The following is a 102,256-nucleotide window of genomic DNA, read 5'->3' on the forward strand; positions in this document are numbered from 1 at the left end:
ACCGGCCGGTGCTCCTGGATCGAGTCCGCGAGCTGGTCGGCCAGCTCCGCGACGTCGAGCCGCTTCTCGATCTGCTTCAGGTCGTCGATCTTGGCCCGCGTCTCGGCCCGCCGCGGCGCCAGCAACGTGCAGCAGTCCTCGTCGGGCAGCTCGGAGATCGTCAGCGTCTTGATCTTCCGCGCCTGGTCCATGATCTCGGTCTTGTCCATGCCGACCAGCGGCCGCAGGATCGGCAGCTCCACCGCGTCGTCAAGGGCGGTGATGTTGGTGAGCGTCTGGCTGCTGACCTGCCCCAGGGCGTCCCCGGTGATCAGCGCCGCGCCCTTCATCCGCCGCGCGAGCACCTCGCCGACCTTGAGCATCAGCCGCCGCTGGGCGATCACCGCGAGCCTGTCCGCGCCCGACGACTTGATCTGCTGCTGGGCCTTGCCGAACGGCACCACGAACAGCCGCGACCCGCCCTGGAACTTGTCCAGCTCCCGGACCAGCGCATAAGCCTTGTAGATCGACTCAGGCCCGGTGAAGGGCATCCCCGAGAAGTGCAGGTAGTCGACCCGCAGCCCCCGCCGCATCATCCGGTAGGCGGCCACCGGCGAGTCGATCCCGCCCGACATCAGCACCAGCGCCCGGCCGCTCATCCCGACCGGCAGCCCGCCCTGCCCGGGCAGCCCGCCCGAGAAGACGAACGCCTCGTCCCGGTCGATCTCGATCGAGACCGTGATGTCGGGCCCCTTCAGCTTGACAGGCAGCCCGTACACGTCGTTGATCTTGCCCCCGACGAGCCGGTCCAGCTCCGTCGAGGTCAGCGGGAACCGCTTGTCCCGCCGCTTGGTCCGTACGGCGAACGACCCCTGCCGCCCGGCCATCAGCTCCAGCGCGGCCCGCTCGACGCTCGCCACGTCCTTGCCGACCCGCCAGGCCCGGTGCGCCCACACGATGCCCATGACATCGGTGATCCGCTCCGCCAGCCGGTCGACGACCTCCACCGTGGCGTCCTTGGTCCGCACGATGAACACCCCGTGCCGCCGGATCACGTCCACCCGGGCGATCGGCCGCACCGCCGTCCGCACGTTGTCGGCCAGCCGCCGTTCGAACAGCTCCCGGTTCTTCCCCTTGAGCACGACCTCGCCGAGCTTGATCAGCACGCAGGGCTCCCCGTCCACCGCCGTGGGCTCCGCGACCACCTGAGGCGCGGCGTCGAGCGTGGTCATGCGTACTCCTCCTGGCAAACCGAAAGGGGATGAACCATCTAGTGTGGCCCAGGAACGGCAACGCCGCGACTCACAAACCTGTTCCCCTTGTGACCCCCACCACATCCACCCGCGCGTACGCCTGAACGGCCTCCGCGAACCGCGCCGGATCCACCTTCACAGACCTCCGCACCGCCTTCTCCGCCGACCTCACCCGCACCTCGGCCCGTTCCGGGGTCACGGTCACGGCCTCGACGTCGTCCCAGGGCAGGTACTCGGTCCCGAACCACAGCCCGTCCCGTTCCACCGCGGCCACCACGGGCGGCCGTCCGTACTCCACGAGCGCCAGCAGGAACACCGCCGCGTACGCGAGGGCGAGCACCCACGCGCTGGACTCCCACGCGATCAGCACGCGCATCAAGAAAAACCCGATCCCTCCCACCCACACGACCACGAACGCCACCGACAGCGCCACCGACCCGAACCCGGCCCGAACCCGGCCCGAACCCTCAGCCGACCATGGTCCTCCGCGACCACCAGCCGCACCGGAATCCGGGCGACCCCTTCCAACCGTTCAGCCAGCCGCCGAGGCTCCACCCGGTCCCCGTCGAGCGTCGCCCACCGGCCAAGATCAAGCCGCAGCACGCTCACCTTCCCACCGGCCTGCCTGAATCGCGGCGGCGCAGGGAGCTCACTCAGCCGCTCCTTCACATCCGCGACCTTCGAACCGGTCTTCTTCTGTGGCCTCCGCAACCCGGCCCACGAGCGCCCGCCACCCAGATCAACGACGAGCACCCCTGAAATCGAGCTCCAACCAAGCCTCTCGGCAGCCCGTCCCACCAGCACGCCCGCCGCGTCCATCTCGAAGCCTCTGCGCGGGATGGACGCATGGACAGCGAACGCCACCACCGGCCAGGCCATGATGAACCCCATCGGCCCATCATTGGTCGCCGGCCAACCGGCGAGCACCACCATCCAGATCCCGGCCCCGGCCAACATCGGCGCCGACCAAGGGAACACCCTCATCAGCGCCCACCGCTGCCGGACAACGACCGTCTTGGCCATCGGTTCGTCCTCCGCATTCACCCGTGATCAAGACGCGTCTCAACCCGCGCAGGAGCACCGCCGATGCCTAGACTGAGCCAATGTCAGGGAACGTCGCCGTCCGGCCCGCGACCCTCGCCGACTCCGAGGCCGTAGCGAGCATCTGGCTGCACGGCTGGCGCGACGGCCACGTCGGTCACGTGCCCGACGAGCTCGTCGCCGTCCGCGGCCCCGAATCCTTCGCGACCCGCGCGCCCCAGCGCGTGGACGACACCGTGGTCGCGACCGTCGACGACCAGGTCGCCGGCTTCATCATGGTCGTGGGCGACGAGGTGGAACAGGTCTACGTCTCCTCGGATCACCGAGGCTCAGGCGTAGCCTCAACACTCCTCACCGAGGCCGAACGCCTGGTCCGCGCGAACGGCCACGCCCAGGCCTGGCTGGCGGTCGTGGCCGGCAACGCCCGCGCCCGCCGCTTCTACGAACGCCAAGGCTGGACCGACGAGGGCCCGTTCCACTACCCGGCCGTGGGCCCGAACGGCCCCATCGACGTCCCCGTTCACCGCTACGTCAAGCAGGTCTGACGGCCAGCAGGAACGCCTGCGGCGAGTCCTCGGGATAGTCCCCCGCATCCGCCTCCCGCACGAGCCGAGCCCGCACCTCGAACCCGGCCCGCTCAAGCAGCCCAGCGACATCCTCAGGCTGCCGATGGTGAAACTCAAGATCCACCGCATGGCTCCCCGCCCGAGTCCTGTGTTCCACCGAGTCCCCCACCTGGAACGCAACCAGCAGATAACCACCAACACCCAACGCCTCAAAGAACCCGCCGAACACCCCGGCCAACCGTTCCTGAGGCACATGAATAATCGAATACCAGGCCACAATCCCGCCCAGAGCCCCCGGCTCGAGCCCCAAATCCAACATCGACCCAACCTCGAACCGCAACCCCGGATAGCTCTCCCGACAGAGCCTCACCAGCTCCGGCGACAGGTCGATCCCAAAGGCATCAACCCCCAGCTCCACCAGGAACCCCGTAATCCGCCCGGACCCGCACCCCACATCCGCGACCGGCCCCCGCACAAGCTCGGCGAACCCCCGAAGCATCGCCCGGTCCAGCGGCTTAACCGCCAGCTCCCCCTCAATCCACTCCGCGAACTCCCCCGCCATCAAGTCATAAGAAGCCCGAGTAGCCCGCAAGAACTCCTCCTCCATAACCCCACCCTCCACCACTTGACTGAGCATCGGAGCCTTCTCGCTCGTCGTAGGCCTGCTCACCCCGGCCCACGTCGATCCCCACACCAACTACCGCCGCTACTCCCCCGCCCAGATCCCCGAAGCTCGTCTCTACGCCACACTGCGCCGCCTCCAAGTCCCCATCGCGACCATGCGAGCCGTTCACGAGCGCGGCGTCGAAGCCGTCCTCACGGAGCATCGCCAACGCCTGCAGAACGTTGCCGACTCGCTCTCCCCGCTCATCGAGACCGTCGACCGCTACATAGTGAAGGGGATTCCCGTGAAGGCCAGCCGCATTACCCAGGTCACGATCGTGGCCGACGGCCTACAGGCCTCCATCGCCTTCTACCGTGACGCCTTCGACGCCGCCTACAACGAGGACATCGGCTCGTGCCAGCTCGGCACCTATCCGGACGACGACTTCTTCCTCCTGACGGTGGCCAACCCCGCTCGACGCCCCTGGCCAGGCGGCCCCGCCAAGTTCGGCCTCCTCGTAGAGGACGTCGACGCGGCAGACCCCGGCGGTAACCACGTCGACCTCTACCAGGGCTGAGTGAGGCGCCGTGCTCAGCGAGGTCGGCGTCATCGTCTTGGCCGGGTCGAGCGGACGGGTGGACACGCCTCGTGCCCTCATCTTGGCGGCCTCCGGGGTGACCGCCCTCGCTCTGCGTTGGTGGGGTGGCCCCGGCCGGCAGCCCAGCATCTCCGAAGTCCCCATCGAGACGATCACCAGTGCCGTCGATGACCTCCTGGACATGGGAGTAGGCCGCGTCAGCCTGCTGGGAACGTCCAAGGGAGCCGAGGCCGCGCTGCTGGCGGCCTGCTTCGACCCCAGAATCCACAGCGTCATCGCCGTCTCGCCGTCCTCTGTGGTCTGGGAGGGGCTGGGCGGTCGGCCGCCGCGGTCCTCGTGGACGTGGCGGGGACGCCCGCTGCCTTTCGTTCCGTACGACGAGACGTGGCAGCCGGGGCCCGAGCCGGTCTCGTACGCGTCGTTGTATCTGCGAAGCCTGGAGTCGGCGGCCCCTGAGGCCGCGATCCCGGTTGAACGCGCGGCCGCCGACCTGCTCCTCATCGGCGGGGGCGCCGACGCCCTCTGGCCGTCGTGCCGCTTCATCGATGACCTGAGTCGTCGGCGCCGTGAGGCCGGGCGCCCGGTCTCGGTCATGACGCATCCGTCGGCCGGACACCGGGTCCTGTTTCCGGGTGAAGATCCGCCTCCGCCGAGCCGCCTCTTGCACGGGGGGACGCCAGAAGCCGATCGCGCCCTCGGGGCGATGGCCTGGCCCCACGTTCTCCAAGCCCTCGCCTGGTGAGGCCTCCGGGCGCGCAGGCTTGGGCCCCGGCACGAGACTGGAAGCGCGCACGCCCGGAGGGGCGGACCTCCACGGAGCGGATCAAGGCTGCCGAGCCGGACCGCTAGTCGCCGGACCGGGCGGCCTTCCGGGCTATGGCCTCGAGCTCGCCCAGCGCGGCCGGATCGGTCTTGGTCAGGTCCAGGCGTTCGGCCCGCTCGATGATCTTGATGATCGAGATGATGTTCTGCCTGGTCCAGTTGAGCCGTTCCGCCAGTTCCTCGATGTCGACGAGCGCCTGTTCGCGGTCGTCTTCCGCCGCCTCCCGGTCGACGCGTGCGGCCGTACGGTCCCGGCGTGCGGCGAACCGGTTCTGCGCGTCGGCGTGCCGGGCTCGTCCCTCGGCCTCCCGGTCCACCCGCAAGGTCAGCAGGAAGGCCCGCAGGGCCGCGCGATCGACGCGGTTGGAGGCGCGGTCCTCCTCGTCGGAGCGTTGCTGCTCCGGCGTTCGCCGGTCGATCGGCTGGCCGGCGGCGCGGTCGTCACGCAGCTCGGCGAGGCGCAACAGCTCCAACATCCGCTCGGCGGAGGCCTCGGCCACCTGCGCGGACTCGACGGCTTGCGCGGCCCGCACCGCGGCCCGTTCGTCACGGCCCTCGGCCGCGTCGTCCCGGGCCTCGGCGGCCATGTCACGGGATCGGCCGACCTTCCGGCGCCGCCCGGCCTCGGCGACCGCGTCGGAATCACGGCGCGGGCCTTGGTCGTGTTCTGGATCGAGACCGGTGTCGGCTTCGTCCTCCACTCGCCCATGGAGGGCCTCCGCGACCCGCACCGCCACAGCACTCAGCGGATCGTCTGGGTGCTGCGCGGCCAGCCCCTCCAGCAACACCACCACAGCGCCGACTTCGTCCCGGCTCAACATCGTCCACATCTCCTCAGCCAGAGAAGACCTCTTCCCCACAAGGCTAGACGGCGCTGTCGCCTGACGAAGCCCGCCTTCACCGAACCTCAACCCTAGAGCGTCAGGCGCCCAGAGCCTGGTGCGCGTCAGTCGTGATCGTAGACGGTGACGGGCAGGCCGCGGGTTGTGAGCTCGTCGGTGATGAAGGGTTCTATGCGGCGCCATTGGCCGCCGGCCAGGCCCGTGCCTATGCGGGGCATGTGGACACCGGCCTTGAGGTTTCTCGCTTGAACGGCCAGGCTGCGGAGGCACTCGTGAAGGGCTTCGTAGCGGATGGGCGGGCCTGAGCTGCGGCCGGTCTTGGTGCCGTGCTGGCCGATCATGTTGGCGACCCAGGTGTCGGGGGTCACCTGAACGAGCTGGATCGCGCCCAGCTCGAAGTCGTTGCGGGCGCGCTCGCGGTGCCAGGCGCGGTAGGCCGCCTCGGGCTCGGGCCAGCGCTTGGAGATCGCCAGCACGAAGCCCTTGCCCCAGCCGCCGCGGTCGTTGCACACGTGCGCGATCACCTTGGGGCCCTTGGCCTGGGGGCTCGTCGCGTCGCCCCTGATGTAGTCGATCTGCCCCATGGGGTGGACGGTAGCGGGGTGTACCGACAGAAACGCCCCGCGGCCGGAGCTGCGGGGCGTTCGGGAGTGCCGGTCAGCCGAAGAAGACCTCGGCTTCTGCGTAGCGCTCCATGGGGACGGTCTTGAGCTCGGCGGTGGCGGCTTCCAGGTCGACGCGGACGATGTCGGTGCCCTGGAGGGAGACCATCTTGCCGAAGTCGCCGTCGCGGACCGCGTCGATCGCCTGGAGGCCGAAGCGGGTGGCGAGGACGCGGTCGAAGGCGCTCGGGGTGCCGCCGCGCTGGATGTGGCCGAGAACGGTGGCGCGCGCCTCCTTGCCGGTGCGCTTCTCGATCTCGTCGGCGAGGCGCTGGCCGATGCCGCCGAGGCGGACGTGGCCGAACGCGTCGAGCTCGCCGGTCCGGACGTCCATCTGGCCCTCGCGCGGGTGAGCGCCCTCGGCGACCACGATGATCGGCGCGTAGCGGGTCTTGAAACGGCTCTCGACGTACTCGACGACCTTGTCGATGTCGAAGGGGCGCTCGGGGATCAGGATCACGTTGGCGCCCGCGGCCATGCCGGCGTGCAGGGCGATCCAGCCCGCGTGGCGGCCCATGACCTCGCAGATCAGCGCGCGGTGGTGGCTCTCGGCAGTGGTGTGGAGGCGGTCGATGGCCTCCATCGCGATGTTGACCGCGGTGTCGAAGCCGAAGGTGTAGTCGGTGGCGTTCAAGTCGTTGTCGATGGTCTTCGGAACACCGACGACGTTGACGCCGTTCTCGTACAGCTGCCGCGCGACGCCCAGGGTGTCCTCGCCGCCGATGGCGATCAGGGCGTCGACGCCGAGGCCGGCGAGGTTGTCCTTGATGCGCTCGATGCCGCCCTCGACCTTGATCGGGTTGGTGCGGGACGAGCCGAGGATCGTGCCGCCGCGCGGCAGGATCCCCCGGACGGCCTGAACGTCGAGCGCGATGGTGTCGCCCTCGAGCGGACCGCGCCAGCCGGCCCGGAAGCCGACGAACTCATAGCCGAAGACCTGGACGCCCTTGCGCACGACGGCGCGGATGACGGCGTTCAGGCCGGGACAGTCACCTCCGCCGGTCAGCACTCCGACGCGCATGCCCTCTTGCTCGGTCAACAGGCCCTCCTTAGTGGTTGCGGCCAAGCGTAGTGATGCGGGCAGAGGTCCACACGGCAATCGCCGAGCCGTGTCGGGCACGCCCACATTGGTCTAGACCATAGCGGAGGGTGGAGGATGGCGAGCATGACCTCACCGGTGCTTGTGTACGACGGGGACTGCGGTTTCTGTACGCGTTCCGTGCAGTTCATCGAGCGTCACGTTCCGAGCACGGCCGAGATCGTCGCGTATCAGTTCGCGGACCTGCCGGCGCTGGGCGTGAGCGAGGAGCAGGCGGCGCACGAGGTCGTGTGGATCGCCGCCGACGAGCGGACCTACGGCGGGGCTCAGGCCGTCGCGATGCTGCTGATCGACGCTGGTGGGGCGTGGCGGGTGCTGGGGGCGATCGGGCGGCTGCCACCGTTCCGGTGGGTCGCGCACGGGCTGTATCGCTTGATCGCCAACAACCGGTATCGGCTGCCGGGCGGAACGCCCGCCTGCGCGCTTCCGGCCGATCAGCGGCCGACGAACCGCACGCGGCCTCGCAGCTGAACGGCCAGGCCCGTACCGAGAAAGCGCACGGCGAAGCGGCGGGGCCGGGGCTCGCTCTCGCCGTCGTAGTGCCAGCGCATCTCGGTGAACGCGAGCTCGCGGGCCGCGGCGGGCTTGAGCTCTGAACGATGGGCCCTGGCAAAGTCCCAGGCGTCGCGGATCGAGCCCTTGGTGGGGCGGTCGGCGGCCCAGGCGACGAAGGTCTCCTGCCAGTCCGTTCCGTACGACTCGGCGAGGACCGGCCACGCGCGGCCGACCTCCCCGGCGCGCTTGAGCAGGATGCTGCGCGCGGCGGCGCGCACGCCGCCCTCGTCGAAGCCGGGCGGCAGCGGCCCGCCCGCGGTGATCGCCTGAACGAGCGCCTCCTGCGCCGCCAGCAGTTGCGGGTCGGTGACGAGCGCCTCCTGCACCTCCTGCACCTCCTGCGGCTGCGGGTCGGTCATGTGACCGGCTCCAGGCTCGCGGCGCCGGAGATCGCGTCCAGCTCGGCCCGCAGCTCGTCGGCGGGCGGGTAGTGGCCGTCGCGTTCCAGCAGGAAGCCGGGCGGGGTGTGCCGCGCGCACAGCTCCTTGATCAGGTCGAGTACCTCGCCGGGCACGGCGGCGGTGTGCGTGTCGTGGTAGCGGCCGCCGTGCTCCTGACCGCCCGCGACGTGGCAGTACGCGATGCGCTCCAGCGGCAGGCGGTCCAGCAGCGCGGCCGGGTCCTCGCCCCGGTTGCGCGCGTTGGCGTACACGTTGGCGACGTCGAGCAGGAGGTACGCGCCGGTCCGTTCGACCAGCTCGGTGAGGAAGTCGCCCTCCTCGTACTCGGCGTCCGGCCAGTCGAAGAGCGCGGCGATCGGCTCGACGGCCAGCGGGACCGGCAGCTCGGCCTGCGTGCGCCGGATGTTGCCGGTGAGCGCGTCCAGCGAGGCGCGGGTGCGGGGCACGGGCAGCAGGTGCCCGGCCTCGATCCCGCCCGCGCGCACGAACGCGATGTGCTCGCTGACCAGCGGCGCCCGCAGGAACTCGGCGGCCCAGGCCAGGTGCCGCACCCGGTCGGGCGAGACCGGCTCGGCGCCGCCCAGCGACAGCTTCACCCCGTGCGGCACGACCCGCACGCCGCGATCGCGCAGTTCGAGCAGGCCCGCAGGAGGGTGTCCCTCGTGCACGGACTCGGCGACCACCTCGGTGAAGCGGAGGGCGGGCAGGTCCTTGACGAACCCGGCGATCTCCGGCCGCCAGCCGATCCCGACACCCAGCTCTGGCACGTCGTTCATCCGCCTCCACCTCCGCAACCCGATCCGCCACCGCAGCTCGATCCGCACCCGGACCCGCCGCCACAACTCGACCCGCCACCGCCACAGCTGGACCCTCCGCCGCAGCCGCTCGACGAGCAGACCGAGGCGGTCGAGGAGCACACCACGCCCGACGACGAGGAACTCGACGAGCCCGACCAGCCCGAGGACGCCGAGCTCCCGGCCAGCTGCAGGTAGCGCCCGAGGCCCATCGTCTGGCTGAACGCGGGGTCGATGCTCATCAGCGCGGCCGTGCCGAACAGCGCGACCCCGAGCGCGGCGCCGCCGATGCCGTACGTGGCCCAGGCGGGCGACATCTTCGGGTCCAGGTGCGCGTTCCGCTCGGCCAGCTCGCGCAGCGCCGCCCTGCCCGCGCGGGTCGTCTCCCGGTCCTTGCCGCCGACGAGGTTGAACGCGGCCACCAGCACGAAGATCACCGGGAACACCAGGAAGGCCCTGGCCGACATGTGGTGATCGAAGATCATCCAGACCCAGCGGACGAGGCCGAGGAGGATCACCGCCTTGAGCGGCAACGACGCCAGGTAGACGGTGCGGCGCCCACTCTTGCTCAGCGCCAGCCCCTGCACGGCCAGCCCGTCGCGCAGGTCCTCGATCGCCTGCCGTACTCCGTCGTCAACGGTCAGCCTGGCCGTCGTGCCGCCCTCACCCCGCTGGACGGCGGCGTGAATCGCCTGGTCGAGCGGCGTGGTCGCCGTACGGAGCGGACCCGCGGCCCACACCTGCCCGTCCGGGGTCACGTCGACCGCCCCGTCCAGGCGCAGTGCCATCAGCGACGTCGCGATCGCGTGCCGGCCGCCCCCGGTGAGGTAGGACGCCTCGTACGGATGGATCTCACGGGTGGCGGGATGCCCGCCGCGCACGGCGATCCGTACCGCCAGAGCGAGGACCAGGCAGACGACGCCCGCGGAGGCGTAGGCGATGAGGAACGTCTGGTCGGAGATCCCCCAAAGGTCGCCCTTGGACGGCCCCATGCGCCCTCCTCGTCACCACGAGCACCGGCTCCGTTGTTGCGATGCGCCTAACCCCATAGATGCGCCGCGAGCGAATCCGGTTTCCCCCGACTACGTCACTCCTGGTCGAGGCCCTTCTCTATGGCGTAGCGGACCAGCTCGACCCTGTTGTGCAACTGAAGCTTGTTGAGGGTGTTCTGGACGTGGTTCTGCACGGTGCGGTGGGAGAGCACCAGGCGCTGGGCGATCTGCTTGTACGTGAGACCCTTGGCCACCAGCCGCAGCACTTCGGTCTCGCGGTCGGTGAGCCGCGGGGCGTCGTCGTCCTCCCGCTTGGGCGCGGAAGCGAGTCGCCGGTACTCCCCCAGGACGAGCCCTGCCAGCCCGGGGGTGAAGACCGCCTCGCCCTCGCCCGTGCGCTGGACGGCCTCCAGGAACTCCTCCCGGGCGGCCGACTTCAGCAGATAGCCCGTGGCGCCCGCCTTCACGGCCTCCAGCACGTCCTGCTGCTCACCGCTCGCCGACAGCACCAGCACCCGTACGGGCGGGTCGGCGGCGGCCAGATGCCGGGTGACCTCGACCCCGCTGATGTCGGGCAACTGCAGGTCGACCACGGCCACCTGCGGCCGCGCGGCGGCGGCGATGCGCACGGCGGTACGGCCCTCACCCGCGGTGGCCACCACCTCGTGCCCCGCCTCGGCCAGGTCACGGGCCACCGACTCACGCCACATCGGGTGGTCGTCGACCACCATCACCCTGAGGGGAACCTCGCTCACGTGGCACACCCTAGGCCAGCCCTGGCCACCGAAATAACCGCGTGATCTAACCGCGATCAGGGTGTAATACGCAATTGAGGGCATAAACAGGTCAAGAGTCACCCTCTGATATCCCCTCGGAGGCCTCATGGCGCGAGGCGCGGCGCGCGCGGTCCCGCCCGGCCCACCGGTCATGGCATCGCTCGTCGCGCTGGTCATGGCCCTGTCGGCGTGTGGATCCCCCGGCTACCACTATGTGAAGAACTCGGCCGAGAAGACCTACTTCAAGGTCCCGGCCGAATGGCAGAAGATCGACCAGAAGACGCTCGACGCCAGCCTCGCCAACGAGGACCCCGACTCGGCCTCGGCCCGGCTCCGTCCGAAGCTCACCTGGTCCATCGATAGCGGGCCCACCGTTCGCTGAGGAAGAAGTGCACCTGCCGGAGCAGTTCCAGGCCCATCAGCACGAACACCCACGAGGCCGACTTCGCCTGGATCCGCATCGCGTCGCCGAACGGCAGCAGCGGGTTGTCGGCCATCGAAGCCCACACGAGCACGAACCACAGAACGGTCAGTAGGTGTCCACGCCGCCGCGCGACAGGAACCAGAACATCCCTACGAACTGGATGATGATGATGAAGAACAGGAACACGATCTGGAGAGGAGAACATCGTCTTCCTGGAGCGGCCCAGCGAGATCGAGGACAAGGGCGGTTATGTGCCCGGGGGCATCCTGCTGTGGGGCCCGCCCGGCACCGGAAAGACCCTGATGGCCGAGGCGGTCGCCGGCGAGACAGGGCATCCGTACGTCTTCGTGGACCCGGGCGCGTTCATCCAGATGTTCATGGGCATCGGCGTACTGAAGGTGAAGTCGCTGTTCCGCAAGCTGCGCAAGCTGGCCCTGCGGTACGGCGGCGTCATCGTCTTCTTCGACGAGGCCGACTCCCTTGGCCGACGAGGCTCTCTCGCGCAGGTGGGGCCGGGAGGGCGCCCGGTCGGCGCCGCCCCTGCCGCGTTCCGCGCCGGAGGCTGCCACGGCATGTCCTACCTTTCTGCGGACACCCGCTGGCAGCTGGCCCGGGACGCGCTCGTTCCAGAGGAACCACCTGGGCGTGACCGCTTCTTCATGGGCGGCGGGATGAACGGCTCCAGTGGCGACCCCGGAACGCTCCAGGCCCTGCTGACCGAGCTGTCGGGGCTGAAGAAGCCGCGCGGCATGCTCAACCGCTACGGCCGCAGGCTCCTCGGCATGAAGCCCAAGCCTCCGCCCAAGTACCGGATCCTGGTCATGATGGCCACCAACATGCCGGAGGCGCTGGACGAGGCGCTGCTGCGGCCGGGCCGCATCGACCGCATCTACAAGGTCGGCTACCCGTCCAAGGCGGGCCGGGTCCGCACGTACGAGGGCTACTTCTCCAAGGTGCGCCACGACCTGTCCCGCGAGGAGATCGACAAGCTCGCCACCATCACCCCGTACGCGACCGGCGCGACGATCAAGGACCTGGTGAACGAGGCGCTCATCACCGCGATCCGTTCCGGCCGCGAGGTGATCACCTGGGCGGACGTGATGAAGGCCAAGCAGCTGAAGAGCCTCGGGCCGCCCGAGGGCGTGGAGTACCACGACCGCGAGCGGCACGCCACGGCCGTCCACGAGGCCTGCCACGCGGTCGTCGCCATCCGGGCCCGCCGCCACCTGGAGATCGACATCGCGACGATCGAGAAGGGCGCGGAGTACCTGGGGATGGTCGCCAGCATCCCGGTCGAGGACCAGTTCACCCAGTGGCGCAGCGAGTACCAGTCCGACATCCTCGTGTCGCTCGCCTCGCTGGCCGGGGAACGGATGTTCTTCGGCGGCGACAGCTCGTCGGGCGTCTCGGGAGACCTGGAGTCGGCGACGCGGGTGGCCTCCCTGATGGAGGGCTACTGGGGCATGGGCTCCACGATCTCCTCCCACGCCGTGTCCAACCAGCTCGGCGTCGGCACGCCGGGCGGCGGCGGCAAGGGCGCCAAGGAGGCCGAGAAGGAGATGCGCAAGCAGCTCGCCGACCGCATCGAGGACCAGCTCGGCGCGCTGCTGAAGCGGGTCGAACGGATGCTGGAGGAGGAATGGGCCGCCGTGCTGGCCGTCGCGCACGCGCTGGAGACCCACAAGACGCTGCAGGGCGAGGACGTGCTGGCGGTCATCGACGGCCGCGAGGGCCCGCTGGTGGACGGCCGGATCTACGCCGACCCCGAGTTCCGGCGGGAGCTGGAGTCCTACCACCAGGCGGCGCTGGCCGCGCACAGCGGCCGCTCGTCGATCCAGCTCAGCCTGCCCGCGATCCCCGAACCGCCGGAGATCCCCGAGCCGCCGGAACGGGAGAGCGCCCGCACCTCATCCTGAGACCCGCACCCCGTCCTGAGACCGGGTCTCAGCCCCCCTGAAACAGAGCCTCAGGCGGGCGGATCACCCGGCGGGGACGGTGAACTCGATCTCGGTGCCCTCGCCGGGCGCCGAGACGATCGAGACGGTGCCGCCAAGGTCGCGGATGCGGCCCTGGATCGACTGCGCGACGCCGAGGCGGCCGTCGGAGGCGGCCTCGGCGAGGCGGCCGGGCTCCATGCCTGGCCCGTCGTCGCGGACGCTGACCGTCACCTCGTCGGGGCCCGGTCCGTCCTCCAGCAGGACCCACGCCTTGGCGCCGGGTCCGCAGTGCCGCCGGACGTTGTCGAGCGCCGCCCCGACCACCGCGTCGATCTCGTGCGCGGTGTGCTCGGGCAGCAGCACGGGCGTGGCGGGCGTCGACACGGTCACGGCCGCCGCCGAACGGGCCGTGAGCAGCGGGACCAGGTCCGTTCCTGCCCGCTGCCCGGCGGCGGAACGGGCGCCCGGCGTGGCGAGCGCCGGCCGGGCCGTACGGCTCCCAGAGCTGATCAACGACCGCAGGGCCGCCTCCTGCTCTCCCGCCAGCCTGCCGAGCTCGGCCGCCTCGCCGCCCATCTCGTTCCCGCGCCGCTGCACCATCGCCAGGACCTGGAGCACCGAGTCGTGGATGCCGCGGGCCAGCCGGTCGCGTTCGCGCGTGGAGGCCTCGATCTCGACCGCACGCGCCAGCCGAGCCTCGGAATCCAGGGCGAGCTTGACGACGTGCCCGACGACCAGCCCGGTCATGAACAGCAGCACGATCCCGTTGAGCGTGCTGGGCGTCAGGTGGTCGGCCGTCCCGGCGACCACATGGACCATGATCCCCACGACGCCGAGGATCAGCGCGGCGGTCACGCCGAGACGCTTGGCGCCGACCACCGCCCAGGCCAGCACGGCCGCCGCCACCCAGGAGACCGGGATCGTCGGCCTGCCGTTGATCAGGTTCCGCTCGGTCTCGACGTAGGAGGTGGACAGCAGGCAGGCCGCCGCGACCGCGAGGTCGGCGGTCAGCAGTGGCCACTTCCGGCGCTGCGGCGCGCGGTAGGCGAACGTCGCGTACAGCGTCCAGGCCGTCATGACGCCGAGCACGGCCCAGCCGGCCCACGGGTGGGCGTAGCCGCGGAAGTTCTTGATGATCATGACCGCGGCGTAGAGCAGCGCGATCGCGCGATAGACCGAGACCGCCCGCCAGAGCGCGACCTCCAACCCCATCGGCGGTGTCAGTCCTCGTCGTCGTCGGACGGCGGGCGCGGCTCCTTGCCGGCGAGCTCGGCCTTGACGTCGGCGGCGTACCGGTCGACGTACTCCTGGCCGGACAGCTCGCGGATCGCCTGCATGATCTCGTCGGTGATCTTGCGGAGCACCTCGCGGTCGTCCTCGGAGCCGTAGTAGCGCGAGAAGTCCAGCGGCTCACCGAACCGCACGCCCGGGCGGATCCCCAGCTTGGGGAGCGGCTTGCCGGGCGGCATCAGCTCGAACGTGTTGATCATCGCCATCGGGATGACCGGGACCCGGGACTTCAGCGCCAGCCGCGCCACGCCGGTCTTGCCCCGGTAGAGGCGGTTGTCGGGGGCGCGGGTGCCCTCGGGGTAGATGCCGAGCAGCTTGCCCTCGTTCAGGATCCGCAGGCCCGTCTGCAGCGCGGCCTCGGCGGCGCTGCCGCCGGTGCGGTCGACCGGGACCACGCCCACGCCGGTGAAGAAGCCCTTGCTGATCAAGCCCTTGATGCCCTTGCCGGTGAAGTACTCGCCCTTGCCGATGAAGAAGATCGGCCGCATCAGCGGGAGCGGCCCGAAGAAGTGGTCGGCGAACGACAGGTGATTGCTCACCAGGAGCGCCGGCCCCCGCTTCGGGACGTTCTTCATGCCCCGGTTCTGCGGCCGCCACCCGAGATACATGATGGGCGAGAGAGTGATCCTGAGAAGGATCCAGAACCAGAGCATGCCGACACCTTTCTCCGACCGCGTGTGCATGCGGCGCGCAAGTCTTCTTCCCCGGAAACCGGGGATGATGGCACATCTTCCCATCTCGGACGCCCGCTGCCCACACCGCGCGGCCCCTGCTCCGTCACAGCTCCGCCGCGGTGCCCGGCGCCCCCGGCGCGCTCATCGGTGCCGTACACCCCGAGATGACCGTAGGCTCTCCGGAGAGAATCGCAATCGAGTGCGCTCGAGGGGCTTGTCCCCGCCGTCGCAGCGAATACCGTGGGACACACGTTTCGGGGTGTCCCGGGGTCGTCGCCGCGTACCGTGGGAGACGCCAGCCCGGGCACAAGTCACAGGGGGGAGCGGAGGCCGCCATGCGGGTGCAGCCGGTCACGCTGGAGTCGCCGAAGGAGCCGGCCCCGTGAATCGCCGTGGCAACGGACTGTCAGCGGACACCTACGCACCGCTGGTCGACCTGGCCCCGCATCTGGCGGACGCCATGCTGACGGCGCTGCGCGAGGCGGGGGTGGCGGCCTATGCCGCGCCGCCGGTCGACCCTGCCGACCTGGCCGGGCTCGCGGGTCTCGCCGACCTGGCGGGCGAGGCCGAACGGGCCGCCGACGACGCCCTCGACCGCCTGTACGTCGACGTCGACATGAAGCCGACCGCCGAGACCATCCTGCAGGTCCAGCTGACCCGCCTGCGCGACCCCGAGGGCGCCGCCGACGGCGGCCTGGAGGGGCTCGAAGGCCTGGAGGGGCTGGAGGGCCTGGCCGACCTGGAGCGCCTCGACGGCCTGGACGCCCTCGACTCGGCGCCCGCCGACCGCCCGGCCGACGACTCGCGCGGCGACGACCTGCGCAAGGACGACCCGCTCGGCGACGAGGACACCCTGGACCCCGCCAAGGACGAGCCGTCGGCGACCGGCAAGGGCGGCGCGCCCGCCGGCACCGCCGAACGCGACGAGGACGCCATCTGGGCCGAGATCGTCGCCGGCTTCGACGCCAGCCCCGAGGAGGGCGAGCGCGTCCCCTGGCCCGACCAGGAGAACATCCGGGAAGAAGAGGAAGAGGAGCCGGACGAGGGCGACGACCGCACCGGCCGCCTCCCCCGCGCCCGCGTGATCAAGCCGGTCGACGAGGAAGAGGAGTCCGACTTCCCCGAGACCGACGACGACGGCCACTACGTACCGCCGCATCCCCCGCCGCTGCCCGCCGCCGACCCGCTCACCAAGGGCGCCTGGATCGCCCTCGTCGGCGGCCCGGTCTATCTGCTCGCCACGGTGGTCCTCGGCTGGGACGTGCCCGGCTGGGCCGCCTTCCTGGCGGTCGCCGCCTTCATCGGCGGCTTCGTCACCCTCGTCCTCCGCATGGGCGACGACCCCCGCGACGGCGACGACGGAGCGGTCGTCTGAACACGCCGATCTTGCTCTGAGCGCCCTCCCAGGCACCGAAGAGGGGCGCTGAGAGCAAGATCGGCGTTTTTGGTGGGGCTAGGGCAGGCGGATCTCGGCCAGGACGGGGCGGTGGTCGGTCGCCAGGGGGTAGTCGGCGACCTCTACGCCCTCGACCGGGACGCCGCAGCCGATGATCTCGATCTCACGGTCGGCGAACACGCCGTCGATGCGGCGCTGCGGGTCGGCCGCCGAGAAGGTCAGCGGCTCCCCCGCCGGCGCGACGGCGTGCGCGTCCTGGAATCCGGTCTGGAGCATCTCCCAGCAGTCGCCGCCCGGCTCCTCGTTGATGTCCCCGGTCAGCACGACCGGCGCCTCGAAGCGGTGCCGGGCCCGGTTGAGGCGGGCGATCAGCTCGGCGGTGTGCGCGCGGCGCGGCTCGTCCTTCAGGTCCAGGTGGGTGCTGGCCGCGATCATCCGGGCCGTACGGCCTGACTCGGTGACCTCCAGCGCCGCGATGGCCAGGGCCCGGCGGTGCAGCTCCGGGACCCTGGTCAGCAGGTGGAACTCCCTGCCGACGCGGCGCATGCGCGGGCCGGTCATGACGGCCAGCCCGCAGGCACGCCTCCCCGCCGCGACCTTCAGGCCGCAGGCGCGGGCCAGTTGCCACCGCTGCCAGCGCCACCACATGAAGCGGGGCACTTCCTGGAAGCAGACCACATCCGGCTTCAGGGCCCGTACGACCCGCGCCACGGCCACCGGGTCGTCCCGCAACGACCGGATGTTGTAGCTGAGCACCCGCACCGTCGGCATGCCGTCCACCCCCTTGCCCCTACTCTCCCCGGCCTGAGCCAATCAGGCGCCGGGATAGGGCAAAGGCTCAGATACGGGCCAGGTCCGCCGCGCCGACGACGCCGGCGTTCGAGCCCAGCTCGGCGATCCTGATGTCGGCCTGCGGACGGTGACCGCGACCGGTCAGGGCCTCGGCGAACGCGGTGCGGACCGGGTCGAGCAGCAGGTCGCCCGCGTCCGACAGGCCGCCGCCGATAATGAACGCGCCGGGGTCCAGGATCGCGGCCATGTCGGCCAGGCCCTGGCCGGTCCACTGGGCGATCGTGCGGAAGCACTCCAGCGCCGCGGAGTCGCCCTCGCGGGCGGCCTGGGTGACCTCGGGGCCGCTGATGCCCTCCGGCGAGCCGTCGCCGAGCTCCAGCAGCCGTCCCGCCAGCGCCGGGGACACCCGGGCCAGGTCGCGGGCCTCGTGCACCAGGGCGTTCCCGCTGGCGTACTGCTCCCAGCAGCCGCGGTTGCCGCAGCCGCAGCGGCGGCCGTCGGGGACCACGCGGTAGTGGCCCGCCTCGGCGCCGATGCCGAACCGGCCCCGGTAGAGCTCGCCGTTGATGATGATCCCGCAGCCGATGCCGGTGCCGAGCGCGATGAGCACGATGAAGTCCTCGCCGCGGCCCGCGCCGAACCGCGCCTCGCCCCAGGCCGTGGCGTTGGCGTCGTTCTCCACCACCACGGGCAGGCCGACCTGCTCCTCGACCTTCTGCTTGATCGGCTCGTCCCGCCAGGCCAGGTTGGGCGCGAACAGCACGGTCGAACGGGTCTCGTCGACGAACCCGGCGCTGCCGAGCCCGACCGCCTTCACGTCCTCGAACTTGCCCTTCAGCAGGTTGACGACCTCCGCGATGACCTCGGCGGTCTCCTTGGGGTTGGTGGAGGGCGTCGGCCGCCGCACCTGCTCCAGGATCTCGCCCCGGTCGTCGACGACCCCCGCTGCGACCTTCGTACCGCCCACATCAACGCCGATGGTCAGGGCCATGTACGCTTCCTCCTCCTCGCGCGCCCCTGCGGAGCCCGTCGTGCAACTACCCGATGTCGATGGGATCGTCCCCGACGGCGTCCGCCCAGACCGACGATCCGGACCGCCGGGCCCCGGGAGACCCTACGGCCTCTTCGGACCGTTCCGAATCGCGCGCCGCGGCCTCTTCGGAGCCCGCGGTTCGCGACCTGGGCCGCTCGGGTTCCGGCCGGGGACCGCGGGTGCGGGTGCGATCGTAGGCCGAGACCACGTCCAGCGCAGCCGCGAAGAGCGACTGGCCGGCCTGCGTGACGTGCGTCCTGACGTCCGGTCCCGACTCGCGCGCGAGCGCGATGGCCCGGCAGATCGGGCAGTTGCGGCACTCGGGTGCGCCGGTCGCGATGTGCGGGTCCTCGGCCGTGGCCCGGCTCCACACGTCGTCGTCCCTGCCGCCCGAGCCCCGCTCACCGCCGCGTTCGCCGCCGCTGCCGCCGCGTTCGCCGCCGCCACCGGATTCACCGCCGGTGCCGCCGAACGCGCCGAGAGCGCCTTCACCGACCTCGCCGATCTTGCGCCGGAGCGCGTCGAACAGCTTGACCGCCTCGTCGAGGACGTCGCCTGGTTGCTCGTTCATGAGAACACTTTTCCATCTGTCGTCGGCGAGAAACCGTACCGTCCCTGCCCTGGTACCGAACGTATTGATCAGCTCTCGACGTGTCGCTTCAGGCCCTTCAGGGCCGAGTCGATGATGCGCTTCTCCGCCTTGCGCTTCACCATGCCGATCATGGGGACGCGGACGTCCACCGCCAGCTCGTAGGTGACCTCGGTGCCGCCGCCGGCCTCGGCCAGGGTGTAGGAGCCGTGCAGCCCGGTCACCACGTTGCCCTTGTCCACGAGCGTCCAGGTGACCGACTCGTCGCCCTGCCACTCGTAGGCGAGCCCGACCGTGTCGCTGAACGGCCCGCCGTCGAACGTCAGCCGGGCGCGCAGCGGCCGGCCGTCCTCGCCGGTCTCCTCCACGGTGAACTCGCGGATCCCGCTCGCCCAGCTCGGATACGCCTCGAGATCGGCGATCACCGCCATGATCTCGGGCCGCTCGGCCTTGATCGAGGTGGAAGAGCTCGTACGGTCCGCCATCGCTTTGGCTTCCTTCCCTGGTGCGCGTGCGCCCGCGACCGGGCCCGGATTGTGTCCCTGGAAGTATCTTTCACACCGAGAGCGCGAAGGGCACCCCGCTGGCACGGAAATGCCCCACGTTCACGCATTCGGTGCGGCCGATCCTGATGCGGCGCGCGAGTGGCTGGTGCACGTGGCCGAAGAGCGCGTACTTCGGCTGTGTGTCCCTGATGGCCTGCAGGATCGCCTCGCTCCCCCGCTCGAACCGGCGCGCCACGGTGTCGTACAGCAGTTCGGGGACCGCCGGCGGGATGTGCGTGCACAGCACGTCGACCTCCCCCACCGCGGCCACCTTCGCGGCGTAGGTCTCGTCGTCCAGCTCGTACGGGGTGCGGTACTCGGTGCGCAGGCCGCCACCGACGAAGCCGAACCGCAGCCCGCCCAGCTCCACGACCTCGCCGTCCAGGACGTGGTGCCCCTCCCGCAGGTGCTCCGACCACATCCGGGGAATGTCCACGTTGCCGTACGTCAGGTAGGCGGGCGTGGGCATCGCCGCGAACAGCTCCTCGTACTGGCGCTGAACGGCCCGCTCGATGTGCGGCCAGGCGTCGCCGTCCAGGGACTCCCACATCGTCCTGGAGAAGTCCCGCGCCTCGTCGAAGCGCTTCTGCGTCCGCAGGGCGATGAAGCGGTCGGCGTTCTCCTGGCCGAACAGGTCGGCGAAGATGCCCTGACCGTGGTCGGAGTAGTCGATGAACAGGATGAGGTCGCCCAGGCAGATGAGCGCGTCCGCCCCGTCTGACGCCGCCTTGAGCGCCTCGGCGCGGCCGTGGACGTCGCTCACCACATGGATCCGCATGATCTGACTCTAATGCGACATCCGGCGTAAGACGCTGGGGCCGTCCTGGGAAGCGGGTCGGGTCAGCGGTCGTCGGCGGCGGCGGAGACCAGGGAGCGCCACTCGCGGACGAGGGCGGCGTCGACCGCGGCGTCCCAGGCGCCGTCCTGGCGTACGGCCGTGCCGACGTGGAAGGCGCCGACACCGGCCGCGGCGAGCAGGGCGACGTGCTTGCGCCGCAGGCCGCCGCCCGCCATGATCATCTTGGCCGAGGCCGGTCCCTCGGCGGCGCGGCGGACCAGGACGTCCACGCCCGCGTCCACCCCGCGGGCCGAGCCCGCCGTGAGGACGGTGTCGATGCCGCCGCCCAGGTCGCGTACGGCGGGCCACGCGGGAACGGCGTCCACGGCGTGGTCCAGGGCGCGGTGGAAGGTCCACGGCAGCGGGGCCACGACGGCGGCCAGCTTGCTGGTGGCGCCCACGTCGATGTGGCCGAACGAGTCCAGGAAGCCCAGCACGAAGCCGTCGGCCCCGGCCTGCTTGAGGTTCTCGGCGGCGACCCGGAGCCGGTCCAGCTCCGGCGCGGTCGTGCGGAAACCGGCGTTGGCCCGCAGCATCACCCGCATCGGCAGGGAAGTGACCTCCCTCAGGCGGGCGACCACGTCGGGGTCGGGCGTGAGCCCGTCGGCCGCCATGTCCGCGACGACCTCGAGCCGGTCCGCGCCGCCCTCTTCCGCCGCGATGGCGTCCGCCGGGTCCAGTGCGATCACCTCGAGCAGCGACATGGCCGATCCCCCGAATCACATCAGTGGAACTCCGCGTTCCTCCTGGTCAAGGGTAGGCGACCCGCGCCACCCTGGCAGGAGGCGGCGAGAGGCTTTGCCCTGCCGTTAACCGGACCCTGTCTCAGGGCCCCTGTCAACCGGGAACATCGGACCACATCGGGCTGAACGTCCGCTTTCCTACCGGTGGGTATTCTTAGGTTTCGGGAAAGGATGTACCGTCTACCCCGCAGTTTTCCGTGCTCAACCAAGGAGTGGCCGTGCGCGAGCTCAGCGTCCCCGCCATGGTGGAGGTGCCCGACTCCACCAATCTGACCGACGCGCCATTCGACCGTGCTACCGACAAGCCCGGCCAGATCGTTCTCCGCCGCAAGATCGGAGACGCCTGGCGCGCCGTGACCGCGGGCGAGTTCGCCGCCGAGATCACCGAGGTGGCCAAGGGCCTGATCGCCTCCGGGATCGAGCCGGGCGACCGCGTCGCCCTGATGGCCAAGACCCGCTACGAATGGACCGTTCTCGACTACGCGATCTGGACCGCCGGCGCCGTGGCCGTCCCGATCTACGAGACCTCCTCGGCCGAGCAGGTCGAGTGGATCATCAGCGACTCGGGCACCAAGGCCGTGTTCGCAGAGACCGACAAGCACCACGCGGAGATCGCCGAGGTCCGGGACAGGCTCCCGGACCTTCTGCACGTCTGGGGCATCGAGGGCGATCTCGACGCCCTGATCGCCCAGGGCAAGGACGTCAGCGACGACCTCGTCCAGGAGCGCCGCCGCAGCGCGGGCTCGGCCGACCTGGCCACCCTCGTCTACACCTCGGGCACCACCGGGCGCCCGAAGGGCTGTGAGCTGACCCACGGCAACTTCGTGCTGACCGCGCGGAACGCCATCCAGGGCGCGATCGCCGAGGTCGCGGTGGACGGCAGCTCCACGCTGCTGTTCCTGCCGCTGGCGCACGTGTTCGCCCGGCTGATCGAGGTCGCCTGCATCGAGGGCGGCATCGTGCTCGGCCACAGCGACATCGCCAACCTGCTGCCCGACCTCGCCTCGTTCCAGCCGACGTTCCTGCTGGCCGTGCCGCGGGTCTTCGAGAAGGTCTACAACGGCGCCGAGCAGAAGGCGGCCGCCGACGGCAAGGGCAAGATCTTCGCCGCGGCCGCCGACACCGCCATCGCCTACAGCCGCGCGCTGCAGGACGGCGGCCCGGGGCTGGGCCTCAAGGTCAAGCACAAGGTCTTCGACGTGCTGGTGTACGGGAAGCTGCGCGCGGCGGTCGGCGGCAAGGTGCAGTACGCCGTGTCCGGCGGCGCCGCGCTCGGCGAACGGCTCGGGCACTTCTTCCGCGGCGTCGGCATCACGATCCTGGAGGGCTACGGCCTGACCGAGACGACCGCCCCGGCGACCGTCAACCGGCCCACCCAGATCAAGATCGGCACGGTCGGCCGCCCGATCCCGGGCGTCACCGTGAAGATCGCCGAGGACGGCGAGGTCCTGATCCAGGGCGTCAACATCCTCACCGGCTACTGGAACAACGAGACCGCCTCCAAGGAGGCCCTCGCCGACGGCTGGTTCCACACCGGCGACATCGGCGCGCTGGACGACGACGGCTACCTCAAGATCACCGGCCGCAAGAAGGAGATCCTGGTCACCGCGGCGGGCAAGAACGTGGCGCCCGCACCCCTGGAGGACCGGCTTCGCGCCAACCCGCTGATCAGCCAGTGCCTGGTGGTCGGCGACGGCCGCAAGTTCATCAGCGCGCTGATCACCCTGGACGAGGAGGCCCTCGGCCCCTGGAAGGCCCAGCACGGCAAGCCCGAGAGCATGACCGTGGAGGAACTCCGCGTCGACCCCGACGTCATCGCCGAGATCGACGGCGCGGTGGCCGAGGCCAACAAGTCGGTCTCGCACGCCGAGGCCATCAAGAAGTACGAGATCCTCGGCGTCGACTTCACCGAGGAGGCCGGCCACATGACCCCGAGCCTCAAGGTGAAGCGGAACGTCGTGATCAAGGACTTCGCCCGCGAGATCGAGGACCTCTACACGTCCTGACCGTCTCGTTCAGCCGCTGAGGGCGGCGATGGCGTCCTTGATGGGCGTCTCGCCGCCGATCAGTTCCAGGGTCCTGCGGTCGACGGCCGGCGTGTCCAGCAGCGCGAGGATCACGCTCGCCACGTCGTCACGGGTCACCGCGCCGCGGCCCACCGAGGGCTCGGCGAGCGTGACCAGGCCCGTGCCCGGGTCGTTGGTGAGCGCGCCGGGCCGCAGGACCAGCCAGTCCAGGTCGCGGGCGCGCAGGTCGTCCTCGGCCTCGGTCTTGGCCTTGATGTAGGCGGCCCAGACGTCGTCGGTGCCGGGCCTCGGCGGCTCGCCCGCGCCCATCGACGAGACCTGCACGAAACGCCGTACGCCCGCCTGCTCCGCCGCGTCCGCCAGCAGCACCGAGGCCGCACGGTCGACGGTGTCCTTGCGCGCCGCGCCGCTGCCCGGCCCCGCCCCGGCGGCGAACACCACGGCGTCCGCGCCGGTCAGCTGGTCGGCGAGCTCGTCCGGCTTGGCCGTCTCCAGGTCCAGGACCACCGGACCCGCGCCCGCCGCCCGCACGTCGTCCGCGTGGGCGGGGTTGCGGATCAGGCTGAGCGCCGTGTCCCCCCGCGCGGCCAGCAGCCGGGCCAGCCGCAGCGCGATCTGTCCGTGCCCTCCCGCGATCACTACGTTCATGGTCTCGATCCTACGGACCCGGTGACGCGGGATGCGGCGTGCCACCCGTTCCCGGGGGTGGCGGGACGGGCGACACGCCGCGAGTCCGGTCGAAGGGAGCCGTCAGCAGCGGCGGCCGGAGTTGATGCAGCCGGCGGCCTTCTGCATGAGCCGGTCCGGCATCACGTTCTCGAAGTCGGCGTGGTCGGTCACCGGTGCGTGCCCCTGCTCGGGGAAGGTGTCGACCGCGAACGCGAGCGCCCGGTTCGGCAGGTTGTAGGTCAGCGTCATCTGCAGCTTCGGCACGGCCTTCGTGCCCTGCGGGCAGTTGCCCGCCTGGTCGGGGAAGACCACGTGCGTGCGGTGGTTGGCGCTGTCGGTGTTCTGCCCGTCCCAGCAGCTCGGGAACTCAAGGACGCGGGTCACCTGGCTGCGGCCCGGGCAGAGCGGGTACTTGTCGGTCAGCACGCGGTTGGTGAACCCGGTGCACGTCCACTGGGCGTGCGCGTTGGCCGGACCGTTCGTGGCCGACTTGGCGTCGCCGGTGATGACCCGCATGAACTGCGGCATCGGCGTGACCTTGCTCCGCGCGTTGCCGAGGAAGGCCATGGTCGCGGACGTGGGCGTGGCCACCTGGCCGACGTTGCCGTCGGCGGTGCTCTGCTGCGCCTGGTCGGAGTCGTCCTGCTGCGCCCGGACGCGCATGACCGGCCAGAAGTAGGCCGACTTGTCGCCCTGCGCGCACGTGGTGCCCGCGGCGGCGAGGCTCTGGTCGGTCGAGAACCCGTCGGTGGTCAGGTTGCCGACGTAGTCGTGGATGTGGTGCGCGCCGTTGGAGACGCCGGGAGCCACGATGAAGTTGTCGGGGTTGTGGTGCCCGTTCTGGTTGCGGCCGCAGCGCGAGGTGAACGTGCCGCGCGAGCCGTTGCGGCTCTGCTGGGCGCGCTGCTTGGCCGGCGCCTGGCGGATGTCGACGAAGTCCTCGCGGTTCGGGCCCTGCTTCACCACGTTCTGGTTCTGCTGGTTGTTGTTCTGACCCTGGTTGTTGTTCTGGCCGTTGTTCTGCTGGTCGCCGCCGTTCTGCCCGTTCGGGTCGTTGGGGTCGGCGGTGGCCTGGTCGCCGCCGTTGTTCTGGTCCCCGCCGTTCTGGTTGCTGGGATCGTTCGGGTCGGCGGTCGCCTGGTCGCCGCCGCCGTTGTTCTGGCCGCCGGTGGCGTTCGGGTCGGGGGTGGCCGTGCCGTTGTCCCCGCCGTTCTGGCCGCCGTTGTTCTGGCCGCCGTTGGGGTCGTTCGGGTCGCCCATGCCGGGCATCCCGCCCATGTCCCCGCCGTTGCCTCCTGGGGGAGGATCGGTCGGTTCCGACGAGGCCGCTTGGCTGAAGCGATCGGCGGCCATGGCGCCGGCCGGCACCTCGGTCGCCGCGGCGACGAGCATCAGAGCCGGGATGAGGACTGCGTAGCCCTTCTTCTTCATTCTTGGTTCCTCCTCAGGAAAGGGCCGAGTCGGTGACGAGACCCGTGCTCTCCAGCAGAGTCATGTGAGTGTTGACGAATCTCAGCGCGCGTTCGGCGAACGCCCGGATCAGGGAGTTCTGGCTCGACGCCCGCACCTGCGCGATGACGCTGAAGACCTTTCCGTGCGCCGCCCGTAGCCGGAGCACGAACGTCTTGTCATAGTCCGCGCCGATCTTGTTCGACATCTCGGCCAGCCAGGTCTTCTGCTGAACGCTCGGCTGGTTCGGCAGGATCACGTTGAGCTTGGCCGCCGTCGCGCGGGTGTCCGCGTCCAGCTGCATGTGCTGCTCCATGATCGTGTCTCCGACCTCCTTGACCCTGGGGCTCGCCGCGCGCTGCTGGGCCTGCTGGCCCGCGGGCATCTCCCACAGACCTGCCTGCCTGACCTTCACCAGCAGGACGCGGTCGGTGTAGGAGAGCGGTCCCCAGCGGGTCTGCACCACGCCGCCCTGCGGGTCGCCGTCGGCGGGCGCGGCCGGACGGCCGAGCACGACGACGATCGCCGCGATGAGCGCGGCCGCCGCGGCGAGCAACAGGAGGACCCGCCCTCGCCCCATCCGGCGCACCATCGCGATGTTCGGCATGCCGTAGGAGTTCTTCACGATGTCATTCCTCCTTTCCGCGATCGACCTGACCCTGGTCTGTGGGAAATACGCACCTCATGCGCCACTGGTTCATCGTTGTTCACCTGATCGAGACATTTTCTTCGACCTTTTGGGAGCTGTTTTCAGGCATGCGAAAAAGGGCGAGGCGCTCACTTCACGGAAGGGATGAACCCGAATTCAGGAGCGTCTTGCCGGGGCCTCCGTCATGCCGTTGGTGACACGCAGGGCCAGTGCGGGGCACATCGCCACCGCGCGCTGGACGTCACGTTCCATCCAGGCGGGAATGTCGGTGCCGAGCACCACGGGAAAGCCGTAACGGTCGAGCTGGATCAGTTCCGGAACGAGATAGGCGCAGAGCCCGTGCCCGTCGCACCGGCTCCAGTCGATCGCGACCCGTCCCTCCGAACCGGTCGGCACGGGCAGCGGCAGCACCCCGAACACCGGCAGGCCGCACGAGCCGCCGTACCGGTGCATCTCGATGTCGGCCTCGAAGGCGTCCACGGCCGACAGCACGAACCTGGCGGTCCCGTCGGGATGCGAGCACGCGCCGCGTCCCCGCCCGATCCCGGCGGCGCGCCGCACGTCGTCGACGAAGCCCGAACCGTCGTTCAGCGCGTTCAGCGTGCGCACCACATCGGGCAGGCCGAGCCGGCACGGGCCGCACTGCCCCGACGACTGCGCGGCGAGGTAGGAGGCTATGCGGGTGACCTCGCCGAGCGGGCAGGTGCCCTGCGTCAGCGGCAGGATGATCCCCGCGCCGACCGTGCCGCCCACCTGCCGCATGCCCGAACGCGACAGTGTGGCCAGCGACGCCTTCTGGGGGTCCAGCCACATGCCGTGGTAGCCGCCGACGAGCACGCCCTGGCCGGGCGGCACGTCGCAGTGGTCGAGGACCTCCTGCAGCGGGGTGCCGTAGGGCGCCTCGACGACCTGCGTCCCGCCGATCGTCAGCAGCGTCGTGCCGGGCTCCTCCTCGGTGCCCGCCGACGCGTACAGGTCGGCGCCGAGCGAGGTCAGCACGGCCAGCTGGGCGAACGTCTCGGTGTTGGACAGCAGCGTCGGGAAGCCGTCGACGCCCGAGTCCGACGCCCGGACCTTCACGCCGGGCGGGATCGGGTTCTCGCCGTTGATCGCGCGGATCACCGCGCCGCTCTCGCCGGAGATGAAGCGCTCGGTGAGCCGGACGACCCGCGCGGGCATCCGCCGCTCGGAGATCGCCGCACGCACCGAACGCGCCGCCTCGTCGTCCTCGACCGCCACGATGATCCGCTGCGTGCCGAGCGCGGTGGCCGCGATCGCGGCGCCGTCCAGCACCAGGTGCGGGGCCCTGTTCAGCAGGACCTTGTCCTTGGCGCTGCCCGGTTCGCCCTCGGCGCCGTTCACGACCACCACGGCGTCCTCGGACGAGCGCCGCCGGCCCTCCTTCTCGCCCGGCAGCAGCACCGCCTCCTCGCTGGAGGGGTAATCGATCTGCGCGGCGACGGCCATGAGCTTGCGCGCGAAAGGGAAGCCGGCGCCGCCCCTGCCCCGCATGTCGACCTGCTCGGCCATCTTGACCAGGTCGTCCAGCACGGGCGTGAAGAGCTTGCCGTGCACCGCCAGGTGCCGCTCGAGGTCGAGCCGTTCGAACCGGTCGAAGCCCAGCGTGAGCCGCGGCCCGCCGATGTTGCTGACGGCGATCGGGGAGGTCATCGCATCACCTCGCTGTCGGCGGCGCGCTCCTCGGCCGCCCGGCGCGCGTCGCCGGCCTGGCGCCGCTCGCGCAGGGGCCGCGCGTTCCCGATCGCGTCGCCGGCCCGCCGCATGTCGCGCGGCTTGACCACGACGATCATCCGGGTCACCAGCGCGAGCGCGACGAATCCGCCGCACATCACGTAGCTGAGCGTCACCCAGGGCGCGGCCGGCCGCCCGGCGGTCAGCCCGTGCGCGATCGCGATCGGCCACGACAGGTAGGCCAGCGCGTGCATCGACCGCCACACCCAGGGCCGCCCGGCGAACGCGAACCGCGCCCGCATCAGCCCGGTGATCACGATCACGATCATGAGGTCCAGCGCCACCGCGCCGAGCCCGACCGGCGTGGTCGAGGGCACCACGATCTGCGCCGGGGCGGCCAGCCCGCCGAGCACCTTCACCAGGAAGTGCGCGATCAGGAAGGTCACCGACAGCAGCGACGCCGCGCGATGCACCCCCTGCGCGAACACCCGGTGCCGGATCCCCAGGATCAGCCGTTCGGTCGCCAGCAGCCCGCTGACGACGGCGGCGGTCATCGCGAGCAGCGTGAACACGCCCACGTAGAAGGACAGGAAGTACTGCACGCCGTCGGCGATCGCCGCGCCCTGCGGGGTCGCCGCCCCGACCAGGACCAGCAGCGCGCCGAGCAGCACGACGCGCAGCATCCACGTCTGCCGGGCGGAATCGTCAGTTTTCACCTGGCTTCTTCCCCTTCTGGTTCGGGTCGGCCGGCGCGCTCGGCTCGACCGGCGCCTCGGCCGACGGAACCGGCCCGAGGTTGGCGAGCACTCCCCCGGCGAGCACCTGCAGCGGTCCCCGCTCGGCGAATCCGAGCAGCGGGTTCGCCCGCTCACGGAACGTCCAGCCGCCGATCTCCACCCCGTCCAGCGGCATGTCCTCGGCTCCCCTCCGGAGCCCGAACTGCACCTCGGGACGCGGCGACGGCGCACCGCCGCACACCCGCGCGTCCCCGATGAGGCCCAGCTGATCTCCCCTCTGCACGACGCTCCCGTCACGGATCTGCGTCACCGCGCGCATCCGGTAGTAGGTGCTCGCGAGCCCGCTGGAGTGCACGACCATCACCACCCCGCCGTCCCCGCAGAAGTGGTAGAGCCGTCCGGCTCCGGCGGACAGGACCTTGCCGTCCCCGCCCCAGAACGTGAGCGTCCCGAGCGGCCTCCCGCCGCCCTGGGCGGTCCCCATCGACCACGTGCCCCCAACCTGCCAAGGCAGCATCAAGCCATCACCGACCCGACTCCCGTTCGTCACCGCGCTCGCCTGGTCGGCGGTCATCGCGCTGTGCCTGGTCAGCACGCGCGCCTCGTTCGCCGACATCAACGCCGCGGGCATCTGTGAAAGCAATCCCGTGTAAGAACCGGTCCCCGACAACGCCGGGGCCCACTTGCCCTGTGACCAGCGCGCCGCGAAGAACGACACGCGCGGCATGGCGTCCCCGACCGCGGGCAGGGCCGCCGTGCCGAACGCCCAGGTCTTGTCCTGGCTGAGCCGGTCGACGTTCACGACCGCCTGGCCCTGCGTCAGCTCCCGTACGTTCGCGGTGAGGGTCTGCACGTTCGGCGCCGCCACCGGAGGCTGAGGCTTGGACGGCGTGGCCGGGGAACGCTGCGGCTGCGTCTGGTCGGGCAGCTTGGTCTGCGTGCCCGACGGCTGGTCGAGCGGCCGCTCCGACCTGGCCGGTCCGGAGGCCCCGATCGGCCCGCCCTCGATCACCGTCCGTTCCACCACGGCCAGCAGCGCCAGCCCGGTGAGGATCGAGAACACCACGGCCCCGGCGCTCATGCGGTCGGCGCTCCCTGCCAACCGCCGCGTCCTCGGCACGCGCGCCCCGGCTCCGGGCCGCGCGGTCCGCCCGTTCCCCATCCGGCCCGGGCCACGCCGGGGCGCCGCCTTGGGAGGCAGCGCCTCCTCGCGCGACAGCACCGCGGTCCGGTCCCGGCGCGGCTCGTCGGCTCCGTTGCGCGCCCCGACCACTCCCGCCGAACGAGCCGCCCGCGGCTGCGCCTGCGGCTTTGGCTGCGCTTGCGGCTTTGGCTGCGCTTGCGGATGCGGTTGGGGCTGCGGTCGCGGGCGTGCCTGCGGCTGAGATTGCGCCTGCGGCCGTGTTTGCGGCTGCGGGCGTGCCTGCGGTTCCGGCCGCGGTTGCGGCTGCGGTCGTGGCGGCGCCTGCGGTTGTACGTTCTCGACCACCGGGTCGTCATAGACCAGGTCCGCGACGTCGTAGGACAGGCCTTCGGTGGCAGGGGACCTGCGAGGCTCGGCCGTCGTCTCGGTGGCCAGCCCCGCATCCGCGGCGACGTCGCCATAGGCGAGACGGGCCAGATCGCCCGCTTCACCAGGCACGTAACGCGGCTGCTCCGCCGTGTCCGCCTCGGCGTCATCGAACTTCAGGCCTGCGGCCTCGTACGCCTGCCGGGCCCGGTCGATCGCCACCTCGACGGGGTCGACCGGTGGGGTCGCGCTCAGCTCTTCAAGAGCCGCCGCCAATCCCGCCACGTCGACTCGTCCCGGCTGCTGCTCGACCCCGCCTGACTGGATCTCGGCCACACGCGCCAAGGCCTCGGTGCCGGAGGCCGGAGGCTGCGTAGCCGGGGCAGGGGCAGGGGCAGGGGTAGGGGCCGGAGCAGGGGGCTCAGGCACACGGGCCGGAGTCCCCTCGTCGATGTCCAGGGGCTTGGGCGCGTGGCCCGATGCCCCTCGTACGCGAGTGGGCATCCCGGCCACGTGCGCCGGGCGTTCAGGCGCGGTGGCCTGGCGTTCACTCGTATGTGCTGCCCCGGGCGCCTGAACGGGCGTCCTGGGGGCTGGGGCCTCGGGTATCGGTGCCGAGGGTCGGGGCACGGTGGCCTGTGGCCTGGTCGCGGTGAGCCTGATTTCAGGCTCGCCAGTGCCCGTGGGGGCGTTGCGCGCCGAGCCCGCGGCGGTGACACCGCGGCCCGGAGTGCGGCCGGCCGGCTTGCGCGGCTGGCTGGACCTGCGTGGCTCACGCTTGTGCTTGCGCGTGCTCCACTCCAGGTCGGACCGCTCCCAGGGCAGGGGACGGTCCCATGGGTCGGGCTGAGGCGCCCCGTTGGCCGGGGGCGTGGGCCCGCTGTCGCGTCGCGCCATTCCCTCTCCTGTGGAGGAGACGGAGAGCGCAGTGAACGCCGTGCTTCCTGTGCCGAACGCAGTGCTTCCTGTGCCGCATTAATGGGAACCCGCTCCGCTCCCTGCGGCTCATCGGGAGCATACGCCCCAGGAGCCACTCTGTTGCGAAATGGAGATGAAAATTCCATCCGCACATCAGGCCACCGGGGTGCTGCCCTCCAGAGCTGTACGTGCGAAAGCCATGATGTGTTCACGCATCGCGGCAATTGTTTCGGGGCTGTCGAGTTCGGCGCCGAGAAGCCCGGCCAGCTGGGGCATGACCATGGGCATCATGGCCAGGCCTTTCAGGGTCAGGAGCGTACGGCCGACCTCGGGTGAGGCGTCCTGGCCCAGGCGGTCGGCCAGGGACCCCAGGGAGGCTCCGCAGCGTTCGATGCGCCACTGCTGTTCGGGCAGGGCGCGGGAACGGTGGTTGAGCCCCTCCCAGGTGAGCAGGCGCAGCAGGTCGGGGTGCTCCTGGTAGTAGTCGAACAGGTGCCCGACGTACTCGACCGGGTCGTCGCCGGGGCTCGGGGTGAGCTCGGCGAACTCGTCCAGCGCCTGCTGGATGACCGCGTCGAAGAGCTTCTCCTTGTTGCCGAAGTAGCCGTAGATCCGTTCCTTGTTGACCCCGGCCAGCTGGGCGATGCGGTCCACGCGGGCCCCGGCGATGCCGTGCTCGGCGAACTCCTCGCGGGCGGCTGCGAGCAGGGCTTCCTTGGTGGACATGTCCTTCTTCGGCATGCCCGAAAGGGTAGCACCCAACTAGTTGGTTGACATCCAACTAGTTGGTTGGCTACGTTTCCCGGCATGACGACAGCCGTTATGTCCCCCCACGTCCAGCCCGGCCGGCAGGACACCACCACCCAGGGCACCACCGCCCAGGGCACCACCGCCTACGCACCGTTCGGGCGTACGGTCACCGCCCTCGCCGCGACCGCCCTCCTGGCCACCGCCCAGCTGTACGGGCTGATCCCGATGATGAGCGACATCGCGGCCGACTGGCATGCCAAGCCGGCGCAGCTGACCTGGCTCATCAGCGTCTTCGGGTTCGGGTACGCGGCGGGCTTCCTGCTGTTCGGCCCGCTGTCGGACCGCCTCGGACGCCGGCGCGTGATGGTCGCGGGGGTCGCCGCGACGGCGGTGACGACCGCGCTGGTCGCGGCGGCGCCGGGCACCGGGATCGGCCTGGTCCTGCGCGTGCTCCAGGGTTTGACGATCGGCGCGTTCCCGCCGGTGGCGATGGCGTACGTGGGTGAACGCATCGCGCCGCAGCGGCGGCTCGTGACGATGACCGCGATGACCACCGGTTTCCTGTCGGCGGCGGTCCTCGGCCAGCTGGCAGCGCAGGGACTGGCGGCGGCGTTCGGCTGGCGGTCGTTCTTCGTGGCGGGCGCGTTCGCCTTCGCGGGCGCCGCGGTGCTGCTGCGCTGGGCACTGCTGCCCGACGAGGCGCCCAAGGGCGGATCACCGCTGGACGCCTACCGCGCGATGCTGCCGCTGCTGCGCAGCCGTGAGCTCCGCCTGCTGTTCCTCGCGGTGCCGACCGTGCTGGGCTCGTTCGTCGCGATCTACACCGGGCTGCAGCTCACCGGCACGACCGGGCTGCTCGGCCTGCGGGCCAGCGCGCTGCCGGTGATCCTGGCGATCCCGTTCCTCACCCCGCACCTGTCGCGGGTGCCCGGACCCGTCCGGGTCGCGATCGCGCTCGGTGTCGCGGCGGCGGGCGTCGGTCTCACCGGCCTGCTGGCCCCGGGGACCTTCGTTCTCGCCCTGCTGCTCATGGCGGTCACCGCGGGCACGGCGATCGCCGCGCCCGGCCTGATCTCCACGATCGGATCCCGTGCGGGCGAGGCGCGGGGCCCGGCGGTCTCGCTGTTCTGCGCGCTGCTGTTCGCCGGGGCGAGCCTCGGCCCGCAGCTGGCCGGCGCCCTGACCGGCGGCGGGCTGGCCCCGCTCGCCTACGTCCTGTCCGCGCTCCTGGCGGTCGGCGCGCTCCTGGCCCTCGCCTCCCGCCGCTGACCTTGGGGTTTCTGTACGACCTGACCGGTGGCGGCGACCCGCCACCGGTCAGCGCATGTTCCGCAGGAACGCGGCGGCCAGCGGAGCGGCGACCTTCGGACCCGACTCACCGGCCTCGACGAACACCGAGAACGCCAGGTCGTCGCGGTAGCCGATGAACCACGCGTGCGCATGGCCGCCCGTTCCGAACTCGGCCGTCCCGGTCTTGCCCGCCGTGCCCGAGGGCAGGCCCGCCCTCGCAGCCGTGCCGCGCTCGACGACCGCCCGCATCATGGACCGCAGGCCGTCGGCGTTCGCGATGTCGTGCGGCGGCCGGATCGGATCGCCGGTCTCGCGGATCAGCTTGGCGTCCACCATCCGCGGCGAACGCCACGTGCCGTCCTCGACCGCCGCCGCGACGACGGCCATCATCAGCGGGCTCGCCTCGACCCGGCCCTGCCCGATCGCCGACTCGGCGAGCTCGGCGCCGCTGCCGGGCTCGGGGTAGCTCCCCCGTTCCGCCGACACCCCGGGCGTGATCGGCCGGCCGAACCCGAACTCCTCGGCGGCGGCCGACATCTTGCCCGCCTTCAGCCGTTCGACCGCCAGCCGCGCGAACGTGGTGTTGCAGGACTGGGCGAACGCGTCGCGCAGGCTGGCGTGGCCCACCGACTCACCGTCGTGGTTGTTGATCGTCCGCTGCGCGGTGACGACGGTCGCCGGGCACTCGGCGCCCGCGTTCACGCCCATGCCGTCGCCGAGGAGCGCGGCGGCGGTCACCACCTTGAAGGACGAGCCGGGCGGGTACGTGCCCAGGAACGCCCCCCGCCCGCCCAGCCGGTCGCCGATCCCGAGGATCTCTCCGGTGGACGGCCGCAGCGCCACGACCACCGCGTTCCGGGACGAGCCCGCGACCGCCTTCTCGGCGGCCGCCTGCACCTTGCGGTCCACGGTCGTACGGATCTTCTTGCTCTTGGCCGAGCTGAGCGTGGTCACCCGCTGCGCCGGACGGCCGCCGTCCGACACCTCGACGACCCAGGTCGTGGTCTCGGCGTCCTCGTCCTCGTCGTCCAGGCCGATCCGGGTGCTCAGCTCGCTCACGTACGGCTCCAGCGACCCGCCCGCTGGCAGGTCCTTGCCGTCGCGCGCCACGAACTTCACCGGCGGAACGTCGACCTGCCGGAGCTTCCACGCGGGCCGGGCCTTGAGCCCCGGATAGAAGACCGCGGGCGTCCACAGCACTCGCCAGTGGCCCTTCACCTTGCCGAGCCGCAACGTCGACCGCTGCTTCCACGACCCGTGCCCGGCCAGCTGCCTGTCCGCCGTGTAGTCGACGTGCGCCTGATCGGACCCCACCCGTACCAGCGGCCCCGGGCTCAGCTCCACCGAGCTGACCAGCAGGGAACGCGACAGCGCGCGGTGCTGGTCGGCGAAGTCGGCGGGCGGGTCGGAGACGAGCCGCTGCATCGTTCCGAACGAGCCGTTCTGCCAGGCCTTGAAATAGTCGGCTGACACCTTCTCGGGGCCAGGCTCGTTCTTACGAGTGAGAAGGAAACCGGCGACCAGCCCGCTGACGAGCACCACGGAAACCAGCCCGGCCAGGACAACGACACCACGCGCGCGCACATGCGCCTCCCCTGTCCCCCGAGCCCGACGACCGGGCCATGACCATGATCCTTGACCACTCGCAACAGGAGAGAGTCCAGTTAGTCACGTTTCTGTTGAGGTGTCGCCTGATGAGCCGTCAAGGCCTCCGAGTTAGGGGTTGCTCAGCCGCACCTTAAGTCCGCCCTAACGGCTATCTCATCCGCGCATTCGCGGCGTAACGTCATAGACATCCGGTCGAGAGCACGGAGGAGGTAGAGCCCCGATGGACATGGACACTCCTGGGGTGGCCCACCCGCCCTCCTCGCGGCCACGACCGGATGCCGGGGTCGTGCCCGGCGCTTCCGTCCACGCCTCAGCCGATCCGGCCACACTGGCTCCCTGCAAGGCGCACCTACCTCCAGGTTCTCCCCCACTAGGTCGCCGAGCCGGTCTCGCCCAGGATCGCCGCCCCACCTCGACAGGGGTAAGCGTGGAATTGGTCTCCGGAAGTCCCGGCACGACCCCACTCACGACGTGAGGTGAGCGCCCCCGCCATCGGCGCGGTGGCGGGGGCGCCACCTCCACCAAGGTCGTGAGGACGCGCGACGCGTGCCTGGTCCCGCAGGCCGCGCGTGTGCGTCGCCCGCGCGCCCGTCCCGGGGCGCGCCGCAAGCCGCGCGTGCGCCGTCCCCGCACGTCAGGCCGCACGCGCCGTTCAGCACGCCAGGCCGCACGGGCCCTTCAGCACGCCCGGCCGCACGCGCCGCCCCCCGCCCACGTCAGGCGCATTCGCCTAGGTGGCGTGCGGCTGTGGACGAGTGAAACTCCTAGGCCGGGTTGAGTAGGCGTACTCATGGCCGGGGCTCGCGGACGCGCGATGGTTGCTTCATGAGCACACCGCATCGTCGCGTGGCCGCTTCCGGCCACGTTCTGCGCCGCGCCGCCGGACTCGGGGCGCTGGTCGGTCTCGCCGCCGTCACGCCGGCGCTGATCCTCACGGTCGGACCCCAGGTACTGAACGCGTTGCGCCCCGGCGGCCTCATCGGACCGCAGTTGCTCACCGGGCTCCGGACCGGGACGTTCGCGGGCCTGCGCCCGGGCACGTTCACCGGGCTGCGGCTGCCGCCGATGCCCATGCCCCAGGTCGGCCCGGCGGACGCCGTACGGGTCTCGCTGATCAAGGCCAGGTGCCGCCGCGGAATCTCCGATTTCCGGGGAGATCGCCCGATATGATCACGGCGGCCCCGGGAGGCCGCATCCACGGGGGATCGCGAGAGCCGGCGCCTAGGGAGATCCAACGTGCGTCGCCTCGTCCGGTCCGCCGTGCCGGGAATCGCGTTCACCGTCGTGCTCGCGCAGACGGCCACCTCGTGCGGCGCCACCCACAGCACCTCCCGCAGCGCCGCCGACAGCACCTCCCGTAGCGCCGCCCTCGACGCCCCTCGCGGCGCCGCCCACAGCACCTCCCGCAGCGCCGGCCGCGGCGCCGCTCGCAGTGCCACTGACAGCGCCGCGGCGGTCAAGGATCCCGTGTACCTGATCCATGGCGTGCAGTGGGACGGCGGTACGGACTGCGAGACCGCGTGGAAGGACGGCAAGACCGCCCTGCGCCGCCAGGGCTTCAAGGGCCCGCTCATCACGTGGGGCTACTACCGCGGCGACCGGCACTGCACGACCGCGTACCAGGGCACGCTCAACACCTCGGTCACCGAACTGGGCCGCCGGCTCGCGTGGGAGATCTACAACCGCTACTCGCGGCACGGCAAGCCGGTCAGCGTCCTCGGACACTCCATGGGCGGCCTCATCACCGCCGCCGCGCTGGCGGGCGTTCAGAAGAGCGGCGGCAAGTCGCGGCGCTGGCCGCCCTACCTGCGGGTCCGCAACGCCGTCACGCTGAGCAGCCCGTTCAGGGGCGTGACCTGCGTGTACGCCCAGGCCCAGTGCAAGGATCTCAAGAGCGGCAGCTCGTTCCTGCGCTGGCTGGGCACCGCGCAGAATCCGCAGGGCCGCGGCGGCACGGACTGGACGCTCGTCGGGTCCTATGACGACAGCCGCGTGAGTGTGCGTTCGGGGCTCGGCACCAAGGCCAAGCACAAGGTCGCCTACCTGGCGGGCCAGCACATCACTCACACGAACATGCATCACCTCGCGGCGGGCGGGCATTGGCGTTTCCGCTACTCCAACAACTGGGGCGAGGTGTTCTACCAGACCGCCAAGGGCGGCGCCCCGCTCCGTGTGGCGGCCGCCGCCCTCTCCTCCGCCGCTCGCTGATCAGCGCCCGGTCGAGCCGTCGGCCAACTCTCGCAGGATGTCCGCGTGGCCCGCGTGCCGCGCGGTCTCCTCGATCATGTGGGTCAGCGTCCAGCGGCGGGACGGCCCTGACTTGCCTCGCTTGACCACCCGGGGGCCCGCTTCGGTGAGGTCGTCCCAGGAGGCGATCTCCTTGTTCGCGGCGGCGTTGGTCTCCTGGTAGGCGGCGAGGATGGATTCGGCCGTCTCCTCAGAGCTGAGGTGGAACGTTGCCTGCCAGTCCTTGACGTCCTCGCCCAGCAGCCAGCACCGCTCCACGTAGGTGAGGTGCTTGACCAGGCCGAGCAGGTTCGTCCCCGACGGCACGCCGGGGGCGCGGGCCTGGGCGTCGGGCACGCCCTCGGCCTTGGCCGCCACGGCGCCGCGCAGGTAGTCGAGAAAGCCTGCCAGTACGTCCTTCTCACCGGGCCCGGTCGACGGCGGCCCAGTGTCTCGCTTCCGCTTCGCGCTCATCACGCCCCTCCTCGCAGGTCGTCAGGGCGTCACCCTCGCTCAGGCCGCCACGGGACCGCACATAAAGTTGCCGATATGGCAAGCTCAGACGCGTCGGCGCGCTCAGAGGCGGGCTCGGCGGCAGGATCGGCGGCGGCAGGCTCAGTGGCGGACGAGACGGACCTGGTCCTGGACTCGGTCGGCCCCCGGTTGCGGGCCCTGCGCAACCATCGCGGGCTGACCCTGGCGGACCTGTCGGCCGCGACCGGGACCTCGGAGAGCACCCTGTCCAGGCTGGAGAGCGGCGGCCGCAAGCCGACCCTGGAACTGCTGCTGCCGCTGGCCCGCGTCTACGGCGTGCCGCTCGACGACCTCGTCGGCGCCCCTCGAACGGGTGACCCGCGCATCCACCTGAAGCCGATCAACCGGCACGGCATGACGTTCGTCCCGCTCACCCGGCGTGCGGGCGGGGTCCAGGCGTTCAAGATGCTGATCCCCGCCCGCCCGGAGCCGGCCGAGCCGACGCCGAAGACGCACGGCGGCTACGAGTGGGTGTACGTCCTCAACGGCAGGCTCCGGCTCCTGGTGGGCGACCGCGACCTGGTCCTGTCGGCCGGGGAGGCCGCCGAGTTCGACACCGCGCTGCCGCACTGGCTCGGATCGGCCGACGGTCACGCCGTCGAGACCCTCGTGCTGTTCGGCCCGCAGGGCGAGCGGGCGCACGTACGCGCCCGCCCCGCGCAGCAGCAGCCTTAGCCCACCTGCCCTAGCCGCGTTCCCACCACGCCAGGTTGGCGGCGACGTCGGCGAGCGGCTCGACGATCTCCCAGGCCTCGGCGATCAGCCCGTCCTCGAACCGCCAGATGTCGACGACCGCGATGGCCGCGTCGGTGCCGGGCAGCCGGCGCCGCGAGTACATGACGACGTGGTCGCCGCCCGCCAGCAGGTGCTGGACCTCGACCTCCATCCCGGCGATGTGCGGCAGCGCGGCGCGGACCTCGTCCAGCCACTCGGTCTTGCTCGAGGAGGTCGCGTCCGGCTTGTGGTGAACGAAGCCGTCGCTCAGCACCGGCGCGAGCGCCTCGACGTCACCGGTCGCGATCAGCCCTGCCATCGCCCGCTGAACGATGCTCGTGTTGTCAGTGATCATGTTGTCCGTGGTCATGGCGGCGAGTCTCACCTCGGCACGCGATGCTTGTCGATGAAGTCCCATTTCATGGCGTTCCGCACCACCATGAGTACGATCAACGATCGTGACGACGGTCGGGGAGCTCCTGCGGGAGTGGCGCCAGCTCAGGCGCGTCAGCCAGCTCGACCTCGCGATCGCCGCCGACGTCTCGGCCCGCCACGTCAGCCTCGTCGAGACCGGCAAGTCCAACCCGTCCGCCGCCATGGTCCTCCGGCTCGCCGACCAGCTCGACGTTCCGCTGCGCGACCGCAACCGTCTCCTGCTCGCCGCCGGTTTCGCGCCCCGCTACGCCGAACGCCCGCTCGGCGACGACGCCCTGTCGGCCGCCAAGCGGGCCCTCGAACGGGTCCTGCGCGCGCACGAGCCCTATCCGGCCCTGGTCTTCGACCGCCAGTGGAACATCGTGATGACCAACCGCGCCGTCGACCCGTTCCTGGAACGCGTCTCCCCCGAGCTGCTCAAGCCGCCGGTCAACCTCCTGCGGCTGGGCCTGGACCCGAGAGGGTTCGCTCCCCTGGTCGTCAACCTGGCCGACGTGCGCAAGGTCTTCGGGGCCCGCGTCAGGCGGCAGCTCGCCGCCTCCCCCGATCCGGAGCTGGCGGCCCTCTACGACGAGCTCCTGGCACCGGCCGAGGAGGGCGTCTCCATCGAGTCGGACGTGCTGATCCCGATGATCATCCGGCTGGACGGCCGGGAGCTGCGGCTGTTCTCGACCATCACCACGTTCGGCACTCCGCAGGACATCACGCTGGACGAGGTCGCGATCGAGTCCTACTACCCGGCGGACGCCGAGAGCGCCGCCCACTTCGAGAACCGGACGGTGGCCCAGTGAGGGTGCTCTGGCGAGGTCTGGCCGCGACGGGCCTGGCGATCGGCTTGATGCTGCTCGCCGCCTGGGCGTTCATCGCCGGCGGCGACGCCCTGGGCGCGATCCTGGCCGTCGTCGGCATCATCGCGACGGTGTTCGCGCTGTGCTGGCTCGCCGTCGCCGGAGACCGCTCGTTCCGTGGCACGGGCGCGGTGATCACGGTCGGGCTGCTCGCCACGATCTTCTACTACGGCGTCGGCGTGATCAGCGCCAGGGACGTCGCGGCCGTCGAGTGGGGCACCGACACCGACGCCGTCGTGGGCCACACCTGGACCGCGGGCACGGGCCGCAAGAAGGGCTACCACTGCTCCCTCGAGCACAGGGACGGCACCCCGTTCCCCCGCGACCTGGGCAGCAGTTGCAAGGGCTACGACACCGGCGACACGATCGGCATCGTCGCCGACGCCCACAACCGCTTCGCGCCCGTCCTGGGCCGGCGCAACGATCTGCCCGTCACGGCCGAGGCCATCGCCACCGGGATCGGCGGCGGCGTCCTGCTCCTGATGATCTGGCTGGCCGCCTACTTCGGCCGCCCGGGGCCCAGCTCCACCAAGCGCCCCGCAGGCCGTTCCGGCAACCCTGCAAAGCGCTGACCTGCGGCCTTAGCGCTTACTGTATGGGGCCTTAACAGAAACATAAGAACGATCACGGGCATGATCGCGGGCCCTAACGTGCCAAGTCCCCCCGCAACCAGGAGGACTTCTTGATGCAAGCACGACGTGCCGCGGCGGCCCTGACGATCGTCTCCGCGCCGATCGCCGTGATCGGCCTGGCCGCCACCCCCGCCATGTCCCACGGCACGATGCAGAACCCGCTCAGCCGCGCCCTCACCTGCTACCAGGAGGGGCCCGAGTCGCCGTCGTCGGCCGCCTGCAAGGCCGCGGTCGCCGCCGGCGGCACGCAGGCCTTCTACGACTGGAACGGGATCCGGATCGGCGACGTGGCCGGGCAGCACCGGCAGCGGATCCCCGACGGCAAGCTGTGCAGCGCGGGCAACGCCGAGTTCAAGGGCCTGGACCTGGCCCGCGCGGACTGGCCCGCCACCAGCCTGAAGCCGGGCGCGGACTACACGTTCCGGTTCAAGGCGACGGCCCAGCACAAGGGCGGCTTCCAGCTGTTCGTCACCAAGGACGGCTACGACCCGGCCAAGCCGCTGAAGTGGTCGGACCTGGAGAGCAAGCCGTTCCTCACCAAGGCCGACCCGCCCGTCCAGGACGGCGCCTACACGCTGTCCGGCAAGCTCCCGAGCAAATCCGGCCGCCACCTGATCTACGCCATCTGGCAGCGTTCCGACAGCCCCGAGGCGTTCTACTCCTGCTCGGACGTGGTGTTCGGCAAGACCGGAGGCACGAGCGGCGGCAGTGGCAGCGGCGGTGGATCGGCCACCAAACCGACCAGCCCCAAGCCCGGCCCGGCCAAGCCCGCCCACGACTGCCCGCCGACCGCGTCCACGGCCGCCCATGATCACGACCACGGCGCGGTCAACCTCAACAGCCGCCCCGCGGCCGGCAGCTCCCCCGACCAGACCGGGACCGCGACCGGCACCGCCCTGATCGCGGGAACGGTCGGGCTCACGCTCGGCGGCATCGGCGGCCTGCTCCTGACCGGCCGCCGCAGGCGCGCCGCCCAGGGCCGCCACGAGGCCTAGCCCCCAAGGACTGTGGGCCGCCCTCCGGCGCGCGGCGGGCGGCCCACATCAGGCGCGCCACACAACGGCACGTCAGGCGTTCAGAAGGGCGTCCAGGCGCGCGGACTGGATCTCCCAGCGCCACTCCCGCTCGATCCACGCGCGGCCCTGCTCGCCCATCGTGCGGGCCCGCTCGGGGTCGGTGAGCAGCGCGATGAGCTGGTCGGCGATCGCCTGGACGGAACGGCCCGGGACCACCACGCCCGTCTCGCCGTCCAGAACGGCGTCAGGCGCCCCGCCGGAGTCTCCGGCCACCACGGGCAGGCCGGTCGCCGACGCCTCCAGGTAGACGATCCCGAGGCCCTCCACGTCCAGCCCGCGCCGCCGCGTCCGGCACGGCATCGCGAACACGTCGCCCGCGTCGTAGTGCGCCGGGAGCTCCTCCCAGGGCACGCTCCCGGTGAAGACCGCCTCCACGCCCAGCGACGCCGCGGTCTTCTCCAGCTCCTCGCGGTACGGCCCGCCGCCGACCAGCAGCAGCGCCACGTCCGGGACGGCCTGCCGAACGCGCGGCCACGCGTGGATCAGCGCGTCCTGCCCCTTACGCGGAACGAGCCGCGACACGCACACCACCACGGGACGGCCGGTCAGCCCGTGCCGTTCCCGCACCTCGTCCCCGCCCGCGCCGCGGAAGTAGACCTTCTCGTCCACGCCCGGCGCCAGCCTGGCCATCCGGGCGGCCGCGGCGGGCGACAGGGCCCGCGCCATGCGGGAACGCGTGTACTCCCCCAGGTAGGTCAGGACGTCCACCCCGTCGCCGATGCGGCGCAGCAGGCTCCTGGCTCCCGGCAGGGAAGCCCAGCCCGCCTCGTGGCCGTGCGTGATGCCCACGAGCCGTTCGGCCCCCTGCCGCCGCAGCCCGCCCGCCAGTAGCCCCAACGGCGCCGAGGCCCCGAAGAGCACCGAGTCGCACCCCTCGGACCGCAGGATCTCCCCCGCCCGGCGCAGTACCGACGGCACCGGCAGCATGAGCGAGGTGGGATGCCGTACGACCGGATAGGGCTGCTGCGCGTCGAACTCCGCCGCGCCCTTCCACGCCGGGGCGTACACCACCACCGAGCCCGGCGGGCGCCGCTGCACCAGCCCCTGCACGAAGGTCTGGATGCCTCCCGGGCGCGGCGGGAAGTCATTGGTCACCACGAGCGTCTTGGTCATCAGTCCCTCAGCATACGAACGCCACAGCCGAGGCCCGCCGACCGGCTGTGCGGTCGGCGGGCCTCGGCTGTGGCGATGATCCGCGAAACGGGGCGGAACGGACCAGCCGCTGAACGGACTAGTGGCTGAGCTCCTTCGAGCTGGAGCTGGAGCCGTTGCCGGAACCCGCCTCCAGCTCGTGACCTTCGTGGCCGTTGCCGTGCCCGTGGCCGTCCTCGTGCTCCTCGACCGGGATGTCGTCGATGGTCCAGGCGCGGCCGAGGCGCGAGCGCAGGTGGCCGATCGGGCCCTTGGTGCCGGGCGCCGGGATGCCGTTGGCGTCGGTCTCGGGCGCCTCCGGACGGGCGTTCTCCTTGGAGAGGATCTTGATCTTCTCCTCTTCACGGGCGGGCTCGTGCCGCTCGTAGAACCTGCCGTCCGGGGTGGCGACGATGATGCCGCTCTCCACGCCGTGCCCCACGATGTCGGCGTCCTTGCGCTGGAGGCCCAGGCAGATCCGCTTGGTGATGATGTACGCCGCGATCGGCCCGATGAAGATGGCCGCCCGGAAGAACCAGGTCGTGGCGAACAGCGACACGTGGAACTTGTCGGCGAGGACGTCGTTCGCGCCGGCCAGCCACAGCAGCCCGTAGAACGTGACCGCCGCCATGCCGACGCCGGTGCGGACCGGGGCGTTGCGCGGCCGGTCGTTCACGTCGTGGCGGCGGTGGTCGCCGGTCACCCAGCGTTCCAGGAACGGCCAGACGCCCGCGCCGGTGAAGATGATGCCGAGCGGCACGGTCGCCGGGATCAGCACGTTCAGGCTGAGCGTGTGACCCCAGAAGTTGAACTCGGTGCCCTGCCCCGGCATCAGGCGCAGCGCGCCCTCCAGGACGCCCATGTACCAGTCGGGCTGCGAGCCCGACGAGATGGCGCCCGGGTCGTACGGGCCGAACTGCCAGATCGGGTTGATCTGGGCGAAGGTGCCGAGCAGCGCCACCGCGCCGAAGGTGAACAGGAAGTAGGCGCCCGTCTTGGCCATGAAGACCGGGTAGAACGGGTAGCCGTAGACCTGCTCGTTGGTCTGGTTCTTGACCGGCATCGCGGTGTGCTTCTGATGCCACATGATCATCATGTGCGCGGTGATCAGGCCCAGGAAGATGCCGGGGATCAGCAGGATGTGCAGCGTGAACAGGCGCGGGATCAGGTCCCCGTCCATGCCCTCGGGGAACTCGCCCCCGAACAGGAACATGTAGCCGTAGGTGCCGACCACCGGGATCGACTCCAGCACGCCCTGGGTGATGCGCAGGCCCGTACCCGACAGCAGGTCGTCCGGCAGCGAGTAGCCGAACAGGCCCTCGAGCATGCCCAGCGTGAACATCACGATGCCGATGATCCAGTTGATCTCACGCGGCTTGCGGTAGGCGCCGGTGAAGAACACCCGCAGCATGTGCGCCATGATCGAGCACATGAACAGGATCGCCGCCCAGTGGTGGATCTGCCGCATGAGCAGGCCACCGCGGACGTCGAAGCTGATGTGCAGCGCCGAGGCGTAGGCCTCGGACATCTTCACGCCGTTCAGCTGCCGGTACGAGCCGTCGTAGACGGTCTCCTGCATGCTCGGGTGGAACCAGAGCGTGAGGAACGTGCCGGTCAGCAGCAGGATGATGAACGAGTAGAGCGCGATCTCGCCCAGCATGAACGACCAGTGGTCCGGGAAGACCTTCTTGACGTTGCGCTGGAAGAAGCCGGTGGACCCGAGCCGCTCGTCCAGGAAGTTCAGCGGACCCTCGACGGCCTTGGGAGCCTCCGCCTTCGGAGCTGCAGCTTCGCTCATGACGTCTTACCTCGCTCCCAGAAGCTCGGGCCGATCGGCTCGTCGTAGTCGTCGGTCGCGATGATGTAGCCGTCCTCCACGCTCAGCGGCAGCTGGGGCAGCGGACGTGCCGCCGGGCCGAAGACCACCCTGGCCGCGTCGGTCGCGTCGAAGGTGGACTGGTGGCACGGGCACAGGATGTGGTGCGTGGTCTGCTCGTACAGGGCCGCCGGGCAGCCGACGTGCGTGCAGATCTTGGAGTACGCGACGACCCCGTTGATGTGCCAGTTCTCACGGCCCTTCTTGGGCTTGAACTCGTCGGCCGGGACGTTGATGAGGATGGTGACCGACTTGGCGATCTGGTTGAGCGCCTCCTCGGTCTCCTCGACGCCCTCCGGCAGCACCGTGATCATGCCGCCCGGGGTGGCGAAGTCGCTCACCCGCAGCGGCCTGTTGGTGCCGTCGACGACCAGCCGGACGCCCTTCTTGCCCTCGGCCTTGGCCTTCTTGACGGCCTCGCCCCAGTAGGTGTGGCGCAGCCGCTTCTTCGGCAGCGGGCCCAGGTCGCCGAGCAGGAAGATCGGCGCGAGCCCGAGCGGGGCGGCGGCCAGCAGCAGCGTCCGGCGCAGCAGCGGGCGCTTGGTGATCCCGCTGTCGGCGGCGCCCTCGAGGAAGTCCTGGTTGAAGGCCTCCCGGGTCGCCTCGTCGGTCTGCAGGTCGTGGCGCTCCTGGATGATCGGCTTGCTGGTCATCAGGCGCCGCACCCAGATGGTGACGCCGATGGCCATGGCCATGAAGGCCAGCGTCATCATGCCGCCGAACCAGAGGTTGGACTCCCTGGTCCTGCTGACGCCGTGCATGCCGCCGTCGCGGCCGCTCCAGCCGATGTAGTACGCGATGAACACCACGCTCGCGGCGAACGCGACCAGGAAGAGCGTGGCGACGATCCGCTCGGCCTTCTTGGCCGACTTCTCGTCGAGCTCGTCCGCGGTGTCCGCGGCGGGTGCGGGCGCCTCGTCGGCGCTCACCAGCGCCTTGCCCGTGGCCGGCGACGGGGTGCCGATCACGCGCTTCGGCGTTCCCTCGCCCTCGTGCGGCTGCTCTGCGCCGCTCGTGTCCTTGTTGTCGTCGCTCATGACTTCTTCAGCTTCTTCGGCTTCTTAGCGGTGATCCACATGGCCGCGAGGACCAGCAGGCCGATCCCGATCAGCCAGCCGGCCAGCCCCTCGGAGACCGGGCCGATCCGGCCCAGGCCGTTGCCGCCCGGGTTCGGCTGCTCGCGGGTCTGGACGAGGTAGGCGATGATCGCCTGCTTGTCCTGCGGGGTGAGCGTGGTGTCGTTGAACACCGGCATCGCCTGCGGGCCCGTGAGCATGGCCTCGTAGATCTGCGTCGGGGTGACGTCGCTGTGGCTGAGCGGCGGGGCGTACTTGCCACCGGTGAGCGCACCGCCCTGACCGGTGAAGTTGTGGCACTGCGCGCAGTTGGTGCGGAACAGCTTCCCGCCGAGCGCCGCGTCGCCCGTCTTGGGGTCGCCGATCTGCTCCTTGGTGGGGACGGCCGGGCCGCCACCGAGCGAGGCGATGTACTCGCGAAGGTCGGCCAGGTTCTTCTCGGCCTGGGCCTTCTGCTTCTCCGCCGCCTCCCGCTTCTCCGGCTCGGAGTAGTCGGTCTTGATCTCGGTGTTGAAGTCGGGGATCGGCTTCTTGCGCGGCATCTGCGCGCCGGGGTTCATCGCGGGCATGCGGCCCGTGCTGACCTGGAAGTCGACCGCCGCGGGGCCGACGCCGAGCAGGCTCGGCGCGATCGGGTTGCCCTTGGCGTCCTTGGAGCCCTCGGCGTTCAGGCCGTGGCAGCTCGCGCAGTTCTTGTTGAACAGCTGCTGGCCGTTCTTCAGGTCGGCGGCCGCCTGCGCGCCGTTCGCCGCCTCTGCGCGGTCAGTCTGCGGCGAGAAGCCGGCGTAGATGACGCCGATCGCCGCAAGGGCCGCCAGCACGACGGCGTAGCCCGCCCAGGGGCGCCGTCGCCATGCGGTGATCCTTTTCACGGATGTCCCCGTTCGGGTCTTGTCGTCGGTTGAGGTCGAGCTCGTCATGCGGTCACTTCAGGTCGAGCGGCGTTCATGCGGCTACTTCAGGTCGAGCAGGTAGATCGTCGCGAACAGGCCGATCCAGACCACGTCGACGAAGTGCCAGTAGTACGACACGACGATCGCGCTCGTCGCCTGCTCATGCGTCCAGCGCTTGGCGGCGTACGTTCGCCCGAGAACGAACAGGAACGCGATCAGGCCGCCCGTGACGTGGAGGCCGTGGAAGCCGGTGGTCAGGTAGAAGACCGAGCCGTACGCCGAGGAGGACAGCGTGAGGCCGTCGTCCTTGACCAGCGTGAAGTACTCGTAGCCCTGACCGGCGACGAAGTAGGCGCCCATGAGGAAGGACAGCACGTACCACTCGCGCAGGCCCCAGCGGCGGAAGTTGAGCAGCCCGCCGTCGCGCCCGACCTTGCCCGCCTCCGCCTTGAACACGCCCATCTGGCAGGTCACGGAAGAAAGGACCAGCACAGTGGTGTTGACGGCGGAGAGGGGGAGGTTCAGGTTGGCGCCCGGCCACGAGTCGTGACCCTGCTGGCCGATGGTGACCGAGCGGATCGTGAAGTACATCGCGAACAACGCCGCGAAGAACATGAGCTCAGACGACAACCAAACGATCGTCCCCACGCTGACCAGATTGGGACGGTTCGCCCTTGCGTGGGGTGTTGTCTCTATCGCGGATGCTGTTGCCACGGGCGCCATTATTACGTCACTCGGTCCAAGACCGACGCATGACCCCCCTTCTGGAGTTCCCGAGCGTGTTGCCCTCCCCCTCCGGCACCACCCCTCTCAGGCCCCCGAAAGCCCGTCCCACAAGGGGTTTCGACTCGTTCCGAACCCCCCGAAACTCGGCCCGACCGATCACCACCGACGTCCATCTCGTGCGCCGGGGACCGAACCGGTAGCCTTCTCCGCATGAGTTCCACCGCTTCCAGCGCGGAGAGCGCGATGAAGGTTCTCGTCTACAGCGACGACGCGAACACGCGTGAGCAGATCCGCCTCGCCATCGGCCGCCGGCCTGCCGCCGACCTGCCCAAGGTCGAGTACGTCGAGGTCGCGACCCAGCCCGCCGTGGTGGAGCGGCTCGACAAGGGCGACATCGACGTGGCGATCGTGGACGGCGAGGCCCAGCCCGCGGGCGGCCTCGGCGTGTGCCGGCAGGCCAAGGACGAGGTGTACGACTGCCCGCCGTTCCTGGCGATCATCGCGCGCCGCGACGACGGCTGGCTGGCCACCTGGTCCCGCGCCGACGCCGTGGTGAGCCTGCCGCTGGACCCGATGGCCCTCGCCAACGGCGTGGCCGACCTCATGCGCTGGCGTGCCGACAACCGCCTCCCCGCCCTGTAGCCCACCCGACTTGGGGCTGCGCGCCCCAGCGCATCCCCCGCACTGAGACCCACCCTGGGGGAACGATGGACGCGCGTACGACCTGGCCGGCCCTGCTCAACGCCCTCCTGGACGGCGAGTCGCTGTCCAGCGCCGAGACGGCCTGGGCGATGAACCAGATCATGTCCGGCGAGGCCTCCGACGTGCAGATCGCCGGCTTCGCCGTGGCCCTGCGTGCCAAGGGCGAGACCGTGGCCGAGGTCACCGGCCTGGCCCAGGGCATGATGGAGAACGCCACCCCGATCACGGTCCCCGGCCCCATCGCCGACCTGGTCGGCACCGGCGGCGACCGCGCCCACACGGTCAACATCTCCACGATGGCCGCAGTAGTCAGCGCCGCCGCCGGCATCAAGGTCGTCAAGCACGGCAACCGCGCCGCCTCCTCCTCCTGCGGCGCCGCCGACCTGCTCGAAGAACTAGGCGTCGCGATCGACGCCACTCCGGCCCAAACAGCCCAGGTGGCCGAGGAGATCGGCATCACCTTCTGCATGGCGCCCCTCTACCACCCGGCCCTCCGCTACGCCGGCAAGGTCCGCAAGGAACTGGCCACCCCCACCGTCTTCAACTTCCTGGGCCCCCTCACCAACCCCGCCCGCCCCAAGGCCCAAGCGGTAGGCGTCTTCCACCCCCGCATGGCCGGCATCGTCGCAGGCGTCTTCGCCGAACGAGGCTGCTCCTCCCTGGTCTTCCGAGGCAACGACGGCCTGGACGAGCTAACAACAACCGGCCCCTCCACGGTCTGGGTAGTCCGAGACGGCACCTCCACCGAAACAACCTTCAACCCAGCCGACCTGGGAATCCCTCCCGCCAGCCTCGAAGACCTCCGAGGCGCCGACGCCCCCTTCAACGCCAACGTCGCCCGAGAAACCTTCGCCGGCCGCCAGGGCGCAGTCCGCGACATGGTCCTCCTCAACTCCGCCGCCCTGATCGTCGCCTCCGACGGCGCCCCCACCCCCGACAAGCTCACCGAGTCCCTGGCCGCCGCTACCGACCGAGCCGCCGAAGCCATCGACTCCGGCGCCGCCACCGCCCTCCTAACCCGCTGGATCCAAACCTCCCAGCGCCTAAAAACCACCTGACCGCAGCGCCCTCGCCACCAAAAAGGCATCGCCCTCGCTAGCGCTCGGACAGCCTCCCCAAGCTGGGGGCAAGCCACCAGGCCCCCACCCCTCAAGTGGTTCAACCCCACGCGTCAACCAAGGCTTAGTCTTGCCCTCTCATGCCAATCCCAGGAGCGCTCCGGGCCTACCTGATCTACCAGACACAGTGAGTCGAGCAACACACGACCGCGCGGAAAACCGCGGCCAAGAGCCTCGATGATCTCCGCTGCCGAGCGGGATGACGTGCTGTAAGCCACGGTGATGTGCGGCATCCACGGGTCGCTTTCGGGTAGGCCCCCGTGACCGGTGACAGCGAAGGTCGCGGCTCGGGCCGCCTCGCGAACCGGAGCGACGGCCTTGACCGGCTCGACCGCGAGCATGATTGCTTCGGGGTGATACAACACGCGTCCAATTTCCAGCTGTCGCGCCGGAACCCCCGCAAGTCGACGACGTCCCTCAGCCACCAGTGCTTCAAGTGCCGGTTCGTCAAGGTCTTGGGTCGGCCCCACCACAAGACTGGTGACGTGCAGCCACTCCAGGGGAGTGAAATGGAGCCCGTCGGCGAAAGGCTCCAGGCGTTCCTGAGCGCGCTGGACCATGGCCACGACCTCTGGCTGATCACGCAGAAGCGCATGCCAGTACAGCATCCCTTGCCCAGGCTGCTGGTCGCTGCGCTGCCGCCAACGATCAACCAGGTGGGTGGGCAACGGGCTCACTTGTCCTCCGTGACGTGCAGCGGCAGAGCAGCGGCTTTGAACTCGTGGAGGCGACCTTGGATGTCCCGCGCTTCCCGGCTGTGGAGGAACCGACGCTGGCTGAGTCTCTGATCGAGCTGTGCCAGGTATCGAGTGACTGTCGCGATCCGGTACTCGGGCGCCAGCGTAAGCATGGGTGCGATTTCGGCTGCGGCACTGTCCAAGGCTCCCTTCATGACGTAGGCAATACCTGCGCCGATACGTATTTGGGCCCACGTAGTCCTGGTGCTCGGGGGCGAAGGTGCATCAGACCAGCTCATGTCTGCCATGGCCACTCCCCGTAGAGCCACGTCAGGATCGCCGTTCCGCAAGGCGACCGAGATCGCGAACACGGCTTGACGAGACACCGGGCATGACCAGGCCGAGATTGAATCGTCCTCGCCTGCCGAGGCAGCCGCATGTTCGGCACGCCCGATCGCCTGCCGGGCCCGCGCGGCGTCGCCCGATAGCGCAGCGGCATTCGCTTCTTGATATGCGAGCAGGATCCTGATCGAGGTCGGTGGACTGCGCCGGAATCCTTCGGCGGCAAGATCAGCTGATTCTGTGAGACACCCCATCCAGCGAGCGGTCTTGGCCTGCGCGCTCATCGCTCTTGCCTCGTTCGCCCCCGCTTCCTGAGCGAGTTGCCTCGCCACCCGGCCGAACGCCTTGGCTGAACCGTCCCTCTCAAGGTCGCCCAGGAGCAGGCATGCATGGGAAAGGAGATCCGAATCGATCCGCAGCAGCTCATGCGTCTGCCACAGCCGCTGACGTCCCGACCGAAGAAGTTTCTGAACCCGGTCGTGGAGGAGCGTGACGTCGGCTAGGACCTGAATGGGCGGCCGGCGGCTGTGGTTCTCCGCGAGGGCCCCTGCAGCGTCGGCGAGATGCAAGAGACCCTCGCTACTGACATTTGTTGTCGCGATCCACGCTCCGAGACTCTCGGCATCGTGCTCGGTAGGCAGGCCGACCGGGTCTGCTCGATCGTCCCCGAACAACGCCTCATGGCTCATGCCGAAGGCACGGCAGTAGAGAGTTGCGTACAGCTCGCCCGGGCAGTGATCACTGGCCTCGTAAGCGCGTACGTATCGCTGGATACTGGCGAGGGACGGGAGGGACGGCCTCGTCTCGTCATCGGCTGCGTTGCGCAGCATGGTCGCCATCGTCTTCTGGCTCCACAGCCGAGACCGGCGTTCATTTCGGAGGCGGATCGCCCAGGCCGGCAGCTCGGTTGGCACTGGCACCACGATCTTTCGGCACTCGATGTGGATCTCGTGTCCTGAAGTATCCCCTTCCTCGCGCTCGGTAGCCATCAGATCCTTCTTGTCAAAGCCACAGCGACCGGCGGCAGGGAAGGACGGGAATGCGGCTCCCAGCAGAATCGAGCTCGGATGATCTGAGCTGGCGGCTCCGGCTGATAGCGGACATGAGGATGATCCGCGTGCCCCGCAAGCTGGCCGAGATCACGCTTGAGAGCTGGGGCCTCACGCACCTCAGGCTGCCCGTGACCAGCGTCGTCTCCGAACTGGTCACCAACAGCGCGAAAGCGGTGTCCAGCGCGGAGATAGAGGTCAGCCTCCACCTTCAAGACGCGTGGCTCCGCTTGGAGGTCTGGGACTCCTCGAATGTCATCCCTGATGTGCCCATTGAGCTGGATCTCGACGCCGAAGACGGCCGAGGGCTATGGGTCGCTGCCCATCTCGCCGACAAGTTCGGCATCGATCCACAAGCACGTGGCGGCAAGACCATCTGGGCGATGTGGCAACACGACCCTTCTGGCGGCGATCAGGGTGAGTCGCACTGCCCGTGAACGCCCGTTCTGAGGGTTCAGAGCGCGGCAACCGGCCGCGTCCCGAGGCTCTAGGAGGAGCCCATGACCATCACAGTGGAGCGATCAACCGAGGCCGCCGGCGGCAAGGATCCCCGCGGGTTGGTCGCGGTGGAGGTCTTCGACCTCCTGGTGGCCGACATCATCAAGGGCAGCCACGTCACGCAGCAGTACGCGGAACGGCTGATGGGCCAGGCACTGGTCTTCCTCAAGGCTCAGGCCAACATCATGCGGGCCTTCGATACCAACCCGGGCGAGTGGACCCGGATCGTGCCCTCGGTGCCGGTGGATGAAGGCTGGCACGCGTTCATCAAGCGTTCGCAGCCCTACCTCGCCTTTGGCGAGGAGCACGCCGGCCGCTACATCCATCACGTCCCGGTCCTGGATCAGGACATCTTGTCCGGGGCGGCGCTGGCCCGGACCGTCCCGGCGCTCCATGCCACTGGATACCACGTCGACATGGAATTCTGGGACAACGAAGGAGCAGGCTGCTGTCCACCCGAGTGCAGTTCCCCGGGCGGCGGCTGACCAGCCGACGGGTGGAGATGCGCAGCGACTGGAGCGAGCTTCCTGACGAGGTCCGGGACGCTGTCGAGGACCGAACCGGCCCCATCGACAAGGTCCAGCCTGCGAGTGCGGGCATCCATGCGGACATCGCGTCCACGGTAAGTTCCCCGCAGGGCAAGACCTTTGTGAAGGCTGCAAGGAAGCTGCCGGACCAGGATGGCCCAGAGGTTCGGTCGCTGCGTAGAGAAGCCACCATCACGCCGTACATGTCCGAGCTCGCCCCTCGGCTTCTGTGGAAGGTCGAGGTCGGGGGGTGGCTCGCGCTCGGGTTCGATCACGTGAACGGCCGGCACGCAGACTACGCCCCAGGCTCCCCAGACCTTGCCGTCCTGGCAAAGATGGTGAACCAACTCCAGAACATGGCCTGCCCTGACGCGGTGGAGATGCGCGTCGAACGACGCTGGAAGACCCTCGCCGACGACGTGACTGCGATCGCAGGCAACGCCCTGCTCCACACAGACCTCAACCCCGCCAACATCCTGCTCACCCCGGACGGCCGGACCTACGTTGTGGATTGGGGCTTCACCTCACGCGGGGCCCCCTGGATCGAAATGGGCCAGATCATCCCGTGGCTGATCAGGGCCGGGCACAGCCCGGCCGAGGCAGAAGACTGGGCTGGCCAGTTCACCTCCTGGACCACCGCCGACCCGGCCGCCATAGACATGTACGCACGCGTGTCCGCAGAACGATGGCGACGGCACAATGCAGTCAACCCCACCTCCCGGGAGCCTGGATACTTGAAGGTCGCCCGGCAATGGGCCGACTACCGGCGACGCCGTTAGTGACGTGGAGAGTGAGTCCATGGCGTCAGCGGGTCGGTACCTGGAAATCGCCGACAGCCTGCGCGAACGCATCGATGGCGGCGAGTGGGAGCCCGGAGACAACCTTCCGATCCACACAGAGCTGGCCAAGGAGTACGGCGTCTCCCGCAACGTCGTCGCCGCAGCGATCAAGAAGTTGGAATCCGAGGAGCGGGTCTGGGCGGTACCGCGCCGAGGCACGATCGTCCGGCATCGTCAGCGCCGCGCGATCATGCGAACCAATGTCGTGCGGCGCAACACCCGCCATGTGGCCAACGGTGAAGAGGTGGCGGCCGGATACAGCTTCCCAGCGGCGCAGGGCAATGAACTGTGGGTGCATCACACCGAACCGGATGTCTCCGAGGTGCCGATGACCGATGCGCGCCTGGCGCACATGCTCAACGTGAAGGTAGGCGCGAAGATCCTTCGGCGCCTTCGAGTGACCGGACCGCCGGACGAGCCGCCCTTTCAGATCAGTGCGACGTGGATCCATCCACGTGGTGTCGCGGACGCTCCCAGGGTGAAGGAGCCGTATGGCACTGGCCCGGGCGCGTGGCTCGACCGCTTGGAAGAGTCCGGGCATGGGCCGATCGAGTGGATGGAACGACGCAGGGCCCGGATGCCTGAGCCGGCAGAGGCCGGGCTGCTCAAGGTGCCCACATCACTCCCAGTCTGGGAGATCGTGCGTATCGGCTACTCGGCCAAGGATGAGAACGCCATCGAGGTCACCCAGGTCATCATTCCGTCCGACCGGATGGAAGAGGTGTCGCGGCTCATGCGAGACGAGTCGGCAAGGTGGCCGCATGAAGAGACTGGAGCGGACGGGCCGCCGGTCGCGGGACGGGGCAAGGACTCAAACTGAAGCTGACCGTGACCGCCCCGGAGATCATGTGAGTCCGTTGCCTGAACGCATGACCGATCACTGGTGGTGGAGACCGGGCGTCAGGCCTGGTCGGCGGCTGCTGGTCTGGCACATCCTGCTTGACGACCTGCCCGAGGTCCGCGACCTCGTGCGGCAGTGTCAAGACAAGCTCGCCGACTTCGACGGTCTCGATCTGATCCCCGAGCCATGGCTGCACATGACCACCCAGATCGTCGGGTTCCCTGACCAGATCCCGGACGCTGAGGTGGATTCGATGGTCGAGGGAGTGCGACAGCGTTTCGTTGACCTTGCACCCGTGGAGGTGGAGATCGGGAAGCTGTGGTTCCACAGCGAGGCCGTGATGCTCGGCATTCGCCCGGCGAAAGGCCTGGACCCGGTCCGCACGGCGATCCGGACCGCCGTCGCAGAGACGGTGCGGGCACACCAGCTCGCCGACGAGCCCGCCTGGACTCCGCACGTCTCGATCGCCTACAGCAGCGGGGACGGCCCGGCTGCTCCCGTCATCCAGGCTTTGGACGTGCCGGTCGTGCCTCGTCCGCTGCGGATCACGGCTGTGGATCTTGTGGAACAGGTCCGGGACGGTCACCTCTACCGCTGGGACCGCAGGGCGCGGGCCTATCTGGGCCAGCAGAGCCGCGCTCGCGAGTGAGCTCGCGGAAGGGCCGAACCACTTAAGGGGTGGGGGTCTGGGGGCTTGCCCCCAGCTTGGAAGGCTGTCCGAGCGTAGCGAGGGCGATGCCTTTAGGTGCGTGCTCAGGCGTCGGGGTTAGTCGGAGTCGGGGAGGCCTAGGGAGAAGGCGGCGTCCAGGTCGTGGCGGGAGTAGGTCTCGAAGGCGATGTGGGTCTCGGTGCTGAGGATGCCCGGGACCTTGTTGAGGCGGCCTGGGATGACGTCGTTGAAGTCCTCGTGGCGGTGGACGCGGACCATGGCGATCAGGTCGTATTTGCCGGTGATGGAGTAGACCTCGCTGACGCCGTCCAGGGCGGCGATCGTCTCGGCTACCTCGCGGATGCGGGCTACGTCGGTCTTGACCAGCACGATCGCGGTGTGCACGGGTCCTCCTCAGGCGGCAAAGGGCTTGTGCAGAGCCTATCTAGCCGCGGGACAGGGCGGCGATCCGGCGGCGGGCGGGGCCGGCGCGGCGGGCGGCTATGGCGAAGAGGGCTCCGGCTATGAAGCCGTAGATGTGGGCCACGTAGGCGACGCTGCTCTTCTCCTCGGAGACGGCGTCGACTCGGAGTGAGTACCACTGGACTACGAAGAAGAGGCCCATGACGACCCAGGCGGGCAGGCGGAGGACGAAGAGGGGTGGTACGTAGCTGACGAAGCGGCCGCGGGGGTTGAGGATCAGGTAGACGCCCATGACCCCGGCGATCGCGCCTGAGGCGCCGATGAGGGGGACTGTGGAGTCGGGCGATGTGTAGGCGAAGCCGTAGACGGCTACCAGGCCGAAGAAGAGGTAGCTGAGGAGGTAGCGAAGTCTGCCCAGGCGGTCTTCTACCCCCATGCCGACCACGAAGAGGGCTACCAGGTTGCCCAGGAGGTGCACGGCGCCTGAGTGCAGGAACATCGACTCGAAGGCCGATACCCAGGGGACCTTGTGGAAGTCCGAGGGGCCGCACTCGCGGGCTACCTGGCTCGGAATCGGCTGCTGCTCACCGGTTGTGAGCTCCTTGGGGATGGCCCCGTGCTGCAGCGTGAACTCGACCGCCTTGCACTCGCGGACCTTGCCCTCTCCGTACCAGGTGGAGAAGTTGGCCATCGGCGTGATCAGGAAGACCAGGACGTTGGCCGCCACCAGGAGGTAGGTGACCCACGGGACGCGCCGGGTCGGCTGGCTGTCGTAGAGAGGCAGAGCCATGTCAGTCCTCTCCGATTGCCCCGGTTCCTCCCGCCTCACCTTAGTGGGCGTCCGGCGCCCCGGCCCTCAGGCTCGGCCGGGACGTAGGCGTTGTCGATCCATTCGCGCAGGCCCTCGGCGCCGTGCAGGGGGCACGACCATTCGCCGTCCACCTCGACCAGGCGGCCGCCGGGCGCGTCGAGCCAGCGCAGGATGCATTCCATCTCCTCGGCTGTGGCGCTGCCGGAGGGGCCGGGGCCGGGGAAAACGGTCTCGGCGGTGGCGATGAGAGCGTCCACGTAGGGGCGCGGGTGGGCGCCGGGCGGGATCGTTCCGGCTGCGGCCAGGCGGCCGTAGCGGACCACTGAGAGCTCCCAGCCGCCGTCGAAGGCGGGACGGGCGGCCACCAGCTGGGAGCAGCGGGCCAGGGCGGTCAGGCGCTGGCCTCGGGCGGCGGCGCGGACGAACGCGGCCAGGCGGTCGCGCTGGGCTGCGGCCTCCTCGTAGCGCAGGCCCACGGTGAGGCGGTCGATGCGCACCTGGGCGGCGGCGACGACCGGGCGTACGTCGCCCTCCATGATCGAACGGGCCGATTCGGCGTGCAGGGCGTACGCGGCGGCGGGTTCGCGGCCCTCGCAGGGGGCGCCGCAGCGGCCGATCTCCGACAGGAGACAACTGCGGGCGCCGCCGCGTTCGATCAGCCGGAGGGTGAGCCGCTGCGAGCATTGGCGCAGGGGGACGGCCTCGTGCAGCGCGGCGCGGGCCTCCTCGGCTTGGCGCTGGGACCCCAGCGGGCCTAGGTAGACGGCGCCGTCGTCGCGGCACTCCCGGACGATGGACAGGCGGGGGAACGGCTCGACGGTCAGTTTGAGCCAGAACGCGCGTTCGGGATGCTTGGAACGCCGGTTGTAGCGAGGCTTGTGGGCGGCGATCAGGCGCAGCTCCCGTACTTCGGCTTCGAGGCCCGTCGCGCAGACGATCGTGCGGATCCGTTCGGCCAGGCCGACCATCTCGCGGACCCTCCAGCGCGTCTCCGAGCCGGTGAAGTAGCTGCGGACACGGGTGCGCAAGTCGCCGCTCTTGCCGACGTACAGGACCTCGCCGCCATCGTCCTCGAACAGGTAGACGCCGGGGGCGCTCGGCACGTCGTCGGCCAGGTGGCGCTTGCGCTTCTGCTCGGGCGTCGGCGCCTTGGCGAACGACTTGAGCTCCTCCAGCGAGGTCACGTTGAACGAGCCGAGCCGTTCGATCAGACCGTGCAGCACGTCGACGGTGGCCTTGGCGTCGGCGAGCGCCCGGTGGCAGGGCTCGGTGGCCGTACGGAAGAAGCGCGACAGCGTGCTCAGCTTGCAGTTGGGCACCTCGTCCTTGGTGAGCACGCGGCGCGCGAGGTCGGCGGTGTCGACGACGGCGAACGTGGGCCAGGCGTAGCCCTGCTCGGCGCAGGCGGCCTTGAGGAACCCGATGTCGAACGGGGCGTTGTGGGCCACCAGCACGCAGCCGCGGGCGAACTCCAGGAACGCCGGCAGCACCGAGTCGATCTTGGGCGCCGCGTACACCATCTGCTGGGTGATCCCGGTCAGCGCGGTGATGAACGGCGGGATCGGGCCGCCCGGGTCCACCAGCGTGCCGAACTCGCCCAGCTCCAATCCCCCGCTGACCTTCACCGCGCCGATCTCGGTGATCGCGTCGGTGGCGGCCGCGCCGCCGGTCGTCTCCAGGTCCACCACCACGAACGTGACGTCGGCGAGATGGGTCCCGAGATCTTCGAACGTCCCCTGCACCCCCTGTGCGGAAGGCCGATCGGGGTGGGCGGGGTTGGTGCTGCGGGCCATGTCGGGGACCGTAGAGGACGCCACCGACAGACTACGGAGCGCTAGGGTTGTGGCAGATCCGGGCATTCGGCGTTTCTGCTGGTTAAGGCATCGTGCGCCCGGAAATACTCAGCGAACGGCGGTAACGGCCTGGGAGGAGCGGGATCATCGACGGCGGCCCCGAAGCTCAGGAGCGCCTGGCGCGGCCTCTGCCCGAGGCCGTACGCCAGGGCGTGGTCGAGGCCGCGGCCGAGCTGATCGGCACGCTCCCCGCGGCCGAGGTCCCGGTACCGCTGCGCCGGTTCGCCCAGTTCGAACGGCGCAAGCGGGCCAAGCTCGCCGGGCAGCCGATCGCGGCGCTGCTGGAGAAGGACGAGGACTTCCGGCTCCGCGTCGCCGAAACCTTCCGCGAGTCCCAACCCGACCTGGTGGCGGCGGTCGAGGCGGGTGAGCTGCCCCCGGCGGCCGATCCGGTACGGGTGGCGGTGATCGCCTATCTGCTGCGGCCCGAAGGGTGGACGGGACTCGTCGAAGCGGCCCGTGAAGAGCTGGAACGCTCCGCGAGCGTGTCCGAGGGCGAGGCCGCCGAACGCAAGATCGCCGCGCTGAGGGAGGAACTCGCGGCCGCCCGTACGACCCGTTCGGCCGAGACCGACAAGCTGCGCGCGGAGCTGCGCGACGCCAAGGCCGAGATCGCCGAGCTGCGCCGCAAGGTGCACGAGGCGCGGATCAAGGCCAAGTCCGCGCACGAACGCGCCGAGGCCCTGGCCGAGGAGACCGAACGAGAGCTGGCCGCCGCCCGCGAGTCCACCGCGGCCTCCGACAAGGAGATGCGCAAGCTGCGCGGCAAGCTCGCCCAGGCCGAGGCGACCGCCGAGGCCGCCCGGCGCGCCGCCCGCGAGGGCCGCAACGTCGACGACGTGCGGCTGCGCATGCTGCTGGACACGCTGGTGGACGCGGCCCAGGGCGTACGGCGCGAGCTCGCCCTGCCCACGATGATCGCCAAGCCCGCGGACGCGGTCGGCGGCGTCGAGCCCGACAAGCTCGCCCACCGCAACCTCCCAGGCCGCGCCCTGTCGGACGACGACCCGCAGCTGCTCGACCGGCTGCTCACGCTCCCCCAGGTCCACCTGGTCGTGGACGGCTACAACGTCACCAAGACCGGCTACGGCGAGCTGCCGCTGGCCGACCAGCGCCGCCGCCTCCTGTCTGGGCTCGGCGGCCTCGTCGCCCAGACCAAGGCCGAGGTCACCTGCGTCTTCGACGGCGCCGAACTGGACGCCCCGGTCGCGATCGGCGCCCCCCGCGGCGTACGGGTCCTGTTCAGCCACCCCGGCCAGACCGCCGACGAGCTCATCGGCGAACTCGTCCGCGCCGAACCCTCCGGCCGCGCCGTGGTGGTCGTCTCCTCCGACCGCGAGGTAGCCGACGCCGCCCGCAAGGCCAACGCCCGCCCCGCTGTGTCTTCTTTGCTCCTTCGTCGCCTTTCGCGGGTGTGACCCCCTCGCCTGGCGGCTCGGCGGTCACACCCGCGAAAGAGGCGAGCGCGACATCGCTTCGCGATCTTCGCGGACGACTTCGCCTCCGGCTCGTCGCCCGCTCAGGAAGCGCGCTCGCGTGCACATGCCGCCCTCCTGGACGCTCGGCTGTCCCGGCGGAAAGCCCTGTGCTGCCGGGGTTTCGGGATTCTGTCGGACCCCTTCCGTACTGTGCGTCACGTTCGGGTCACGCGACTCATGAGGAGGACGGGATGCTGATCGACTGTGACGGGTGCCAGGTGCGCGGTACGGGGTGCGGCGACTGCGTGGTGACCACGCTGCTGGCGGCACCGGCCACGGCGCCCGCGGGGGAGGTCGATATCGATGAGGAGGAACGGCGGGCGCTTCAGGTGCTGGCCGATCTCGACATGGTGCCGCCGTTGCGCTTGGCGCACCGGCGTGGCCGCGCCTCGTGATCATGTAGTCGCCGATAGTGTCGAAAGCCGGACGAGCTTTGCGAATACTGCCGATTCGGTTGTGACTGGTGTTGCCCCATCGCTAATGTCATCCGCTGATAGAAGCGGACGAGAGGGGCATATCCGACCGTGGCCAGTGATCGAGCAAGGCGCGGGGGCTCCCGCCGTCTGATGGCGACGGCCTGCCTGACCGTGACGACCTCCAGCATCGTGCTGCTCCCGGTGGGCTCGGCTCACGCCGACCCGAAGCCCACCGCGGCGTCTGTCCAGAAGAAGCTGGACAAGCTGAACGACCAGGTCGACCACCTGGTGGAGAAGTACAACCAGGTCGGCGAGGACCTCAAGGTCGCGCGGCGCAAGCTGCAGGCGGCCCAGAAGGCCACGCGCACCGAGCAGGCCTCGTTCGAGACGCTCCGCCAGAAGGTCGCCCAGATGGCCGCACAGGCCTACAAGAACGGCGACAACGGCGACGTCCCGGGCTTCCTGAGCGCCGACAACCCGCAGACGATCCTCGACCAGTCGTCGATCTTCTCGCACCTGTCGGAGAACCGTTCGGCGGACCTGAACCAGTTCGTGGCGGCCGCGCAGCGCGTCCGGCGCGAGCAGGCGCAGGCGCAGAGCGCCTTCGACGAGGTGAACGGCAAGGCCAAGGACCTGAAGGGCCAGAAGGCCAAGGTCGACGCCATGATCAAGCAGCAGAAGAAGCTGCTCGCCAAGCTCGGCATCAAGGCCGACAGCGGCGGCTCCGGGCCCCGGGGCGGCACCTACAACGGTCCCGCCAGCGGCAACGCCCGCAAGGCGCTCGACTTCGCCTACAGCAAGCTGGGCACCCCGTACCTGTACGGCGGCACCGGCCCCCGCTACGACTGCTCCGGGCTCACCATGCGGGCCTGGGAGGCCGCCGGGGTCAGCATCACCCGGACCACCAACTCCCAGTACGCGGCGACCAAGCACATCGCCAAGAGCGACCTGCAGCCCGGCGACCTGGTGTTCTTCAGCAACCTCGGGCACGTCGGCATGTACGTCGGCGGCGGCAAGATGATCCACTCGCCGCACACCGGCGCCTCCGTCGAGGTGACCAGCATCACCTCGGGCTACTACCTGTCGAACTTCTACGGGGCCACGCGCCCGTAGCACTCCCCCCTCAGGCTGCCCACAGCGGCCGATTCGATCAACGGACCGGGTCTGACCTGGTCCGTTGTTCATTTTGCCGGTGGTTTGCAATTCAATGACCGTTTGGTACGTTGTGGCCTGGCGGCGTCCCCCAGACGCCGCATCGGTCTCATTGCCCCCTTTGGGCTGATGACCGCGCGGCAGTCCCTGCCGCACCCCCGGACGGCGCCCTCCAAGCGCCGATCCCGCGGCACTCCCCAGGTGCCGCCGGCGGCACCCTCCACGTGCCGCCCCTCGCGACACCGTCCAGGTGCCGCAGAGGCGCGACGCGTTCCACGCGCCGCGCCGGTCTCCCCCGGAGGCCACCGGCCGGCCCGGCCGCACCGTGCGCACGCCGACAGCGTGCATGGCGCTGAGAGCGCGCCACAGCGGTCTTCTCACGGGCGCCGGCCGCGGAACGTGCCCCGTCTGGGCCGTTCCTGACCAAACAACATCAGCGCCGCTCTTTCGCACGCGGGACATCAGGGTCCCGCGCACGGGCCTCATCGCGCCCAAGGATCGCAGCGGCAACGCCGAGTCCGCCGCAGCGCGGAGCCGGGGACCCAAAGGCCGGTGTCCAGTTCGTCTGGACCGGCACCGTCCCGGGGTGAATCGGCGCGCCTCTCCCCTCGAACCCTCGAACGGGGCACGCCGTAGGTCGACTTCCACGTCCGAACCCGTCAGCTAACCCGGTAGGCGTCTGGAAGAAGGAGATACCCCTGTCCAGCAACGCTGTCAGCAGCACCACTCGTCGCGTGCGCGTCACCGGCGGCCTCGTCGCCGCCACCGCGGTGATGACGCCCCTCATCGCGACGGCGACCACCCCCACTGCTGAGGCCTCGGCCAAGGCCGTTCCGGTCTCCAAGGTCGTCAAGCAGGCCAAGCACAAGTCCTGGTCGCAGCGCCAGAAGCTTGCGCAGAAGGCGCTCAAGTACGCCTACAAGAAGAAGGGCAAGCCGTACCGCTACGGAGCGGCCGGCCCGAACTCCTTCGACTGCTCCGGTCTGGTCCAGTGGGCCTACAAGAAGGCCGGGGTCAAGCTGCCCCGCGTCACCGGCCCGCAGTACAGCGCCGTGAAGAACAAGGTCTCCTGGAAGCACCTCGCCCCGGGCGACCTGGTCTTCTTCCACGGCAAGGGCCACGTGGGCATCGTGACCAAGCACAAGGGCAACAAGATCTACATGATCCACGCCCCGCACTCGGGCAGCCACGTGAAGATCGAGAAGCTCAACAGCTACCGCAAGAAGACCTTCTCGGGCGCCGTCCGCCCCTACTGATCCAAGCGCGGATCTACTGATCCAGGCCGGGTCTACTGATCCAGCGTGGATCTACTGATCCAAGGGCGGATCCAGAACCAGGCGCGGCCGCCTCGCCCCCGTGGGCGGCCGCGCCTTCCCCCCTCCTCCCCCCTCAACGACTTCGCGAGACCCTCGCGGTCCCCTCGCATCTCCCCTCCCGCGAGCGGTCTCGCCTTCTTCTCATACGTCTGAGGCCGTCCGGCCCCCCTGGACGGCCCCGCCGAGTCCGCGGTCACGCGGAGCCGGGGAACCACACGTTCCTTTGGGGTGAATCGGCCTCTGAGCAGGCCGTAGGGCAGCTTCCACGCCCGAACCCGTCAGCTAACCCGGTAGGCGGCATGGAAGCCAAGGAGATCCCCTCGTGGGCAAGCACCGAAAGCCCGGACCGCTCACCATCACGGTCCGTACCACCGGCGGCCTGGTCGCCGGCGCCGTCGTCATCGGTACGGCCGCCGCGACCGCCCAGGCGGCGGTGGGAGCGCCCGGCGGCGTTCCCGCCCAGGCCAAGCCCCCCGCGGCCGCCGCTGCGATGAACGTGAACGCCGCTCCCTCCAAGAGCCAGAAGACCCCGGCGCCGCACGACGTTCCGCAGCAGATGTCGGGCAGGGCCGAGTCCGCCTCGGCCAAGCCCGCCTCCCCCGCCTCCCCGGCTCCCGCGCCCAAGAGGCCGACCGCGGCCCAGGCGATCAAGCTGGCCGAGTCCCAGGTCGGAACGTCCGAGGACGGCAACGGCGAGACCAAGTTCGCCGACTGGTACAGCTCCACCGGCCGCGCCAAGGAGACCGTCCAGCGCGACGGCGGCTCGATCGGCGAGTACAAGGACGCCGCCTGGTGTTCCATGTTCATCTCGTGGATCGGCGACAAGCTCGGCTTCAACGACCAGATGGGCTTCGACGCCTGGACCGTCGCGCACGCCAAGTGGTTCGAGGAGCAGGGCCGCTGGGGCGACAAGCCCAAGCCCGGCGCGATCGTCTTCTACAACTGGGGCGGTTCAAAGAGCATCGACGACATCGAGCACGTCGGCATGGTGGTCAAGGACGAGGGCGACGGCACCATCAAGACGGTCGAGGGCAACACCGACAACTCGGTCATGAACCGGGAGCGTTCTGAGGACCAGGTCGTCGGCTACGGGTACCCCGACTACGCGAACTGAGCCGCTCGGCCCGGTCATCGGGGCCGCATCAAAATAGGATCGGCCGCATGGAGCAAGAGCAGCCCGACCGGCCCGGCGCCGCCAAGCGCCGCCGGGCCGTCGCGCTGATCGGCCTGGCGACCGGCGCGTGCCTGCTCGCGGGCGTCGGCGTCGCCGCGACCCGCGACCACCGGTCCGCCCCGGCCGCCCAGGCGACCGCGCCCGTGCGCGCCTCCGGCCGGGCCGCCCCGGCCCGGAGCGCCGTCGAGGCCGTGCTGGCCAACCGGGCCCGTGCCGTACGCGAGCACGACCGGATCGGCTTCCTGGCCACCGTGGCCTCCGCCCCGGCCGCCTTCCAGACCGCGCAGGCCAAGGAGTTCGACAACCTGGCCAAGCTGCCGCTGAAGGACTGGCAGGAGACCTTCCAGGCCGACCAGACGGGCACCTCGATCGTCAAAGTGAGCCTGCGCTACGGGTTCAAGGGCTTCGACCGCGGCCTGGTCGGCCGCACCCGCTACCTGGCGTTCGCCCCCCGCGCGGGCACCTGGGTGATCACCGGCGACGGCACCGGCGACGGGCTGCGCGACGACTCCGACATCTGGGACGGCGGCCCGCTGACCGTCTACAAGGGCCGCAGCTGCCTGGTGATCGGCGACGCGCCGCACCTGGACGAGCTCGCCCGCCGCCTCGACGCCGACGTCCCGAAGGTCACCGCCGTCGTCGGCAAGGGCTGGTCGCGCCGCGCGGTGGCCCTCGTACCGAACGATCCGGCGCTCGCCACCGCGATGGCGGGCGAGGACCAGGACCTCGGCGAGATCGCCGCCCTGGCCACGGTCGCGCCGTCGGCGACGGGCGGCCGGGGCGAGGACCGCGTGCTCATCTCCCCCGGCACGTTCGGCCGCCTGAACGAGCTCGGCCGCGACGTCGTCCTCACCCACGAGCTCACCCACGTCGCCACCGGCGGCGCCCGCGACGACCGCACCCCGCTGTGGCTGATCGAGGGCTTCGCCGACTACGTCGGCTACCGCAAGGCCAAGGTGGGCGTACGGTCGGCGGCCCGCGAGCTGCGCCGTGAGGTCACCACCGGCCGGCTGCCCACGGCACTGCCCGGGCAGGATGCCTTCGCGGGCGACTCTCCCCGGCTCTCACAGGCCTACCAGGAGGCTTGGCTGGCCTGCCGCATGGTCGCGGACCGATACGGTGAAGCCGCACTCGTTCGGCTCTACCGGGCCGCCGGACGGCGCCCGGAGGCGACCGCCCTGCGCGAGGTGCTCGACGTCACTCCGGCGCGCTTCACCTCCATGTGGCGCGACTACCTCCAGAAGGAGCTCCGATGAGCAGCGGGGACACGGGCGAGGCGGCGGCCTCGCCGGAGGAGCGCTCGCCAGAGGATCAGCAGGCAGAGGACCGGTCGCCGGAAACCACAGAGACCACGGCGGCCACCGAGTCCACGGACATGCGACGGCCTCGCGTCGCCGCGGCGATCGCGGCCGCATTGCTGTTCGCGGCGGTGGGTGTGGTCCTGGCGCTCACCACACCCTGGGACCCGCTGCCCGGCTCGGTGCCCGGAGGCGAGGTCAAGCCCGACCCGAAGCTGGACTTCACGCACGCCGAGATCGCGCGGTCCCAGGCGTTCGACTCGGCCATCAACCCGCCGGCCTACCTGGGCCTGATCATCGGCCTGGTGGCGGTGCTGGTCCTCGGCCTCACCCCGCTCGGCTCGCGGCTGATCGGCTGGTCGACGGCCCGGGTGCGGCGCTGGCCGCTGCGCGTGGTCGGGGCCGCGCTGGTGCTCACCACCGTGCTGCGGCTGGTCGGGCTGCCGTTCGACATCTGGAGCGAGTCGATCCTGCGGCGGTACGGGCTGTCCACGCAGAACTGGGGCGAATGGCTGATCGACCAGGCCAAGTCCCTCGCCGTGACCTGGGTGATCTGGTCGGTGGCGCTCCTGCTGCTGTACGCGCTGATGCGGCGCTTCCCGCGCTACTGGTGGACCGGCGCCGCGGTGACCGGGTTCGCGCTGGTCGTGGCGGTCTCGTTCATCTACCCGGTGGCCGTCGAGCCGGTGTTCAACAAGTTCCACAAACTGCCGCAGGGGCAGCTGCGCACCGACCTGCTGGCGATGGCGCAGCGCGACGGCGTCCCTGTGAAGGACGTGCTGGTCGCCGACGCCTCCCGCCGGACCACCGCGCTGAACGCCTACGTGTCGGGCTTCGGCTCGACCCGCCGGATCGTGCTGTACGACACGCTCCTGAAGTCCACTCCGCCGCGGCAGATCGAGTCGATCATCGCCCACGAGCTCGGTCACGCCAAGCACAAGGACGTCCTGTGGGGCACGCTGATCGGGGCGCTGGGCGTCGCCGGGGCGATCTGCCTCCTGCAGCTCCTGCTGACCTCTCCGGCGCTCAGGCGGCGTGCCGCGGCGGGCGGCAGGCTCGGCGACCCGCTGTCGGTGGCGCTGCTGCTGGCGTTGATCACGGTGGCGACCCAGATCGGCACCCCCGTACAGAACCTCATCAGCCGCCACATCGAGGCCCGCGCGGACGCGCACGCGCTGGACCTGACCCGCGACCCGGTGACGTTCACCCAGATGCAGCACGAGCTGTCGGTCCGCAACATCTCCGACCTCACGCCGAACGAGCTCGAATACCTGCTCTGGCTCACGCACCCGGCAGGCCCCGAACGGATCGCGATGGCGCGGGACTGGGCACGGCAGCACCACGTCACCGAGCCCCCTCCCCTCGTCCAGGGCCGCTGAGCCCCCCCCGCACGCATGAGAACGGCCCCGAGCGATTCCTCGCTTCGGGGCCGTTCACGTAACAACGTTCCAGGACGTTCTCGGGGCGTTGTCAGCCTGCTTCGGGCTTCTGGCCCGGGGCGTCGGGCGCGGTGTTGGTGGCGGGGCTCTTCGACGTGGACGCCGACGGTGACGGTGCGACCGGGGCCGGCGGTACGGCCGGGGCGGCGGGCGCCGGGGTCATGCCCTGCGGCCCGGACATCATGGTCTGCTTGAGGGCGCTGCCCTTCACCCAGTCCTTCCAGTTCATCTGCCAGAAGCCCCAGCCGTTGTCGGGCTCCAGGATCCGGCTGGTGCCGGTGATCTTGACCGGGTCGCCGCGGTAGGCGAAGTTCAGGAACCAGCGGGCGTTGCTCGGGCTGGCGTTCACGCAGCCGTGGCTGACGTTGTCGTAGCCCTGCGACCCGACCGACCACGGGGCGCTGTGCACGTACTCGCCGCTGTCGGAGATCCGCACGGCCGAGTAGACGGTCTCCTTGTAGTAGCCCGGGCAGCCCGGACCGCAGCCCACCGTTGAGGAGTCCATGACGACGACGTCTTCCTTGTCCATCGTCAGGTGGTTGCCGTCGGTGGTGGTGTACTTCGTGACCCCGCCCATGCCCATGCTGACCGGGATGTGCCGGACCGTCTTGCCGTTCTTCTTCACGTACATCTGGTGCGACTTAGCGCTCGCCTTCACGATGTGCTCGTCGCCGACGCGGAAGTTCAGCAGCTCGTTGCCCGTGCCGTAAAGGCTCTTGGCCGCCCGCACGCCGCTCAGGTGCGCGCGCAGGCTCACGTTGGTGTGCCGGGGCCAGTACTTCATCGGCCGGAAGACCACCCGCTGGTTGCTGAACCAGTGCCAGGCGCCCTCGACCGGCTTGGACGAACGCACTTCCAGCGCCCGTTCCACCGCGGCCTTGTCGGCGACCTCCCGCTCGAAGTTCAGGATGATCGGCATGCCGACGCCGACCGTCTCCTTCGGGTCGGGCGCCTCGACCGCGCTCTCCAGCTTCTGGGACGACTTGACCTTCGCCGTCGTGAAGTGGCTGCTCACGGTCTGGGTCTTGCCGTCCTTGCCGAGGGCGGTGACGGTGACCTTGTACTTGGCGCCCGGGTCCAGCGTCCAGCGCGACTTCCAGTGGCTGCGGTCGGCGCTGAGCTCGCCCTCGACGTCGTTGCCCTTGGTGCTGACGGTGACGTCCTCGATCGTGCCATGCTGGGCGGCGATGCCGATCGCGCTGTCGGGGCGCAGCGCCCCGGTTCCGTCGCTCGGCGTGAGCGCGAGCTGGACGGCGTCCTTGCCGTCGGTCAGCCCGCTCTCCGAACAGCCGGCGGCCGTCCCCGCCGTCAATGAGATCCCTATGACCACGGCGGTCGCGCGTCGTCCGCGCCCCACCGTTCCTGAGACGCAGACCTGCACCGCACAAACCCCCCGGTCACGTTACGCATGCGAATGTGTTCGCACAGTGCACGCGCGAACGCGGACCATTATGAAGGGGGCCGGTGCTCGCGCGCTCGCGAACACCGGCCCCCTTGGGGTTTCTTTGCCGATCAGTGGCCGATCGGTGGGCGGCCACCGGCCGATCAGTGGGCGAAGTGCCCCCGGTAGTACTCGAAGACCAGCCCGATCGAGCTCATGATGACGGCGGCGGCGCCGAGCAGCACCATCCACCAGCCGAAGATGACGCCGAGCGCGACCGTGGCCGCCGACAGGCCGAGGAACAGCGGCCACCAGCTGTGCGGGCTGAAGAAGCCCAGCTCGCCGGCCGCGTCCGCGATGTCGCCCTCGGGGTCGTCCTCGTACAGCGGACCGTCGTTGGCCTTCTCCAGCCGGCGGACCGTGAAGTGGATGTAGAACCCGATCAGGCCGGCCAGGCCGATCGACAGGGCCAGCGCGGTCGTGCCGGTCCAGTCACCCGACCAGAGCCAGTAGACGATGTCGGTGGCGAGGAAGAAGACCGCGCACCCGTAGAACATGAAGGCCTGTACGCGCATCGGCTACTCCCCCTTCGCGCCCGAGCCGGTGAGCTCGCCCTTGGCACCCACGTGCGGGTGGTGCAGGTCGAACGCGGGCCGCTCGGAACGGATCTTCGGGATCGAGTTGAAGTTGTGCCGGGGCGGCGGGCAGGTGGTCGCCCACTCCAGCGACGAACCGTAGCCCCAGGGGTCGTCGACCTCGACGCGCTTGCCCTTCTTCGCCGTGATGTACACGTTGTAGAAGAACGGCAGCATCGAGGCGCCGAGGATGAACGAGAAGATCGACGAGAACTGGTTCAGCCCCTGGAACGTGCTGGCGTAGTCGGCGTACCGGCGCGGCATGCCCTCGGCCCCCAGCCAGTGCTGGACCAGGAACGTGCCGTGGAAGCCGATGAACAGCATCCAGAAGTGCACCTTGCCGAGCCGGTCGTTCAGCATCTTGCCGGTCCACTTCGGCCACCAGAAGTAGAAGCCCGCGAACATCGCGAAGACGACCGTTCCGAAGACGACGTAGTGGAAGTGGGCCACCACGAAGTAGGAGTCCGACAGCTGGAAGTCCATCGGCGGCGAGGCCAGGATGACGCCGGTCAGACCGCCGAACAGGAAGGTCACCAGGAAGCCCAGGGACCACAGCATCGGCGATTCGAACGTCAGTTGTCCTCGCCAGATGGTCCCGACCCAGTTGAAGAACTTCACCCCCGTGGGCACCGCGATCAGGAACGTCATGAACGAGAAGAACGGCAGCAGCACCTGGCCGGTCACGAACATGTGGTGCGCCCACACGGTGACCGACAGGCCCGCGATGGTGATCGTCGCGAACACCAGGCCGATGTAGCCGAACACGGGCTTGCGGCTGAACACCGGGAGGATCTCGGTCACGATGCCGAAGAAGGGCAACGCGATGATGTAGACCTCCGGATGCCCGAAGAACCAGAAGAGGTGTTGCCAGAGCAACGCGCCGCCGTGCGAGGCGTCGAAGACGTGCGCGCCGAGCTTGCGGTCGGCCTCCAGGGCCAGCAGCGCGGCGGCCAGGACCGGGAACGCCAGCAGCACCAGGATCGAGGTGAGCAGGATGTTCCAGGTGAAGATCGGCATCCGGAACATCGTCATGCCCGGGGCGCGCATGCACAGGATCGTGGTGATGAAGTTGACGGCGCCCATGATGGTGCCGAAGCCCGACATCGCCAGGCCCATGACCCACATGTCACCGCCGACGCCCGGCGAGCGGACCGCGTCCGACAGCGGCGAGTAGGCGAACCAGCCGAAGCTGGCCGCGCCGCCCGGGGTGAGGAAGCCCGCGATGACGATGATGCTGCCGAACAGGAACAGCCAGTAGGCCAGCATGTTCATGCGCGGGAACGCCACGTCGGGCGCGCCGATCTGGAGCGGCATGATGACGTTGGCGAAGCCGGCGAACAGCGGCGTCGCGAACATCAGCAGCATGATCGTGCCGTGCATGGTGAACAGCTGGTTGAACTGCTCGTTGCTGAACATCTGCAGGCCCGGCTTGTAGAGCTCGGCCCGCATCAGCAGCGCCATGACGCCGCCGATCAGGAACATCACGAACGACGTGATCAGGTAGAGGTACCCGATCACCTTGTGGTCCGTGGACGACAGCCAGTTGGCGATCAGACGTCCCTTGGACGTGCGCGCCACCTGAGGGGCGCTCGGCGGCTTGCTGATCGTTGTCACTGTGCACCCCCCGCTGCCTTGGCCTTGGAATCGGCGATGAACTTGGCGTACTGCTCGGGCGTCACGACCTGCATCTGGAAGAGCATCCGGCTGTGGTCGACGCCGCAGAGCTCGGCGCACCGGCCCTCATAGGTGCCGAGCTTGCGCGCCGTGAACTCGAACTCGTTGTCGTAGCCCGGCATGATGTCCTTCTTGTACAGGAGCGCCGGGACCCAGAACGAGTGGATGACGTCGTTGGACTTCAGGCGGATCCGCACCGTCTTGCCGGCCGGGATCGTCAGCACCGGCTTGGCGCCCGTCGGGGCGTTCGGCGCGACCGGGGTCCCGACCACCGAGGCGACGGTCTTCTCGGCGCCCGTGGCGTCCTTCTCCTTGTAGTCGAACTGCCAGCTCCACTGGAAGCCGGTCACCTCGACCGTGACCGCCGGGTTCTTCGTCGTCTTCTCGACGTAGGTCTCGTCCCGGGCGGTGAAGTAGAAGAGCACCGCGATGATGACGAACGGGACCGCCGTGTAGAGGATCTCGATCGGCATGTTGTAGCGCACCTGCGGCGGCAGGTCGTCGGAGCGCTTGCGGTGGAAGAGCACCGCCCAGATGATCAGGCCCCAGACGACGGCACCGACGGCGAACGCGGCGATCCAGGAGCCCTGCCAGAGCTTCAGCATGCGCTCGGCCTGGTCACTGATCGGCTCGGGCATGCCGAGGCGGGACGCCTCGCCGCTGCAGGCGGTGGCGGTCATCGCCAGCAGCCCCAGCGCACCGGCGCTTCTCATGGCGCGGCGGGTGCGCACAGGCGTACGCCGCTCTCCAGAGCGGGTCGGACTCACGGAATGCCTTCCCCACGGATGTGAAGCCCGGGAACTTCCGGGCGGTGAGATCAGTTGTTACACGTGCGATGGACACATTAGCGCGAGGGTCCGCGAGACCCCCGCTTGGGTGCCCGGTTAGTGTTTCTGGCGTGGCTAACGCGGGGGGACATCGCTGAATGACCGCTTACTTCGACGCCGCCTCGACCGAGCCGCTGCATCCCGCGGCCCGGTCGGCGCTGCTGTCGGCCCTGGAGCACGGCTGGGCCGATCCGGCCCGGCTGTACGGCGCGGCGCGCGGCACCCGCATGCTCCTTGACCAGGCAAGGGCCAAGGTCGCCGGGGTTCTGGGCGTCCGGCCGGACGAGCTGTCGTTCACCTCTTCGGGCACGCAGGCGGCGCATCTGGCGATTCTCGGCGGGCTGCACGCCCGTCGGCGTGTCGGGCGCCATCTGGTGGTGAGCGCGGTCGAGCACTCCAGCGTGTTGCACGCGGCCGGGATGCACGAACGCGACGGCGGCAAGGTCACCACGGTGCCGGTGGACCGTTCCGGGCAGGTCGACGCGGCGGCGTTCGCGGCGGCGCTGCGGCCCGACACCGCCCTGGCGTGCCTGCAGTCGGCCAACCACGAGGTGGGCACGGTGCAGCCGGTCGCCGAGGTGGCCGAGATCTGCCGGGCGGCACGGGTCCCGCTGTTCGTGGACGCCGCGCAGACGGCCGGCCGAATGGACATTCAGCCTGGATGGTCACTTTTGGCGGCCAGTGCCCACAAATGGGGCGGGCCCGCCGGGGTGGGCGTGCTGGTGATCCGCAAGGGCGTCCGCTGGCGTTCGCCGCTGCCCGAGGACGAGCGGGAGGGCCGCCGCGTCCCCGGCTTCGAGAACGTCCCCGGGGCGGCCGCCGCCGCGGCGGCGCTGGAGGCCTACCGGGGCGAGATGGCGGCCGACGGCCCGCGGCTGTCGGCGCTGGTCGACCGGATCCGTGCCCAGGTCCCGCGCACCATCACCGACGTGGAGGTGGTCGGTCACCCGGTGCAGCGGCTGCCACACCTGGTCACCTTCTCCTGCCTGTACGTCGAGGGTGAGGCCCTTCTCACCGAACTGGACCGGCTGGGTTTCGCGGTTTCCTCAGGAAGTTCATGTACGGCGGATACGCTGCGTCCCAGTCACGTACTCGAGGCGATGGGGGTGATTACCCATGGCAACGTGCGGGTATCGCTGCCGCGTGGAGCAAATTCGACCGATGTCGACCGCTTCCTCGCCGTGCTTCCCGATGCCGTCACCCGGCTGCGCCGCAGCGCCGGAGTGACCACGCCATGATCCCCCGCAGCGACACGACACGGACAGGGAGGCGGGTGCGCCCATGAGGTTCCGAGGCCGCGCCAAGGCCGGCACACGGGACGGCGCCGGCGGCGCCGCGAGCGGCGCCGTGCCCGAGCCCGCAGCCAGTCCCGCGGGGCCGCCCCCGGTCCTGGTCATCGACGCGCTGGGCCGCAAGTGCCCGATCCCGATCATCATGCTGGCCGAGCGGCTCCGCGAGGTCCCGGTCGGCGAGGTCATCGCCGTGCTGGCCGACGACGTGGCCGCCCGCACCGACGTGCCCGCCTGGTGCCGGATGAAGTCGCAGGACTTCGTCCGCGAGGAGACCCTCCCCCACGGCGGCTGGGGCTTCCACATCAGACGCTGTTATTAAAAGCTTTCACGGCCTTCGGCCCCGAGCCTGGCGGCTCGGGGCCGAAACCGTAAAAGCGGCGAGCGCGACACGGCTTCGCCGTCTTCGCGGGGAGCCTCGCCTACGGCGTCGGTTCCCCGCTCAGGTAGCGCGCTCGCGTGCGGGCTGAGCCCGCTGCGTGCTCGGTCAGGAGGCGCAGGCCAGATGCGGCTGGACCTCGGCGGCCGCGTCGGCGCCGTAGGTGGCCGACAGGCGGCTCAGGAAGCCGGTGTTGGTGAGGGTGTACTCCTGCGGGCCCGCCACCTCCAGAACGTGGGCGGCGATCGTGTTGCCGACCTGGGCGGCGCGCTCCAGCGGCAGCCCCCAGGCGATGGCGGACAGGAAGCCGGAGCGGAACGCGTCGCCGCCGCCGGTCGGGTCCACGACCTTGTCGACCTTGACGCCGGGGACGTGCAGCCCCTCCTCGCCCTTGCGGTCGATCACGACGCCCTTGGCGCCCAGGGTGGTGATCCGCACCTGAACCCGGTCCAGGATCTCGGCGTCGGTCCAGCCGGACTTCTCCTCGGCCAGCGCCTTCTCGTACTCGTTGGTGAACAGGTACGCGGCGCCGTCGATCAGCCGCCGGACGTCGTCGCCGTCCTCGGAGCCCATGCGCGCGAGCTGCTGCGAGGGGTCGGCCGCGAACGGGATCTTGCGGTAGCGGCACTCGTCGGTGTGCCGCAGCATCGCCTCGGGGTCGTTCGGGCTGATCAGGACCAGGTCCAGGCCGCCGACCCGATCGGCGACCGGCTGCAGCTCGATGCGGCGCGCCTCGCTCATCGCCCCCGCGTAGAAGGTGGCGATCTGGTTCTGGTCCTCGTCGGTGGTGCACAGGAACCGCGCGGTGTGGCGCAGCTCGGACACGTGCACCGACGCGGTGTCCACGCCGTGGCGCTCCAGCCAGGACCGGTAGTCGGCGAAGTCGGCGCCGACCGCGCCGACCAGGATGGACGCCTTGCCCAGGCTGCCCATGCCGAAGCAGATGTTGCCGGCGACGCCGCCGGGCCTGATATCCAGCTCGTCCACCAGGAACGACAGCGAGACCCGGTCGAGCTGGTCGGGAATCAGCTGGTCGGTGAAGCGGCCGGGGAAGGTCATCAGGTTGTCGGTCGCGATGGAGCCGGTTACGGCGATGCGCACGGGAGTCGCTCTCCTCGTCGGTGGCGTCCGGCTGTGTGCCGGCTGTTCGTCACCCCAAGCAGGTGAGGGGGCAAGCCTACTTGCCATCGCTGGAGCGGCGAACGAGGGCCGCACAAGTCGAACGGCCCGGAGAGAATCTTCCGGGCCGTCCGAATCGCCGATCGGGCGGCGGGGATGGGAGCTCCCCGCCGCCGCGAACCGTGCCGCTTGGTTGCGTGCCGCTTGGTTGCGTGCCGCTTGGTTGCGTGCCGTTTGGTTGCGTGCCGCTTGGTTGCGTGCCGCTTAGTTGAACGAGTCGCCGCAGGCGCAGGAGCCCGACGCGTTCGGGTTGTCGATCGTGAAGCCCTGCTTCTCGATCGTGTCCACGAAGTCGATCGTGGCGCCGGTCAGGTACGGGGCGCTCATCCGGTCCACGCGGACGCTGAGCCCGTCGAAGTCCTGGACCTGGTCCCCGTCCATCTCGCGCTCGTCGAAGAAGAGCTGGTAGATCAGGCCCGAACAGCCGCCCGGCTGCACGGCGACACGCAGCGCAAGGTCATCGCGGCCCTCCTGCTCGAGCAGGCCCTTGGCCTTCTCGGCGGCGGCATCGGTGATGACGATGCCCTGCTGCGTGGTCTCCTGCGTGGTCTCCTGCGTGCTCGTCTCGCCTGAAACCGTCATGTGTTCAGCTCCTGGGTCTCGCTGCGCCGCTGGCGCGGCGGTTTCGTCGCATGTCCGTGCCGTTCAGTGAGACGTCACGCGCCTCGTTCTCAGGACAACGTACCTCGCACGGTCCTCATTCCGCTTATTCCCAGTCTTTCACTGAGCCCGGGCTCTGAACCCCTCAAGAGTGCGGTCTGCGTCACAGCGAGGGGTCGCCGGGGTGAACATCCCGATATGTGTGCGAGTATTAGTCGTCAAAGCGACGATAAGTCCCCGTCGCACGAGGGGAGACTCCCGTGACCACGCCCGTGACCACCCCGTTGCGTGATCTTCCGCTGCTGTTCCTGGGCTCCGGGGCCGACCCGGCCAGCGAGCGCGGCGTCGACTGTCCCGGCGATCTTCCGCCGGCCTCGGACCCCGAACTCGTGGAACGGGCCAAGGCCGCCAAGGCCGCGCTCGGCGACCAGGTGTTCGTGCTCGGCCACCACTACCAGCGCGACGAGGTGATCCAGTTCGCCGACGTGACCGGCGACTCGTTCAAGCTGGCCCAGCAGGCCGCCGCCCGCCCGGACGCCCCCTACATCGTGTTCTGCGGCGTCCACTTCATGGCCGAGTCGGCCGACATCCTGACCGCCGGCCACCAGCGGGTCGTGCTTCCGGACCTGGCGGCGGGCTGCTCGATGGCCGACATGGCGACCTTCGACCAGGTCGAGGAGTGCTGGGAGGTCCTGGAGGACGCCGGGATCGCCGACGATGTGGTGCCCGTCACGTACATGAACTCCTCGGCCGACATCAAGGCGTTCGTCGGCCGCCACGACGGGGTGGTCTGCACCTCGTCCAACGCCAAGCGGGCCCTGGACTGGGCCTACTCCAAGGGCTCCAAGGTGCTGTTCCTGCCCGACCAGCACCTCGGGCGCAACACGGCCGTGCTGGAGATGGGCCTCTCGCTGGACGACTGCGTCACCTACAGCCCGCACCGCCCCGACGGCGGCCTCACCCACCAGCGGCTGCGCGACGCCAAGATGCTGCTCTGGAAGGGGCACTGCTCGGTGCACGGCCGCTTCAGCAAGGCGTCGGTGGACGACGTGCGGGCCCGCGTGCCCGGGGTGAACGTGCTGGTCCACCCCGAGTGCAAGCACGAGGTGGTGCTGGCGGCCGACCAGATCGGCTCGACCGAGTACATCATCAAGGCGCTGGAGTCGGCGCCGACCGGCTCGTCGTGGGCGGTCGGCACCGAGCTCAACCTCGTCAAGCGGCTGGCGAACGCGCACCCGGACAAGAACGTGATGTTCCTGGACAAGACCGTGTGCTTCTGCTCGACCATGAACCGCATCGACCTGCCGCACCTGGTCTGGTCCCTGGAGGCCCTGGCCCGCGGCGAGGTCGTGAACCAGATCCAGGTCGAGGAGGAGACGGCCCACTACGCCCGTAAGGCCCTCGACCAGATGCTGGCCCTGCCGTAACCCTCTAGAGCAGTGCGTAGGTGACGCTGACCGAGACCCGGGCGACGCCCTCGCCCGGGCTCAGGTTGCCGTTCGCCTCGGCGATCGCGGCCTTCGGGATGAAGTGCATCGGGATCGGGTCGACCGTCGAGGCGCTCATGGTGATCACCCGGCCCAGCCTCCGGCCGATCATCTTGGCCCGCTGGACGGCCTTGGCCTTGGCGTCGGCGAACGCCAGCTTCTCGGCGGCGGCGAGCTCGGCGGACGAGTCGTCCTTGTCGAAGGTCACGCTGTCGAGCTCGACGTCGTCCCCGGCCGCCATGATCGCGTTCAGGGTGACGTGGGCGTTCGGCAGGTCCCGGACCGTCGCGAAGATCCGTTCGGTGCCCAGGTAGCCGGAGATCGCGCGCGGCTTGCCCGGCTGCTCGTCGGTGTACTCGGGCTGGACCGACAGCTCGTCGGTGCGGATGTCCTTGGCCGCCACGCCCGAGTCGGTGATCACCTTTACCAGCCGGGTCGCGGCCTTGGCGACCGCCTGGTAGGCGTCGCCGGCCTTGGCCTGGCGCACCTCGACGCCGGAACGGACGTACATGATGTCGGGCTTCACCGGCACCCGGCCCTCGCCGGAGACCTCCAGCCGGTCCTCGGCGCCCGGCGTCGCGCGCGCCTGCGCGGACGCGGGCAGGGGCGCCGCGGTGAGCAGCAGGGCGGCCGCGGCCGCCGCCGTGAGTCGTCTGATCATGGCGTCATTCGATCACCGGACACCGCCCTGACCTGCGGGTTGCGGGCCAAGGCGCGGTCAGGAGCAGGCGAACGAATGCAAGATCACATGCCGCCGCGAGAACGCATGCGGCGCGAGATCACATGATCGCGGTGTGCTCGGCCCAGCGGACCAGCAGGGCGTCGTCGCCGGAGATCGTCAGACGCGGGTCGTCCAGCTTCCGCCGCCCCCACATGAACAGGTAGAGGTCGGCGATCGGCGCGTGCACCGCCGCGTCGGCCGGTCCGCCGCCGTCACGACCCTCGCCGCCCTCGCCGCCCTTGCGGCCGCAGGAGAACCCCTCGGCGGTCAGCTCGAAGCTCCAGTGGGCGCCGGAGTCGGTGGCGGTGAACGCGACGATCTCGCCGTTCCCCGCCAGCTCGCCGATCTTGGGCGAGAACACCGCCGCGTGCCGCAGGTTGGCCAGCAGCTCGTCCACGCCGTCCTCGGCCGCGTCGGGGGCGATCTCGGGGTCCCGGCCGACGGCGAACTCGGCGTCGGCGCGGTGCACGGCCGTCTCGTACAGCATCCGCCGGGACCAGAACCGGGCGTGCTGGTCGGCGCCCCAGGCCCACATGGGCGCGTCCGGGTCGGTGGCGCGCAGGGCCGCGATCACCTCGGCGCCGCCCTCGACGAACCACGGCAGCAGCTCGATCGGCTCCTTGGGGAACTTCACGCCGAGCTCCCTCAGCCCCATCCGGCGGGCGCTCAGCTCCCGTACGTTGCCGGCCGCCCAGCGGTGCACGCCGCCGAGGTGGCGGGTGAGGTCGGCGACCGACCAGTCGGGGCAGGTCGGCACGCGGGCGTCGGGGTCGGCGTCCGCGAGCACGTCGGCGAAGCGCCCGATCTCGGCCTCGGCGGCGTCGCAGTAGCGATCGTGGGTCCAGTGCTCTCCCGTCATGGCGCCCATCATCGCCTAGAGGCCCGGCGCGTCCCAGAGCGGGAACCACCTGGCGCGGTCTGGTTCGAGCTGCAACTCCCCCACCAGCGCTTCCTCGGCCCGCGCTTCGAGATCCTCGTTGCGGCGGCGCCTCGTGCGCTTCGGGGAGAACGGATAGAACGTCCCCCTCAGGTGGGCGTAGACGAGCGCGAGACGGTAGGGCCCCGAGCCCCGGAAGCCCATGTAGGAGCAGACCAGGTAGGACCCGAAACCGCCCTCCTCCAGGGTGGAGTTGACCACGTGCAGGTCGATGACCAGCTTGTCCAGGTCGTCGGGCTCGCGGCGAACGACGACCCATCCGAAGCCATAGGCGTCGTACTCGAGCGTGGCGACGGCGCCCGGCCGTCCGAGGCCGAGCAGCCGCTCCAGCTCGCGCTGCGTACGGGCGAACGCGCCGAACGCACCGCCCTCGACGCCGCGGAAGCACACGGCCCCCACGCCGGTCGGGGTCAGGCCGGTGGCGGCCTCCAGGGGCAGCGCCGCCGGTGCGAGGCCGAACAGCCGGTTGAGGTCGGGCTTGGCGGGCTCGCGGCGGCCGAGCAGGACCGTACGGAATCCCATGATCAGCCCTTTCCGGAGGCGAGGCGCTGCCCGACCATGTCGAGCTGCTTCTGCCGCCGTTCCAGCACGGGATGGGTGGACAGCAGGGCCAGCAGGTCCAGGCGTCCGACCCGCATGGGCAGCATCGCCAGGGCGGTCACCGGCCTGAGCTGCCGGACCTCGCCGAGCTTGGCGCCCTCGATCGCCTCGGTGAGCTTGGCCAGGGCCGAGGAGAGCGCGCCCGGGCGGCCGGTGAACAACGAGCCCGTACGGTCGGCGCACAGCTCACGGTGCCGGGACAGCGCGAGCCCGAGCAGCAGGCCGAACGGGTACACCACGACCGAGATCAGCATCAGGGGCAGCAGGACCGGCGCGAGCAGCACGAGGAGGAAGCCCCCGCCCGCCGCCAGCCGCGCACCGAAACCGAGGATCAGTCCGGCGAGCATGACGGGAAACAGGGCGATCATGGCGACCGTCGAGTCGCGGTGCGCGAGGTGGCCGAGCTCGTGGCCGACCACGGTCTCCAGTTCGTGCACGTCCAGGCGGCGCATCAGGCCGCGGGTGACGCAGACCGCGCCCGCGCCGCGGCAGCCCGCCGCGAAGGCGTTCGGGACGTCGCTCTCCGACACCGCCACGCGCGGCTTGGGCAGACCCGCCGACAGGCACAGCCGGTCGATGAGGACGTGCAGGTCCAGCTCCTGGTCAACGGTGACCTCGCGCCCGCCCACGGCCCGCAGCGCCAGGCCGTCGACGAAGAAGTACTGGGCGGCCAGCGCGGCGGCGACGCAGCCGGCCGCGACCAATCCCCAGAGCGTGGAGATCATGAAGAACGGGACCAGTAGCGCGCCGTAGGCGACGCCGAGCAGCGCCATGGTCAGCAGCATGCGTGAGGTCAGACCGGATTCCAACGCGAACCCCCTGCCGTCGAGGCCCCGGCGGCAGGGGCCATGGACGAAAGGTAAGACGCGTGACTCCGGAATTCGGTGCCTTAAGACGCAGAAAGGGGAATTAAAGCCCCGGTGCACCCCAAACGGGGAACCAGCGGCCCAGGTCCTCTTCGAACGGCAGATCCGCGCCGACCGCGCCGCGCGCCTGGATCTCCAGCGCGTTGTCGCGCTTGTCTCCGGGCTGGGGGGCGAACGGATAGAACGTGCCGCGCTTGTAGAGGTAGACCAGCGCCAGCCGCTGCCCTTCAGGCCCCTTGAAGCCGACCAGCGAGCACAGCAGGTGCGGGCCGAAGCCGTTGGCCTCCAGCGTCGCGTTCACCGCGTGCAGGTCGGTCACCAGGCCGACGACGTCGGACGGGTCCTTCTTGACCAGCAGCCAGGTGTAGCCGTAGGAGTCGGTGCTGAGCTCGACGTCGGGGCCGTCGTCGGAGTCCAGGAGCTCCTGGACGTCCTTCTGGATCTGGGCGAACGCCCCGCCCTCGGCGGCCCGGAAGCACACCGAGCCGAGGCCGGTCGGGGTGAACCCCGCCCCGGCCTCCAGCGTCAGCGCCGCCGTGGACAGCCCGAACAGCCGGTCCAGATCGGGCTTGACCGGCTTCGACCGGCCCAGCAGGGTGTCGAGGAACCCCACCTCACACTCCCCTGCTCAGTTGGTCGGAGATCTTCTGCAGCTGCGCGAGCCGCTTGTCCAGCGGCGGGTGCGTGGAGAACAGGTTGGAGATGCTGAAGCCCTTGCCGAACGCCGGGGTGAAGAAGAAGGCGTTGAACGGCTGGGCCGCCCGCAGGTCGTTGGTCGGAATGCGGGCGATCTCCCCTGTGACCTTGGTGAGCGCGCTGGCCAGCGCCGAGGGGCGCCCGGTCAGCAGCGCCGCGGCCCGGTCGGCCGACAGCTCGCGGTAGCGCGACAACGCCCTGGTCAGCATGAAGCTGATCGCGTACGCGACGGCGCTCACGGCGACGACCGCCAGCAGGATCATGCCGGTGTTCTGGTCGTTGTCACGGCGGTTGAAGCCGCCCCACAGGCCCCACTCCAGGCCGAAGCGGGTGATCAGGCCGGCGCAGACGCCGAGGAACGAGGCGATCGTCATGACCGCCACGTCCCGGTGCGCCACGTGCGCCATCTCGTGCGCGAGCACGCCCTCCAGTTCCACCGGGTCGAGCCGGCGCAGCAGCCCGGTGGTGACGCAGACCACGGCCTTCTTCTGGTTGCGGCCGGTGGCGAAGGCGTTCGGCACGTCGGTGTCGGCGATCGCGACCTTGGGCTTCGGCGCGTCCGACATCGCGCAGATGCGGTCGATGACCCCGTGCAGTTCCGGTGCTTCCTCCGCGGTGACGGTGCGCCCGTGCATCGCGAACAGCGTGAGCTTGTCGGAGAAGAAGTACTGGGCCAGCAGGAACAGGGACGCGATGACCAGCGCGATCACGCCCCACTTGGGCACGATCACGAAGAACGCGCCCACGAAGACGACGTACACCAGCCCCAGCAGGAACATCGTCACGAGCATGCGCGACGTGAGTCCCCGGTCCGATGCGTAACGCGTCCGCGTCGCCATCGGGCCCCCTTCCGTTCTTACGGTCCCGTCACCGTTGACAACGCGTGACGGACCCTGTTTGTGCCCCCAAGGGGTGTAGGTCCCCGGGTGGGACCACCCCGGGGACTCGCTTCCGGCCGAGCCGGATCGCCCAGACTAGTCCGGGATGAGCCCCTCGTCGCCGAGCATGGCCTTGACCTCGTCCATCGTCGCGTCGGACGGCGGGAGGATCAGCTCGGACGGCTCCAGATCGTCGTCGGGGACCGGCTTGCCGATCCGGCGGGCGCGGTCCAGCAGGGCGTGCAGCGCGGTCCGGAAGGCGGCCTCGTCGCCCGCCTCGATCGCCTGCTCGACCTTGGAGTCGAGCTCGTTCAGCTCGGCCAGGTCGCCGGGCGCCACGTCGACCTGACCCTCGCCCATGATCCGGACGATCACTGGGCACCCCCGGGCGGCGGGAACTGCTTGGCCTGCGGGGCCTGCTGGGGGGTGTCCTGCTGCTGGTGGGCGGCCGGGTTGCCCTGGTTGAGCTCCTTCGGCGCGGAACCCTGGCCCAGCTCGGCCTTGAGGGCCTCAAGCTCCAGGTCGACGCCCGGACCCGAGCCCATGCGGTCCAGCTCGGCCTGGATGTCGTCCTTCGGACCGGAGAAGTCCTCGAGGGCGCCGGAGGCCAGCAGCTCGTCGATCGCGCCGGCGCGGGCCTTCATGGTCTCGGTCTTCTCCTCGGCGCGCTGGATCGCCAGACCCACGTCGCCCATCTCCTCGGAGATGCCGGAGAACGCCTCGTTGATCTTGGTCTGCGCCTCGGCGGCCGTGTAGGTCGCCTTGATCGTCTCCTTGCGCGTACGGAAGGAGTCGACCTTGGCCTGCAGGCGCTGGGAGGCCAGCGTGAGCTTCTCCTCCTCGCCCTGCAGCTGCTGGTACTGGGCACGCAGGTCGCCCAGCTGGCTGTCGAGGCCCGCGCGCCGGGTCAGCGCCTCGCGGGCAAGGTCCTCACGACCGACCTGCAGGGCCTTCTTGCCCTGGTCGGTGAGCTTGTTCTGCTGCTGTTCGAGCTGGTTGATCTGCAACTCGAGACGCTTGCGCGAGGTCGCGACGTCGGCAACGCCCCGACGAACCTTCTGCAGCATCTCCAGCTGACGCTGGTAGGAGTAGTCGAGGGTCTCACGAGGATCTTCCATGCGGTCCAGGGCTTTGTTCGCCTTGGACTTGAAGATCATCGACATTCGCTTCATCACGCTCATCGCGCGGCGCCGGTCCCTTCGTGCTGTGCTCAGTCACAAACTGGGCTCAATAATCACTGCTGGGGTTCTTATCACCCTACGCGTTAACGCGCGAGGCAGCCACGATGTTCGCAGCCGGTAGGCTGATCTCGTGTTCCGACGTCGTACCCAGGAAGCCCCCGAAGATCCTCCTCAGGTAGCAAAGCCGGGAGGAAAGGGGCGCCCCACGCCCAAGCGCAGCGAGGCCGAGAAGCGCCGCCGCCAGCCGATCACCGCGCCCTCCAACCGCAAGGAGGCCTACAAGCGGGTTCGCGAGAAGCAGTCCGACGCGCGCGGCAAGGCCCGCGAGGGCATGCAGCGGGGCGAGGAGAAGTATCTCCTCAAGCGAGACAAGGGACCGGTGCGCAAGCTCGCCCGGGACTTCGTCGACTCGCGCCGCACCGTCGGGTCGTACCTGATGTACGGCATGTTCGCGATCGTGGCGCTCAGCCTGCTGCCGATCGCGGCCGCCAAGCTCCTGGTGCTGTTCGCGCCGCCGGTGCTGCTGATCGCGGTCTTCGGCGAGGGGTTCTACCTCAGCTCCAAGATCAAGAAGCTGGCGGCCGAGCGCCACCCGAACGAGGACACCAAGGGCATCGGGATGTACGCGGCCATGCGGGCCATGCAGATCCGCCGCCTGCGCGTCCCCAACCCTCAGGTCAAGGTGGGCGACAAGGTCTGAGTAGGGTCGGATCATGGAGTTCCGACACCTCGGCCGCAGCGGTCTCAAGATCAGCGAAATCGCGTACGGAAACTGGCTCACCCACGGCTCCCAGGTCGAGGAGGACGCCGCGCACGCCTGCGTGCGGGCGGCTCTCGACGAGGGGATCACGACCTTCGACACCGCCGACGTCTACGCCGGCACGCGGGCCGAGGCCGTCCTCGGGCGCGCCCTGGAGGGGCAGCGCCGCGAGGGCCTGGAGATCTTCACCAAGGTCTACTGGCCGACCGGCCCCGGCCAGAACGACCGCGGCCTGTCCCGCAAGCACATCATGGAGTCGATCGACGCCTCCCTGCGCCGCCTGCAGACCGACTACGTCGACCTCTACCAGGCGCACCGCTTCGACTACGAGACGCCGCTGGAGGAGACCCTCCGCGCGTTCGACGACGTCGTACGGCAGGGCAAGGCGCTCTACATCGGCGTCTCGGAGTGGCGCGCGGAGGAGATCGCCCAGGCGCTGAAGATCGCCGACGAGATGGGCTTCGACCGGATCATCTCCAGCCAGCCGCAGTACTCCATGCTGTGGCGGGTCATCGAGGAGGAGGTCGTTCCGCTCTCGGAGAAGGAGGGCATCGGCCAGATCGTGTGGTCGCCGATCGCCCAGGGCGTGCTGACCGGCAAGTACAAGCCGGGCCAGCCGCCGCCCGCCGGTTCCCGCGCCACCGACGACAAGGGCGGCTCGGACATGGTGTCGCGCTGGCTGCAGGACGACGTGCTCACCCGCGTTCAGCAGCTGGAGCCGATCGCCGCCGACCTGGGCCTGTCCATGGCGCAGCTCGCGGTCGCCTGGGTCCTGCAGAACCCGAACGTCTCGGCCGCGATCGTCGGCGCGTCCCGGCCCGAGCAGGTCCGCGACAACGTCAAGGCGGCGGGTGTCACGCTCGACGCGGACGTGATGAAGCGCATCGACGACGTCATCGCCCCGGTCGTCACCCGTGACCCGGGCAAGACCGCCAGCCCCAGGAAGCGCCCGTAGCTCACCGCCCTGGCCGTGCCTCGTCATTCAGAGGCACGGCTAGACGGTGTGCAGGCTCATCTCGTAGACGACGGTCTCGTCGTCCAGCAGGGTGACCTTGTCGATCTCGTCCTCGCGCAGACCCCGCCAGTTCTCCCCGAGCCACGTCTCCGCGTCGGCCTGGGTGGGGAACGTCTCCTCGGACACGCCGACCGCACGACCGTCGGCCTTTTCCAAACGCCAGCTCCACGCCATCCCGTGAGACTAGCCCTCCCGCAGCCGCCGCCCAACCACCCGGGCATTTGACGGGCTTGCCCGGCATTTCTCTTTGCCGCGCCGCGCACGGCGCAGGTCACCCGGGCACCGTAGAGTTTTCGATCAATGGACATCGATCTCCAGGGCATCGCCGGGCCGGACGGCTGGCCCGCGCCCGGCTGCCGCTGCGCCTCGTGCAACCGGCTGCGCACGGCCGGGGTGCGGTACGAGCCCACGACCATCGTGATCGAGGGCGTTCCCCTGGACGAGTGCTCCCGCTGGGCCGTCCCCGGCGGCCATGACGTCCGTTCGGCGTCCGGCCGCCGGATCCTGGTCGCCGCGGCCGCCGGAGCCCGTCCGGAACCGGTCGCCGAGATCGTCTACGACGCCGCCCTCCTCGACCTCGTCGGCTGCCCCGACCATCTGGGCCGCCTCCGCCACGCTGGCGCGGTCACCGCGGCGACCGAGATCATGGCCGTCCACGTCGACCACCGCGTCCCCTCCCCCGCCGAGCTGGAACGCCGCCTGGCGTTCTGGCTCCCTCCGCGCGAGGGCCCGCACCGCACCCTTCTTCTGGGCGGCGCCCGTTCGGGCAAGTCCGCCGAGGCCGAGCTGCGCCTGATGGCCGACCCGTACGTCACCTACGTCGCGACCGGCATGCGCTCGCCCGACGACCCCGAGTGGACCGCCCGCATCGCCGCCCACCGCCGCCGTCGTCCGTCCTGGTGGCAGACCATCGAGACGACCGACCTGGCTCACACCATCGAGTCCACCGCCGGCGCCATGCTGATCGACGGCATCGGCTCCTGGCTGGCCGCCGCGATGGGCGAGACCGACGCCTGGGACGACCCCGCCCGCGTCATCCCGCGCATGGACGAACTCGTCGGGGCCTGGCGCGCCACCGCCGCCCGCATCGTCGCCGTCACCGACGAGGTCGGCCTCTCCCTGGTCCCCACCACCCCCGTCGGCCGCGCGTTCCGCGACGCCCTGGGCCACCTCAACCAGCGCCTCGCTGCCGAGTCCGAAGAGGCCGCCCTGGTAGTGGCCGGCCGCGTCAAAGCCCTATGAACGCTCTGCACCTGGCGGTCTCGCTCCTCACCGTGATCCCGCTCCACACAGACCAGGTGGACCGGGACACCGCCCGCAAAGCCATGCTCCTCGCGCCCCTAGTAGGCCTCTTGGTAGGAGGAGCAGCCACAGCGGTCCTCCTCGTAGCCGATGCCCTGAACCTCTCCAATTTCCTTGGAGCGGCCCTCGCAATAGCCGCCGCCGCGGCCCTGACCCGCGCCCTGCACCTGGACGGCCTGGCAGACCTGGCCGACGGCCTGGGCAGCAACCGCCCCGCCGAAGACGCCCTGGCCATCATGAAGCGCTCCGACATCGGCCCCTTCGGCGTCGTGACGCTCCTCCTCACCCTCCTCATCCAGGTGGCCGCCCTGGGCTCAACCCCTCACGCCTCCATAGCCGTCCTCATCGCCGCAGTAACAGGCCGCCTGGCCCTCCCCTGGGCCTGCCGCACCACAGTCCCCTCAGCCCGCTCCGGCGGCCTCGGCTCCCTGGTAGCAGGCACCATCCGCACCCCCGCCGCCATCCTGGTCACCGCAATCGCCCTCCTGGCGGCCCTGGCCGTCGACCCCCTCCACGGCCCCGCCGCCGTCCTCCTAGGTCTGGGCGCCGCTCTCCTACTCCTCCATCACGCCATCCGCCGCCTGGGCGGCATCACCGGCGACGTCCTAGGCGCGCTCGTAGAAGTGGCCACCACCACCGCCCTCGTCACGCTCGCCGCCCTTCGCTGAGGGCGCGGCGGGCGTAGGCGCGGACGTCGGCGTCGGTGTCTTCTTGGGCGGTACGGAGGGCGTCCGCTACCTCGGGGTGGTCGGACCAGGGGCCTAGGGAGATGACGGCGGCCTTGCGTACGTCGAGGTGAGGGTCGGCGAGGGCCTTGATGAGGGGTGCTGCGGCCGTGGCTGGAGGGGCGGCGGCCAGGCCTCTGGCGGCGCCGGTACGGACCTGCCAGGCGGGGTCGTGCAGGGCCGCTATCGCTTGGTCGGCCAAGGGGCTCGGGCAGCCGACTCCGGATAGGGCTTCCAGGGCTGCGGCTCGGACCAGGTCGTCGGGATCGTTGAGCAGGGTTGCGAGGGTTTCGGCGCCGGAGCCGATCGTTCCCAGGCCGTGGGCGGCGGCTATGCGGACCTCGCGGTTGGCGTCGGTGGCGGCTTTGGCGACGTCGGGAGAGGCGTCCAGGGAGACGAGACCTCTTACTGACTGGAGGCGGACTCGGTGGTCGGGGTCGGATAGGGCGGTCGTGAAGACCGGGAGCTTGCCCAGGTGGAGGGCGCGTAGGACGTCCAGGACCGCGGCTCGCACTTGGGCGTCGGGGCTAACGAGGGTTGTTGTTAGGGCGTCGCGGACTTCGTTGGTGGCGGGGAGGACTTCCACTAGCTCGCGCAGGGCTGTGGCTGCGGCGTGGCGTACGGAGCCGTGGTCGTCGGTCAGGGCGGTGGCTAGGGCGGTGGCCACGCCTTCGGGGACTACTTCGGTGAGGGTGGCCACGGCCGCGCGGCGGACCTTGGGGTCTGGGTCTGAGAGGTAGGGCGTGATCTCGGGGAGGGTGGCGCCTTGGTCTGTGAGCTCCAGGAGCTCCAGGAGGCGGGGCGAGCGGCCGATCGCCATGGTGCGGCGGGGGCCCGCAGAGGTCTGGGTCTGGGTTGTCGTGCGGGTTTCGGTGGCCAGGACGGTGGGGTGGGTGCCCTCGGGGACGGTGAACTCGTCCACGGGGACCAGGTAGGGCGCCACGGGGCGCTTGATGAACTCCATGGCGCCGTCGTCGCGGCGGCGCAGGTTGAGGTGGAAGAACCAGTCGGCGTCGTCGCGTTCGGGCAGGTCGGCGCGGTCGTGGTAGAGGCCCCAGCGGCTCTCGGTGCGGGTGCGGGAGGCGCGGGCGGCCATCTCGGCGCAGTCTCGGATGAAGGTGACCTCGGCGCAGCGCATCAGCTCGTGGGGCGTGCGGGCGCCCATCTCGGCGATCTCCTGCTCCATGCGGGTGAACGTCTCGACGGCGATGTCGAGCTTGGCGCCGGTCTTGGGCGGCGCGACGTAGTCGTTCACGAAGCGGCGGAGCTTGTACTCGACCTGGGGCTGGGGCGGGCCGCCGGGGTGGCGGAGGTGGCGGTAGATCAGCTCGTGGGCGGCGGCGATCTGGTCCTCGTGGAGGGCGCCATGTCGATGGTTGGTGGCGGCGTGGGCTCCGGCCAGGTCGCCGAAGACGAAGGCGCCGATCATGTAGTTGTGCGGGACGCAGGCCAGGTCTCCGGCGGCATAGAGCCCAGGAACGGTGGTGCGGGCGTTCTCGTCGACCCAGACGCCGGAGGCGGAGTGGCCGCCGCACAGGCCGATCTCGGAGATGTGCATCTCGACGTCGTGGGTGCGGTAGTCGTGGCCGCGGCCCGCGTGGAAGGTGCCTCGGGTGGGGCGTTCGGTGGTGTGCAGGATGCCTTCGAGGGTGGTCAGGGTCTCGTCGGGCAGGTGCGAGAGCTTGAGGTAGATCGGGCCGCGCGCGGAGTCGATCTCGCGCTTGACCTCGGCCATCATCTGGCCGGACCAGTAGTCGCAGTCGACGAAGCGGTCGCCGGCGCTGTTGACCTGGTAGCCGCCGAACGGGTTGGCGACGTAGGCGCAGGCCGGGCCGTTGTAGTCCTTGATGAGCGGGTTGACCTGGAAGCACTCGATGCCGCTGAGTTCGGCCCCGGCGTGGTAGGCCATGGCGTAGCCGTCGCCCGCGTTGGTCGGGTTCTCGTACGTTCCGTAGAGGTAGCCGCTGGCGGGCAGGCCGAGGCGTCCGCACGCGCCGGTCGCCAGGACGACGGCTCCGGCGGAGACGGTGACGAACTCGCCTGAACGGGTGTCGAAGCCGACGGCCCCGACGGCGCGGCCCTCGTCGGTGAGGACGCGGACGGGCATGACGCGGTTCTCGATCTGGACCTTCTCGCGGATCGAACGCTGCCGCAGGACGCGGTAGAGGACCTTCTTGACGTCCTTGCCCTCGGGCATCGGCAGCACGTACGAGCCGGACCGGTGCACGCGCCGCACGGCGTACTCGCCGTACTCGTCCTTCTCGAACTTCACCCCGTAGCGCTCAAGGCGTTTGACCATGGCGAAGCCGCGGGTGGCGGTCTGGTGAACGGTCTTCTGGTTCACGATGCCGTCGTTGGCCCGGGTGATCTCGGCGACGTAGTCCTCGGGCGTCGCCTTGCCGGGGATGACCGCGTTGTTGACGCCGTCCATGCCCATCGCGAGCGCGCCGCTGTGCCGTACGTGCGCCTTCTCCAGCAGCAGCACGCTCGCGCCCTGCTCGGCGGCGGTGATGGCGGCCATCGTCCCGGCCGTACCGCCGCCGATGACCAGCACGTCGCAGCTCAGCTCGCGGCGTTCGGTGACGGAGGGGATCTCCATCAGGCCACTTCCTCCTTCAGTTCGGCGACGCCCGACGGGGTGAGCCGCACGACGCGGTCGCCGAGCAGCCGCGCCTCCTCCATGTCATGGGTGACGAAGACGACGGTCGCGGGCGCGTCGGCCAGCACGTCCAGCAGCAGGCGCTGCATGGTGGCGCGGGTCTGCGCGTCGAGGGCGCCGAACGGCTCGTCCATCAAGATCGCTCGCGGTTCGGCGGCGAGGGTGCGGGCGAGCTGGACGCGTTGGCGCATGCCGCCGGACAGCTCGCGGGGAAGGCGGTCGCCTTGCTCCCCTAGTCCGACGCGGGTCAGCCAGGAAAGGGCCTCGGTACGGCGGCGGGCGCGTGGCACGCCGCGCAGGGCGAGGGCGAGCTCGACGTTGCGGCGCGCGTTCCGCCAGGGCAGCAGCGCGTCGTCCTGGAAGATGAGCGCGCGGTCGCGGGACGGCCCGGTGATGGGCGCGCCGCCCGCGCGCAGGGCGCCGGTCGTGACCGGCAGGAGCCCGGCGAACGCGCGCAGGAGCGTGGACTTGCCGCAGCCGGACGCCCCGACGATGACGAGGATCTCCCCCGCCCGCGCCTCCAGGTTCACGCCGGACAGAACGGGGTGGCCGTTGTAGCCCAGGCTGAGGTTCTCGGCGTGCAGCGACAGTGCGCTCATCTGTGCTTCTTCGAGGGGGGACGACCCCCCACGCCCCCCGGAACGCTCGCTACGCTCGCTCATCTGTGCTCCCTGGGCAGCCAGCGGGTGACGCGGCGGCCGGCCAGCTCGACGGCGCCGGAGGTGAACCGGCCCAGGAGGCCGATGGTGATCATCCCGACCAGCACGCCGGGGTAGTCGACGATCGTGTAGGCCTGCCAGGTGCGGTAGCCGACGCCGAAGTCGCCGGAGATCATCTCGGCGGAGATCACGCAGATCCAGGCGACGCCCATCCCGACCGACAGGCCGCCGAACACGCCCGGCAGCACGCCGGGCAGGACGACGCTCGCCAGCACCCGCCACCGGCTGCCGCCGAGCGTGCGGACCGCGTCCTCCCAGACCAGCGGCAGGGCGCGCGCCGCGTGCCGCGTGCTGACCAGGATCGGGAAGAACGCGGCGACGAACGTGATGAACACGATCCCCTGCTCGTTCGCCGGGAACAGCAGGATCGCGACCGGGACCAGCGCGATCGCCGGGATCGGCCGCACGACCTCGAACAGCGGCTGGAGCAGGTCGCTGGCCCAGCGCGAACGCGCCACCGCGATGCCGAGCGCGACCCCGAGGACGGCCGCCAGCGCGAAGCCGCTGAGGATGCGGACCAGGCTCTGCGCGACGTCCTCCCAGAACTGCGTCTGCTGCACCTGCCGCTGGAATTCCCGCCAGACGTCCACCGGCCCCGGGAAGCGGTCGAAGCGCACCCACAGCCGGACGTTCGCGGCGGTCAGCAGTTGCCAGGCGAGCAGCGCGGCGGCCAGCGAGCCCAACCGGACGAGCGTCTTCATGCTCGCCGCACCGCCTCGGCATAGGGCACGACCTTGGCGCCGGAGTGGGCGGCCAGGTACTTCTGCGCGCCCTCGTCGGTGGCGAACGGCTTGAACCGCTGCCCGCCCGCCGACGGGTCCTCGACCCAGACGTCCTTGTCGGCGAACCACCGCGTGCCGGTCACGGTGTCGGCGACGTAGGCCGCCTTGAGCTGCCTGCCCTGCTGCTGGGCCTCGCGTACGCCGCGCAGGAGGGCGGCCGGGTCCTTGTAGGGGGTCGTCTTCTCCTCGCCGGAGATCCAGGTCTCCCCCGCCGAGGGCTTGGGCGTGGCGGCCGCGTCGCTGTCATAGGAGGCGCCGTACGCCTGCCTTATATAGGTGTCGTTGACGAACGCCTTGAGGTCGACCGGCTGGGTGAGCACGCCGATGGACTTCAGGAACGGCACGTCGTTGGTGAGCGCGTCCCGCAGCGGCTGCTTGATCGTCGGGTCGAACGTGGCGACGCCGCCCGCGCCGTTGTAGAGGTAGACGGCCTCGACCGGCAGGCCGGTGCCGGCGGCGACCGACTCGGCCGACTTCACCGGGTTGGCGTTCAGGTAGCGCGTCGCGTCGATCTGGGCGCCGAGGAACGCCTGCAGGATCTTCGGCTTGGCCCCGGCGAACTTCTTGCCGACCACGACGCCGTGGAACGTGGGGACGCCGAGGTCTCCCCCGTCGTACAGCAGCCGCGCCTGCTGCTTGACCGCCAGCACGCCCGGCCACGCCACGAACTGCGCGAGCCCGGCCGCCTTGCCCGACTCCAGCGCGGACGCGCCGACCGACGGCTGCTGGTTCTCGATCTTGACGTCCTTGGCGCCGTCGAACCCGTACTTCTTCGCGGCCTGGACGAACGTGCCGTGCCCGGCCGAGCCGACGCTGGTCGAGACCGTCTTGCCCTTCAGGTCGCGCAGCGTCTTGGCCGTTGAGCCCTTGTCGACGACGACGCCGTTCAGCGCGCCCCTGAGGTTGTAGCCGGTGATCGAGACCAGCTCGGTACGGGCGTCGCCGCCCTGCGCCTGGGCCCGCGAGCCGTTGATCAGCAGCGGGTAGTCGCCCATCGAGCCGATGTCGATCTTCCCGGCGAGCATCTGGGCGGTGATCGGGGCGCCGGTGTCGTAGTCCTGCCAGACCACCGAGTACTTCTTGCCCTCGGCCTTGCCCAGCTCGTTCAGGCGCTTCTCGAAGTAGCCGAGCGAGCGCAGCAGCGTGCCCGCCGTGACCGTGTTGATGGTCTTGGACTGGTAGCCGACCACGATCTTCACGTCGCCGCCGCCGGCGGCGTTCCCCGCCACCGTGCACCCGGCGAGCAGGGGGATCAGGGCGGCGGGCGCCGCCAGAACGCGTTTCATGAGGAGTTCCTTCAGCGGATGAGATAGGGCATGTTGACGGTCACGGCGCCGGTCGGACACCGGTCGGCGCACGGGCCGCAGTACCAGCACTCGTCCACGTGCATGTAGGCCTTGCCGGTCTCGGGGTTGATGGCCAGGGCGTCCAGCGGGCAGACGTCGATGCAGAGCGTGCAGCCGTCGATGCACAGGGCCTCGTCCACCGTCACGGGGACGTCGGCCCGGTTCTCCACCAGGGACACAGCGAACTCCAGGGGGTCAGTCGCGGCGCAGAGTGCCGCTCATCGTGATGCGGTCGCCACGGAACCGGATGAACTCCAGGTCCACCGGGCGGCCGTCGGCCAGGTGGGTGAGGCGCTCGACCATGAGCAGCGCGGCGCCGCGCGGGGCCTCGAGGGTGGCCGCGGAGTGCGGGTCGGCGTTGACCGCCTCCACGGTGAGCTCGCCCAGCCCGAGCGGCTGGGCGGCGATGCGTTCGAGCAGCACGAAGATGTCGTTGTGCGCGAGGTCCTCCTCCAGCAGCGGCTCGCCGAGGTCGCGCGCCACGTAGGTGAGGTCGAGGGAGAGCGGCAGCCCGTTCAGCCGCCGCAGCCGCTCGATGTAGACGACCGGCTCGCCCTCGGGCAGCGCCAGCCGCGCGGAGATCTCCCGCGGCGGGGTGATCAGCCCGGTGGTACGGACCTCGTTGGCGACCTCGCCGTGCTCGCGCAGCGTCTCGGCCAGGCCGAGCAGCCGCTCCAGGCCGTGCGGGTACTTCTCGGTGACCACGACGGTGCCGACGCCCGGACAGCGTTCGATCAGGCCCTCGGCGCGCAGCAGGTCCAGCGCCTCCCGCACCGTGTTGCGCGAGGTGCCGAACTCGATCACCAGATCGGCCTCGGACGGCAGCGGCCCCGCGCGGAACTCCCCGTACAGCACCTGCCGGCGCAGCACGTCGGCCACCTGCCGCGCCCGGTCCGCGCGCAGCCTGCGCCCATCGCTCAACGTGAGCGCCTCCGCCGCACCATCTCTCCTGGTCACAGAAGTAACCTACTAAGTCAGTAGAAATAGTGGAATAGCAATGCCGTCCCGCCACCCATGCGACGGCGATTTCGCCCCTGACCAGCGCAAACCCGCAGCATGATCGCCGTTCCGCCACCCTCCCCGCGACAAGCACAACCCCGCACGCGAGCGCGCTACCTGAGCCTTGGGGGCAACGCCGAAGGCGAGCCCCCAAGGCGAAGATCGCGAAGCGATGTCGCGCTCGCCGCTTTTCGGTTCGGGCTCCGAGCCGCCAGGCGAGGGGCCCGAGGCCGGAAAGCCTTGAGTAAGGCTTGATCCAAAAGGGCGAAACCGGTCACCAAGAGGACTAACATCGGACTACGTGACGAGCATCAGCCTTGAGAGCGCATCCCCGGCCAGCCTCGACGTCGACGCCATCGTGATCGGCGTCCTCCCGGACGGCGCCGGCGGAGCCCGGCCCGCGGCCGGTGCGGAGGAGCTCGAGCGGGCCCTGGACGGACGGCTCGCGGCGACGCTGAAGGCCCTCGGCGCCACCGGCAAGGCCGGTGAGATCACCAAGCTTCCGACCCTCGGCGGGGTGACCGCTCCCCTGATCGTGGCCGCCGGGCTCGGTGAGTCGGAGAACGGCTCCGGGCCTGACTCCGAGGCGCTGCGACGGGCTTCGGGCGCGGCGCTGCGCGCGCTGGCGGGGACCGGCAAGGTGGCCGTGGCGCTGCCCGCGGGCTCTGCCGACGAGGTCGAGGCGGCCGCGCTGGGCGCGCTGCTCGGCAACTACACCTTCGGCAACTACCGCACCGGCGAGCAGAAGGCCCCGGTCGAGGAGATCACCGTGCTCGGCGCCGGCGCGGACGCGCTGGAGCGGGTGCGGGCGGCGGCCGAGTCGATCACGCTGGTGCGCGACCTGGTCAACACCCCGCCGTCCGACCTCAACCCCGAGGCGTTCGCCGAGATCGCCGAGCGGATCGCGGGCGAGAGCGGCCTGGGTGTCGAGGTGCTGGACGAGAAGGCGCTCGTCGAGGGCGGCTACGGCGGCATCGCGGGCGTCGGGCAGGGCTCGGTCAGCCCGCCCCGGCTCGTCCGCCTCTCCTACACCCACCCCGAGGCGTCCAAGACCCTCGCGCTGGTCGGCAAGGGCATCACGTTCGACTCCGGCGGCCTGTCCCTCAAGCCGTCCGAGGGCATGGACTGGATGAAGTCCGACATGGGCGGCGCCGCCGCGGTGCTGGGCGCGCTGCGCACCATCGCCGCCGTGAAGCCCGCAGTGAACGTGGTCGGCTACCTGGCCCTCGCCGAGAACATGCCGAGCGGCACGGCCCAGCGGCCGTCCGACGTCATCCGCATCTACGGCGGCAAGACCGTCGAGGTCCTCAACACCGACGCCGAGGGCCGGCTGGTCATGGCCGACGCCATCGTGCGCGCGGGCGAGGACGCCCCCGACCTGATCGTGGACGTCGCCACGCTGACCGGCGCCCAGCTGGTCGCGCTCGGCACCCGTACGGCGGGCATCATGGCCAACGACGACGACGTCCGCGAGAAGGTCGTGGCGGCGGCGGGCCGCGCCGGCGAGCAGGCCTGGGGCATGCCGCTGCCGGCCGAGCTGCGCAAGGGCCTGGACTCCGCGGTCGCCGACCTGGCCAACATCAGCGGCGAGCGCTGGGGCGGCATGCTGGTCGCGGGCGTGTTCCTCAAGGAGTTCGTGCCCGAGGGCGTCAAGTGGGCCCACCTGGACATCGCCGGCCCCTCGTTCAACAAGGGCGAGGCCTACGGCTACACCCCGAAGGGCGGCACCGGCGCCGCGACACGTACGTTGGTGCAGATCGCCGAGGATCTGGCGGCAGGCATTCTGTGACCTCCGGGCCGGGTGTCACCGGCCGGTTCAAGTGAATAGATTTCTCCATGGCGACGGGGCCGCCTTCGGCGACCCCCGCGCGCCAGGGCATAGTCAGACAGAGCGCGAGTACCGCGAGCGTCTGTGCGAGAAAGGGAGCTTCCAGTGGCCAACAGCGGCCCCTTCGACATCGTCGTCCTAGGTGGTGGCAGCGGCGGATACGCGTGTGCGCTGCGAGCCGTGGAGCTCGGCAAGTCGGTCGCGCTGGTCGAACGCGACAAGCTGGGCGGGACCTGCCTGAACCGCGGGTGCATCCCGACCAAGGCGCTGCTGCACGCGGCGGAGGTCGCCGACCAGACCCGCGAGGCCGCCACGTTCGGCATCAAGGCCACCTTCGAGGGCATCGACCTGCCGGGCGTCAACGCCTACAAGGACAAGGTCGTCTCCACCACGGTCAAGGGCCTCACCGGCCTGATCAAGTCCAAGGGCATCACGGTCGTCGAGGGCGAGGGGAAGGTCACCGGTCCGACCACCGTCCGGGTGACCAGCGCGAGCGGCGAGATCAGCGACCTGGAGGGGCAGCACATCGTGCTGGCCACGGGGTCGGCGCCCAAGTCGCTGCCCGGCCTGGACATCGACGGTGAACGGGTGATCTCCAGCGACCACGCGCTGGTGCTGGACAGGGTCCCCGCTTCGGTCGTCATCCTCGGCGGCGGCGTGATCGGCGTGGAGTTCGCCAGCGTCTGGCGCTCGTTCGGCGCCGAGGTCACCATCGTCGAGGCGCTGCCGCACCTGCTGCCGCTGGAGGAGGAGTCCAGCTCCAAGCGGCTGGAGCGCGCCTTCCGCAAGCGCGGCATCAAGTACGAGCTCGGCACCCGCTTCGAGTCGGTGAAGCCGACGCCCGGCGGCGTCTCGGTGACGCTGGAGGGCGGCAAGTCCCTGGACGCCGAGCTGCTGCTGGTCGCGGTCGGCCGCGGCCCGGTCTCGGACGGCATCGGGCTGGCGGAGGTCGGCGTCGAGGTCGAACGCGGGTTCGTGAAGGTGGACGAGTTCTGCCGGACGAACGTGCCGACGATCTCGGCCGTCGGCGACCTGATCCAGACTCCGCAGCTAGCCCACGTCGGCTTCGCCGAGGGCATCCTGGTGGCCGAGCGGCTCGGCGGGCTCACCCCGCCGGCGATCGACTACGACGGCGTGCCGCGCATCACCTACTCCGACCCCGAGGTCGCCTCGGTGGGCATCACCACCGCGATGGCCCGCGAGCGCGGGCATGAGATCAACGAGGTCACCTACGACCTGGCCGGGAACCCCAAGAGCAAGATCCTGGGGACCCAGGGAGAGGTCAAGGTCATCGCCGCCGTGGACGGGCCCGTCCTCGGCATCCACATGGTCGGCGCGCGCGTCGGCGAGCTCATCACGGAGGGTCAGCTGATCTACAACTGGGAGGCGCTCCCAGGCGAGGTCGCCCAGCTGATCCATCCCCACCCGACCCAGTCCGAAGCGGTCGGCGAGGCGCACCTGGCTCTCGCCGGCAAGCCACTGCACGTGCACGGCTGAACGCCCGCACAGGAAATTTCGAAGGAGTCGCGAGAGCCATGCCGGTCTCCGTCACAATGCCCCAGCTCGGCGAGAGCGTCACCGAGGGCACCGTCACCCGCTGGCTGAAGAAGGAGGGTGAGCACGTCGAGACGGACGAGCCGCTCCTGGAGGTGTCGACCGACAAGGTCGACACCGAGATCCCTTCGCCTGCTTCGGGCATCCTGACCAGCATCACCGTCGCCGAGGACGAGACCGTCGAGGTCGGCGCCGAGCTCGCGGTCATCGGCGAGGCGGGCGAGGCCCCCGCGCCGGCGGCCGAGCCGAAGCAGGAGGCGCCCGCCGAGGAGCCCGCGCCGCAGGCCGAGGCCCCGGCCCCGCAGCAGTCCGCGCCGCCGCAGCAGCAGCCCGCAGCGCAGCAGGCCCCGCCGCCCGCCGCGTGGCCGCCGCCGGCCGCTCCGGCCACGCCCGCACCGCCCGCGCAGCCGCCGGCGCCCGCCGCTCCGGCTCCCGCGCCCGCCGCGGCGGCCCCGCAGCAGCCGGCCGCCGCTCCGGCCGAGGCCCCGTCGGGTGACGGCCCGTACGTCACGCCGCTGGTGCGCAAGCTCGCCGCCGAGCACAGCGTCGACCTGAACACCGTCACCGGCACCGGTGTCGGCGGCCGCATCCGCAAGCAGGACGTCCTGGAGGCCGCCCGCGCCGCCCAGGCCGCCGCTGCCGCCGCGGCCGCTCCCGCCCCGGCCGCGCCGCAGGCCCCGGCCGCCGCTCCGGCCCGTACGGCACCGCCGGCTCCGGCCGCGGCGCCCGCCGAGGCCGCCGCGCTGCGCGGCAAGACCGAGAAGATGACCCGCATCCGGCAGACCATCGCCCGCCGCATGGTCGAGTCGCTGCAGGTCTCCGCGCAGCTCACCACCGTGGTCGAGGTGGACATCACCAAGGTCGCGCGGCTCCGCGAGCAGGCCAAGGCCGACTTCCAGGCCCGCGAGGGCGTGAAGCTGTCCTTCATGCCGTTCTTCGCGCTGGCGGCGATCGAGGCGCTCAAGGCGCACCCGAAGCTGAACGCCGTCATCAACAGCGAGACCAACGAGGTCACCTACCACGACGTGGAGAACCTCGGCATCGCCGTCGACGTGGTCGAGCGCGGCCTGATGGTCCCGGTCATCCACAACGCCGGCCAGCTGAACCTGGGCGGCATCGCCCAGCGGATCGCCGACGTGGCCGAGCGCACCCGCACCAACAAGGTCAGCCCGGACGAGCTGGCCGGCGGCACGTTCACGCTGACCAACACCGGCAGCCGCGGCGCGCTGTTCGACACCCCGATCCTCAACCAGCCGCAGGTCGGCATGCTCGGTACCGGCGCCGTCGTGAAGCGCCCCGCCGTCATCGACGACCCGGACCTGGGCGAGGTCATCGCGGTCCGGTCCATGGTCTACCTGGCCCTGACCTACGACCACCGCCTGGTCGACGGCGCCGACGCCGCCCGCTTCCTCGGCACCATCAAGCACCGCCTCGAAGAGGGCAACTTCGAAGCAGAGCTGGGTCTCTAAGCCCGAACGCGCTCAACCGGAAACCCCGCCGCTCCACCGGAGCGGCGGGGTTTTCCGCATGCCAGGGGTCTAGGAAGACGTCAGCCGGTGGCTTGGATGAGCATTTCTATGCCGTCGAGGGCTCGGGCGAGGCCGAAGGCGAACTCGGCGTCGCCGTCGTCCCATTCGTCGTCGATGGCGCCGGACTCGATGGCGGCGGTGATGGCCGGGAAGCGGTGCGGGTCGACGAGGCGCTTGAGGGCCGTGCCGTAGCTGAAGGTCAGCGGGGCGGCGTCGGGCGAGTGCAGGTTCTGGCCGCTGGTGATGCTCGCCCAGTTGCGGACCAGGCCGGACAGCAGCATCACGGTCGAGATCTTCTCGGGCTCGCTGATGCCCGTGCCGGTCAGGGAGGCCAGGCCGCGCTCCAGCCAGGCGATCTGGTTGGGGGTGATGGGCGGGCCCGACACGGGGACCTGGAGGACCCACGGGTGCCTCCGCATGCCGTTCAGGGCGTCCCAGGCCCACCGGTGGAGACCCTCGCGCCAGTCGGCCGGGGGCGCAGTGGTCGGGGGCGCTCCGTACGCGGCGTCCACCATGAGTTCCAGGAGCTCGTTCTTGGCCGAGACGTAGCGGTAGAGCGCCATCGTGGAGACCTCGAGCTCCTTGGCCACGCGCCCCATCGAGACCGCGTTCAGGCCCTCCGCGTCGGCGACCTCGACGGCCGTGCCGACGATCCGCTCCAGGCTGAGGCCGGGCTTCGGCCCCTTGCCGGGCCGGTCCCGCACTCCCCAGGCGGCCTCGATGCTCGCGGGCAGGCCGGTCTCCTCGCTCATCTTGCGAGTATATGGGTTACGCAGTTATGTTTATGCCCTACACAGTAGTGCGTATGCCATAAACAGTGGAGGCCGTCATGAGGAACGTGCTCATCTCCGGGGCGAGCGTCGCCGGACCCGCCCTGGCGTTCTGGCTGCGGCGGTACGGGTTCGCGCCGACGATCGTGGAGCGCGCGCCGCAGCTGCGGCCGGGCGGTTACAAGGTCGATCTGCGCGGCGTGGCCGTCGAGGTGGCGCGGCGGATGGGGATCCTGGACGAGGTCCGGGCCCGTTCGACCGACATCCGGGGCGGGCAGTGGCTGAACCGCAAGGGCAAGGCCATCGCGACGCTCGGGCCCGACCTGATCGGCTTCCGCGACCCGGGCGACCTGGAGATCATGCGCGGCGACCTGGCACAGCTGCTCTACGAGACGACGCAGGACGTGGAGTACGTCTTCGGCGACTCCATCACGGCGATGGAGGAGGGGCCGAACGGCATCCGGGTCTCCTTCGAGAACGGGACGCCGCGCACGTTCGACCTGGTCGTGGGCGCCGACGGGCTGCACTCGGGGGTACGGGCGCTGACGTTCGGGCCCGAGAGCCGCTTCTCCCACGGCATGGGCCTGAACGTGGCGGTCTTCACCGTTCCGAACCACCTGGGCCTGGACCGCTGGGAGCTGGCCCTGTCGGACGCGGGCCACGTCGCCAACCTCTACAGCGTGCGCAAGGCCGCCGACGCCAAGGCGCTGTTCTTCTTCCCCGCTCCCGGAGAAGGGGTCGACCGCCGCGACGTTCGCGCGCAGCAGCAGACCGTACGGGAGGCGTTCGCCAAGTACGGGTGGGAGGTCCCGCGCCTGCTGGCCGAGATGGAGGGCTCGCCGGACTTCTACTACGACTCGCTGGCGCAGCTCACGATGCCGGCCTGGTCGGTCGGCCGGACCGCCCTCGTCGGCGACGCCGCGTACTGCCCCTCCCCCGCCTCAGGCCAGGGCACCGGCCTCGCACTGGTCGGCGCCTACGTGCTGGCGGGCGAGCTGGCAGCGGCAGGCGGCCCAGGCGGCGGCGACCACCAGGCGGCCTTCGCGGCGTACGAGCGGGAGATGCGGGCCTACGTCGACCTCAACCAGAAGCTGGGCCGGGACGTGGTGAAGCAGCTGGTGCCCGCGACGCCCGCCCGGGCCCGGCTGCAGAGCCTCATGATGCGCTCGCTGCGGTTCATGCCCGGCAAGGGCATGGTCCTGGAGAAGATCATGCAGCCGATCCGCGAGGCGGCGAACGGGATCGAGCTGAAGACCTACGCGGCTCCGGAGACCTACTCCGACTCGGCGCGACGGTCGGCGACGGCGTAAGACGCCCCGGCCGACAGCGCGGCGACGCTCAGCACGGCGGGCCAGGCGCCGATCCTCTTGGCCAGCGGGTGCGAGCCGCCGAAGCCCGCGAGGTAGACGGTGAGCAGGGCCGCGGTGCCGCGCGGCCCGGCCCGCACGGGATCGCCCTGAGGACTCATCCCCGCACACCGGCAGGACCACGCACGCGAGCGCGCTACCTGAGGTGCGAGGCAAGCCGAAGGCGAAGTCTCTCACCTCAGATCGCGAAGCGATGTCGCGCTCGCCCTTTGGCGATTGACCTGCGAGCCGCCAGGCGAGTAGGTCAGATCGCGAAAGCGTCGAACACAGTGGGGATCCTCGACATGCGTTGGAGGCTATCGGGACCGCCGAGGGGTAGGGCCCCTAGGGTGAATTCCATGAAGGTCGCCATCACGGGCGCGTCGGGGCTCATCGGCTCGGCGCTCGTCCGGAACCTCAAGGCCGACGGGCACGACGTCGTCAAGCTCGTCCGGCGGGATCCGGCCGGGGCGGACGAGGTGCGGTGGAGTCCGGGCCGGTCCGTCGACGCCAAGGGGCTCGAGGGGTGCGACGCGATCGTCCACCTGGCCGGGGCGGGGATCGCCTCGCGGCCGTGGACCGAGTCGTACAAGCGCGAGATCCGCGAGAGCCGGGTGCGCGGCACGACGACGCTGGCCGAGGCGATCGCGGGCCTGGAGGCCAAGCCGCGCGTGCTGGTCTCGGGGTCGGCGATCGGCTACTACGGCAACGGCGGCGACCGGGAGCTGGACGAGGACTCGCCCACTGGCGACGACTTCCTGTCCGGCGTCGTGCGCGACTGGGAGGCCGCGGCCACACCTGCGGCGGACGCGGGCGTACGGGTCGTTCATCCGCGCACCGGCATCGTCCTGGCCAAGCAGGGCGGGATGCTGGGGACCACGCTGCCGCTGTTCCGGCTGGGCCTGGGCGGCAAGCTCGGCGACGGGCGGCAGTGGCTCAGCTGGATCGCGATGCCCGACTACCTGGCCGCGATGCGCCTGCTGATCGACTCCGAGCTGGAGGGGCCGGTGAACATGACCGCGCCGCGCCCCGTACGCAACGCTGAGTACGCCAAGGCCCTGGGTCAGGTCCTGGGCCGCCCGACGATCTTCACAGTCCCCAGGATCGCGCTGAGGGCCGCGCTGCGGGGTCTGGCGGACGAGGGGCCGCTGGTGAGCCAGCGGGTGCTCCCCCGGCGGCTGAAGGAGGCCGGGTTCGTCTTCGACCGGCCCGAGCTGGAGGCGGCGCTGCGGGCCGCGCTCACCTGAGGGATGAACGCGACGCCAAGAAACATCAAAGTCGCACCCGGTTCCGGGCGGTAGTCGTACGGTGACACAGAGAGTACTTTCGAACGGGAGCGCGGCGATATGAGCACAGACGGGCAGCCACACATCCTCGCCATCGGCGGCGGAACGTTCATCCCCGACAGCCGGTACGGAATGTCACCCAGCCCGCTCCTGCGCTACGCGCTCGACCTGACCGGGCAGGACCGGCCGCGGATCTGCTTCCTGCCGACCGCGCTCGGCGACGGCGCCGAGTACATCGCGCGCGGCTACGGCGCCCTCACGCAGCTGGACGCCGAGGTCAGCCACGTCGCGCTGTTCCCGATGCCGAACGTCCAGGACGTCCGCTCGCACCTGCTCAGCCAGGACCTGATCTACGTCCAGGGCGGCAGCGTGGCCAACCTGCTGGCCCTGTGGCGCCTGCACGGGCTGGACGACATCCTGCGCGAGGCCTGGAACGAGGGTGTCGTGCTGTCGGGCCAGAGCGCCGGGGCGCTGTGCTGGCACGTGGGCGGCAACACCGACTCCTACGGGCCCCAGCTGCGCCCGCTCACCGACGGGCTGGGCCTGCTGCCCTACTCCTGCGGCGTGCACTACGACAGCGACGCCCAGCGGCGCCCACTGCTGCAGCAGCTCGTCGGCGAGGGCACCCTGCCGGGCGGGTACGCGGCGGACGAGGCGGTCGGGCTCCACTACGTGGGCACCGAGTTCGTCCAGGCGGTCTCGTACGCCAAGGACGCGGGCGCCTACCGCGTCGAGCCGGACGGCTCGGGCGCCGCCAAGGAGACGAGGATCGACCCTCGTCTGCTCGCCGCCGTATAGCTGGTCGACAGCGGTCGACAGATGGTCGAGCGGGCTCATACGACGGAGTCGAGCGGCCTCGTCCGATGGGGTCGAGCGGCCCCGGCCAGTGGAGTCGAGCGGGCTCGGCCAGGGGAAGGGCGCCGGGTGGAACGTTGCGGGGCGGTCGTAAGCTGGCGGGCGTGACGGATGTAGACGTACGCGAAGACACCACCCCGGCGGCGGACGGCGACACTCGCACGCTGGTCTTCGTGCATGTGGGCTTCGGCACGGCCGCGGTCCCGTACGAGTCGGCCTGGGATCTGCAGCGGCGGACGCAGGAGCGGCGGATCGACGACGAGATCGGCGACTGCGTGCTGCTCCTGGAGCACCAGCCGGTCTACACGGCGGGCAAGCGCACCGCCGCGCTGGACCGGCCGATCGGCGACCCCGGCGCGCCCGTGATCGACGTCGACCGCGGCGGCAAGATCACCTGGCACGGGCCGGGGCAGCTCACCGGCTATCCGATCGTGAAGCTCCCCGACCCCAGGGGCGGCGTCGCGTTCGTGCGGCTGCTGGAGCAGATGATGATGGACGTCTGCGCCGAGTTCGGCCTGGAGACCAAGTTCATCGAGGACCGCAGCGGGCTCTGGGTGCCCGGCGGCCCCGACCGCAAGCTCGGCTCGATCGGCCTGCGGGTGCGGCGCGGCGTCACCATGCACGGCTTCCAGATCAACTGCGACTGCGAGATGTCCTGGTTCGACAAGATCAACCCGTGCGGCTTCACCGACACGGGTTCGACGTCGCTGTCCAAGGAGCTGGGCCGCCGGGTCACCGTCGACGAGGTCACGCCCATCGTCGAACGGCACCTGAGCGCGCAGCTCGGTGCGGCGGAGACGCTCCACCGCACGACGGCCCAGCTGGAAGCCTGATCTGAGGCCTGAAGCCTGACCCGAGGCCTGAGGCTCAGACCTCGGTCGTGATCCTTAAGCCTCGGTCATGATCTTGAAGACGGCCTGGCCGTCGGTGCCGGCCTTGCCGTAGAAGCCGATCAGCCGCTCGTAGGCGGGCTTCAGCACCTTGTCCCGGGTCTTGGCGTCCAGGCCGCCCGCACCCTGCACCTCGGCGGCCTTCATCGCCGCCGGGTCGTACCGTTCGGCGATCTTGGCGAACGGGGTGCCGGCCAGGTGGTCGGCCGCGGGCTTGACCCGGTCCGGCGCCAGGTAGATCACGTCCACGCCGAGCTCGGCCGCGCCGTCCTCGGTGAGCAGCCGGCCACCGCAGACCACGTCGGCCTCGGGTTGGCGCCCGTCCCACGGGTCGCCGGTGATCAGGTAGTGCAGCGACTGCCAGTGCCCCGCGAGGTCCAGGACTTGCGCGGACGGCTGGCGGCGCCGCCAGTCGGGCGTGCCGAAGACAAGACGGGCGATCCGACCCGGGTCGGTCTCGCCCTCCAGCTGCGGCGGCACCCTGAGGTACGACATTGCCAGACCCACGGTGGACCCTCCTGCGCACGGCTCTTACGTGACAACAGGGAGTTACCTTAGAAGATCAATCGCTACCGAGGGTGGAAACGCGGGAATCGGCCTGGCAGACGGCCGTTCAGCCCAGCTTGCGGATCTTCACGGCGGTGCCGTACGCGCACATCTCCTGACCGAGATCGCCCAGGTCGTTGGCGTCGAACCGCATGGCCAGGATGGCGTCGGCGCCCAGCTTCTCGGCCTCCTCGACCAGCCGGTTCTGCGACTCGAAACGGGTCTCCTCGAGCATCTTGGTCATGCCCTTGAGCTCGCCGCCGAACATCGACTTCAGGCCGGCGCCGATCTGCGAGCCCAGGTGGCGGCTGCGGACGGTGAGCCCGAACACCTCCCCCACCACCTCGGTGATCTCGTAGCCGGGCAGGTCGTTCATGGTGCTGATGAGCATGGTCTCCCCCGATCAATGCTGTGTTGATCAATACCCAGGGCCCCGAGGTGCTAAGACCCCTGATCGGGACGTAGCCTGTGGGCGTGACGACGGTGACACCTGAGGGGCGCAAGCTCCTGCGCGTTGAGGCCCGCAACAGCCAGACCCCCATCGAGCGCAAGCCCGACTGGATCAAGACCCGGCTGAAGATGGGGCCGCAGTACCGCGAGCTCACCTCCCTGGTGAAGTCCGAGGGTCTGCACACGGTGTGCCAGGAGGCCGGTTGTCCCAACATCTACGAGTGCTGGGAGGACCGGGAGGCCACGTTCCTC

The 102,256-nt window shown here is 70.4% G+C and carries 108 protein-coding genes, 1 pseudogene and 2 riboswitches (1 of these 111 only partly in view); of the genes and pseudogenes, 44 read left to right on the top strand and 65 right to left on the bottom strand.

The genetic code is table 11. The features are described from left to right. From thiI to J4573_RS35865, 3 genes are all read right to left on the bottom strand, one after another. A protein-coding gene (gene thiI, locus J4573_RS35855) for a tRNA uracil 4-sulfurtransferase ThiI (RefSeq protein WP_208260526.1) crosses the window boundary here: on the bottom strand, nt 1–1,211 show its 5' portion. 16 nt of this gene lie to the left of the window's left edge; the window shows 1,211 of its 1,227 coding nt (coding positions 1–1,211); it begins with the start codon at nt 1,209–1,211; its stop codon lies off the left edge, out of view. Between the two features lie 70 nt (nt 1,212–1,281). Continuing rightward, a complete protein-coding gene (locus J4573_RS35860; protein ID WP_208260527.1) occupies nt 1,282–1,608 on the bottom strand; it encodes a hypothetical protein in 327 nt (108 codons plus the stop codon). After that, on the bottom strand, nt 1,608–2,255 hold the full coding sequence (locus J4573_RS35865; RefSeq protein ID WP_208260528.1) for a hypothetical protein: 648 nt from the start codon (nt 2,253–2,255) through the stop codon (nt 1,608–1,610). Before J4573_RS35865 ends, J4573_RS35860 begins: the two co-directional genes overlap by 1 nt. Before the next feature lie 80 nt (nt 2,256–2,335). Between J4573_RS35865 and J4573_RS35870 the strand changes: the two genes are divergently transcribed. Continuing rightward, nucleotides 2,336–2,818: a GNAT family N-acetyltransferase gene (locus J4573_RS35870; RefSeq protein ID WP_208260529.1), complete on the top strand. Its 483-nt coding sequence runs from the start codon at nt 2,336–2,338 to the stop codon at nt 2,816–2,818. On the opposite strand, the gene J4573_RS35875 is transcribed toward J4573_RS35870, so the two are convergent. Next, the gene (locus tag J4573_RS35875) at nt 2,805–3,476 is read right to left on the bottom strand and encodes a class I SAM-dependent DNA methyltransferase (protein ID WP_208260530.1); all 672 of its coding nucleotides are present in this window, start codon (nt 3,474–3,476) and stop codon (nt 2,805–2,807) included. The genes J4573_RS35870 and J4573_RS35875 overlap by 14 nt on opposite strands. Before the next feature lie 142 nt (nt 3,477–3,618). Here J4573_RS35875 and J4573_RS35880 point away from each other — a divergent pair, with 142 nt between their 5' ends. After that, a complete protein-coding gene (locus J4573_RS35880; protein ID WP_208260531.1) occupies nt 3,619–4,020 on the top strand; it encodes a VOC family protein in 402 nt (133 codons plus the stop codon). A 10-nt stretch (nt 4,021–4,030) separates the two neighbouring features. Further along, nucleotides 4,031–4,783, top strand: a complete 753-nt coding sequence (locus tag J4573_RS35885) for an acyl-CoA thioester hydrolase/BAAT C-terminal domain-containing protein (protein WP_208260532.1) — start codon at nt 4,031–4,033, stop codon at nt 4,781–4,783. Between the two features lie 103 nt (nt 4,784–4,886). On the opposite strand, the gene J4573_RS35890 is transcribed toward J4573_RS35885, so the two are convergent. The 3 genes from J4573_RS35890 to J4573_RS35900 form a co-directional block, all read right to left on the bottom strand. Continuing rightward, on the bottom strand, nt 4,887–5,684 hold the full coding sequence (locus J4573_RS35890) for a hypothetical protein (RefSeq protein WP_208260533.1): 798 nt from the start codon (nt 5,682–5,684) through the stop codon (nt 4,887–4,889). A 125-nt stretch (nt 5,685–5,809) separates the two neighbouring features. Continuing rightward, nucleotides 5,810–6,289: a macro domain-containing protein gene (locus J4573_RS35895; RefSeq protein WP_208260534.1), complete on the bottom strand. Its 480-nt coding sequence runs from the start codon at nt 6,287–6,289 to the stop codon at nt 5,810–5,812. Between the two features lie 73 nt (nt 6,290–6,362). Next, nucleotides 6,363–7,388, bottom strand: coding sequence for a 6-phosphofructokinase (locus J4573_RS35900; RefSeq protein ID WP_208260643.1), 1,026 nt, complete (start codon nt 7,386–7,388; stop codon nt 6,363–6,365). A 144-nt stretch (nt 7,389–7,532) separates the two neighbouring features. Here J4573_RS35900 and J4573_RS35905 point away from each other — a divergent pair, with 144 nt between their 5' ends. Continuing rightward, nucleotides 7,533–7,937, top strand: a complete 405-nt coding sequence (locus J4573_RS35905) for a thiol-disulfide oxidoreductase DCC family protein (RefSeq protein WP_208260535.1) — start codon at nt 7,533–7,535, stop codon at nt 7,935–7,937. Here J4573_RS35905 and J4573_RS35910 read toward each other — a convergent pair. The 4 genes from J4573_RS35910 to J4573_RS35925 form a co-directional block, all read right to left on the bottom strand. Next, nucleotides 7,901–8,380, bottom strand: coding sequence for an SCO6045 C-terminal-like domain-containing protein (locus J4573_RS35910; RefSeq protein ID WP_208260536.1), 480 nt, complete (start codon nt 8,378–8,380; stop codon nt 7,901–7,903). The genes J4573_RS35905 and J4573_RS35910 overlap by 37 nt on opposite strands. Continuing rightward, on the bottom strand, nt 8,377–9,198 hold the full coding sequence (locus tag J4573_RS35915; RefSeq protein ID WP_208260537.1) for an MbnB/TglH/ChrH family RiPP precursor modification enzyme: 822 nt from the start codon (nt 9,196–9,198) through the stop codon (nt 8,377–8,379). Before J4573_RS35915 ends, J4573_RS35910 begins: the two co-directional genes overlap by 4 nt. After that, entirely contained in the window at nt 9,195–10,208 is a 1,014-nt protein-coding gene (locus J4573_RS35920; RefSeq protein ID WP_208260538.1) for a TIGR04222 domain-containing membrane protein, read from the bottom strand. The genes J4573_RS35915 and J4573_RS35920 overlap by 4 nt, the downstream gene beginning before the upstream one ends. A 95-nt stretch (nt 10,209–10,303) precedes the next feature. Next, nucleotides 10,304–10,939, bottom strand: a complete 636-nt coding sequence (locus tag J4573_RS35925; protein WP_208260644.1) for a response regulator — start codon at nt 10,937–10,939, stop codon at nt 10,304–10,306. Nucleotides 10,940–11,090: 151 nt separating this feature from the next. Here J4573_RS35925 and J4573_RS35930 point away from each other — a divergent pair, with 151 nt between their 5' ends. Beyond that, nucleotides 11,091–11,366 (top strand): hypothetical protein, encoded by a 276-nt coding sequence (locus J4573_RS35930; RefSeq protein ID WP_208260539.1) that lies wholly within the window; start codon nt 11,091–11,093, stop codon nt 11,364–11,366. Here J4573_RS35930 and J4573_RS35935 read toward each other — a convergent pair. Then, nucleotides 11,329–11,499, bottom strand: a complete 171-nt coding sequence (locus J4573_RS35935; RefSeq protein ID WP_208260540.1) for a hypothetical protein — start codon at nt 11,497–11,499, stop codon at nt 11,329–11,331. The genes J4573_RS35930 and J4573_RS35935 overlap by 38 nt on opposite strands. A 160-nt stretch (nt 11,500–11,659) precedes the next feature. Here J4573_RS35935 and J4573_RS35940 point away from each other — a divergent pair, with 160 nt between their 5' ends. After that, a complete protein-coding gene (locus J4573_RS35940) occupies nt 11,660–13,324 on the top strand; it encodes an AAA family ATPase (RefSeq protein WP_307797165.1) in 1,665 nt (554 codons plus the stop codon). Between the two features lie 63 nt (nt 13,325–13,387). On the opposite strand, the gene macS is transcribed toward J4573_RS35940, so the two are convergent. Continuing rightward, nucleotides 13,388–14,557, bottom strand: coding sequence for a MacS family sensor histidine kinase (gene macS / locus J4573_RS35945; RefSeq protein ID WP_208260541.1), 1,170 nt, complete (start codon nt 14,555–14,557; stop codon nt 13,388–13,390). 8 nt (nt 14,558–14,565) lie between these two features. Then, nucleotides 14,566–15,288: a lysophospholipid acyltransferase family protein gene (locus J4573_RS35950; protein WP_208260542.1), complete on the bottom strand. Its 723-nt coding sequence runs from the start codon at nt 15,286–15,288 to the stop codon at nt 14,566–14,568. A gap of 403 nt (nt 15,289–15,691) precedes the next feature. Here J4573_RS35950 and J4573_RS35955 point away from each other — a divergent pair, with 403 nt between their 5' ends. Next, nucleotides 15,692–16,684 (top strand): hypothetical protein, encoded by a 993-nt coding sequence (locus J4573_RS35955; protein WP_208260543.1) that lies wholly within the window; start codon nt 15,692–15,694, stop codon nt 16,682–16,684. A 78-nt stretch (nt 16,685–16,762) separates the two neighbouring features. Here J4573_RS35955 and J4573_RS35960 read toward each other — a convergent pair whose 3' ends face one another. From J4573_RS35960 to J4573_RS35985, 6 genes are all read right to left on the bottom strand, one after another. Then, a complete protein-coding gene (locus J4573_RS35960; RefSeq protein ID WP_208260544.1) occupies nt 16,763–17,476 on the bottom strand; it encodes an endonuclease/exonuclease/phosphatase family protein in 714 nt (237 codons plus the stop codon). Between the two features lie 67 nt (nt 17,477–17,543). Continuing rightward, nucleotides 17,544–18,488, bottom strand: a complete 945-nt coding sequence (locus tag J4573_RS35965; RefSeq protein WP_208260545.1) for an ROK family glucokinase — start codon at nt 18,486–18,488, stop codon at nt 17,544–17,546. Nucleotides 18,489–18,534: 46 nt separating this feature from the next. Further along, the gene (locus tag J4573_RS35970; RefSeq protein ID WP_208260546.1) at nt 18,535–19,101 is read right to left on the bottom strand and encodes a hypothetical protein; all 567 of its coding nucleotides are present in this window, start codon (nt 19,099–19,101) and stop codon (nt 18,535–18,537) included. A gap of 68 nt (nt 19,102–19,169) precedes the next feature. Then, nucleotides 19,170–19,604, bottom strand: a complete 435-nt coding sequence (locus J4573_RS35975) for an SRPBCC family protein (RefSeq protein WP_208260547.1) — start codon at nt 19,602–19,604, stop codon at nt 19,170–19,172. Between the two features lie 70 nt (nt 19,605–19,674). After that, nucleotides 19,675–20,442, bottom strand: a complete 768-nt coding sequence (locus J4573_RS35980; protein WP_208260548.1) for a metallophosphoesterase family protein — start codon at nt 20,440–20,442, stop codon at nt 19,675–19,677. A 62-nt stretch (nt 20,443–20,504) separates the two neighbouring features. Then, nucleotides 20,505–21,206, bottom strand: a complete 702-nt coding sequence (locus J4573_RS35985) for a copper homeostasis protein CutC (RefSeq protein ID WP_208260549.1) — start codon at nt 21,204–21,206, stop codon at nt 20,505–20,507. Between the two features lie 257 nt (nt 21,207–21,463). Between J4573_RS35985 and J4573_RS35990 the strand changes: the two genes are divergently transcribed. Continuing rightward, nucleotides 21,464–23,251, top strand: coding sequence for an AMP-dependent synthetase/ligase (locus J4573_RS35990; protein ID WP_208260550.1), 1,788 nt, complete (start codon nt 21,464–21,466; stop codon nt 23,249–23,251). Nucleotides 23,252–23,260: 9 nt separating this feature from the next. Here the strand turns inward: J4573_RS35990 and J4573_RS35995 are convergent, their stop codons facing one another. The 7 genes from J4573_RS35995 to J4573_RS36025 all read right to left on the bottom strand — a co-directional run bounded on the left by J4573_RS35995 (nt 23,261) and on the right by J4573_RS36025 (nt 31,637). Beyond that, the gene (locus J4573_RS35995) at nt 23,261–23,920 is read right to left on the bottom strand and encodes an NAD(P)H-binding protein (protein WP_208260551.1); all 660 of its coding nucleotides are present in this window, start codon (nt 23,918–23,920) and stop codon (nt 23,261–23,263) included. Between the two features lie 102 nt (nt 23,921–24,022). After that, a complete protein-coding gene (locus tag J4573_RS36000) occupies nt 24,023–25,372 on the bottom strand; it encodes a DUF1996 domain-containing protein (RefSeq protein WP_208260552.1) in 1,350 nt (449 codons plus the stop codon). A 13-nt stretch (nt 25,373–25,385) separates the two neighbouring features. Further along, on the bottom strand, nt 25,386–26,015 hold the full coding sequence (locus J4573_RS36005; protein ID WP_307797166.1) for a DUF4142 domain-containing protein: 630 nt from the start codon (nt 26,013–26,015) through the stop codon (nt 25,386–25,388). Nucleotides 26,016–26,195: 180 nt separating this feature from the next. Further along, nucleotides 26,196–27,710, bottom strand: coding sequence for an NADH-quinone oxidoreductase subunit NuoF family protein (locus J4573_RS36010; RefSeq protein ID WP_208260553.1), 1,515 nt, complete (start codon nt 27,708–27,710; stop codon nt 26,196–26,198). After that, nucleotides 27,707–28,447: a ferric reductase-like transmembrane domain-containing protein gene (locus tag J4573_RS36015; protein WP_208260554.1), complete on the bottom strand. Its 741-nt coding sequence runs from the start codon at nt 28,445–28,447 to the stop codon at nt 27,707–27,709. The genes J4573_RS36010 and J4573_RS36015 overlap by 4 nt, the downstream gene beginning before the upstream one ends. Next, nucleotides 28,437–30,314: a M23 family metallopeptidase gene (locus tag J4573_RS36020; RefSeq protein ID WP_208260555.1), complete on the bottom strand. Its 1,878-nt coding sequence runs from the start codon at nt 30,312–30,314 to the stop codon at nt 28,437–28,439. Before J4573_RS36020 ends, J4573_RS36015 begins: the two co-directional genes overlap by 11 nt. 735 nt (nt 30,315–31,049) lie before the next feature. Continuing rightward, nucleotides 31,050–31,637, bottom strand: coding sequence for a TetR/AcrR family transcriptional regulator (locus tag J4573_RS36025; RefSeq protein WP_208260556.1), 588 nt, complete (start codon nt 31,635–31,637; stop codon nt 31,050–31,052). 66 nt (nt 31,638–31,703) lie between these two features. Here J4573_RS36025 and J4573_RS36030 point away from each other — a divergent pair, with 66 nt between their 5' ends. Further along, nucleotides 31,704–32,915: an MFS transporter gene (locus J4573_RS36030; RefSeq protein ID WP_208260557.1), complete on the top strand. Its 1,212-nt coding sequence runs from the start codon at nt 31,704–31,706 to the stop codon at nt 32,913–32,915. A 48-nt stretch (nt 32,916–32,963) separates the two neighbouring features. Here J4573_RS36030 and J4573_RS36035 read toward each other — a convergent pair whose 3' ends face one another. Continuing rightward, nucleotides 32,964–34,520: a penicillin-binding transpeptidase domain-containing protein gene (locus tag J4573_RS36035; protein WP_208260558.1), complete on the bottom strand. Its 1,557-nt coding sequence runs from the start codon at nt 34,518–34,520 to the stop codon at nt 32,964–32,966. An 849-nt stretch (nt 34,521–35,369) separates the two neighbouring features. Between J4573_RS36035 and J4573_RS36040 the strand changes: the two genes are divergently transcribed. Together J4573_RS36040 and J4573_RS56350 are read left to right on the top strand one after the other, a co-directional pair. Continuing rightward, nucleotides 35,370–35,714, top strand: a complete 345-nt coding sequence (locus tag J4573_RS36040; RefSeq protein WP_208260559.1) for a hypothetical protein — start codon at nt 35,370–35,372, stop codon at nt 35,712–35,714. A gap of 66 nt (nt 35,715–35,780) precedes the next feature. Then, the gene (locus J4573_RS56350) at nt 35,781–36,752 is read left to right on the top strand and encodes an esterase/lipase family protein (protein WP_208260560.1); all 972 of its coding nucleotides are present in this window, start codon (nt 35,781–35,783) and stop codon (nt 36,750–36,752) included. Here J4573_RS56350 and J4573_RS36050 read toward each other — a convergent pair whose 3' ends face one another. Continuing rightward, nucleotides 36,753–37,244: a DinB family protein gene (locus J4573_RS36050; protein WP_208260561.1), complete on the bottom strand. Its 492-nt coding sequence runs from the start codon at nt 37,242–37,244 to the stop codon at nt 36,753–36,755. It lies immediately after the preceding gene. A 144-nt stretch (nt 37,245–37,388) separates the two neighbouring features. On the opposite strand from J4573_RS36050, the gene J4573_RS36055 reads away from it, so the two are divergent. After that, nucleotides 37,389–37,979, top strand: a complete 591-nt coding sequence (locus J4573_RS36055; protein WP_307797175.1) for a helix-turn-helix domain-containing protein — start codon at nt 37,389–37,391, stop codon at nt 37,977–37,979. Nucleotides 37,980–37,989: 10 nt separating this feature from the next. Here the strand turns inward: J4573_RS36055 and J4573_RS36060 are convergent, their stop codons facing one another. Then, nucleotides 37,990–38,388 carry a nuclear transport factor 2 family protein gene (locus tag J4573_RS36060; protein ID WP_243774079.1) on the bottom strand — a complete coding sequence of 133 codons (399 nt, stop codon included), beginning with the start codon at nt 38,386–38,388 and terminating at the stop codon, nt 37,990–37,992. 88 nt (nt 38,389–38,476) lie between these two features. Here J4573_RS36060 and J4573_RS36065 point away from each other — a divergent pair, with 88 nt between their 5' ends. From J4573_RS36065 to J4573_RS36075, 3 genes are all read left to right on the top strand, one after another. Next, nucleotides 38,477–39,244 (top strand): helix-turn-helix domain-containing protein, encoded by a 768-nt coding sequence (locus J4573_RS36065; protein ID WP_208260563.1) that lies wholly within the window; start codon nt 38,477–38,479, stop codon nt 39,242–39,244. Further along, nucleotides 39,241–39,873 carry a hypothetical protein gene (locus J4573_RS36070; protein WP_208260564.1) on the top strand — a complete coding sequence of 211 codons (633 nt, stop codon included), beginning with the start codon at nt 39,241–39,243 and terminating at the stop codon, nt 39,871–39,873. Before J4573_RS36065 ends, J4573_RS36070 begins: the two co-directional genes overlap by 4 nt. A 113-nt stretch (nt 39,874–39,986) precedes the next feature. Further along, the gene (locus J4573_RS36075) at nt 39,987–40,928 is read left to right on the top strand and encodes a lytic polysaccharide monooxygenase auxiliary activity family 9 protein (RefSeq protein ID WP_208260565.1); all 942 of its coding nucleotides are present in this window, start codon (nt 39,987–39,989) and stop codon (nt 40,926–40,928) included. Between the two features lie 72 nt (nt 40,929–41,000). Here the strand turns inward: J4573_RS36075 and J4573_RS36080 are convergent, their stop codons facing one another. From J4573_RS36080 to ctaE, 5 genes are all read right to left on the bottom strand, one after another. Next, nucleotides 41,001–42,122 (bottom strand): glycosyltransferase family 4 protein, encoded by a 1,122-nt coding sequence (locus J4573_RS36080; protein WP_208260566.1) that lies wholly within the window; start codon nt 42,120–42,122, stop codon nt 41,001–41,003. A 118-nt stretch (nt 42,123–42,240) separates the two neighbouring features. After that, nucleotides 42,241–43,938, bottom strand: a complete 1,698-nt coding sequence (qcrB, locus tag J4573_RS36085; protein ID WP_208260567.1) for a cytochrome bc1 complex cytochrome b subunit — start codon at nt 43,936–43,938, stop codon at nt 42,241–42,243. Further along, nucleotides 43,935–45,053: a cytochrome bc1 complex Rieske iron-sulfur subunit gene (qcrA, locus tag J4573_RS36090; RefSeq protein ID WP_208260568.1), complete on the bottom strand. Its 1,119-nt coding sequence runs from the start codon at nt 45,051–45,053 to the stop codon at nt 43,935–43,937. The genes qcrB and qcrA overlap by 4 nt, the downstream gene beginning before the upstream one ends. Further along, the gene (gene qcrC / locus J4573_RS36095; RefSeq protein ID WP_208260569.1) at nt 45,050–45,964 is read right to left on the bottom strand and encodes a cytochrome bc1 complex diheme cytochrome c subunit; all 915 of its coding nucleotides are present in this window, start codon (nt 45,962–45,964) and stop codon (nt 45,050–45,052) included. The genes qcrA and qcrC overlap by 4 nt, the downstream gene beginning before the upstream one ends. An 81-nt stretch (nt 45,965–46,045) precedes the next feature. Next, complete coding sequence (ctaE, locus tag J4573_RS36100; RefSeq protein ID WP_208260570.1) at nt 46,046–46,708, bottom strand: aa3-type cytochrome oxidase subunit III; 663 nt, start codon at nt 46,706–46,708, stop codon at nt 46,046–46,048. Between the two features lie 213 nt (nt 46,709–46,921). Between ctaE and J4573_RS36105 the strand changes: the two genes are divergently transcribed. Both J4573_RS36105 and trpD read left to right on the top strand, forming a co-directional pair. After that, nucleotides 46,922–47,353 (top strand): response regulator transcription factor, encoded by a 432-nt coding sequence (locus J4573_RS36105; protein WP_208260571.1) that lies wholly within the window; start codon nt 46,922–46,924, stop codon nt 47,351–47,353. A gap of 65 nt (nt 47,354–47,418) precedes the next feature. Then, entirely contained in the window at nt 47,419–48,471 is a 1,053-nt protein-coding gene (gene trpD, locus J4573_RS36110) for an anthranilate phosphoribosyltransferase (RefSeq protein ID WP_208260572.1), read from the top strand. Nucleotides 48,472–48,584: 113 nt separating this feature from the next. On the opposite strand, the gene J4573_RS36115 is transcribed toward trpD, so the two are convergent. Then, nucleotides 48,585–49,208: a 2'-5' RNA ligase family protein gene (locus J4573_RS36115; protein WP_208260573.1), complete on the bottom strand. Its 624-nt coding sequence runs from the start codon at nt 49,206–49,208 to the stop codon at nt 48,585–48,587. Beyond that, a complete protein-coding gene (locus tag J4573_RS36120) occupies nt 49,205–50,539 on the bottom strand; it encodes a hypothetical protein (protein ID WP_208260574.1) in 1,335 nt (444 codons plus the stop codon). Before J4573_RS36120 ends, J4573_RS36115 begins: the two co-directional genes overlap by 4 nt. Before the next feature lie 128 nt (nt 50,540–50,667). Here J4573_RS36120 and J4573_RS36125 point away from each other — a divergent pair, with 128 nt between their 5' ends. The 5 genes from J4573_RS36125 (at nt 50,668) to J4573_RS36145 (ending at nt 53,953) form a co-directional block, all read left to right on the top strand. Beyond that, on the top strand, nt 50,668–51,036 hold the full coding sequence (locus J4573_RS36125; protein ID WP_208260575.1) for an ATP-binding protein: 369 nt from the start codon (nt 50,668–50,670) through the stop codon (nt 51,034–51,036). Nucleotides 51,037–51,099: 63 nt separating this feature from the next. Beyond that, nucleotides 51,100–51,582 (top strand): glycine-rich domain-containing protein, encoded by a 483-nt coding sequence (locus J4573_RS36130; RefSeq protein ID WP_208260576.1) that lies wholly within the window; start codon nt 51,100–51,102, stop codon nt 51,580–51,582. Between the two features lie 17 nt (nt 51,583–51,599). Beyond that, complete coding sequence (locus tag J4573_RS36135) at nt 51,600–52,403, top strand: phosphotransferase family protein (RefSeq protein WP_208260577.1); 804 nt, start codon at nt 51,600–51,602, stop codon at nt 52,401–52,403. A 19-nt stretch (nt 52,404–52,422) separates the two neighbouring features. After that, nucleotides 52,423–53,283, top strand: coding sequence for a GntR family transcriptional regulator (locus J4573_RS36140; RefSeq protein WP_208260578.1), 861 nt, complete (start codon nt 52,423–52,425; stop codon nt 53,281–53,283). Between the two features lie 49 nt (nt 53,284–53,332). Next, nucleotides 53,333–53,953 (top strand): 2'-5' RNA ligase family protein, encoded by a 621-nt coding sequence (locus tag J4573_RS36145; RefSeq protein ID WP_208260579.1) that lies wholly within the window; start codon nt 53,333–53,335, stop codon nt 53,951–53,953. Between the two features lie 117 nt (nt 53,954–54,070). Here J4573_RS36145 and J4573_RS36150 read toward each other — a convergent pair whose 3' ends face one another. Genes J4573_RS36150 through J4573_RS36160 form a run of 3 tightly spaced genes read right to left on the bottom strand, consistent with a single transcriptional unit; the run spans nt 54,071 to nt 56,980 of the window. After that, nucleotides 54,071–54,358, bottom strand: a complete 288-nt coding sequence (locus J4573_RS36150) for an Lrp/AsnC family transcriptional regulator (protein WP_208260580.1) — start codon at nt 54,356–54,358, stop codon at nt 54,071–54,073. A 40-nt stretch (nt 54,359–54,398) separates the two neighbouring features. Beyond that, nucleotides 54,399–55,166 carry a rhomboid family intramembrane serine protease gene (locus tag J4573_RS36155; RefSeq protein ID WP_208260581.1) on the bottom strand — a complete coding sequence of 256 codons (768 nt, stop codon included), beginning with the start codon at nt 55,164–55,166 and terminating at the stop codon, nt 54,399–54,401. Between the two features lie 35 nt (nt 55,167–55,201). Next, the gene (locus tag J4573_RS36160) at nt 55,202–56,980 is read right to left on the bottom strand and encodes a DEDD exonuclease domain-containing protein (protein WP_208260582.1); all 1,779 of its coding nucleotides are present in this window, start codon (nt 56,978–56,980) and stop codon (nt 55,202–55,204) included. A 212-nt stretch (nt 56,981–57,192) separates the two neighbouring features. Between J4573_RS36160 and J4573_RS36165 the strand changes: the two genes are divergently transcribed. The 7 genes from J4573_RS36165 (at nt 57,193) to J4573_RS36195 (ending at nt 65,253) form a co-directional block, all read left to right on the top strand. Next, nucleotides 57,193–58,458: an NYN domain-containing protein gene (locus J4573_RS36165; protein ID WP_307797170.1), complete on the top strand. Its 1,266-nt coding sequence runs from the start codon at nt 57,193–57,195 to the stop codon at nt 58,456–58,458. Between the two features lie 251 nt (nt 58,459–58,709). After that, a complete protein-coding gene (locus J4573_RS36170) occupies nt 58,710–58,913 on the top strand; it encodes a hypothetical protein (protein ID WP_208260583.1) in 204 nt (67 codons plus the stop codon). Nucleotides 58,914–59,084: 171 nt separating this feature from the next. Then, the gene (locus J4573_RS36175; protein ID WP_208260584.1) at nt 59,085–60,047 is read left to right on the top strand and encodes a C40 family peptidase; all 963 of its coding nucleotides are present in this window, start codon (nt 59,085–59,087) and stop codon (nt 60,045–60,047) included. 539 nt (nt 60,048–60,586) lie between these two features. Beyond that, nucleotides 60,587–60,780, top strand: a riboswitch (cyclic di-AMP (ydaO/yuaA leader). Between the two features lie 40 nt (nt 60,781–60,820). Then, nucleotides 60,821–61,342: a C40 family peptidase gene (locus J4573_RS36180; protein WP_307797171.1), complete on the top strand. Its 522-nt coding sequence runs from the start codon at nt 60,821–60,823 to the stop codon at nt 61,340–61,342. Between the two features lie 229 nt (nt 61,343–61,571). After that, a riboswitch (cyclic di-AMP (ydaO/yuaA leader) is annotated at nt 61,572–61,714 on the top strand. Between the two features lie 10 nt (nt 61,715–61,724). After that, nucleotides 61,725–62,516: a CHAP domain-containing protein gene (locus J4573_RS36185; protein ID WP_307797172.1), complete on the top strand. Its 792-nt coding sequence runs from the start codon at nt 61,725–61,727 to the stop codon at nt 62,514–62,516. 47 nt (nt 62,517–62,563) lie between these two features. Next, entirely contained in the window at nt 62,564–63,832 is a 1,269-nt protein-coding gene (locus J4573_RS36190; protein WP_208260585.1) for a hypothetical protein, read from the top strand. Beyond that, nucleotides 63,829–65,253 carry a M48 family metallopeptidase gene (locus tag J4573_RS36195; RefSeq protein ID WP_243774081.1) on the top strand — a complete coding sequence of 475 codons (1,425 nt, stop codon included), beginning with the start codon at nt 63,829–63,831 and terminating at the stop codon, nt 65,251–65,253. Before J4573_RS36190 ends, J4573_RS36195 begins: the two co-directional genes overlap by 4 nt. Nucleotides 65,254–65,344: 91 nt before the next feature. On the opposite strand, the gene J4573_RS36200 is transcribed toward J4573_RS36195, so the two are convergent. The 4 genes from J4573_RS36200 to ctaC form a co-directional block, all read right to left on the bottom strand. Continuing rightward, the gene (locus tag J4573_RS36200; protein WP_243774082.1) at nt 65,345–66,625 is read right to left on the bottom strand and encodes a L,D-transpeptidase; all 1,281 of its coding nucleotides are present in this window, start codon (nt 66,623–66,625) and stop codon (nt 65,345–65,347) included. A gap of 233 nt (nt 66,626–66,858) precedes the next feature. Then, on the bottom strand, nt 66,859–67,269 hold the full coding sequence (locus J4573_RS36205) for a cytochrome c oxidase subunit 4 (protein WP_208260586.1): 411 nt from the start codon (nt 67,267–67,269) through the stop codon (nt 66,859–66,861). Between the two features lie 3 nt (nt 67,270–67,272). Beyond that, nucleotides 67,273–68,943 carry an aa3-type cytochrome oxidase subunit I gene (gene ctaD, locus J4573_RS36210; protein WP_208260587.1) on the bottom strand — a complete coding sequence of 557 codons (1,671 nt, stop codon included), beginning with the start codon at nt 68,941–68,943 and terminating at the stop codon, nt 67,273–67,275. Further along, on the bottom strand, nt 68,940–69,716 hold the full coding sequence (gene ctaC, locus J4573_RS36215; RefSeq protein ID WP_208260588.1) for an aa3-type cytochrome oxidase subunit II: 777 nt from the start codon (nt 69,714–69,716) through the stop codon (nt 68,940–68,942). Before ctaC ends, ctaD begins: the two co-directional genes overlap by 4 nt. Nucleotides 69,717–69,928: 212 nt before the next feature. Between ctaC and J4573_RS36220 the strand changes: the two genes are divergently transcribed. Both J4573_RS36220 and J4573_RS36225 read left to right on the top strand, forming a co-directional pair. Further along, nucleotides 69,929–71,068: a cysteine desulfurase family protein gene (locus J4573_RS36220; protein WP_208260589.1), complete on the top strand. Its 1,140-nt coding sequence runs from the start codon at nt 69,929–69,931 to the stop codon at nt 71,066–71,068. A 43-nt stretch (nt 71,069–71,111) separates the two neighbouring features. Beyond that, nucleotides 71,112–71,441 (top strand): sulfurtransferase TusA family protein, encoded by a 330-nt coding sequence (locus tag J4573_RS36225; protein ID WP_208260590.1) that lies wholly within the window; start codon nt 71,112–71,114, stop codon nt 71,439–71,441. A gap of 165 nt (nt 71,442–71,606) precedes the next feature. Here the strand turns inward: J4573_RS36225 and J4573_RS36230 are convergent, their stop codons facing one another. After that, a complete protein-coding gene (locus J4573_RS36230; protein WP_208260591.1) occupies nt 71,607–72,599 on the bottom strand; it encodes a carbohydrate kinase family protein in 993 nt (330 codons plus the stop codon). 282 nt (nt 72,600–72,881) lie between these two features. Further along, a complete protein-coding gene (locus J4573_RS36235; protein WP_208260592.1) occupies nt 72,882–73,259 on the bottom strand; it encodes a HesB/IscA family protein in 378 nt (125 codons plus the stop codon). A 278-nt stretch (nt 73,260–73,537) separates the two neighbouring features. Between J4573_RS36235 and nadA the strand changes: the two genes are divergently transcribed. Beyond that, nucleotides 73,538–74,704, top strand: coding sequence for a quinolinate synthase NadA (nadA, locus tag J4573_RS36240; protein WP_208260593.1), 1,167 nt, complete (start codon nt 73,538–73,540; stop codon nt 74,702–74,704). A 4-nt stretch (nt 74,705–74,708) separates the two neighbouring features. Here nadA and J4573_RS36245 read toward each other — a convergent pair whose 3' ends face one another. From J4573_RS36245 to J4573_RS36280, 8 genes are all read right to left on the bottom strand, one after another. Further along, nucleotides 74,709–75,425, bottom strand: coding sequence for an SIMPL domain-containing protein (locus tag J4573_RS36245; protein WP_208260594.1), 717 nt, complete (start codon nt 75,423–75,425; stop codon nt 74,709–74,711). Nucleotides 75,426–75,543: 118 nt separating this feature from the next. Beyond that, complete coding sequence (locus J4573_RS36250) at nt 75,544–76,344, bottom strand: maleylpyruvate isomerase family mycothiol-dependent enzyme (RefSeq protein WP_208260595.1); 801 nt, start codon at nt 76,342–76,344, stop codon at nt 75,544–75,546. A 15-nt stretch (nt 76,345–76,359) separates the two neighbouring features. Next, nucleotides 76,360–76,944 carry a PspA-associated protein PspAB gene (pspAB, locus tag J4573_RS36255; RefSeq protein ID WP_208260596.1) on the bottom strand — a complete coding sequence of 195 codons (585 nt, stop codon included), beginning with the start codon at nt 76,942–76,944 and terminating at the stop codon, nt 76,360–76,362. A 2-nt stretch (nt 76,945–76,946) separates the two neighbouring features. Next, nucleotides 76,947–77,807: a M48 family metalloprotease gene (locus J4573_RS36260; RefSeq protein WP_208260597.1), complete on the bottom strand. Its 861-nt coding sequence runs from the start codon at nt 77,805–77,807 to the stop codon at nt 76,947–76,949. Between the two features lie 124 nt (nt 77,808–77,931). After that, on the bottom strand, nt 77,932–78,501 hold the full coding sequence (gene pspAB, locus J4573_RS36265; protein WP_208260598.1) for a PspA-associated protein PspAB: 570 nt from the start codon (nt 78,499–78,501) through the stop codon (nt 77,932–77,934). Between the two features lies 1 nt (nt 78,502). Beyond that, nucleotides 78,503–79,375 carry a zinc metalloprotease HtpX gene (gene htpX / locus J4573_RS36270; protein ID WP_243774083.1) on the bottom strand — a complete coding sequence of 291 codons (873 nt, stop codon included), beginning with the start codon at nt 79,373–79,375 and terminating at the stop codon, nt 78,503–78,505. A 183-nt stretch (nt 79,376–79,558) separates the two neighbouring features. Then, a complete protein-coding gene (gene pspAA / locus J4573_RS36275; RefSeq protein WP_208260600.1) occupies nt 79,559–79,837 on the bottom strand; it encodes a PspA-associated protein PspAA in 279 nt (92 codons plus the stop codon). Next, entirely contained in the window at nt 79,834–80,643 is an 810-nt protein-coding gene (locus J4573_RS36280) for a PspA/IM30 family protein (RefSeq protein WP_208260601.1), read from the bottom strand. The genes pspAA and J4573_RS36280 overlap by 4 nt, the downstream gene beginning before the upstream one ends. Nucleotides 80,644–80,773: 130 nt before the next feature. On the opposite strand from J4573_RS36280, the gene J4573_RS36285 reads away from it, so the two are divergent. After that, nucleotides 80,774–81,343 carry a DUF3043 domain-containing protein gene (locus tag J4573_RS36285; protein WP_208260602.1) on the top strand — a complete coding sequence of 190 codons (570 nt, stop codon included), beginning with the start codon at nt 80,774–80,776 and terminating at the stop codon, nt 81,341–81,343. Nucleotides 81,344–81,356: 13 nt separating this feature from the next. Continuing rightward, nucleotides 81,357–82,358, top strand: coding sequence for an aldo/keto reductase family protein (locus tag J4573_RS36290; RefSeq protein ID WP_208260603.1), 1,002 nt, complete (start codon nt 81,357–81,359; stop codon nt 82,356–82,358). A gap of 39 nt (nt 82,359–82,397) precedes the next feature. Here J4573_RS36290 and J4573_RS36295 read toward each other — a convergent pair whose 3' ends face one another. After that, nucleotides 82,398–82,592, bottom strand: coding sequence for a hypothetical protein (locus J4573_RS36295; protein ID WP_208260604.1), 195 nt, complete (start codon nt 82,590–82,592; stop codon nt 82,398–82,400). 126 nt (nt 82,593–82,718) lie between these two features. Here J4573_RS36295 and J4573_RS36300 point away from each other — a divergent pair, with 126 nt between their 5' ends. Together J4573_RS36300 and cobS are read left to right on the top strand one after the other, a co-directional pair. After that, nucleotides 82,719–83,660, top strand: coding sequence for a bifunctional adenosylcobinamide kinase/adenosylcobinamide-phosphate guanylyltransferase (locus tag J4573_RS36300; RefSeq protein ID WP_208260605.1), 942 nt, complete (start codon nt 82,719–82,721; stop codon nt 83,658–83,660). Next, nucleotides 83,657–84,388: an adenosylcobinamide-GDP ribazoletransferase gene (cobS, locus tag J4573_RS36305; protein ID WP_208260606.1), complete on the top strand. Its 732-nt coding sequence runs from the start codon at nt 83,657–83,659 to the stop codon at nt 84,386–84,388. The genes J4573_RS36300 and cobS overlap by 4 nt, the downstream gene beginning before the upstream one ends. On the opposite strand, the gene J4573_RS36310 is transcribed toward cobS, so the two are convergent. The 6 genes from J4573_RS36310 to J4573_RS36335 are packed head-to-tail and all read right to left on the bottom strand — an operon-like array spanning nt 84,366 to nt 90,908. Continuing rightward, nucleotides 84,366–87,044, bottom strand: a complete 2,679-nt coding sequence (locus tag J4573_RS36310; RefSeq protein WP_208260607.1) for a fumarate reductase/succinate dehydrogenase flavoprotein subunit — start codon at nt 87,042–87,044, stop codon at nt 84,366–84,368. The genes cobS and J4573_RS36310 overlap by 23 nt on opposite strands. Next, a complete protein-coding gene (locus tag J4573_RS36315; RefSeq protein ID WP_208260608.1) occupies nt 87,044–87,703 on the bottom strand; it encodes an ABC transporter ATP-binding protein in 660 nt (219 codons plus the stop codon). Before J4573_RS36315 ends, J4573_RS36310 begins: the two co-directional genes overlap by 1 nt. Nucleotides 87,704–87,762: 59 nt before the next feature. Further along, nucleotides 87,763–88,524, bottom strand: a complete 762-nt coding sequence (locus J4573_RS36320) for an ABC transporter permease (RefSeq protein WP_208260609.1) — start codon at nt 88,522–88,524, stop codon at nt 87,763–87,765. After that, nucleotides 88,521–89,891, bottom strand: a complete 1,371-nt coding sequence (locus tag J4573_RS36325; protein ID WP_208260610.1) for an ABC transporter substrate-binding protein — start codon at nt 89,889–89,891, stop codon at nt 88,521–88,523. Before J4573_RS36325 ends, J4573_RS36320 begins: the two co-directional genes overlap by 4 nt. Before the next feature lie 11 nt (nt 89,892–89,902). Further along, nucleotides 89,903–90,130 carry a 4Fe-4S dicluster domain-containing protein gene (locus J4573_RS36330; protein ID WP_208260611.1) on the bottom strand — a complete coding sequence of 76 codons (228 nt, stop codon included), beginning with the start codon at nt 90,128–90,130 and terminating at the stop codon, nt 89,903–89,905. A gap of 16 nt (nt 90,131–90,146) precedes the next feature. Further along, nucleotides 90,147–90,908: a GntR family transcriptional regulator gene (locus tag J4573_RS36335; RefSeq protein WP_208260612.1), complete on the bottom strand. Its 762-nt coding sequence runs from the start codon at nt 90,906–90,908 to the stop codon at nt 90,147–90,149. Between the two features lie 343 nt (nt 90,909–91,251). On the opposite strand from J4573_RS36335, the gene J4573_RS36340 reads away from it, so the two are divergent. From J4573_RS36340 to sucB, 3 genes are all read left to right on the top strand, one after another. Next, entirely contained in the window at nt 91,252–92,739 is a 1,488-nt protein-coding gene (locus J4573_RS36340; RefSeq protein WP_208260613.1) for a leucyl aminopeptidase, read from the top strand. Between the two features lie 144 nt (nt 92,740–92,883). Beyond that, nucleotides 92,884–94,275 carry a dihydrolipoyl dehydrogenase gene (gene lpdA, locus J4573_RS36345; RefSeq protein ID WP_208260614.1) on the top strand — a complete coding sequence of 464 codons (1,392 nt, stop codon included), beginning with the start codon at nt 92,884–92,886 and terminating at the stop codon, nt 94,273–94,275. Nucleotides 94,276–94,313: 38 nt separating this feature from the next. Continuing rightward, entirely contained in the window at nt 94,314–95,801 is a 1,488-nt protein-coding gene (gene sucB, locus J4573_RS36350; RefSeq protein WP_208260615.1) for a 2-oxoglutarate dehydrogenase, E2 component, dihydrolipoamide succinyltransferase, read from the top strand. 80 nt (nt 95,802–95,881) lie between these two features. Here sucB and J4573_RS36355 read toward each other — a convergent pair whose 3' ends face one another. Next, entirely contained in the window at nt 95,882–96,613 is a 732-nt protein-coding gene (locus J4573_RS36355; protein WP_208260616.1) for a TetR/AcrR family transcriptional regulator, read from the bottom strand. 77 nt (nt 96,614–96,690) lie between these two features. Here J4573_RS36355 and J4573_RS36360 point away from each other — a divergent pair, with 77 nt between their 5' ends. Further along, complete coding sequence (locus tag J4573_RS36360; protein WP_208260617.1) at nt 96,691–97,941, top strand: FAD-dependent monooxygenase; 1,251 nt, start codon at nt 96,691–96,693, stop codon at nt 97,939–97,941. Here the strand turns inward: J4573_RS36360 and J4573_RS36365 are convergent. Next, nucleotides 97,905–98,099, bottom strand: coding sequence for a hypothetical protein (locus J4573_RS36365; RefSeq protein WP_208260652.1), 195 nt, complete (start codon nt 98,097–98,099; stop codon nt 97,905–97,907). The two genes, J4573_RS36360 and J4573_RS36365, sit on opposite strands and share 37 nt — an antisense overlap. Nucleotides 98,100–98,336: 237 nt before the next feature. On the opposite strand from J4573_RS36365, the gene J4573_RS36370 reads away from it, so the two are divergent. The 3 genes from J4573_RS36370 to lipB all read left to right on the top strand — a co-directional run bounded on the left by J4573_RS36370 (nt 98,337) and on the right by lipB (nt 100,951). Then, entirely contained in the window at nt 98,337–99,224 is an 888-nt protein-coding gene (locus tag J4573_RS36370; protein ID WP_208260618.1) for a TIGR01777 family oxidoreductase, read from the top strand. Nucleotides 99,225–99,323: 99 nt separating this feature from the next. Next, on the top strand, nt 99,324–100,061 hold the full coding sequence (locus J4573_RS36375; RefSeq protein ID WP_208260619.1) for a Type 1 glutamine amidotransferase-like domain-containing protein: 738 nt from the start codon (nt 99,324–99,326) through the stop codon (nt 100,059–100,061). Between the two features lie 161 nt (nt 100,062–100,222). Beyond that, a complete protein-coding gene (gene lipB, locus J4573_RS36380; RefSeq protein WP_372442960.1) occupies nt 100,223–100,951 on the top strand; it encodes a lipoyl(octanoyl) transferase LipB in 729 nt (242 codons plus the stop codon). 54 nt (nt 100,952–101,005) lie between these two features. On the opposite strand, the gene J4573_RS36385 is transcribed toward lipB, so the two are convergent. Together J4573_RS36385 and J4573_RS36390 are read right to left on the bottom strand one after the other, a co-directional pair. Beyond that, nucleotides 101,006–101,515 (bottom strand): DUF1877 family protein, encoded by a 510-nt coding sequence (locus J4573_RS36385; RefSeq protein ID WP_208260621.1) that lies wholly within the window; start codon nt 101,513–101,515, stop codon nt 101,006–101,008. 106 nt (nt 101,516–101,621) lie between these two features. Then, complete coding sequence (locus J4573_RS36390; RefSeq protein ID WP_208260622.1) at nt 101,622–101,945, bottom strand: YbjQ family protein; 324 nt, start codon at nt 101,943–101,945, stop codon at nt 101,622–101,624. Nucleotides 101,946–102,028: 83 nt separating this feature from the next. Here J4573_RS36390 and J4573_RS36395 point away from each other — a divergent pair. Then, nucleotides 102,029–102,256, top strand: a pseudogene (locus J4573_RS36395) (lipoyl synthase); the annotation flags it as partial.

Origin of the sequence: Actinomadura barringtoniae (assembly GCF_017573505.1) — a bacterium.
Classification (GTDB): domain Bacteria; phylum Actinomycetota; class Actinomycetes; order Streptosporangiales; family Streptosporangiaceae; genus Spirillospora; species Spirillospora barringtoniae.

Coding starts and splice junctions, on each gene's coding strand:
- J4573_RS35860 (WP_208260527.1), bottom strand. CDS start 1,608: ATGCGCGTGCTGATCGCGTGGGAGTCCAGCGCGTGGGTGCTCGCCCTC.
- J4573_RS35865 (WP_208260528.1), bottom strand. CDS start 2,255: ATGGCCAAGACGGTCGTTGTCCGGCAGCGGTGGGCGCTGATGAGGGTG.
- J4573_RS35870 (WP_208260529.1), top strand. CDS start 2,336: ATGTCAGGGAACGTCGCCGTCCGGCCCGCGACCCTCGCCGACTCCGAG.
- J4573_RS35875 (WP_208260530.1), bottom strand. CDS start 3,476: ATGCTCAGTCAAGTGGTGGAGGGTGGGGTTATGGAGGAGGAGTTCTTG.
- J4573_RS35880 (WP_208260531.1), top strand. CDS start 3,619: ATGCGAGCCGTTCACGAGCGCGGCGTCGAAGCCGTCCTCACGGAGCAT.
- J4573_RS35890 (WP_208260533.1), bottom strand. CDS start 5,684: ATGTTGAGCCGGGACGAAGTCGGCGCTGTGGTGGTGTTGCTGGAGGGG.
- J4573_RS35895 (WP_208260534.1), bottom strand. CDS start 6,289: ATGGGGCAGATCGACTACATCAGGGGCGACGCGACGAGCCCCCAGGCC.
- J4573_RS35900 (WP_208260643.1), bottom strand. CDS start 7,388: ATGCGCGTCGGAGTGCTGACCGGCGGAGGTGACTGTCCCGGCCTGAAC.
- J4573_RS35905 (WP_208260535.1), top strand. CDS start 7,533: ATGACCTCACCGGTGCTTGTGTACGACGGGGACTGCGGTTTCTGTACG.
- J4573_RS35910 (WP_208260536.1), bottom strand. CDS start 8,380: ATGACCGACCCGCAGCCGCAGGAGGTGCAGGAGGTGCAGGAGGCGCTC.
- J4573_RS35915 (WP_208260537.1), bottom strand. CDS start 9,198: ATGAACGACGTGCCAGAGCTGGGTGTCGGGATCGGCTGGCGGCCGGAG.
- J4573_RS35920 (WP_208260538.1), bottom strand. CDS start 10,208: ATGGGGCCGTCCAAGGGCGACCTTTGGGGGATCTCCGACCAGACGTTC.
- J4573_RS35925 (WP_208260644.1), bottom strand. CDS start 10,939: ATGGTGGTCGACGACCACCCGATGTGGCGTGAGTCGGTGGCCCGTGAC.
- J4573_RS35930 (WP_208260539.1), top strand. CDS start 11,091: ATGGCGCGAGGCGCGGCGCGCGCGGTCCCGCCCGGCCCACCGGTCATG.
- macS (WP_208260541.1), bottom strand. CDS start 14,557: ATGGGGTTGGAGGTCGCGCTCTGGCGGGCGGTCTCGGTCTATCGCGCG.
- J4573_RS35950 (WP_208260542.1), bottom strand. CDS start 15,288: ATGCTCTGGTTCTGGATCCTTCTCAGGATCACTCTCTCGCCCATCATG.
- J4573_RS35960 (WP_208260544.1), bottom strand. CDS start 17,476: ATGCCGACGGTGCGGGTGCTCAGCTACAACATCCGGTCGTTGCGGGAC.
- J4573_RS35965 (WP_208260545.1), bottom strand. CDS start 18,488: ATGGCCCTGACCATCGGCGTTGATGTGGGCGGTACGAAGGTCGCAGCG.
- J4573_RS35970 (WP_208260546.1), bottom strand. CDS start 19,101: ATGAACGAGCAACCAGGCGACGTCCTCGACGAGGCGGTCAAGCTGTTC.
- J4573_RS35975 (WP_208260547.1), bottom strand. CDS start 19,604: ATGGCGGACCGTACGAGCTCTTCCACCTCGATCAAGGCCGAGCGGCCC.
- J4573_RS35980 (WP_208260548.1), bottom strand. CDS start 20,442: ATGCGGATCCATGTGGTGAGCGACGTCCACGGCCGCGCCGAGGCGCTC.
- J4573_RS35985 (WP_208260549.1), bottom strand. CDS start 21,206: ATGTCGCTGCTCGAGGTGATCGCACTGGACCCGGCGGACGCCATCGCG.
- J4573_RS35995 (WP_208260551.1), bottom strand. CDS start 23,920: ATGAACGTAGTGATCGCGGGAGGGCACGGACAGATCGCGCTGCGGCTG.
- J4573_RS36000 (WP_208260552.1), bottom strand. CDS start 25,372: ATGAAGAAGAAGGGCTACGCAGTCCTCATCCCGGCTCTGATGCTCGTC.
- J4573_RS36010 (WP_208260553.1), bottom strand. CDS start 27,710: ATGACCTCCCCGATCGCCGTCAGCAACATCGGCGGGCCGCGGCTCACG.
- J4573_RS36025 (WP_208260556.1), bottom strand. CDS start 31,637: ATGCCGAAGAAGGACATGTCCACCAAGGAAGCCCTGCTCGCAGCCGCC.
- J4573_RS36030 (WP_208260557.1), top strand. CDS start 31,704: ATGACGACAGCCGTTATGTCCCCCCACGTCCAGCCCGGCCGGCAGGAC.
- J4573_RS36040 (WP_208260559.1), top strand. CDS start 35,370: ATGAGCACACCGCATCGTCGCGTGGCCGCTTCCGGCCACGTTCTGCGC.
- J4573_RS36050 (WP_208260561.1), bottom strand. CDS start 37,244: ATGAGCGCGAAGCGGAAGCGAGACACTGGGCCGCCGTCGACCGGGCCC.
- J4573_RS36060 (WP_243774079.1), bottom strand. CDS start 38,388: ATGACCACGGACAACATGATCACTGACAACACGAGCATCGTTCAGCGG.
- J4573_RS36075 (WP_208260565.1), top strand. CDS start 39,987: ATGCAAGCACGACGTGCCGCGGCGGCCCTGACGATCGTCTCCGCGCCG.
- J4573_RS36080 (WP_208260566.1), bottom strand. CDS start 42,122: ATGACCAAGACGCTCGTGGTGACCAATGACTTCCCGCCGCGCCCGGGA.
- qcrB (WP_208260567.1), bottom strand. CDS start 43,938: ATGAGCGAAGCTGCAGCTCCGAAGGCGGAGGCTCCCAAGGCCGTCGAG.
- qcrA (WP_208260568.1), bottom strand. CDS start 45,053: ATGAGCGACGACAACAAGGACACGAGCGGCGCAGAGCAGCCGCACGAG.
- ctaE (WP_208260570.1), bottom strand. CDS start 46,708: ATGGCGCCCGTGGCAACAGCATCCGCGATAGAGACAACACCCCACGCA.
- J4573_RS36105 (WP_208260571.1), top strand. CDS start 46,922: ATGAGTTCCACCGCTTCCAGCGCGGAGAGCGCGATGAAGGTTCTCGTC.
- trpD (WP_208260572.1), top strand. CDS start 47,419: ATGGACGCGCGTACGACCTGGCCGGCCCTGCTCAACGCCCTCCTGGAC.
- J4573_RS36120 (WP_208260574.1), bottom strand. CDS start 50,539: ATGGCTACCGAGCGCGAGGAAGGGGATACTTCAGGACACGAGATCCAC.
- J4573_RS36130 (WP_208260576.1), top strand. CDS start 51,100: ATGACCATCACAGTGGAGCGATCAACCGAGGCCGCCGGCGGCAAGGAT.
- J4573_RS36135 (WP_208260577.1), top strand. CDS start 51,600: ATGCGCAGCGACTGGAGCGAGCTTCCTGACGAGGTCCGGGACGCTGTC.
- J4573_RS36140 (WP_208260578.1), top strand. CDS start 52,423: ATGGCGTCAGCGGGTCGGTACCTGGAAATCGCCGACAGCCTGCGCGAA.
- J4573_RS36145 (WP_208260579.1), top strand. CDS start 53,333: ATGACCGATCACTGGTGGTGGAGACCGGGCGTCAGGCCTGGTCGGCGG.
- J4573_RS36155 (WP_208260581.1), bottom strand. CDS start 55,166: ATGGCTCTGCCTCTCTACGACAGCCAGCCGACCCGGCGCGTCCCGTGG.
- J4573_RS36160 (WP_208260582.1), bottom strand. CDS start 56,980: ATGGCCCGCAGCACCAACCCCGCCCACCCCGATCGGCCTTCCGCACAG.
- J4573_RS36170 (WP_208260583.1), top strand. CDS start 58,710: ATGCTGATCGACTGTGACGGGTGCCAGGTGCGCGGTACGGGGTGCGGC.
- J4573_RS36175 (WP_208260584.1), top strand. CDS start 59,085: ATGGCGACGGCCTGCCTGACCGTGACGACCTCCAGCATCGTGCTGCTC.
- J4573_RS36190 (WP_208260585.1), top strand. CDS start 62,564: ATGGAGCAAGAGCAGCCCGACCGGCCCGGCGCCGCCAAGCGCCGCCGG.
- J4573_RS36195 (WP_243774081.1), top strand. CDS start 63,829: ATGAGCAGCGGGGACACGGGCGAGGCGGCGGCCTCGCCGGAGGAGCGC.
- J4573_RS36205 (WP_208260586.1), bottom strand. CDS start 67,269: ATGCGCGTACAGGCCTTCATGTTCTACGGGTGCGCGGTCTTCTTCCTC.
- ctaC (WP_208260588.1), bottom strand. CDS start 69,716: ATGAGAAGCGCCGGTGCGCTGGGGCTGCTGGCGATGACCGCCACCGCC.
- J4573_RS36220 (WP_208260589.1), top strand. CDS start 69,929: ATGACCGCTTACTTCGACGCCGCCTCGACCGAGCCGCTGCATCCCGCG.
- J4573_RS36225 (WP_208260590.1), top strand. CDS start 71,112: ATGAGGTTCCGAGGCCGCGCCAAGGCCGGCACACGGGACGGCGCCGGC.
- J4573_RS36235 (WP_208260592.1), bottom strand. CDS start 73,259: ATGACGGTTTCAGGCGAGACGAGCACGCAGGAGACCACGCAGGAGACC.
- J4573_RS36245 (WP_208260594.1), bottom strand. CDS start 75,425: ATGATCAGACGACTCACGGCGGCGGCCGCGGCCGCCCTGCTGCTCACC.
- J4573_RS36250 (WP_208260595.1), bottom strand. CDS start 76,344: ATGACGGGAGAGCACTGGACCCACGATCGCTACTGCGACGCCGCCGAG.
- pspAB (WP_208260596.1), bottom strand. CDS start 76,944: ATGGGATTCCGTACGGTCCTGCTCGGCCGCCGCGAGCCCGCCAAGCCC.
- J4573_RS36260 (WP_208260597.1), bottom strand. CDS start 77,807: ATGCTGCTGACCATGGCGCTGCTCGGCGTCGCCTACGGCGCGCTACTG.
- htpX (WP_243774083.1), bottom strand. CDS start 79,375: ATGCTCGTGACGATGTTCCTGCTGGGGCTGGTGTACGTCGTCTTCGTG.
- J4573_RS36280 (WP_208260601.1), bottom strand. CDS start 80,643: ATGAGCGTGATGAAGCGAATGTCGATGATCTTCAAGTCCAAGGCGAAC.
- J4573_RS36290 (WP_208260603.1), top strand. CDS start 81,357: ATGGAGTTCCGACACCTCGGCCGCAGCGGTCTCAAGATCAGCGAAATC.
- J4573_RS36295 (WP_208260604.1), bottom strand. CDS start 82,592: ATGGCGTGGAGCTGGCGTTTGGAAAAGGCCGACGGTCGTGCGGTCGGC.
- J4573_RS36300 (WP_208260605.1), top strand. CDS start 82,719: ATGGACATCGATCTCCAGGGCATCGCCGGGCCGGACGGCTGGCCCGCG.
- cobS (WP_208260606.1), top strand. CDS start 83,657: ATGAACGCTCTGCACCTGGCGGTCTCGCTCCTCACCGTGATCCCGCTC.
- J4573_RS36310 (WP_208260607.1), bottom strand. CDS start 87,044: ATGGAGATCCCCTCCGTCACCGAACGCCGCGAGCTGAGCTGCGACGTG.
- J4573_RS36315 (WP_208260608.1), bottom strand. CDS start 87,703: ATGAGCGCACTGTCGCTGCACGCCGAGAACCTCAGCCTGGGCTACAAC.
- J4573_RS36320 (WP_208260609.1), bottom strand. CDS start 88,524: ATGAAGACGCTCGTCCGGTTGGGCTCGCTGGCCGCCGCGCTGCTCGCC.
- J4573_RS36325 (WP_208260610.1), bottom strand. CDS start 89,891: ATGAAACGCGTTCTGGCGGCGCCCGCCGCCCTGATCCCCCTGCTCGCC.
- sucB (WP_208260615.1), top strand. CDS start 94,314: ATGCCGGTCTCCGTCACAATGCCCCAGCTCGGCGAGAGCGTCACCGAG.
- J4573_RS36355 (WP_208260616.1), bottom strand. CDS start 96,613: ATGAGCGAGGAGACCGGCCTGCCCGCGAGCATCGAGGCCGCCTGGGGA.
- J4573_RS36360 (WP_208260617.1), top strand. CDS start 96,691: ATGAGGAACGTGCTCATCTCCGGGGCGAGCGTCGCCGGACCCGCCCTG.
- J4573_RS36365 (WP_208260652.1), bottom strand. CDS start 98,099: ATGAGTCCTCAGGGCGATCCCGTGCGGGCCGGGCCGCGCGGCACCGCG.
- J4573_RS36370 (WP_208260618.1), top strand. CDS start 98,337: ATGAAGGTCGCCATCACGGGCGCGTCGGGGCTCATCGGCTCGGCGCTC.
- J4573_RS36375 (WP_208260619.1), top strand. CDS start 99,324: ATGAGCACAGACGGGCAGCCACACATCCTCGCCATCGGCGGCGGAACG.
- J4573_RS36390 (WP_208260622.1), bottom strand. CDS start 101,945: ATGCTCATCAGCACCATGAACGACCTGCCCGGCTACGAGATCACCGAG.